Source organism: Actinomadura sp. NPDC023710, from assembly GCF_040639875.1.
In the GTDB taxonomy this organism is placed as follows: Bacteria; Actinomycetota; Actinomycetes; order Streptosporangiales; family Streptosporangiaceae; genus Spirillospora; species Spirillospora citrea.
The window spans coordinates 166,110-275,953 of record NZ_JBFAGB010000005.1 but is presented as its reverse complement, the minus strand read 5'-3'; the positions used below and the strand labels follow the sequence as shown (position 1 = coordinate 275,953).

The following is a 109,844-nucleotide window of genomic DNA, read 5'->3' as shown; positions in this document are numbered from 1 at the left end:
TCATGCTCCCGCTCGTCGCTCCCGGCCTGGTGGCGACCAGCATCTTCTCCTTCATCACCGCCTGGAACGAGTTCATCTTCGCGTTCACGTTCCTGGACGACCAGACCAAGTACACCCTGCCGATCATGCTGCAGTTCTTCTTCGGCCGCAGCGGCAACGCCTGGGGGCCCATCATGGCAGCGTCGACGCTGCTCACCATTCCCGTCATCGCCTTCTTCCTGATCGTCCAGCGCCGCATGGTGTCCGGGCTCACCGCCGGGGCGGTGAAGGGGTGACGACCGACGACATCGCGACCACGGCGGAGATCGCCCGGCTCGCGCGCGGCACGCTGCTCCCGTCCTTCCCCGGCGCGACCGCGCCCCGCTGGGTCCTGGACGAGATGGAGGTCGGCCTCGGCGGCGTCACGCTGTTCGCGCTCACCGGGAACGTCCCGAGCCCCGAGTCGCTGGCCGCGCTCACCGCGCAGATGCGCAAGGCCGGCGACCCCTTCATCACGATCGACGAGGAGGGCGGCGACGTCACCCGCCTCGGCGGCCACGCGACCGGCAGCCCCTACCCGGGCAACGCCGCGCTCGGCGCCGTCGACGACCCCGAACTCACCCGCCGCATCTACCGCTCGCTCGGCGCCGAACTGGCCGAGGTCGGCGTCAACTTCAACTTCGCGCCGTCGGTCGACGTCAACACCGCCGACGACAACCCGGTCATCGGCACCCGCTCGTTCGGCTCGGACCCCGCGCTGGTCGCGCGGCACGCCGCCGCCGCCGTGACCGGCACGCAGGAGGCGGGCGTCGCCGCCTGCGCCAAGCACTTCCCCGGCCACGGCGCGACCGTGGACGACTCCCACCTCGGGATCCCGCTCGTCGACGCCGACCTGGACCTGCTGGACCGCCGCGAGCTGGTCCCGTTCCGGGCGGCGATCGCGGCCGGCACCCGCGCGGTGATGACCGGGCACCTCAACCTGCCCGCCATCACCCGCGGGGCGCCGGCCACCCTCTCCCAGGAGGCGATCACCGGGCTGCTCCGCGAGCGACTCGGCTACCAGGGCGTGATCGTCACCGATGCGCTCGACATGGAGGGCGCGAGCGGCGCGATCGGCATCCCGGAGGCGTCCGTGCGGGCCCTCATCGCGGGCGCCGACCTGCTGTGCCTCGGTCCCCGCGAGCACGCCGAGACCGTCGAGGCCACCCTCGCCGCGATCGACGAGGCCGTCCGGACCGGGCGCCTCCCGCTGGCCAGGCTGGCGGACGCGGCCGAGCGCACCCGCCTGCTCAGGGAATGGCTCGCCGGGCACAGCCCCGCCGCCGTCGACCGGCCCGCCGGGCTGGAGGCCGCCCGCCGCGCCGTCCGCGTGACCGGCGCGCTGCCCGGCTGGAACGGGGCGCCCCTGATCGTCGAGACCGAGACGACCGGCAACATCGCGGTCGGCCCGACACCCTGGGGCCTGCACCCGTGGGCGCCCGACGCCGTCCAGGCCGACGGCGCGGACGGGACGGCGGAACGTGTCTTGGACCGTGCCAAGGGCCGCGGGCTCGTCATCGTCCTCCGCGACGCCCACCGGCACGCCGGCCAGCGCGCCCTCACCACGGCCCTGCTCACCGCCCGTCCCGACACCGTCGTCGTGGAAATGGGCCTCCCCGTCTGGCGCCCCCGCTCAGCCGTCTACCTGGCCACCTACGGCGCCGCCGCCGCCAACGCCCAAGCCGCCGCCGAACTCCTGGGGTTGTGTTGATTGCTTTTTCTCCTCCTTCGGGCCTGGCGGCCCTCCATCGTCGATAAAAGCGGGCGATCGCTGGCATCGCTCCGGCTCGCCTTGCGGCTCGCTGCGCGATCAGGTTCTTGCTTCGCTCGAACCTGCCTTTGGACGCGATCGCCACCATTGAGGTCGTCGCGGGGTTGCGGTCGCGGCTGAGGTGGCTGCGGTAGCGGGTGCCGGTTGGCGGGCATCGCTCGCCGCGTTGGGTCTTGCTTCGCTCGAAGCTGCCTTTGGACGTGATCGCGACCGTCTCGGTTGTCGCGCGGGGCCCGGGGCGCGGCGGCTGAGGGGGCGGGTTGGCGATTGAGACCCACGGCGCACCGCTGGACAAGAGCCCGGTTCCGGCGGTGCGTCGTGCTTTGGGCCTGGCGGGTCGCCGGCTACGGGAGGTACTGGGCCTGGCCGTGGCCGAAGGACCAGTCTGCCGGGGTGTTCTCGTGGATGACTATGAAGATGTTGTGGGGGGCCACGTCGGCGCGCTCGTGGGCTAGGGCGCATACGCGTTCGTAGAGGTCCTTCTTCTGGTCCGCGGTGCGGCCGGCGCGCATGGTGATGTCGATGTAGACGATGCCGTCGTCGCGGGGGATGTCCAGGTACGTGCCGTGGCGAAGCGTGCCGGTCGTGCCGTCGTGGCTTGTCAGGATCTGGAAGCGGTCGTCGGCGGGGAAACCGATCGAGTCCATGAGGGCCTGGTGTACCGCGTCCCCGAGTGCTTCCAACTGGGGAGGGGGCATCCGGAGGGCGTCAATGCGGACCAGCGGCATCGGATCACGTGTCCCTTCGGGTCGGCTTCGTACATACTAGTAGGTACATCTTCTTGGCCGGGAGGGAACCGAAGTAGTCCTATCGGCAAGGGATAATGCGAATATGCGATTGTCCGCCCGGGTCGACTACGCGCTGCGCGCCTCCGCCGAGCTGGCGGTCGCCGGGAGTCATCCGGTGACCGCGGTCCAACTCGCCGAGGCCCAGCAGATACCGCCCAAATTCCTGGAGAACATCCTCGGCCAGCTGCGCCGGTCCGGGCTCGTCCGGAGCCAGCGGGGACCCGAAGGCGGCTACTGGCTGGCACGTCCGGCCGAGCGGATCTCGCTGGCCGACATCATTCGCGCCATCGACGGGCCGCTGCTCGGCGTGCGGGGCGAGCGGCCCGAGCACGTCGGGTACGAGGGGCCCGCGCGGTCCCTGCAGGAGGTGTGGATCGCGCTGCGCGCCAGCGAGCGGTCGATCCTGGAGCAGGTCACGCTCGCGCACATAGCCGCCGGGGAACTGCCGGCGGCCGTCCAGAAGCTGACCGAGGACCCCTCCGCCTGGGAAAGCCCCTCCCTGATCTGACATGCCCGAGGGCGACGTCGTCTGGCTGACCGCCCGGCGCCTGCGCGAGGCGCTGAAGGGGCGGGTGCTGACGCGCTCGGACTTCCGCGTGCCGAGGTACGCGACGGCCGATCTGCGCGGACGGACCGTCCTGGACGTGGTCTCGCGCGGCAAGCATCTCCTCGTGCGGATCGAGGGCGGGCTGACCGTCCACACCCATCTGAAGATGGAGGGACGCTGGCAGGTCCGCAGGGCCGGGCCTCCTCCGCGCGACCACCGGGTGCGGCTCGTGCTGGCGAACGCGGAGTGGCAGGCGGTCGGGTACTCGCTCGGGGTGGTCGAGTTGCTGCGCACCGACGAGGAGGGCTCGGCGGTCGGGCACCTCGGGCCCGACCTTCTCGATCCGGCGTGGGGGCCGGAGATGGCGGCCGCATCCGTCGCGCGGCTGGCGGAGGAGCCGGAGCGGGCGATCGGCGAGGCGCTGCTCGACCAGACGAGGGTCGCCGGGATCGGCAACGTCTACAAGGCCGAGGTTCTGTTCCTGCGGGGCGTGAACCCGTGGACCGCCGTAGGGAACGTTCCCGACACTTCGGGTCTTGTGCGGCTCGCTCACCGCCTTCTGGAGGCCAACAAGGAGCGGCACGGCCACATCACGACCGGTGAGCCGGGGCGCGGCCGGGAGCACTGGGTGTACGGGCGCGCCGGACGGCCCTGCCGGAGGTGCGGAACCCGCATCGAGCGGGCGGAGCAGGGAGAGCGGGCGACCTTCTGGTGCCCGCGCTGCCAGCCGGTCGGCGCCCGCCCTGACGCCTGAGACCTCAGGACGGGTCGCCGCCTGTCGGGGTCGCCGGATCCTGCGCCCTTGGGAAGATCGTGCGTCGGGGCGCCACTCCAAGTCAATTCTCGGGTTTTGTTGGAAAGCTCCTCGGTCTAGCTTGGATCTGTGACCTTGGACGATCTTCGCGTGTTCGTGGCGGTCTGTGCGGCGGGGAACCTGAGCGCGGTGGCGCGGGATCTGTCGTGCAGCCAGTCGGCCGTCAGCCAGCACGTCAAGCGACTCGAACGCGAGACCGGGCTCGTGCTGCTGGAGCGGCGGCCGCGCGGCGTGGTGCCGACCCGCGCGGGGCGCATCCTTCAGCGGGCGGCGGCGGAGGGGATCGCCGGGCTGGACGCCGCGCTGCGTCAACTCGATGACGTGCGCCGCGGGGTGGGCGGCACCGTCCGGGTCGCGACCGGGGCCACGACCGTGCGGCATTTCATGGCGGCGGGGGTGGCGGAGTTCCGGGACCGGCATCCCGAGGCGGCGCTCCAGTTCGAGACCGCCGGGTCGAGCCGCCGCTGTCTGGAGGCGGTGCGCTCGCACACGGCCGATCTCGCGTGGGTGACGATCGGGCCGCCGCTGGAGGGCGTCGAGCAGCGGGCGTCGTGCGAGCTGCCGTGGGTGCTCGCCGTGCACGTGGACGATCCGCTGGCCGCGCGGGCGTCCGTGGCGCTGGGCGAGCTGGCCGCGATCCGCTACATCGAACTGCCGGCGCACTCGACGTCCCGCGTCCATCTGGAGATGCAGCTGGAACGCCACGGGGTGCGCCTCACGTCGACCACGAGCGTCGCCGACTGGGACACCGCGCTCCTGCTGGCCGAACTGGACCTCGGCCAGGCGATCCTGCCCGCTCTGCCGGGGTGGGGAGGAGGGCCGGGGGACGTCCGGCTGGTTCCGATCCCGGAACTGCCGCCGCTCACCGCCGGATGGGCCGCACGCCGCTGGGACGCTCTGACCCCGCTCGCCGTCGAGTTCGCCGAGACCGTCCTGGCGCATCTCTGATCAGCGCACGGTCACCTGGCCGTTCGCGACGGTCAGCGCCGCCTGCGGGGGGCCTTCGCCGCAGTGAGGGCCGTTCGGGAACGTGGCCTTCGGCGTGACGTCAAGGCGGCGGGTGAGGTAGGTCCGACCTTCCGAGTCGCGCAGCTTGAGCGTGACCTGGACGGGCGCCTTGGGCAGCCCCTCGACCCGCGCGAAGCCCGCCGCGCCTCCGTCGGGGGACGCCGAGGCGCCGCAGGCGGCGTCGGAGCCGTCGCCGTCGCAGCCGGTCGAGACGGTCTTGGAGGTCGGGCTCAGCTCGATCCGGGGATCATGGCACGTCCCGTTCCAGCACACCCGCATGGTCGCGGACGCGACGCGGGACCCGTCGGGCACGGTCAGGCTCAGCCCGGGCGCCGCGCCGATCAGCGTGCAGGGACGGCCCGCGCCATCGCTTTCGGAACCGCAGGCGGCCAGCGCCAGCAGGGCGGCGGCGAGCGGCAGGGCTCTCAGGAGAGGGCGCATCCTCCATGATCGGCAGATTGCGGGTCGGATCGTGGCGGAACGAGAAAAACCCCGGTCCTCGCCGAGCGGCGGGGCCGGGGTTCGGTGTCGCGGTCGCGTTGGTCAGGTCTGCGCCTGGAACATCCAGTGCTGCTTCTCGAGCTCGGCGGTGATGCCGATGAGCAGGTCCTGGGTCACCTGGTCCGGCTCGTCGGTCGCCTCGATGCGCTCCCGGAACCGCGCGATGATCTGCGCGAGGATGTCGGTGATCGCGGCGACGACCTTGTCGTCGGCGAGGTAACCGGCCTCCAGCTGCGGGATCGTCGTGCGGTCGGCGACCGTGCGGACACGACCGTCCGGGTTCGCCCCGATCGCCACGGCGCGCTCGGCGACGTCGTCCTGGCCGCTGCGGGCCAGCGCGACGATCTCGTCGAGGTGCTCGTGGACGACCTTGAAGTTGCGTCCGGTGAGGTTCCAGTGCGCCTGCTTGGCGACCAGTGCGAGATCGATCAAATCGATGAGAGCGCCCTGCAAAGCGTCCCCGGCGGCCTTCAGTGCCGCCTCGGTGAGAGGGCTCTTGACCGACGCCATGAACAGGCTCCTTCCGCATCGTTACGGTTATCCGTTACAACACGGGAGGATCCCCGGAAATGCCGAGTTCATGCCGTGAGGCCGCGCACACCCGCGGCCCCGGGTCGGGGCATGAACGCGCCGGAAAGGTCAGGCGGCGACCATGTCGGCGCGAAGCTCGCCGGTGATCTCCTCCGGGGTCTCCGGAATGCTCTCGGCGGAGATGCGCTCGTGCTCGGGCGCGCCCGCCATGACGGGCTCGTGCTGCAGCTCGGCGAGGGCAAGTTGATCCGCGACTTCCCTTAGCACGTGCGACAGCGGGACGCCCAGGGCCTTGCAGATAGAGGAGAGCAACTCCGAAGAGGCCTCTTTCTGCCCTCGCTCGACCTCAGACAGGTAGCCGAGTGACACCCGCGCGGCCGCGGACACTTCACGGAGGGTGCGTCCCTGGCGCAGCCGCAGCTGCCGCAGTACGTCACCGAGCAGCTGGCGAAGCAGGACCATCGTCTCGCTCCCTCCCTCAGTTCGGACCATCTGCCGGTTCCACCGTACCCGCCTTGGCGGTGGCCGTGGCAGACCGTTGATTTCGTGTTCGCTCGGAACGTAACGCTGTAATCAGCCCCGATCTTCCCGATCTGCCCGAGCCTCCCCGCTCTCGTCGGCGACGTCAAGTCCCAGCAGGCGACGTCTCAGCAGCTCAAGCGCGTGCACGACGGTCATCCGCCGGATCACCGCGCGGATCTCCGGCCCCGTGCCGGGCACCGGAAGTTTCGGACCGGCCACCGTGAGCGAGTCTCCAGGTCCGGCCAAGCCGATATAGACCGTTCCCACGGGACGGCCGTCCTGCGGGTCCGGGCCGGCGACGCCCGTCACCGCGAGCCCGTAGGTCGCCCCGAGCGCGTCCCGGGCCCCCGCGGCCATCCCGGCGGCCACGTCCGGGTGGACGGCCCCGTGCTCGGCGAGAAGGTCGCCCGGCACGCCGAGCAGCCTCCGCTTCAGATCGGTGGCGTAGGTCACCATGCCGCCCGCGTAGGTCCCGGACGACCCGGGCGTCGCGGTCAGCTCGGCGCCGATGAGCCCGCCGGTCAGCGACTCGGCCGTGGCGACGGTCTCGCCCCGCTCCAGGAGCAGCCGGTGCACGACCAGGCCGAGCGATTCGTCCTCGACCCCGTAGACCGACGGGCCGAGCAACTCCCGGACGCGCGACTCCACGCCCGCCAGCCGTTCCGCGGCGTCCCGGCCGGCCACGGTGATGCGGATCTTCACCTCGGCGGGGTCGGGCAGGTAGGCGAGCTTCACCCCGTCCATCGCCTCCACCTCGGCGAGACGGGTCGCGATGACCGACTCCCACAGCCGGGCGGTGCGCAGCGTGCGGCGCGCGACGGAGGGCAGCCCGGCGATCTCCGCGAGCTCCGGCAGCACGACCTCGTCCATGATCGTGCGCATCTCGAACGGGACGCCCGGCAGCGCGTAGGCGACCCCGCCGGGCAGCTCGACGCGCAGGCCGGGCGCCGAACCGGCGGAGTTGGCCAGCAGCCGCGCGCCCTCGGGGACGTCCGCCATGCGCAGCGCCATCGGCTGCAGTTCCCGGCCGGCCCGGGCGACCCGCTCGCGCAGCCGCCGCTCCAGCGCCGGGTCGCGGACGAGGTCGACGCCCGCCGCCTTGGCGAGGGCGTCGCGCGTCACGTCGTCGTAGGTGGGGCCGAGCCCGCCGGTGGTGATGACCGCGTCGGCCCGGTCGAGCGCGGTCTCCACCGCCGCGACGATCACGTCCAGCTCGTCGCCGACGACCACGCTGCGGGTGACCTCGACGCCGTGGTCGGCGAGGCGCCGGCCCAGCCACGCGGCGTTCCCGTTGATCGTGTCGCCGAGGAGCAGCTCGTCCCCGACGGTGAGCAGTTCGACCCGCATCGCGTCCCCATCCCGTCCCCGCCGCGCGGGATCCGTCCCCCTCGCGCGAGCGTCCCCGAATCTACCGGCGCGGGCCCGCGACGGGCCCGGCGGACCGCCGGTTCACCGGAAAGACCGACCGAATGAGGACGCCGCCGGCTCAACCGCTTCACACCGGCCCCTCCGGCATAACGCTTTTCCGTCGTCGCGAAAAGAGACGGCCGCGTTTATGTCCGCCGGGCCCGGAGCGCGCCGGACGCTGCGCGCGGCCCGGGCACCACCCGGAACGCGCATCGTCGCCGCACGTCACCGGCCCCGGTTGACGACAATGGCGGGAAGCGCAGGTCACATTGTGAGTCAAAACTCATTCCGCCGATTCGTGCATGGGGACGCCGGCAGGGATAATCGAAAAGCGCGGGGCGCCCTAAAGCGGGGCCGCGGGGCCACGACCGGGGTGGGCGTGGTCCCGCGGCCCACCTAGACCCGCGACAGGCGGCGCAGCACGGCGCCGCAGCGGCGGGCATAGGACCGCTGGAACATCCTCCCGAGCGGGCCCGCCAGCCTGGCGGCCGCCGTCGCCGGACGGCTGAACGCCGTGACCGTCAGCCATACGTCGCCCTCGTCGTCCAGGTGCACGACGAACGACTCCTCTCCCGACTCCGGGTGGCCCGGGAGCGTCCCGTACGCCCATCCGGCGTAGCGCTCCTCCTCGCGCGTCCAGACGATGCGGCACGGCGCCCTCAGGCGCAGCGCCCCGACGCCCAGACCGATCACGACGCTCACTCCGGGCGCGGCGCGCGGCGCCGACGCCTCCACCCGGACCGGCAGTGCCCGGTGCATCCAGAACTCCATGACCGCGTCCGCGGCGTTCCGGAAGGCCGCGGGCCCCCGTCCGACGAGCGTCCGCTGCCGCATGTGCCGGTACCCGGCCGGGCGTTCGGCGTCGCGCGTCGCGCCCACCTCGGCGTAGGTGAAGTCCTGCGCGGTCATGCCCTCCGCCCTCCAAACTGACGAATCCGCGTCAAGTATCGCCCGTACGCCTGGTCACCCGGCGAGCCGGTCCGTAACGTCCGACGCATGATCGCCGTTGTCGCCGGCCTGAACATCTTCCCGATCAAGAGCGCGGGAGCGGTCCCGGTCGTCCGGGCCGAGCTGACCCGGGACGGGCTGCGCCACGACCGGGAGTTCATGCTCGTGCGGCCCGACGGGAGGCATCTGTCGCAGCGGGAGGTCCCCGAGCTGGCGCTGCTCCGCCCCGACTACGACGGTGGGAAGCTCATCGTCCACACGCCGCTCGCGGCCGCGCCCCTGGTGTGCGAGGCGCTGGACGGCCCCGCTCTCGACGTCACCGTGCACCGCCGCCCGTGCCAGGGGATGGACCAGGGCGACGAGGCGGCCGGATGGTTCTCCGAGACCCTGGGGCTCGCCTGCCGTCTCGTCCGCTTCACCGGGACGCGCCCCACCGCACTCGGCGGCGGCACCCTGACGTACGCCGACGGCTATCCCGTCTCGGTGCTGTCGGACGAGTCGCTGGACGACCTGAACCGGCGGATGGACGCCCGGCTCCCGATGGCGCGCTTCCGCCCCAACATCGTCCTGCACGGCCTCGGCCCCTACGGCGAGGACCCCGTCACGCGGCTGCGCGGCGGCGGGGTGGAGATCGAGCTCATCAGGCCGTGCGGCCGCTGCGTCATCATCAACACCGACCAGGACACCGCCCGCCGGTCCCCCGAACCGCTGCGCGCCCTCGGCCGGTACCGCGCCGAGCGCTTCGGCGGCACCCGCGAGATCATGTTCGGCAGGCTCGGCGTCCCCCGCGCCCTCGGCACCCTCCGCGTGGGCGACGAGCTCGCCGCCTCCTGACGGTCCGCAAAGGCGCCGGGTTCAGGCGGCCCCTTCGGACGCGCGGCGCATGCGCCACGCCTGGACGACATAGTCGACGCCGGTGACGACCGTGACGATGAGGGCCGCGGCCATCGTGACCCAGCGCAGGTAGTCCAGGGGGCCCGGCAGGATGTAGAAGCCGATGGCGAAGACCTGGAGCGTCGTCTTCAGCTTCCCGCCCTTGCTCGCCGGGATCACGCCGCGGCGGATCACGACGAACCGCATCACCGTGATGCCGATCTCGCGGACCAGGATGGCGGCGGTCACCCACCACCACAGCTCGCCCATCACCGACAGGCTGATCAGCGCCGCCCCGGTGAGGGCCTTGTCCGCGATCGGATCGGCGATCTTGCCGAAGTCGGTGACGAGGCCGCGCGCCCGGGCGATGTCGCCGTCGATCTTGTCGGTGATCGAGGCGACCGCGAACACGGCGAAGGCGGCGAGCCGCCAGCCGGTGCCGTCCAGGAAGAACAGCCAGACGAAGAAGGGCACCAGCGCGATCCGGAGCAGCGTCAGCGCGTTGGCGATGTTCCAGAGGCCGGCCTGCGGCGGATCCGGGGTGCCCGCGACCGGCTCCGGGGTGCCGGCGATCATGAGACGTCGGCGACGAGGTCCACCCCGTCGCTGCCCGCCACCCGGGCCTCCACGATGTCGCCGAGCGCGAGCCCCTCGCCGCGGACCAGGACCGTCCCGTCCACCTCGGGCGCCTGGTGCTCGGCGCGGCCCTCGAAGCCGCCGTCCCCCGCCTGGTCCGCCTTGTCCTCCAGCAGGACGCGGACCACGGAGCCGACGCGGTCCTCGGCGCGCTGCGCGGTCAGCTCCTCGGCGAGGCCGGACAGCTCCTCGACGCGGGCGGCGACGTCGGCGGGGTCGAGCTTGCCGTCCAGGTTCGCGGCCTCCGTGCCGTCCTCGTCGGAGTAGCCGAACACGCCGACGGCGTCGAGCCGGGCGGCCGACAGGAACTCCGCCAGCTCCTCGAAGTCGTCCTCCCCCTCGCCCGGGAACCCGACGATGAAGTTGGAGCGCACGCCCGCCTCCGGCGCCAGCGCGCGGATCTGGTCCAGCAGCCCGAGAAACCGCTCCCGGTCGCCGAACCGGCGCATCGAGCGCAGCACCGGGCCGCTCGCGTGCTGGAAGGACATGTCGAAGTACGGCGCGACGCCGGGCGTGCCGCAGATCGCCTCGATGAGGCCGGGGCGCGTCTCGGCGGGCTGCAGGTAGCTGACCCGCACCCGCTCGATGCCGTCGACCGCGGCGAGCTCCGGCAGCAGCTTCTCCAGCGCCCGCAGGTCGCCGAGGTCCTTGCCGTAGGACGTGGAGTTCTCGCTGACGAGGACCAGCTCGCGGACGCCGTGGTCGGCGAGCCAGCGCGCCTCCTCCAGCACCTCCGCCGGCGGGCGCGACACGTACGCTCCGCGGAACGCGGGGATCGCGCAGAACGTGCAGCGCCGGTCGCAGCCGGACGCCAGTTTCAGCGGCGCGACCGGGCCGCCGCCGAGGCGCCGCCGCAGCACCCGCGGACCCGACGCCGGGGCCACGCCGGCCGGCAGGTCGTCCTGCCCGCCGTGCCCCGGAACGGCGACCTGGGAGGCGTGCGCCCGCCGCTCGACCGGGCTGATCGGCAGGAGGGTGCGGCGGTCGCGCGGGGTGTGCGCGTCGCGCCTGCGTCCCGCGACGACGTCGTCGAGACGCTCGCCGATCGCGGTGTAGTCGTCGAAGCCGATCACCGCGTCGGCCTCGGGGAGCGCCTCGGCCAGCTCGCTGCCGTACCGCTCGGCCATGCACCCGGCGGCGACGACCTTCGCGCCGGAGTCGTGCGCGGCCAGCAGCGTGTCGATGGAGTCCTTCTTGGCGGCCTCGATGAACCCGCAGGTGTTGACGACCACCACGTCGGCGCCGTCCGCACCGTCCGCCAGGTCCCAGCCCGCGTCCTCGATGCGCGCGGCGAGCTCCTCGGAATCGACCTCGTTGCGGGCGCAGCCGAGCGTGATGAGTGAGACCTTGCGGCGAGTGGACATGCCCCTAAGGTAATGGGCCCCCGCTCGGATACCGACCATCGGCCCGCGGCATCCTCGCGGGAAACGTCCCGTGGGGCGACGGATCGCGCCGGCCCCTGGCGAGGCCCCCGGATCAGGCCGGCTCGGGGTCGCTGCGGTCGAAGGTCAGCCGCTGGACGCCCTTGCCCTTGCCGGGCGAGCCCAGGTCCTTGCCGTTGACGGTCAGGTTGACGCTGCCGCCGACTCCGATCACCAGCCGGACCTTCTTCGTGGCGCTGAAGCTCTTCTGGTCGCCCTCGCGGATCATCCCGCTGAACAGCGACCTGCCCTTGTCGCCCTGGACGTTCAGCCACGTCGTCCGCTTCGCCTCGACCCGCACCTCGACCTTGGTGCGCGGCGCCTCCGCGACCGGGGCGCTGCTCTTGGGCGCGGACGGCGCGGCGGACGGGCTGGACGGCGCGGGCGTCCCGGCGACCTGCCGCGCGGTGCGCCGCTCGCCACCGCCGTGCCCGACCACCTGGACGACGCCGTAGATGACCACGAGCGCGAGGGCGAGCGCCATCGCGGCGCTCCAGTTCGGCGACCGGCGCTCGCGGAACGCGACCGGCTGCTCCGGCTCGAACGCCGACACCGCCGAGACCGGCTGGGGGGCACCGCCGTGCGCGGCGTCGAACTCGGCGACGAGCGGTTCCGGATCGATGCCGATCACGCGCGAGATGCTGCGGATGTGGCCACGGGCGTAGAAGTTGCCTCCGCACGCGGAGAAGTCGTCGGCCTCCATGCCGCGGATGACGGTCTCGCGTATCCGCGTCTGGAGGCTCACCTGTGTCATCGAGAGACCGGCCCGCTGACGCTCCTCCGCCAAGGTCTCACCGATGCTCACGCCGGGCCTCCTCTGAGGAGCTCGTGGCCGATCTCGCACGACTGTGAGATCAGTCTAGGAACGGGCTTGCCCGTTCGGCGACTGCCAACACGTTCGAAACAGGGCAAGATTTCGCATCATTCCGCAATGCCCCGGCACCGCGCTCAGCCGCCGCCGCGCAGTTCCGCGAGCACCCCGGGGAGATCGTCCGGCTTGGCCAGCACGTCCCGCGCCTTGGAGCCCTCGCTGGGCCCGACGATGTCGCGGCTCTCCATCAGGTCCATCAGCCGGCCGGCCTTGGCGAACCCGACGCGCAGCTTGCGCTGCAGCATCGACGTCGACCCGAACTGGGTGGACACGACCAGCTCGATCGCCTGGACGAGCAGGTCCATGTCGTCGCCGATCTCCTCGTCGATCTCCTTCTTCGGCGCGCCGGCCGCGGCGACGTCCTCCCGGTAGCTCGCCTCCATCTGCCCCTTGCAGTGGTCGACGACGCTGTGGATCTCCTTCTCGGAGACGTAGGCGTTCTGGAGGCGCATGGGCTTGCTCGCGCCCATCGGCAGGAACAGCGCGTCGCCCTGCCCGACGAGCTTCTCCGCACCCGGCTGGTCGAGGATGACGCGGCTGTCGGACAGCGACGAGGTCGCGAACGCCAGCCGGGACGGCACGTTGGCCTTGATGAGCCCGGTGACGACGTCCACCGACGGGCGCTGCGTCGCCAGGACGAGGTGGATGCCGGCGGCGCGGGCGAGCTGGGTGATGCGGACGACCGAGTCCTCCACGTCGCGCGGCGCGACCATCATCAGGTCGGCCAGCTCGTCCACGATGACGAGCATGTACGGGTACGGGGTGTAGACGCGCTCGCTGCCGGGCGGCGGGGTCATCTTGCCCGCCTTCACCGCCTTGTTGAAGTCGTCGATGTGCCGGTACCCGGACGCGGCCAGGTCGTCGTAGCGGCGGTCCATCTCGCCGACGACCCATTCGAGGGCCTCGGCGGCCTTCTTCGGGTTGGTGATGATCGGTGTGATGAGGTGCGGGATGCCCTGGTACATCGTCAGCTCGACCCGCTTGGGATCGACGAGGATCATCCGCACCTCGTCGGGCGTGGCGCGCATCAGGATCGAGGTGATGAGCCCGTTGATGCAGGTCGACTTGCCGGCCCCGGTGGCGCCCGCGATGAGGATGTGCGGCATCTTCGCCAGGTTCGCCACGACCGTGCGCCCCTCGACGTCCTTGCCGAGCCCGACGATCATCGGGTGGTGCTCGTTGGTCGCGGCGGGCGAGCGCAGCACGTCGCCGAGGCTGACGATGTCCTTGTCGGTGTTGGGGATCTCGACGCCGATCGCGGACTTGCCGGGGATCGGGGAGATGATGCGCACGTCGGCGCTCTTCACCGCGTAGGCGATGTTCTTGGTCAGCGCGGTGACCTTCTCGACCTTGACCGCCGGGCCGAGCTCGATCTCGTACCGGGTGATCGTCGGGCCCCGGGTGAACCCGGTGACCTGCGCGTCGATGTCGAACTGCTCCAGCACGCCGGTGAGCGCGTTCACCACCGTGTCGTTGGCCTTCGTCCGCGGCTTGGAGACGCTGCCGGGCCGCAGCGCCGTCGGGTCGGGCAGCACGTAGATCTCGCCCGACGACGACAGCGGCAGCTGCTCGGTCCGGCGCGGCGCCGGCGTCGGGTCGCGCACCTCGGGGTGCTCGGCCTCGGTCGCGGGCCCGGCCGTCGCATCGGCGGCCATCGGATCGGCGGCCATGGACTCGCCGGCGACGTGCTCGTCCATCGGCTCGCCGTCGGCGGGCGGGGCAGGGGGTGGGACCTGCGCACCGAACGGGTCGGGCTCGAACAGCTCGTCGGCGAGGTCGCGGCGGGGCCGGCCGGCCTTCTTCGGCTCGTCCTCCAGCAGCGGCGTGTCGTAGGGCTTGGAGTGCTCGCCGACCTCCAGTTCGCCGCCGTCCTCGGTCTTGTTCTTGCGGCGGCGCTTCTTCGGGGCGGCCTCGCCCTCGGTCTCGCCCGCGGACGGGCGTTCGGGGCGGCTCTGCAGCGTGGCCATCGCCCACAGGTCGGTGACCCGCTCGGGCACCTTCGCGATCGGCGTCGCGGTGACGACCAGCAGCCCGAACCCGGACAGGAGCAGCAGCAGCGGGACGGCCACCCACCCGCTCAGCGCCGCGTCCAGCGGGGCCGACACGAGCCAGCCGACCACGCCCCCGGACTCGCGGACGCCGTCCATGTCCTTGGCGGGGGACGGGACGCCGGCGGCGATGTGCAGGATGCCGAGGACGCCCACGGCGAGCGCGGTGATGCCGATCACGACGCGGCCGGTGTCCTCGTGGTGCTCGGGGTGGCGCAGCGTCCGCCACGCCAGCAGAGCCAGCAGGACCGGCAGGACCATCGCCATGATGCCGAGGCCGCCGCGCACCACCTTCTCCAGCGCGATGGTGACGACGCCGTCGGGCCGGAACCAGGTGACGGAGGCCAGCACGATGGACGAGCCGAGCAGCGCCAGCCCCAGCCCGTCGCGGCGGTGCTCGGGGTCGAGGTTGCGGGCCCCGTTCCCGTAGGCGCGGAACACCGACCCGACCGCGACCGCCGCCAGCAGGTACAGCTTGAACAGGAGCTTGAAGAACCCGAGGACCGCCTGGGGGATCGGGTCGGGCTTCTGCGGGGGGCGCCCGCGGCCCGAGCCGCGGCCGCCCTTGGAGTTGCCGCTGGGTCGCTTCCGGGGGGCCGGACCTGCGGGCTTGCGAGTCGCCGTGCCCCCCGCACGCGAGGAGGCTTTCGCGCCTCCAGACGCACGTGTGGCCATGCTTATGAGAGTAACCAAGGACCCTCGCGGTTCCCGGGATGGCGCGGGCTGGCGTGTCGAGCGGACGGCCGCGGCCCCGGGCCCCTGCGAAGGGGCCCGGACCGCGGCCGTCCGGACGGCGGAGCCGCTAGACCTCGACGACCACCGGGATGATCATCGGGCGGCGGCGGTAGTTCTCGCTGACCCACTTGCCGACGGTGCGCCGGATCAGCTGGCTGATCTGGTGCACGTCGTTCACGCCGTCGCCGGCGGCGTCCCGCAGCACGTCCTCGATCCGCGAGATGACCTCGTTGAAGTCCTCGTTGACGATGCCGGCGCCGCGGGCGTGCACCTCGGGACCGGCGACGAGCTTGCCGGAGGTGGAGTCGAGGCCGATGACGATGGAGACGAACCCCTCCTCGCCGAGGATGCGCCGGTCCTTCAGGGAGGTCTCGGTGACCTCGCCGACCGACAGGCCGTCCACGTACACGTACCCGGCGGGCACCGCACCGACGATCTTGGCCTGGCCGTCCAGGAGGTCGACGACGACGCCGTCCTCGGCGATGACGATGCCGTCCTCCGGCACGCCGGTGAGCGCGGCGAGCTTGGCGTGCGCGCGCAGGTGCCGCCACTCGCCGTGGATGGGCATGAAGTTCGCCGGCTTGGTCATGTTGAGCACGTACAGCAGCTCGCCCGCCGAGGCGTGCCCGGACACGTGCACGAGCGCGTTGCCCTTGTGGACGATGCGGGCGCCCCACCGGGTGAGGCCGTTGATGACGCGGTTGACCGCGTTCTCGTTGCCCGGGATCAGCGAGGACGCCAGCATCACGGTGTCGCGGTCGGTGATGCGGATCGAGTGGTCGCGGTTGGCCATCCGCGACAGCGCCGACATCGGCTCGCCCTGCGAACCGGTGCACACCAGCACGAGCCGGTCGCCGGGGATGTCGTCGATCACCTTCTGCTCGACCATGATGTCCTCGGGGACGTTCAGGTACCCGAGTTCGCGCGCGACGCCCATGTTGCGGACCATGGACCGCCCGACGAAGCAGACCTTGCGGCCGTTGGCGACGGCGGCGTCAAGGACCTGCTGGACGCGGTGGATGTGCGAGGCGAAGCAGGCGACGATGAGCCGCCCCTGCGCCGTGCGGAACACCTCGTCCACGACCGGCCCGATGTTGCGCTCGCTGGTGACGAAGCCCGGCACCTCGGCGTTCGTCGAGTCCGACATCAGCAGGTCGATGCCCTCGGCGCCGAGCCGGGCGAACCCCGGGAGGTCGGTGAGCCGGCCGTCCAGCGGGAGCTGGTCCATCTTGAAGTCGCCGGTGTGCAGGACGAGCCCGGCGGGCGTGCGGACGGCGACGGCGAGCGCGTCCGGGATCGAGTGGTTGACGGCGAGGAACTCGCAGTCGAACGGCCCGAACGCGCGGCGCTCCCCCTCCGCGACCACGTTGGTCACCGGTTTGATGCGGTGCTCGGTGAGCTTGGCCTCCAGCAGCGCCAGCGACAGCCGCGAGCCGACCAGCGGGATGTCGCGGCGCTCGCGCAGCAGGTACGGGACGGCGCCGATGTGGTCCTCGTGGCCGTGCGTGAGGATGACGGCCTCGATGTCGTCCAGCCGGTCCCTGATGTACTCGAAGTCGGGCAGTATCAGATCGATGCCGGGCTGCTCGGTCTCGGGGAAGAGCACGCCGCAGTCGACGATGAGCAGGCGACCGCCGTACTCGAACACCGTCATGTTGCGGCCGATCTCCCCCAGCCCGCCGAGTGCGACGATCCGCAGCCCCCCCTTGGGCGGCGCGGGCGGTTCCGAGAGCTCCGGGTGAGGATGGCTCACCGGGCGACCTCCGGGATGACGACCTCGGGCACTTTGACTCCCCCTATCGTGAGGTCTTCGCGCAGGTGCGCCGCGAACTCCGGCGGGGCCTCCACCAGCGGCGCGCGAAGCGGGCCGCCTCCGGGGAGGCCGAGCAGGTTCAGCGCTGCCTTGACGGCGATGGCGCCCTGCGTACGGGTCATGATGGCGGCGACCACGGGCAGCAGCCGCCGGTGGATCTCCAGCGCCCGCCCGTGCTCGCCGGCGCGGTATGCGTCGATCATCTCATGGAGCTCGACGCCGACCACATGGCCGACCACGCTGACGAACCCCGCCGCCCCGACCGACAGCCACGGCAGGTTGAGGTTGTCGTCGCCGGAGTACCAGACGAGGTCGGTCTCGGCCATCACCCTGGACGCGCCGAACAGGTCGCCCTTGGCGTCCTTGACGGCGACGATCCGCGGGTGCTCGGCGAGCTGCACGAGCGTGTCGTTCTGGATCGGCACCCCGGCGCGGCCCGGGATGTCGTACAGCATGGTGGGCAGCGCCGTCGCGTCGGCCACCGCCGTGAAGTGGCGGACGAGGCCCTCCTGCGGGGGCTTGTTGTAGTACGGCGTGACCACGAGCAGGCCGTGCGCGCCCGCGGCCTCGGCCTGCCGCGCGAGTTTCAGGCTGTGCTCGGTGTGGTTGGTCCCGGCACCGGCGACGATCACGGCGCGGTCGCCGACCGCCTCGATGACCGCGCGCAGGAGTGTGCTCTTCTCTTCGTCGCTCGTCGTGGGCGACTCGCCCGTCGTCCCGTTGACGACGAGGCCGTCATGGCGCCGGTCGTCGACCAGGTGGGTCGCGAGGCGCGCGGCGCCGTCGTAGTCGACGCCGCCGTCCGGCAGGAACGGGGTGACCATGGCGGTCAGCATCCGTCCGAACGGAGCGTCAGTGGATGTGCTGGGTGCCATGCAACGAACGGTACCGTTCCGGCCCTTCCACTTGGACCCGCAGGTCGAAGCGGAACGGGAGAAATCGGGGAGGAAGCCGCCGCCACACGCTCGGGGGTACGCGTGGCGGCGGCTCCCACAACCGACATCGTGGCACGCAAATGCCGCGTTACGGGGTCAGTCCGGCCACGTCCCGGACTCGGTTGGATAACGTGACCCCGCGGTCATCTCATGCAGGCGGACGCGGAGCTCCTCGACGTCGTGCGTGCGCACGAGGTCGTTCCCCCGGACGGCCCACCATTGCCCGGACCCGCCCCGGCCGATCCGCCACCCGGCGAACTCGGCCGCCAGTTCGCCGATACGGTCGGCGTCGTGCCGCGCGGACTGCTGAGTGCCCATCGGCCGTCCCCACTTCCCTTTGCCATCCGCCTGTCGAGGCTTGACCTTCCGCACCCTCCACTACCCCCGGGATTGTGCGGGTATCCACCCCTTTTTACCTGGGCAAACGCGAGTTTCGGAACGTCGCGGCGTGGGTTTCTCAGCCGCCAAAACTTCCTGTCGCTTGGGGTAGCCAGGTGGCGCGGTAACGTGACCATTCGGCCGGACTGGTCGTCCAGTCCGCGTACACGCCGACGCCGTAGGGCCGCCTGGGCGGCCGTTCGAGATCATCGACCCCGCGCCGGACGCCGCGCAGGGCGACGGGCAGGTCCTCCGCCCACTCCATGAGGGGCCGGTACGTGGGGACGCCCATGAAGACCGTCGTGCGGTCGCCGATGAGCTCCAGCGTCGTGCGGGTGTGCCGGGCGAAGTGCCACCCGGCGAGGGAGCGCGTGGGCAGCGACACGTCGTAGGTCATGATCGCGACCTGGTCGGCACGGTCGGCGACGGCGCGCAGGAAATCCCGGGTGGGGCGCGGCGGATAGTGGAACTTCCCCGTGCGCGGCAGGAGCGCCTTGTAGATCGGCTGGGCCCCGTCCAGGAGGGTCTGCTGCTCCAGCGCCACCGACAGCAGCCTCCCCTTCGACCGCGTCAGCTCGCGGGTGGCGTCCATGAGCGCGAGGAAGGCGCGGTCATCGGGGTAGATCGGCTCGAAGTCGTAGTGGATGCCGTCGAACCCCAGGTCGAGGAAGGCCGCGTCCGTCCCGAGCACCCGCGCCCGCACGGCCGGGTCGTCAAGGTCGATGACGCCCTGGCCGTCCACCACCCGGATCTGCCCCAGGTAGGCCTGCGCGCGAACGCCCGGCGCGTACCGGTGCACGGCGGCGAGAAGCTGCCGCGCGTAGCGGTACTTGGCCTCGGGCACGGTGCCGTCCGCCTCGAACGGCCCCGCGTGGAAGAAGACGTCGGTGATGCGGTTCTCTTTCAGCAGCTCTCCGAGCGCCCTGTACTCGGCGTCGCTGTGGGGCTCCCCCACCCACTGGTGCCGCGCCCAGAGTGCGTTGGCCTCGGTGCCGCGCGCCCGGGGTTCGGGCTGCCACCACACCCAGACCCCGGCGAACACCAGCGCGGCGAGGCCGAGCACGTAGGCCGTCGCCCACCCCAGAATTCGACCGGCCCGCCCCATAACGCGCATCACGCAATCATGTCGGAAGATCCAGGCGCCAGGCGCGGGCCGCACCAGCGGCGCCCCAGCCGCGTCCCACGATCCGGCCATAAAACGATCATGGTTGGGACGTGTTCGCGCGCCGCGCGCGGCAGCGGTTGACAAGAGGGGAACCTTGTATCCACGAGGCGGCTCGTGGTGTCGACCCGTTGGTCTCGATGGGGGAGCCGCCCGGTCCTTACCGTCCACACGGATGGAGGTCAACCGGCATGCGAGTCCCACCTAGACAGGGTGAGCCCCGCCCCCTGATCAGCACGCGGGCCCTAGTGATCGTCCTGGTGGCGATCGGCGCAGCCGCCCTCGCCGCCGCCGCCCCGGATCTGGCGATCCCGATCGGGGTGGGCGTGGCGGTCATCACGCTCCTGGCCCAGATCGTCAAGGACTGACCTCACCGCGCCGCGCACGCCCGGCGGGCACTTCGGGCGCACGGGCCTGCGCGACGTCGGGCAGGGCGCGCCGGATGCGGGCGCGCTGGGTGAGGGCCACGCAGACCAGCACGGCCACGGCCGCCAGCGCGGTCGTGGCGTCGATCCGTTCGCCGAGGAGGACGCCCGACCAGAACAGGGTGAGCATGGGCTGGGTGAGTTGGATCTGGCTGGCGCGGGCGATCCCGGCCCGCGCCAGTCCCTCGTACCAGGCGAAGAAGCCGAGGTAGGCGGAGAAGACGGACACATAGCCGAAGCCGAGGACGGTGTGGGCCGTCCAGGCGGGGTGGGTCGTGGCGAGCAGCCACCCGGTGACCGGGACGGTGACGGGGGCCGCCAGGACGAGCGCCCAGGAGATGACCCGCCAGCCCGGCATGTCGCGGGCCAGGCGCGCGCCCTCGGCGTAGCCGGCCGCGCAGGTCAGAAGGGCGGTGAACAGCAGCAGGTCGGCGGGCGTGACGCGGCCCGCCCCGCGGACCAGGGCGAAGGCGGTGACGCAGGCCGCGCCGGCCGCGCTCGCGAGCCAGAAGGCGCGGGAGGGCCGCTCCCCCGCGCGCAGGACCCCGAGCACGGCGGTGGCTGCGGGCAGCAGCCCGACGACCACCGCCGAGTGGCCGGAGGTGGCGCCGTGGTCGAGCGCGAGCGTGGAGAACAGCGGGAAGCCGAAGACCACTCCGGCGACGACGACCGCGAGGCTCGCCCACTGCCCGCGGCGCGGCGGGCGCGCCCGGACCGATAGCAGTGCGACGGCGGCGAGGACGCTCGCGGCGGCGGAGCGGCCGATGCCGATCATGTACGGGTCGAGCCCTTCGAGCCCGAAGACCGTCGTCGGAATGGTGAGGGAGAAGGTCAGGACGCCGAGCGCCGCGAGCCCCAGGCCCGCCCCGCGGGTGCCGGCCGCTATCCGCGGGGGGACAGTAGCGCTATCTTTGTTCCTCATGAAAGACGATAGCAGTGTGGCGGCGCTGGCCGGCCGGCTGCGCGCGGAGGTCCGCCGGATGAGCCCCGGCGAGCGCCTGCCGTCGAGCCGTGCGCTGGTCGAGCGGGACCGGGTCAGCCCGGTCACGGTGTCGCGGGCGCTCGGGCTGCTGGCCGCCGAGGGCCTGGTGGTGACGCGGCCGGGCAGCGGGGCGTTCGCCGCGCCGCGGGCCGAGGCCGCCGCGGAACCGGCCGACTTCGGCTGGCAGGCGGTGACGCTCGGCGACCGGTCCGTGGACCCGTCCGGGGTGTCGTGGCTGCTCACCCCGGCGCCGGACGGCGTGGTCGCGCTCAGCGGCGGCTATCTGCACCCGACGCTCCAGCCGGTGCGGGCGCTCGCGACGGCGGCGGCGCGGGCGGCCCGGCGCCCGGACGCGTGGGAGATGCCGCGGCTCGGCGGCGCGCCGGAGCTGCGCGCCTGGTTCGCCCGCACGGTCGGCGGCGCCGTCGCCCCCGCCGACGTGCTGATCACGAGCGGCGGCCAGCAGTCGCTGACGACCGTGCTGCGGGCACTGCTCCCGCCGGGCGCCCCGATACTGGTCGAGTCGCCGACGTACCTGGGCGTCCTGGCGGTGGCGCGGGCGAGCGGGCTGCATCCGGTGCCCGTCCCGGTGGACGCGGGCGGCGTCCGTCCCGACCTGCTCGCCGAGGCGTTCGCGATCAGCGGGGCGCGCGTGTTCTACACCCAGCCCGCCTTCCACAACCCGACCGGCACGGTGCTGGGGGCCGAGCGGCGCGAGCGGGTGCTGGACGTGGCGCGCGCGGCGGGCGCGTTCGTGGTGGAGGACGACTTCGCGCGGCACCTCGGCATCGACGCGCCCCCGCCGCCGCTGATCGCGCAGGACGCCGACGGCCGGGTCGTGCACGTCGCGTCCCTCACCAAGGCGACCGCGCCCAGCCTCCGGGTGGCGGCGGTGGTCGCCCGGGGGCCGGTCGCCGAGCGGATCCGCGCGACGCAGCTCGTCGAGGAGTTCTTCCCCGCGAGGCCGCTGCAGGAGACGCTGCTGGAGCTGGTCAGCTCGCCGGTGTGGCCGCGCCACCTGCGGGCCGTCCGGACCGCCCTGCGCTCACGCCGGGACGCGCTGCTCACCGCGTTCGCCCGCGACCTGCCGGAGCTGCGGGTGAACCGCCCGGCGGGCGGTCTGCACCTGTGGGCCCGGCTGCCGGACGGCGTGGACGACACCGCGCTGGCCGAGGCCGCGCTGCGCGCCGGCGTCCTGGTCAGCGCGGGGCGCCCGTTCTTCCCCGCCGAGGCCCCCGCCCCCCACCTGCGGATCAGCTACGGGACGGCGGCGTCGGAGGCGGAGCTGGCCGAGGGCGTGCGCCGCCTCGCCGCCGTCCTGCGGTCATGAGGCGGTCATGAGGCGGTGCAGAGGCAGAACTCGTTGCCCTCGGGGTCGCGCCAGACCTGGAACGGGTGCGCCGGCTTCCCCGCGGGCCCGCCGGCAGGGGTGGCGCCGAGGCTCGCCGCCCGCTCGCCGGCGGCGCGGATGTCCGGGACGTCCAGGTCCAGGTGCAGCCGGTTCTTGACCTTCCTGCCCTCGGGGACGCGCTGGAACGACAGGATCGGCCCGCCCGCCCCGAGCGGCTCCAGGTCGAGCCAGTCGTCGCTCTGCGCCGTCGTCTTCATGCCGAGGAGGCCGCCCCAGAAGGCCGCCATGGTGTCCAGGTCGGCGCAGTCGATGACGAGGTTGCCCACCTTCGGGTTCATCGCACGGCTCCCGCCGCCCGGACCGGGTGCGCCGCGGCGCGGGCGCAGTAGGGAGCGGGAGGCGTGCGCCGCACCAGGTGCAGCCCGCCGACCCGGCCGAGGATCCAGGCGCGCTTCTGGGCGGCGCGCTCCTGCGCCCGTGCGCGGGCGACGAGCCTCGCCTCGACGATGTCGGCGTGCAGGCGGGCGTACTCGCGTTCGGCCCAGGCGTGGCGCGTCGCGAGCGCCCCGAAGTACGGCAGCTCGTTCATGGTCGTCCTCCCGTTCGTTGACACCTCCCAAACCGTAATGCCGGTGTTGCGCCTCGCGCAACCAGTGAACGCTTTATGCCGGTGTCGATCCTTGGTAGAGTTCCCCATGGACGAGCAGGAGGGCGCGATGGCCGGCACCGAGACGGGCGAGGGCCCCGCGCTGCCTCCGGCCGACCCGGCGCTGCTGCTGGCGGACTTCGTCAACACGCTCGACGTCGAGTCCGCCTCCGACGAGATCGCCACGCCCGCCGGACTCGCCGGATGGCTGGCCGGACGCGGGCTCGTCCCCGAGGGCGCCGGTTCCGACGACGCCGACGTCCGCACCGCCGTCGCGCTGCGCGAAGGGCTCCGCGAGGCCATGGAGGCCCACCACGGGCCGCACGAGGCCGACCTTCCAGACGATCTGGAGGACGTGCTGGCGGCCCTGCCGCTGCGCGTCACACTGGCCGGTCCGCGTCCCGCGCTCGTCCCGCTCGACCCGCCCGGCGCCGCCGCCGGCGGCCTGGCCCGGCTCGCCGCCGCGGTCATGGACTCGGTCGCCGCCGGGACCTGGCCGCGCCTGAAGACCTGCCAGATCGACAACTGCCGCTGGGCGTTCCTCGACACCTCCAAGAACCGCTCGCGCACCTGGTGCTCGATGCAGAGTTGCGGCAACCGCGCCAAGACCCGCGCCTACCGGGCGCGGCGGCGCGCTTCGGCGTAGCCGGCGCTCGCTAGGGTGGGCCGGGATCCCGGCGAGAGGACGTGAGCACGGCATGGCGGATGTGGCGGTGCGGCCCGCGCGGCGCGCGGACGCGGCCGCCGTCGCCGACATCCAGGTGCGGGCGTGGCGGCACGGTTACGGCGACCTGCTGCCGGCGGACGTCCTGAGCCAGGTGACCGGCGACACCGCGGTGGAGCGATGGCGCGACAGGTGGGCGGAGGCGGCCACGGCGCCTCCGAGCCCGCGGCACCGGCTTCTGGTCGCGGTGGCCTCCGACATCGTGGTGGGCTTCGCCGCGCACGCCCCGGCCGAGGACGCCGACCTCGACCCGGCCGGCGCCGCCGAGCTGATCACCTTGCTGGTCGACCCGCTGCACACGCGCGCCGGGCACGGCAGCCGGCTGCTCGCCGCCACCGTGGACCTGCTCCGCGAGGACGGCTTCACGACCCTGGTCTCCTGGGCGTTCGAGGGCGACGAGGTGACGCGGACGTTCCTCGGTTCGGCCGGGTGGGCGCCCGACGGGACGTCCCGGACGCTCGACATGGGCGAGCCCGTCCGGCAGATCCGGCTGCACACCGACATCAGCGCCCCGCCGGACGGGACGGGCTCCTAGCCAGGGGTCGGTGAGGCGCACGGGCGATCCGGCCATATCTTGGAGGTCGTGCCCGAGTCCACTTTCCTGACGCCGCCCCGTGCAGCCGCACCGGCGCCCTCCGTCCGGCACCGCCGGCTCGGCCTGGTCGTGATGAGCCTCGGCGTCTCGCTGGTCGTCGTGGACGCCACGATCATGGGCGTGCTGCTGCCCCGGATCGTCTCCGACCTGGGCCTTTCCACCTCGGGTGCGGAGTGGGCGACCTCGGTGTACTCGCTGGTGTTCGCCGCGCTGCTCATCCCGTTCGGGCGGCTGGGCGACCTGGTCGGGCGCCGCCGGATGTTCGTGCTCGGGGCGGCGGTGTTCGCGGCGGCGAGCCTCGCCGTCGCGCTGGCCCCCGGCGGCGCCGCCCTGATCGGCGCGCGGGCGCTGCAGGGCATCGGCGCCTCGATGCTCATGCCGGCGACGCTGTCCACGGTGAACGCGGTGTTCACCGGGCGGGACCGGGCCGTCGCCTTCGGCGTCTGGGGCTCGATGATCAGCGGCATGGCGGCGCTCGGGCCGCTCGCGGGCGGCGCGCTGGCCACCGGCGGCGGCTGGCGGTGGGCGTTCGGGGTGAACCTGCCGCTCGGCGCCGTCCTGATCGCCGGGGCGCTGCGGTTCATGCCCGAGACGCGCTCGCCCCTGCCGGGCGGCGCGCGGCGCGAGATCGACTGGGTGGGCGGCGCGCTGGCCGCCCTCGGCCTCGGCGCGCTGGTCTGGGGGATCATCGAGGGGCAGACGTACGGCTGGTGGACCGCGACGCGCCCGTTCACCGTCGGCGGGTTCCACTGGCCGGAGGCCGCCACGTCCCCCGTCCCCGTGGTCCTGGCGCTCGGCGCCGTGCTGATCGCGGCTCTGGTCGTGGTCGAGCGGTCCCGGGCGACGGCGGGCCGGCCGGTGATGCTCGACCTGGCGCTGTTCCGCATCCCCAACTTCCGGCGCGGCAACCTGACCTCGGCGCTGATCAACGTCGGCGAGCTCGGGCTGCTGTTCGTCCTGCCGCTGTTCCTGCTGGGCGTGCACGGCACGAACCCGCTGCAGATCAGCCTGGCGATCCTGCCGCTGGCCGTCGGCGCGTTCGTGTCCGGCGGGTCCGCGGGCAGGCTCGCCGACAGGCGCGGCCCCCACCGCGTCGTGCAGATCGGCCTGGTCCTGGAGGTCGCCGCGGTCCTCGGGCTGGCCCTCACCGTCTCCGCGACGACGGGCGGGCTCGGTCTCGCGCCGTGGATGCTGCTGTACGGGCTGGGCCTCGGCCTGACGTCGGCGCAGCTGGCGAACGTCTCGCTCGCGGACGTCCCGCCCGCGCAGTCGGGCCAGGCGTCCGGCACCCAGTCGACGGCCCGGCAGGTCGGCGCGGCCCTCGGCATCGCCGCGATCGGGACGGTGTTCGCGACCAGCCTCGGGCACGCGATGACCGACCGGCTGGCGGGATCGTCGCTGAGCCCGGAGCGGCGGGCGGCCCTCGCCCACGACCTGCGCCACAGCGCCGGGACCTCCGGGCGTGATCTGCACGACACGCCGGGGCTGGCCGCCGAGGCGCACGCCGCGGACGCCAGCCTCGCCGCCGCCACCAGGAACGCGGCCCTGACCACCGCGGCGATCCTCGCCCTCGGGCTCGGGCCCGCGCTGCGGCTGCGCCCGAGCACTGATCTTCATCGGGAAGAATCGAAGCGCTAGTCCCCCTGTCGTCCCACGAGAACAAGCGGTGACTGTGGCCACGCTCTCCCAATGGGTCGCCGGATCCCGGCCCCGCACCCTGCCCGCGTCCCTCGTTCCCGTCGTCGTCGGCACCGGCGTCGCGGCGGGCGAGGGCGACCCCGTCTGGTGGCGCGGCGTCCTCGCCGCCGTCGTCGCCCTCGTGCTGCAGATCGGGGTGAACTACTCCAACGACTACAGCGACGGCATCCGCGGCACCGACGAGGACCGTGTCGGGCCGCTGCGGCTCGTCGGGTCGAAGGCCGCCCCGCCCAGGCAGGTGCTGGCCGCCGCGCTCGGCTGCTTCCTCGTCGCCGCCGTGGCCGGGCTCGTCCTGGCCGCCGTGACGACGTGGTGGCTGCTGCTCGTCGGCGCGTTCGCGATCCTCGCCGCCTGGTTCTACACGGGCGGCAAGACGCCGTACGGGTACCGCGCGCTGGGCGAGGTCTCGGTGTTCGTCTTCTTCGGCCTGGTCGCCGTCGTGGGGACGACCTACGTCCAGATCGAGGAGCTGCCGTGGGAGGCGTGGGCGGCAGCGGTCCCGATCGGGCTGCTGGCGTGCGGGATGCTCGTCGCCAACAACCTGCGGGACATCCCCACCGACCGGGAGTCGGGCAAGCGGACCCTCGCCGTCCTGCTGGGCGACCGCTGGACCCGGATCCTGTACGCGGCGTGCACCGCGCTGCCGTTCATGTTCGTCCTGGCCCTGGCGGCGCCGCACCCGTGGGCGCTGCTCGCTCTGCTGGCGGCGCCGCTGTCGCTGCCGCCGACGCAGAAGGTGCTGAACGGCGCGGTCGGCCCCGCCCTGATCCCGGTGCTCGGCGAGACCGGCCGGCTGCAGATCGCCTACGGCGTGCTGCTGGCGGTCGGCCTGGCGCTCTGACTCCCGGCCAGAGCGCTCTGACTCCCGGCCAGAGTGCTCTGGCTCTCGGCCAGAGTGCTCTGGCTCTCGGCCAGCAGGAAGGCGCCGGTGAGGCCGGTGACGAGCCCGGCGAGCACCCCGGCGAGGGCGACCAGGCCCGTGGCGGAGGCGGCGTCCGGCGCCAGGAAGCCCGGCCGGCCGAGCACCACGAGCAGCCCGTAGAGGGACGCCGCGAACATGGTGCCGGAACCGGCCCAGGCGACGGCCAGCGGCACCACGAACCGGCCCGGGCGGCCCGCGCGCCGGACGATCAGCACGAGCGCGGCCGCGGCGGCGACGGCCAGCAGGCCCTCGACGCCGTCGGCCGACTGCTGGGCCAGGTTGCGGTCGGCGGCCTCGTGGCCGTGGAGGCCCGCCGTCCCTCCGAACGCCCAGAACAGCTGCACGGCCGCGAAGACCGCGGCCGGGACCGCCGCCCCGCGGGCCAGGAGCACCTGCAGCGAGTGGGACGGGCCCTCGGGGAGGCTCCTGGTGCGGATCTCGAACGTGCGCGGCCACCGATCGCGCGCGTACAGGACGAACGCCGTCAGCAAGCCGAGGCCCTGCACGGTGAAGCCCGAGTAGACGACGCCGTACACCCAGCCCTGGAGCGCGTTGTCATCGCCCATGAGCGGCTCGGACGAGAAGAACGTCTGCAATAGGGTGCCGAGCGGGACGGCGAGGACGATCGGCGCGAGCAGGCCGACCGCGACCCAGATCGGCGCCAGCACCAGCCATGCCGGGAGTCGGCGGCCCCAGCGGAAGGTGAACGCCGCCGCCACCAGCACGGCCGCCGCGTCCATGCCGAGGGTGATCGCGTTGCCCACGTACAGCGCGGAACCCTCGGCCGCGGCGGCGTCGCTCCAGCCGACGGTGCTGCCCGAGAGCCACGCGATCTTGATGGTGAGGTAGGGGACGCACGCGGCGATCGTCGCCGCGCAGACGGCCAGGCGCACGCGCCCCGGGCCGCCGTGCGCGGCGAGCGTCCGCCCGGCGGGCCGGTGAACGGAAAGGGTCATGGACCCGACGATCCACCGGGCCGCCCGCCCCGCGCCTCCCGCCGCGGAGGGAGAGCGGGCCCACCGCTCCCCCGCGGGGGTGAGACGACCGGCTAGGCCCAGTCGATCTCGGCGCGGCCGGCGTCGACGAGGGCCTTGTTGACGGCGCTGAACGGGCGGGTCCCGAAGAACTTCTTGGCGCTGAGCGGGCTCGGGTGCGCCGACTCGATCACGGTGTGCTGGGGACCGGTGATCAGCCGGGCCTTCTTGCGGGCGTAGGCGCCCCAGAGGACGAACACGACGCGCTCGCTCTTGTCGTTCAGCGCGCGGATCGCGGCGTCGGTGAAGTCCTCCCAGCCCTTGCCCGCGTGCGAGCCCGCCTCGCCGCCCCGGACGGTCAGCACCGCGTTCAGCAGCAGCACGCCCTGGTCGGCCCAGCGGGTCAGGTCGCCGGACACCGGCGCGGGGACGCCGAGATCGGACGCCAGCTCCTTGTAGATGTTGCGCAGCGACGGGGGGAGCCGCACGCCCTCGCGCACGCTGAAGCTCAGCCCGTGCGCCTGGCCGGGGCCGTGGTAGGGGTCCTGCCCGAGGATCAGGACCCGGGCGCTGTCGAACGGGCAGTGCCGGAACGCGTTGAACAGGTCCTCGCGCGGCGGGTAGACGGTCTGCCCGGCGTACTCCCCCGCGACGAACGCGCCCAGTGCGGCGGTGCCGATCGGATCGAGCAGCGGGTCGAGCCGCTCGCGCCAGTCGCCGGGCAGCAGTTCCATCAGGTCGAGGGACATCGTCGGGCCTCCGAGAAACGTGATCTCCAGTTGCCCGGAACACTAGTGCGGGCCTCTGACACGCCAGGGCCGAATCCAGGGACTCCGAACCCCCCGGCCCTAGGATGAGATCAAATGCCCGTTTCCCCCCACCGGCTGCGCCTTCGCGCGTCCGCGCTGCTCGCGGCGTTCGTCCTGCCCGCCCTCGGCGCGGGCTGCGGCGGCCCCTCCGGGCCGGCGACGCTCACCGTCCTCGCGACCTCCTCGATGACCGAGGTGCTCGGCGAGATCGGGGAGGCCTACCACCAGCAGAACCCGGCCGTCAGGCTGCGGTTCGCGTTCGGCGGGACGCCGGAGATCGCCGACCGCCTCGCCGAGCACGAGCCCGCCGACGTCCTGGTGACGGCCGACGGGCCGAGCATGGACGAGGCCGACGAGTACCTGGGCGGGCGCCGCCGCGTCATCGCCCGCGACGCGCTCACGATCGCGGTCGGGCCGGGCAACCCCCGCCGGATCCGGGACCTGCGGGACCTGGCGCGGCCGGGCCTGCGGGTGGTCGTCGGCGCCGGGACGGTCCCCGTCGGCCGCTACACCCGCCAGGTCCTCGCCAAGGCGGGCGTGACCGTCCGGTGGAGCAGCGAGGAGATCGGCGCGCGGGCGGTCCTGGACCGGGTCCGCGCCGGCGAGGCCGACGCGGGCATCGTCTTCGTCACCGACCTGAACTCGGCCGGGATCGCGGCGAGCAGCGTGCCCATCCCGGCGAACCAGAACGTCACGGCGTCCTTCCCCGCCGCGGTCGTCCGCGACAGCGGCCACGAGGACGCCGCGAACGCGTTCGTGGCCTGGCTGGTCACGCCCGACGCGCAGCGGCTGTTCAACAAGTACGGATTCGTCACACCCGCCGCTCCCCAGTGACCCGGGGGAACGGATGGGGGCCGACTTCCGTTTACCTCCCCGGAGCCCCCCAGGGCTCGGGAACACCTGATCGCCCCGGTCTCCGGGGCGCGTTGTACGGGGAGATGCGACACGTGCCGGACCAGCGACCCGCGCCACAGCCCAACGGGACACCGCGACCGAACGGGACGCCGCCGAACGCCGGCGCGCATCACTCCGGCACGGCCGAGCCCAGCAGACGCCAGTCGGTGCCGCCCCGCAGCGACCCCGACCAGCCCTGGCGCGCCGAGGGCGTGCCCGACCGGAGGGACAAGCGGGCGCGCGGTCTGCGCGGGGGCGGGTGGAAGCCGAACCGGAACAACGCGGTCTTCTGGGCGCTGCTGCTCGCCGTCTTCGGGCTGAGCTACGTCTCCATGCACCTCACCGGCCAGAAGGAGCGGGTGACGGTCCCCTACACGGCGTTCACCCAGCAGGTCGCCGCCGGGAACGTGAAGGACGTCTACACCAAGGGCTACCAGATCCAGGGCCAGCTGAAGAGCAAGCGGGCGGTCCCGGGGCACGCGGAGAAGACCTACTCCTCGTTCGAGACGCTGCGTCCCGCGTTCGCCGACGACAAGATCTACACGGAGATGGTGCAGAAGGGCGTCGAGGTCGAGGCCAAGCCGGTCAACGAGGACCGCGGCCTGCTCGCCAACCTGCTGCTGTCGCTGCTGCCGACCCTGCTGTTCGTCGGCCTGTGGATCGGCGTGATGGTGTGGCTGCAGCGCCGCATGGCCGGCGGCGGGGGCGGCCTCATGGGCGGCTTCAACCGCTCCCCCAAACCCGTGGCCGCGGACGACAAGCGCGCCACGTTCGCCGACGTCGCCGGCATCGACGAGGTCGAGGCGGAGCTCAGCGAGATCGTCGACTTCCTCAAGGACCCCGGCAAGTACCGCCGGATGGGCGCCCGCGTCCCCCGCGGCGTGCTGCTGACCGGCGCGCCCGGCACCGGCAAGACGCTGCTCGCCCGCGCCGTCGCCGGCGAGGCCGACGTCCCGTTCTACTCCGCGGCCGCGTCGGAGTTCATCGAGATGGTCGTCGGCGTCGGCGCCGCCCGCGTCCGCGAGCTGTTCACCGAGGCCCGCAAGACCGCCCCCTCGATCATCTTCATCGACGAGATCGACACCATCGGGCGGGCGCGCGGCGGCGGCGCCAGCATGGGCGGGCACGACGAGCGCGAGCAGACCCTCAACCAGATCCTCACCGAGATGGACGGCTTCTCCGGCTCCGAGGGCGTCGTCGTGATCGCCGCGACGAACCGTCCCGACATCCTGGACCCGGCCCTGATGCGCCCCGGCCGGTTCGACCGGCAGGTCGCGGTGTCCCCGCCCGACCTGGACGGCCGCGTCGCGATCCTCGGCGTGCACACCCGCGACGTCCCGCTCGCCGCCGACGCCGACATCCTCTCGATCGCGAGGATGACGCCCGGGATGACCGGCGCCGAGCTGGCCAACCTGGTCAACGAGGCCGCGCTGCTCGCCGTCAAGCGCGAGAAGGGCGCCGTGGACATGGACGACCTCCAGAGCGCCCTGGAGAAGGTGCAGCTCGGTACCCGGCGCTCCCTGGTCATGCCGTTCGAGGAGCGCCGCCGCACGTCCTACCACGAGTCCGGGCACGGCCTGCTCGGCATGCTGCAGCCGGGCGCCGACCCCGTCCGCAAGATCACGATCGTGCCGCACGGGCGCGCTCTCGGCGTCACCGTCTCCACCCCCGACGACGACCGCTACGCCTACGACGAGCGCTACCTGCGCGGCCGCATCATCGGCGCGCTCGGCGGCATGGCCGCCGAGGAGCTGGTCTTCGGCGTGATCACCACCGGCTCGGAGAGCGATCTGGAGCAGGTCACCAAGATCGCCCGTGGGATGGTGGGCCGCTGGGGCATGTCCCAGAAGATCGGCCCTCTGTCGATCCTCCCCGCGGACGGCTCGGACCCGATGGGCCAGTACGCCGCCCAGGGCACCCTGGACGCCGTCGACCTGGAGGCCCGCCGGATCGTCGACGAGTGCTACGCCGAGGCCCTGGAGACCCTCCGCACCCACCGCGACAAGCTGGACTCCCTGGCCGCCGCACTCCTGGAGAACGAGACCCTCGACGAGACCGCCGCCTACGCCGCCGCCGGCGTCGACCGCACCATCCGCGAGGTGGACCTCTCCAAAACCCGCCTCTGAGAACGTCCTAGGCGAGTCGGGGAAGGCCTATGGGGTTGGGGAACGGCATCTCGGTCGCCAGGGCCTTGGAGGCCGGTACGAGCGACTCGTACAGGGGCCTGGGGTCGGCCAGGACGGTGTAGGGGGCTGCCGCCAGTTCGTCGGTGCGCTGCTCGATGTGCGCTTTCAGGGCGCGTCCGGCTTCGGTGGCCTCCGCCTCGGCCACGAGGCCGCGTCGGGCGAGCGCCTCGGACGCCTCGTCCCATTCCTCGGGCGACCAGCCGCGGCTTTCCCGTAGCCGCTCCGGAGGGACGGTCCCCATGGCGCACGCCAGGACGTTGGCCTCCAAGCCGCTCAGGCCCTCCGCGGTGAGAAGGGCGACGTGCCCGTCCCCGCGGTGCTCGCGCAAGGACGTGGTCGCCTGCCAGAGCGCCTCCACCGGGTTCTCGGGGAGGGGCAGATCACGGTTGGCCGCGAACAGCGGGCGGCCGGAGGCGTCCGCCGCCATCACGACCTCCTGCAGGAGCGGCGCTGCGTCGACCGCCACGTCCTCGATGCCGGGGAAGGTCCTGCGAAGGGCGCGCGCTGCCGCCTCGCTCCGGGCGACGAGGATGCTCTCGGGGGACGCGAACTCCCATGCGTCCGGGACGGCCCGCCGTACGCGGGCGGGGTGGAAGCCGAAGAAGGTCGCCTGGACCGTCCCTGCGGAGGCCCGGCCGAGCGGCGCTCCACGGCTCCCGAAGTAACCCATCCAGAAGCCCTTGAGGCCGACGTCCTTGTTGGCCGCCCGGCACTCCTCGGCGAAGTACGTCACCGCGTGCAGCGGCTCCAGGGCCTTCCACATGTCCCGCGCGAACGTCGCATCCACCTGCCGAACGTTAGGCTCGCCCCGGTCCTCGCACAACCCCGGTCACATTCTGCGCGCGGCGTCCGTCAGTGTGGTGACCTAGAGGTACAGAGGGGGACGTGATGGACGAGCGCGAGTTCCTGGCCGAGCGGTTCGAGGGGCACCGCACGCATCTGAAGGCGGTCGCCTACCGGATGCTGGGCTCGCTCGCGGAGGCGGACGACGCCGTCCAGGAGGCCTGGCTCAAGCTCAGCCGCTCCAACGCGGGCGACATCGACAACCTGGGCGGCTGGCTGACGACCGTCGTGGGACGGGTGTGCCTGGACATGCTGCGCTCGCGCACGTCCCGCCGCGAGGACCCGCTGGAGGAGCGCCTGCCCGACCCGGTCGTCAGCGCCGCCCCCGACCCCGAGTACACGGCTCTGGTGGCCGACTCGGTCGGGCTCGCGCTCCTGGTCGTCCTGCAGTCCCTCACCCCCGCCGAGCGGCTGGCCTTCGTCCTGCACGACACGTTCGGGGTGCCGTTCGAGGAGATCGCGCCCATCGTGGGACGGTCGCCTGCCGCCGCCCGCCAGCTGGCCAGCCGCGCCCGCCGGCGGGTGCGCGGGACGGCCCCGGATCCCGAGCGCGACCCGGCCCGCCAGCGCGCGGTCGTCGACGCCTTCAACGCCGCGGCCAACGGCGGCGACTTCGAGGCGCTCGTCGCCGTCCTCGACCCGGACGTGGTGCTGCGCGCCGACGTCGGCGCCATCCCCGGCGGCTGGACGCAGGTCGTCGGCGCCGAGAACGTCGCCGGGCAGGCCATCAGGTTCCGCAGGTCGGCGCAGGGCCAGGTCATGCACGCCCTGGTCAACGGGACCGCCGGGATCGTCTGGTTCGAGGACGGGCGCCCGCAGTCCGTCCTGTCCTTCACGGTCGCGGACGGCAGGGTCACCGCGATCGACATCCTCGCCGACCCCGACCGCCTGGCCGCCCTCGACCTCGTCTACTCCGGCTGACCCAGCGTGGCGGGGAGGGCCGACGCGGTCAGCGTCGTCATGCCCTTCAGGGCGTCCAGGACCGTGGGGTGCGGGGCCGCATGGACGGTCGGGAGGATCGGGTCGTCCGGATAGGCCAGGGCATCGGCGGACGCCGAGAAGCGCACGGCCGGGTCCCGGGGGTCGAGTCGGACCCACCGGTCGTCGATGAGGGCGGCGGCGAGGCCGTGGACGAAACCGGGGCGCTGCTGGTAGCACAGGCCCGCCTGGACGCCGCCCGCGCGCAGGAGGGCGACGTAGGCGTGGGACTGGGCGAAGCACAGGCCGGTGCGCTGTTCGAGGACGTCGGAGGCCCGCCAGGGGACGCGGGTGTCGCCGGTGTCCATGGAGTGCGGGATCAGGTCGCGGACATGGTCGAACGCCGCCCGGGCGTAGGCGATGTCGTCGCCGGTGCGCAGCTCCGAGGCGATCGACTGGACGAGCGGGTGCTCGATGTCGATCGCCTCGGACGCGGCGAGGTAGTCCCAGGGCTCGGCGTCGAAGTCCATCACAGGCCGAGGAGGGCCTCGATGCCGACCGTGAGGCGGTCGAGCTCGGGGACCTTGCGGACGGCCAGCAGGACCCCGGGCATGAACGACTCGCGGTTCATCGAGTCGTGCCGGATGGTGAACAGCTCGCCGTGGCCGCCGAGGACCACCTCCTGGTGGGCGACGGCGCCGGACATGCGGACGGCGTGCACGCGGACGCCGTCCACGTCGGCACCGCGGGCGCCCTCGACCCCGGAGGTGGTGGCGTCCGGGGACGGGGCCACGCCCGCCTCGGCGCGGGCGGCGGCGACCAGCTCGGCGGTGCGGTAGGCGGTGCCGGACGGGGCGTCCGCCTTGTTCGGGTGGTGCGTCTCGACGATCTCGACGGACTCGAAGTAGGGGGCCGCCTTCTGCGCGAAGTGCATCATCAGCACCGCGCCGATCCCGAAGTTCGGGGCGATGACCACGTTCCCGGACGACTCGTCGGTCAGCCAGGAGCGGACCGTGTCGAGCCGGGACGGGTCGAAGCCGGTGGTGCCGACGACGGCGTGCAGGCCGCGCTCGACGCACCACCGGAGGTTGTCCATGACGACGCCGGGGTGGGTGAAGTCGACGACGACCTCGGCGGCGGTCAGCGCGTCGAGCGCGTCGCCCTGGTCGACGGCGGCGACGAGCTCCATGTCGTCGGCTCCCTGCACGGCGCGGCACACCTCGGCGCCCATCCGGCCCTGCGCGCCCAGCACCCCGACCTTAATCACGTGTTCCTCCCGGTTGACGTCGTCCCGAGCCTATCGTCAGAAGCGCTTGCCCAGCTCGCGCGCCTCGGCGTGCGCGGAGCGGCGCCCGGTCTCGGCGTCGGCGGTGGCGAGGTTCGGGCGGAACTCGGCGGTGCCGATGTCGGTGACCCCCGTCCAGCGCAGCCAGCCTTCGAGGAACGGGGCCTGGTGGTCGCGGCCGAACGCGGGCCCGCGGCCCTCCCCGTAGACGGCGCTGGTGTAGACCACGGCCGCCTTCTTGCCCTCCAGGAGGCCGCTGTAGCCCTTCTCGGGGTCGAAGCGGAACACCCAGCCGGGCTGCGAGACGACGTCGATGAACTGCTTGAGGATGTAGGGGACGCCGGAGTTCCACATCGGGACGCTGAACAGGTAGCGGTCGTAGGAGTCGTAGCGCTCGAAGACGTCCCGGGCGGCCCTCCACATGGCGGCCTCCTCGCCGGACGGCTCGTTCCCCGCGAGCACGTTCATCTTGGCGCCGGCCCCGGCCGAGCCGAACGCGGGAAGGCCGGCCTCCCAGAGGTCGAGGTGGTCGACGGCGACGCCGTGGGTCTCGCGATAGGCGTCCAGGAACGCCTCGGCCATCGCCAGCGACTCGGACGCGGCGCCCCGCGGGGATGCGGAGATGTGCAGCAGACGGGACATGAGGGTCCTCTCACCCGAAAATACGGACCAAGGTCCGCTTACTCCTCCGGAGATTAGCGGACCCTGGTCCGTTTAACAAGTCAGCGGATCGTCAGGCTCCGAACTCGCGGTCCCCCACCGGGCCGATCACGGTGAGGGCCTGCGGGCCCGCCAGCACGTCGCGGGCGATGGCGCGGACGTCGTCGGGCGTGACGGCCTCGATGCGCGCCAGGACCTCGTCCACGCGCAGCAGCGACTCGTAGACCAGCTCGCTCTTGCCGATGCGGCTCATCCGGGAGCCGGTGTCCTCCAGGCCGAGGACCATGGCGCCGCGCAGCTGGCCCTTGCCGCGTTCCAGTTCCTCGTCGTCGAGGCCGTCGGCGGCCTTGGCGAGCTCGTCCCGGCAGATCGACAGGACCTCCTCGGCCTTGGCGGGCTGGCAGCCCGCGTAGACGCCGAAGACGCCGGAGTCGGCGTACTGGGCCGTGTAGCTGTAGACGGAGTACGCCAGGCCGCGCTTCTCGCGGATCTCCTGGAAGAGGCGGGACGACATGCCGCCGCCGAGGGCGGCGTTCAGCACGCCGAGCGCGAACCGGCGATCGTCGGTGCGGGACGTGCCCGCGCCGCCGAGGATGATGTGCGCCTGCTCGGTGTCCTTGTCGATCACCACGCTGCGCGGGTCCAGGGGGACGGGCGCGCCGTCCAACCGGGGCGCGGCGGGCGCGGCGTCGCCGTGCAGGTGCTCGGCGAACGCCTCCGACACCAGCCGGACGACCTCGTCGTGGTCGATGTTGCCCGCCACCGACACCACCAGGTTGGACGGGACGTAGTGCTGCCGGTAGTAGTCGTGGATCCGGTCCCGGGACAGCGCGTTGATCGACTCCTCGGTGCCGAGGATGGGGCGCCCGAGCGGGGTGTCACCGTACAGCGCCGTGGCGAACTCGTCGTGGATCAGGTCGCCCGGGTCGTCGTCGCGCATGTGGATCTCTTCGAGGATGACGCCGCGCTCGGCCTCGACGTCCTCGGGCCGGTTCACCGACGCCGCCACCATGTCCGAGACCACGTCCACCGCGAGGGGCAGGTCGGAGTCCAGGACCCGCGCGTAGTAGCAGGTGTACTCCTTGGCGGTGAACGCGTTGAGGTCGCCGCCGACCGCGTCGACCGCCGCGGAGATCTCCAGGGCCGACCGCCGCCGGGTGCCCTTGAACAGCACGTGCTCCAGGTAGTGGCTGGCGCCGGCGTCGGCGGGGACCTCGTCGCGGGAGCCGACCGCCGCCCAGATGCCGAACGCCGCGGAGCGCACGGTCGGCATCGTCTCGGTGATGACCCGCAGCCCGCCGGGCAGGACGGTGCGGCGGACCGCGCCGGCGCCGTCGGTGTGGATCGTGGTGGTGGTGCCGGGCTCCTGCGCCCTCGCCGGCAGGGTCACGTGTCGCTCACATTCCGTCGGGGGAAAGCGGCCGGCCGGCCGTCCCGCAGCTTTCACAGCGCTGCGGGCCCGGCCGGCCGGTCATGGCCTGGATCAGGAGTTGTGCTGGCCGGCGTCGTCGTCGGACCCGCGGCGGGTGCGGCGGCGCCGCGGACCGCGCCGGTCGCCGTCGTCGCGCCGCTCCCGGCGCTCGCCGGAGTCGCCGTCACCGTCGGCGGACGCGGAGGCGGGCTCGTCGCCGCCGTCCGCCTCGGCCTTCCCGGCGGACTCGCGCTCGACCACCTCGACCGGCACCAGCGACAGCTTGCCGCGCTGGTCGATCTCGGTGACCTCGACCTGGATCTTCTCGCCGACGCCCATGACGTCCTCGACGTTCTCGATCCGGGCGCCGCCGTGCAGCTTGCGGATCTGCGAGACGTGCAGCAGGCCGTCCTTGCCGGGCAGCAGCGACACGAACGCGCCGAACGTGGTGGTCTTGACGACGGTGCCGAGGAACCGCTCGCCGACCTCCGGCATGTGCGGGTTGGCGATCGAGTTGATCGCCTGCCGCGCGGCCTCGGCGGACGGCCCGTCGGTGGCGCCGACGTAGATGGTGCCGTCGTCCTCGATCGTGATGTCCGCGCCGGTGTCGTCCTGGATCGAGTTGATCATCTTGCCCTTGGGGCCGATGACCTCGCCGATCTTGTCGACCGGGACCTTGATCGTGATGATCCGCGGCGCGTTCGGGCTCATCTCGGCGGGCGCCTCGATGGCCTCCTGCATGACGTCCAGGATCGCCAGGCGGGCGCCCTTGGCCTGCTTCAGCGCGGCGGCCAGCACCGAGGCCGGGATGCCGTCGAGCTTGGTGTCGAGCTGCAGCGCGGTGATCAGGTCACGGGTGCCGGCGACCTTGAAGTCCATGTCGCCGAACGCGTCCTCGGCGCCGAGGATGTCGGTCAGCGTGACGTACTCGTCACCGTCGTTGATCAGGCCCATCGCGATGCCCGCCACCATCTGCCGGAGCGGGACGCCCGCGTCCAGCAGCGACATGGTGGACGCGCACACCGAGCCCATCGAGGTGGAGCCGTTGGAGCTGAGCGCCTCCGACACCTGCCGGATCGCGTACGGGAACTCCTCGCGCGAGGGCAGCACCGGGATCAGGGCGCGCTCGGCGAGCGCGCCGTGCCCGATCTCGCGGCGCTTCGGGGAGCCGACCCGGCCGGTCTCGCCGGTGGAGTACGGCGGGAAGTTGTAGTTGTGCATGTAGCGCTTGGTGCGCTCGGGGTTCAGCGTGTCGATCGTCTGCTCCATGCGGAGCATGTTCAGCGTCGTCACGCCGAGGATCTGCGTCTCGCCGCGCTCGAACAGCGCCGAGCCGTGCACGCGCGGGACGACGTGCGCCTCGGCGGTCAGCTGGCGGATGTCCTTCAGCCCGCGGCCGTCGATGCGCAGCCCGTCGCGGATCACGCGCTCGCGGACCAGCTTCTTGGTGACGGCGCGGTAGGCGGCGGAGATCTCCTTCTCGCGGCCCTCGAACCGCTCGGCGAGCTTCTCGGCGGCGGACGCCTTGATCTCGTCGAGCCGGGACTCGCGCTCCTGCTTGCCGGCGATGGTCAGCGCCTGCGCCAGGTCTCCGCTGACGGCGTCGGTGACGGCGGCGAGCACGTCGTCCTGGTAGTCCAGGAAGATCGGGTACTCGGCGGTCTCCTTCGCGGCGACGGCCGCGAGGTCGCTCTGCGCCTTGCACAGCACCTTGATGAACGGCTTGGCCGCCTCCAGGCCCTCGGCGACGGTCTCCTCGGTCGGCGCGGTCGCGCCCTCGCCGACGAGCTTGATGGTGTCGCGGGTGGACTCCGCCTCCACCATCATGATCGCGACATCGCCGTCGGCCAGCACCCGGCCGGCCACGACCATGTCGAAGGTCGCGCGCTCCAGCTCGGGGTGGGTCGGGAAGCCGACCCACTGGCCGTCGATCAGCGCGACGCGGACGCCGCCGATCGGGCCGGAGAACGGCAGGCCCGCCAGCTGCGTGGACATCGAGGCGGCGTTGATCGCCACGACGTCGTACAGGTGGTCGGGGTGCAGCGCCATGATCGTCTCGACGACCTGGATCTCGTTGCGCAGGCCCTTGGTGAACGACGGGCGCAGCGGCCGGTCGATCAGCCGGCAGGTCAGGATGGCGTCCTCGGACGGACGCCCCTCGCGGCGGAAGAACGAGCCGGGGATGCGCCCGGCGGCGTACATCCGCTCCTCGACGTCCACGGTCAGCGGGAAGAAGTCAAGGTTGTCCTTGGGCTTCTTGGACGCGGTGGTCGCCGACAGCACCATCGTCTCGTCGTCGAGGTAGGCGACGGCGGAGCCGGCCGCCTGCCGGGCCAGCCGGCCGGTCTCGAAGCGGATGGTGCGGGTGCCGAACGTGCCGTTGTCGATCACGGCTTCGGTGGTCTGCGCACCTTCGATGCGCACGGCTTCTGTCACGGGAAACCTCCTCATGGGTTCCATGTCGGTCCTCGCGGCCGTTTCCCGTTGGCTGTCACGCTGCCGGTCTTCGATCGAAGCACCCGGATCGAGAGCGCCGCCGATGCGGCGGAACGGATCCGGAAGCCACTACCGAGGACCGGCCCGCACCAGCGGTGTCCGCGAGGCTTGTCTGAAATTGGGGCCGGGGCCGGGCGGGCCCGCCGGCCGTAAAAGGAAGGGAGTGGCCCGTCGGACCACTCCCTCACCCTGCTAGCGCCGCAGCCCGAGTCGCTCGATCAGCTGCCGGTAGCGGTTGATGTCCTTGTTCGCGAGGTACTTCAGGAGCCGGCGACGACGGCCGACCAGCAGCAGCAGACCGCGGCGGCTGTGGTGGTCGTGCTTGTGCTCCTTCAGGTGCTCGGTCAGATCGTTGATACGGCGCGTCAGCAGCGCGACCTGGACCTCCGGCGATCCGGTGTCACCCTCAGTGGTCGCGTACTCGGCGATGATCTGGTTCTTCGTGGCGGTGTCGAGCGACACGTGGCTCCTTCGATGGATTCGTCACCCGCAGATCCAGGCCCGGTGGGCGCACGGGTCCGCATGGTGCGTGTTAAGAGGGTGGCGGGCCGCATGAGGGTGCAGCCAGCCGCGCCGGGGCCCTTCCCGGCGACTATTCACCGTACCATGCCGCAAAGCCACCCCGTCACGTTGCGAGAACCGCTGTTGTCGCAGGGTACGCGGCGGAAAGAGGGGGTCAGCCGGAGGTGATCTCACGGGCGCGGGCCACGTCCCGGTGCATCTCCTCGACCAGCGCGTCGATGGAGTCGAACTTCAGCGTGTCGCGGATGCGGGCGGCGAAGTCCACGGCCATGTGCTCGCCGTAGAGGTCGAGGTCGTCGCGGTCCAGCGCGTAGGCCTCGACGGTGCGCTCCCCCGCGCCCTCGAAGGTCGGGTTGGTCCCGATGGAGATCGCCGCCGGCCAGCGGAACGCGGGGTAGCGGTCGGAGTCGCAGACCAGCCAGCCGCCGTAGACGCCGTCCGCCGGGATCTCCGTGTGCGGCAGCGTCTCCAGGTTGGCGGTGGGGAACCCGAGCGCGCGGCCCCGCTGGTGGCCGCGCACGACGACGCCCTCGACGCGGTGCGGGCGGCCGAGCGCGTGCGCGGCGGCCTCGACGTCGCCCGCGTCGAGGCGCCCCCTGATGTAGGTGGACGAGATCGTGTCGCCGTCGGCCACCAGCGGCATGCCCTCGGCCGTGAAGTCGTACTTCTCGCCGAGCTCCCGCAGCAGCGCCACGTCCCCCTTGGCCTTGTGCCCGAACCGGAAGTCCTCACCGACGATGACGTGGGCGGCGTGCAGCCGGTCGACCAGCACCGACTGGACGAACTCGTCCGGCGGCACCTTCGACAGCTCCAGGGTGAAGGGCACCACCACGACCGCGTCGGTGCCGAGGCCCTCCAGCAGCTCGATGCGCCGCCTGGTGGTGGCGAGCAGCGGCGGGTGCGTGCCGGGCCGGACGACCTCGTCCGGATGCGGGTCGAACGTGATGACCACCGAGCGCAGCCCGCGGCGGCGAGCCTCCTCGGCGGCGGCCCCCACGATCCGCTGGTGGCCGCGGTGCACGCCGTCGAACACCCCGATGGTGATCACCGAACGGCCCCAGTCTGCGGGAACCTCGTCGAGGCCATTCCAGCGCCGCACCATGCTCTCCCTGCGTAGGACGTTCCTGTCAGGTACTTCTTGCCGTCCTCAAGAGTGCCATGCGGGGGGCGGGTTGGTCGCACCCAGGGGGCCCGGTGTGCGGCACCCGCCCCCCGGTGCGGGCCGACGGACGATCTCAGCCGGACTGGTAGACGACCAGGGAGACCGCGATGTACTGCAGGACGTAGGCCGCCAGCGTGCAGGCGTGGAACACCTCGTGGAACCCGAACCAGCTCGGGGACGGGTTGGGGCGGCGCAGCCCGTACACCACTCCCCCGATGCTGTAGCAGATCCCGCCGCCCGCGACCAGGAGGCAGGCGGCCAGACCCGCTCCGGACAGGAACTGCGGCAGGAACAGCACCGCCACCCAGCCCAGCACGATGTAGAGGGTGACGTAGAGGGCGCGGGGAGCGCCGATCCAGGTCGTCCGGAAGACGACCCCGGCGATGCCCCCGGTCCACACGATGGCGAGGACGGCCACGCGCACGCCGCCGTCCAGCGCCAGCACCGCGAACGGCGTGTACGTCCCGGCGATGATCAGATAGATGTTGGCGTGGTCGAAGCGCCGCAGCACCTCGATCAGCCGGTGCGACCGCTGCCGGTGGTACGTCCCCGAGATCCCGAACAGCATCCCCGATGTCGCCACGTACAGCGCCGACGCCAGCCGTGCCTCCAGGCTCGGGCCGAACGCCACCAGCACCAGCCCCGCGACGAGCACCGCGGGGAACGCACCGAGGTGCAGCCAGCCGCGCAGTCGCGGCCGGGTGGGGGACGCCACCGGAAGATCGTCTTTCACCGTGGTCACGGACACCTCCTCACGAACCTACGCTTAAGTAGGTTACGCGACCGTAGGTTGATGGCGCATCCGTTTCGTCCCGTGATACTCGCCACGGACCCCACCGCGCTCGCTCCCCCGGTCAGGAGACGAACACCGCGAGGGACTTGGCGACCGGGCCCCGCTCCTCGACGAGCGCGAGCAGCGTCCCGTCCGGCGCGAAGACGCCCACCGGCCCGGGCCCGAGACCGACGGCCGGCAGCCGCCCGCCGTGCGCGACCTTGCGGGCGTCGTCCTCGGACACGTCCCGGCGCGGGAACACCGACGCGACGGCCTCGGCCATCGGCAGGATGTCCAGTCTCTCGCCGAGCTGGTCGAGCGTGCGCGCCATCGACAGGTCGTAGGGCCCGACGCGGGTGCGGCGCAGCGCGGTCAGGTGGCCGCCGCAGCCGAGCGAGGCGCCGAGGTCACGGGCCAGCGCCCGGATGTAGGTCCCCGACGAGCAGGACACCGAGGCGTCCACGTCGATCAGGCCGCCGTCCCGCCGGACGTCCAGGACCGCGAACTCCTCCACGGTCACCGGGCGGGCGGCGAGCTCCACGTCCTCGCCCTTGCGGGCCATCTTGTAGGCCCGCTCCCCGTTCACCTTGATCGCACTGACCTGCGGCGGTACCTGCTGGATCGTCCCGGTCAGCTCCGCGACGCCGATCCGCAGCGCCTCCTCGGTGACGGCCTCGGCGGACGCGGCCGCGATGGTCTCGCCCTCCGCGTCGTCGGTGTTGGTCGACTCGCCCAGTCGGATCGTGGCGTCGTAGCCCTTGTGGGTCAGCGCGAGATGCCCCAGCAGGCGGGTGGCCTTGCCGATCCCGAGGACGAGCACGCCCGTCGCCATCGGGTCCAGCGTGCCCGCGTGCCCGACCCGCCGGGTCTTCGCCAGCCGCCGCATCTTCCCCACGACGTCGTGCGACGTCCAGCCGGCGGGCTTGTCCACGATGACGAGTCCCGAATCCATGCTCTTGCTTCACCTCGAAGGCTGCGGGCGGACGGAGGACGGCGATTCTAGCCGTCCCCTCGCCCTCACAGGCTCCCGGACAGCAGGGCTCCCACTCCGGTCAGTTACCGGAGGGCAGCAGGGCGCGCAGGCGGTCGAGCGCCTCGTCGACCGGCCCTCCCCAGACGAAGCCCGCCATCTCGCGGTGACCGCCGCCGTCGAGCGCCGCGCACACCCTGCTCAGGTCGATGTGGCCCTTGGACCGGGCGGAGAAGTACCAGCGGCCGTCGTCGGTCTCCTTGCACACGACGGCGACCTCCGCCTCGTCGGTCCTGCGCAGCTGGTCGATGATGCCTTCGAGCTGCTCATAGGGCAGGCCGCGCCGGTCCTCACGGGCGATCGCCGTCCAGACCAGGCCGCGGCCGCCGGCGGCGTCGCGTTCCAGCCGGGCCCGCGCCAGCGCGCCCGCGAGGACTTGCAGGTAGTCGAACGGGGCCCGGTCCCACAGCTCCCGGCTGACCGTCTCCGGCCGGACGCCCGCCGTCAGCAGCCGTCCCGCCAGGTCGTGGACCTCGGGAGTGGTGGAGGGGTACTTGAACGAGCCGGTGTCGCTGGCGAGCCCCGCGTACAGGCCCTGGGCGATGTCGCGGTCGAGCGGCACGCCGAGCCTGCGGATCAGCTCCTCGACCAGCACCGCCGTGGCGGCGGCGTCCGGGTCGACCAGCCGCACCCCGCCGAACCCGGTGTTGGACGCGTGGTGGTCGATGACGATCAGGGCGCCGGCCCGGTCGGCGGCGCCGGCGAGCGAGCCGAGCCGCGCACGGCCCGCCGCGTCCAGCGAGATCATCAGCTTCGGGGCGCGCGGCATCCGGGCCGGCTCGACCAGCAGTTCCTGGCCCGGGAGGAACCGCAGGATCGCCGGGACGCCGAACGGCTCCCCGAACGAGGCCAGGCAGCGCTTGCCGCACGTGCGCAGCGCCTGCGCGAGCGCCAGCATCGAGCCGAGCGCGTCGCCGTCGGGGACCACGTGGCAGGCGAGGCAGATCTCGCCGGCCTCGCGGATCAACTCGACCGCGCGGTCCCAGTCCAGTTCGGCGGGCGCCCCGCCGGCCTCGGCCGGCAGCCCGGCCCGGGACGGTGTGCCGAGCCCGGACGCAACGCCCGCCTCGAACGGACCGCCGGGCTTGGACTCAGGCGGCACGCCGGACCCGGACGCCGCGCCGGCCTCGGCATGCCCGTCGGACCTGGGTGGCCTGCCCGGCCCGGAGAGCGCGCCCTGTCCGGACAGCACGCACGGCGCGGAGAGCGCGCCCGGCTCGGCGCGGGCCGTGGTCTCGGCCGGGCCGTTCACGATGACGGGCGTCCGGGACGGCCGTCCTCACCGTCCCCCGCGGCGCCGTGCCCGTCGAAGCCGGGCTCGTCCTCGGCGTCCTCGTCGAGGTCGTCGAGGTCGTCGTCCTCGTCCTCGGCGGAGTCGGGCTCGCGGTAGGGGTTGGCGTCCCCCGCGGGGGAGGCGCCCTGAGCGGCCCGCGCCACCTCGGCGTCCTTGGCGCGGGCCTGGGCCAGCAGGTCGTCGATGTGCGCCGCGTTCTCCATCAGGGAGTCCATCACGAAGGTGATGCTGGGCGTGTGGCGGACGCCCGTCTTCCTGCCCACCTCCGACCGGATGACGCCCTTGGCGCTCTCCAGCGCGGCGGCGGTCTCGGCGCGCTCGCCGTCCGATCCGTACACCGTGTAGTACACGGTGGCGTCGCGCAGGTCGTTGGTGATGCGGGTGTCCGTCACGGTCACGAAGCCGAGCCGCGGATCCTTGATCCGCCTCTCCAGCATCTCGGCGACGATCTGCTGGATGCGGTCGGCGAGCTTGCGCGCCCGAGCTGCGTCCACCATGATCGCACTCCCTTTCTATGGTCTGAGCGGGAAGGTCGGTTCCCGCTCCTTCATTGTGGGGCGGCGCCCGCCCGCGCGCCCGTCAGTCCTCGCTGCCGTACAGGCGCTGCCGGGCGGACAGCAGTTCGATCTCCGGCCGTCCGGCCACGAGCCGCTCGCACTGGTCGAGGACCTCGGTGCAGTTGGCCGCCGTGCCCGACACCACCGCCACTCCGATCTCCGCCCTGCGGTGGAGGTCGTTGTCGCCGGTCTCGGCGACGGCCACCGCCGGGAAGCGCTTCTGCACCTCGGCGATGACGGGACGCAGGACGGACCGCTTCTGCTTCAGCGAGCGGACGTCCCCCAGCAGCAGGTCGAGCGTCAGCGCACCCACGTACACCTGGTCGATCACCTCGGAGTCATCAGAAGATGGAACGACGGAGGTCATCCGCCGTGTTCCCAGCCTTTCCGGCGAACCAGAATGAGCTGGACATGACAGACGCCAGGCTAGAAGATCCGCCTGGCGCTTGTTCACCCAATTAACGATCACATCGTCGGCGTGCCCGGACGGGCCGCCGGGCCGGCCGCCCGCGCGGCCCCTCGCGGGGCCGCGCGGACCTGCCGTCCGCCTCAGTCGCGGGGCTTCTCCCGCATCTCGAAGCACTCGATGACGTCACCGAGCTTGATGTCGTTGTAACCGACGCCGATGCCGCACTCGAAGCCCTCGCGGACCTCGGTCGCGTCGTCCTTGAAGCGGCGCAGCGACGACACCGTGAGGTTGTCGGAGACCACGACGCCGTCGCGGACGAGGCGTGCCTTGGCGTTGCGCTGGATGATCCCCGAGGTGACCATCGAACCGGCGACGTTCCCGATCCGCGGCACCTTGAAGATCTCGCGGACCTCGGCGGTACCGAGCTGGGCCTCTTCGAACTCCGGCTTGAGCATGCCCTTGAGGGCCGCCTCGATCTCCTCGATCGCCTGGTAGATGATCGAGTAGTACCGGATGTCGACGCCCTCGCGGTCGGCCAGCTCCTGCGCGTTGCGCTCAGGCCGCACGTTGAAGCCGATGATGACCGCGCCCTCGGACGCCAGCGACAGGTTGACGTCGTCCTGCGTGATCGCGCCGACGCCGCGGCGGATGATCCGCAGGTTGACCTCGTCGCCCACGTCGATCTTGAGGAGGGAGTCCTCCAGCGCCTCGACGGAACCGGACACGTCGCCCTTGAGGATGAGCAGCAGCTCCTGCCGCTCGCCCCGCTCCAGGTCCTTGAACAGCTCTTCCAGGGAGCTGCTCTTGCGGCTCTTGAGCAGTTCGGCGTTGCGCTTGCGCGCGACCCGCTTGTCGGCGATCTGCCGGGCGATCCGGTCGTCCTCGACGACCAGGAAGTTGTCGCCCGCGCCGGGCACGGCCGCGAGGCCGAGCACCATCACCGGACGGGACGGGCCCGCCTCCTCGACGCTGTTGCCGTTCTCGTCGAGCATCGCCCGGACGCGGCCGTTGGCCACGCCGCAGACGATCGAGTCGCCGACCCGCAGCGTGCCGCGCTGGACCAGCACGGTCGCCACGGCACCCCGGCCCTTGTCCAGGTGGGCCTCGATGGCCGAGCCCTGGGCGGGCATGTCGGGGTTGGCCTTCAGGTCGAGCGAGGCGTCGGCGGTCAGGACGATCGCCTCCAGCAGCCCGTCGATGTTGGTCCCCTGCTTGGCGGACACGTCGATGAACTGCGTGTCGCCGCCGAACTCCTCGGCGACCAGGCCGTACTCGGTGAGCTGCGCCCGGACCCGGTTCGGGTCCGCGCCCTCGACGTCGATCTTGTTGACCGCGACGACGATCGGGACCCCGGCCGCGGTGGCGTGGTCGATCGCCTCGGTGGTCTGCGGCTTGACGCCGTCGTCGGCGGCGACCACCAGCACCACCAGGTCGGTGGTGTCGGCACCGCGGGCACGCATGGCGGTGAACGCCTCGTGACCCGGGGTGTCGATGAAGGTGATCTTGCGCTCCTCGCCGTCGACCTCGGTCTCGACCTGGTAGGCGCCGATGTGCTGGGTGATGCCGCCGGCCTCGCCCGCCTGCACGTTGGCGTGCCGGACGGCGTCCAGCAGCTTGGTCTTACCGTGGTCGACGTGGCCCATGACGGTGACCACCGGCGGACGCGTCTGGAGGTTCTCCTCGCCGCCCTCGTCCTCGCCGTACTCGATGTCGAAGGACTCGAGCAGTGCGCGGTCCTCGTCCTCGGGGCTGACGACCTGGACGTCGAAGTCCAGCTCGAGCCCGAGCGACATCAGGTCGTCGGGGTCGACCGACTGGGTCGCGGTGACCATCTTGCCGAGGTGCATCATGATCGCGACGAGCGACGCCGGGTTGGCGCCGATCTTCTCGGCGAAGTCGGTCAGGGTCGCGCCCTGCGCCAGCCGGATGGTCTTGCCGTTGCCGCGCGGAGCCGAGATGCCGCCTGCGGCGGGCGCCTGCATGTTCTCGAACTCCTGGCGGCGCGCCCGCTTCGACTTGCGTCCGCGCGCCGGGCGCCCGCCGGGACGCCCGAAGGCGCCCTGCGTGCCGCCGCGACCGCGACCGCCGCCACCGGGACGGGGACCGAAGCCACCGCCGCCGCCGGGACGACCGCCGGCACCCGCGCGGGGGGCGCCGAAGCCGCCACCGCCGCCGCCGGGACGACCGCCGCCGCCGGGACCGCGACCGCCGCCGCCCGGACCACGGCCACCGCCGCCCGGACCACGGCCGCCACCGCCGCCGCCACCGCCGGGACCGCCGCGCCCGGGGGCGCCTGCGGGCCGCGAGGACGGCATGTTCATCGGGCTCGGACGCGGGCCGCCCGGACGGGGCGGCATGCCGCCCGGGTTCGGGCGCGGGCCGCCGGCGCCGGGAGCGCCGCCCGGCCGCGGGCCGGGACGCGGACCGCCCGCGGCCCCGCCGCCGCCACCCGGGCGGTCACCGCCCGGACGGGGGCCGGGACGCGGCCCCGGCTTGGGCGCCTGGCCCATGCCGGTGTTGGTCGAGCTGAACGGGTTGTTGCCCGGACGCGGCCCACCGGGACCGCGGCCTCCGCCACCACCGCCGCCGCCCTGACGCGGAGCGGGGCGCGGGCCGGGCTTCGGCGTGCGGGGACCCGGCTTCGGGCCACCGGGCGCGCGGTTGCCGGTCCCGGTACCGGGACCGGCCGCGGGCGGGGCGCTCGGCCCCTGCGCCGCGGGCGCGCTCACCGGCGCGCTCGGCGCCGGCGGGACGGGCGGGCGGGGCGCCGACTGCGGGGCGGGCCTAGGCGCGCCGCCCTGACCACCCTGACCGCCGGGAGCGCCCTGAACACCGGGACCGCCCTGAACACCGGGACCGCCCTCGATACCGGGACCGCCCTGGCCACCGGAAGCACCTTGGCCACCGGAAGCGCCGGAACCGGCGGGACTCGGCCGGGGCGCTGGCCGCGGACCCGGACGGGGCCCGGGACGGGCACCCTGAGAATCGGAACCGCCGCCGGACTGACCCGGACGCGGCGGTGCGGACGGGCGCGGACCCGGCTTGTTGGCCGCGACCCGTCGGTCCCCCTGCTTGGGGGAAGAAGAACTTGAGAAGGCTTCTGTCAGCCTGCGAACGACCGGCGCCTCAATCGTGGAGGACGCCGATCGTACGAACTCGCCCATTTCCTGGAGCTTGGCCATGACGACCTTGCTCTCTACTCCGAACTCCTTGGCGAGTTCGTAAACCCGGACCTTCGCCACTGCACTCCCTACTCGGTCCGGGGGTGCGGCCTCCGGACCGTCGCTAACTTGCCGTACTCATCGCGGCGTGCTCATCGAGCGCTCATAGCAATCTCGACCTGCTTCCGACTAGACGTCGCTTACCATTCGGCCATCCTGCTGCTGTGCGGCAAGGGCCGCAAGTCGCTCCCGCAGCGGACCAGCGTCGAGCGGGCCCGGCAGGCGGAACGCCCGCGGGAACGCCCGACGCCGCTCTGCGAGTGCGAGACACTCCGGATCGGGGTGCAGATGCGCACCTCGGCCCGGCAGCCGCCCGCGAGGATCGGGGACGATGACGCCCTCGACCACCACCAGGCGCAGCAAGTCGGACTTGACCGTGCGAACCCGGCAACCCACGCACGTGCGAACAGCGGCCGCCGGGCCACGTCCCATGAGTCTACCGCGCCGAGGCGTCGGCGGGGCCTGTCGCATGTTCTCCTGACGCAGAAGATCCGGATTCGCCGGTTCCAGCGCTGTTCGGGGGCGTCTGAGCGGGCTCGGTGTCGGACCGGATGTCGATCCGCCAGCCGGTGAGCCGGGCGGCGAGCCGGGCGTTCTGCCCTTCCTTGCCGATCGCGAGGGACAGCTGGTAGTCGGGCACCACCACCCGGGCGACCCGGGCGTCGGCGTCGACCACCTCGACACTCGAAACACGCGCCGGGGAGAGGGCATTCCCGACGAACTCCGCCGGGTCCTCCGACCAGTCCACGATGTCGATCTTCTCGCCGTGCAGCTCGCCCATCACGTTGCGGACGCGGCCGCCGAGCGGGCCGATGCAGGCCCCCTTGGCGTTCACCCCGGACTTGCGCGAGCGAACCGCGATCTTGGTGCGGTGGCCGGCCTCCCGGGCGATCGCCGCGATCTCCACGGTGCCGTCGGCGATCTCCGGGACCTCCAGCGCGAACAGCTTGCGGACGAGGTTCGGGTGGGTGCGCGACAGCTGCACCGACGGGCCGCGGTGGCCCTTGCGGACCTGCACCACGTAGGCGCGCAGCCGCTCGCCGTGCTCGTAGCGCTCGCCGGGCACCTGCTCCTGCGGCGGCAGGATCGCCTCGATCTTGCCGAGGTCGACCAGCACGCTGCGCGGGTCCTTGCCCTGCTGGATGATGCCGCTGACGATGTCGCCCTCGCGGCCCGCGTACTCGCCGAAGGTCAGCTCGTCCTCGGCGTCGCGCAGGCGCTGCAGGATCACCTGCTTGGCGGTGGTCGCGGCGATGCGGCCGAACCCCGTCGGGGTGTCGTCGTACTCGCCGACGGCGTTGCCCTCGTCGTCGGTCTCGGTCGCCCACACGGTCACGTGGCCGCTCTGCCGGTCCAGCTCGACGCGCGCCTTGACAGCCGCGCCCTCCGTCCGGTGATAGGCGATCAAAAGGGCGTCTTCGATGGCCTTGACGGCCACGTCGAGCGAGATGTCCTTCTCGCTCTCCAGGCCCCGTAGGGCGGTCATGTCGATGTCCACGAGGTTCCCCCCTCTAGTCCGGCTCCGCCGGAGAACGCGTTTCCTCGGCCGGCGGCGAAGGCGTGAACTCGACCTGCACACGGCCGCGCCCCAGCTCGCCGAGGCCGAACCGGCGCCGCACGGTCTCCGGCCCGGCGGGCCTCCCCTTGTGGGAGGACGGCTTCCCGGATCCTCCTGCGGAGGACCTCGGCCCGGCGGCCTTGCCGCCGCCCGCCCCGGCTCCCTTGCCCCGGCGCTTCTGGACGACGTCGATCTCGACGGCCTCGTCGTCGGCCGCCACCACGCGGCCCTCGATCTGGCCGCCCTCGGTCAGGGGAGCGACGATCATCCGGCCGACGGCGCGGCGCCAGTGCCGCGGCTCGGTGAGGGGGCGGTCGACGCCCGGCGAGGTCACCTCCAGCACGTAGGGCGAGGACCCCATGACATCGGACCCGTCGAGCAGCTCGGAGGTCATCTCGCTCAGCCGGGCGATGTCGTCAAGGGCGATCCCGCCGTCGGCGTCGACGACGACCCGGACGAGCCGGCGGCGGCCCGCGGGCCGCACGTCGACCTCCTCCAGGTCGTAACCCGCCTCCGCCACCGCGGGCGCGAGCAGTCTGCTGAGGGCGGCCGCGGCCGCGTCGCGGCTCGGCCGGGCGGTGTCGCGCGGCGGGGGCGCGGTGCCGCGCGGCGAGGCCGCCTCCTCCTGCCGGCCGCGCCTCCCCTGAGCGCGGCCGCCACGGGACTCGACGCTCATGGGTCCTCCTCCTGTTGTACGCGTGCGATTTGTTCGTGCCGCCTGCGATGGCGGGGTCACCGCTCGTCCGCCGACACCTCAAGACTATCGACAGCCGGAGACCGCAGCGGTCTTTCCGGCGGCTCTCCGGCGCGGCGGATATGGAATGCTTGAGCTGGCCTGATGGGCGCGTCCGGAGACCGCGGCCGCAGCGGGCCGCCGCCACCTCCACCACCGGGTGAGGAGACTTCCTTTGCCAGAGGCCGCACCACCGCCGGGGCAAGCGATGTCACGCTCGACGCAGGCGCTGTCACGCCGCGCGCTGCTGGGCCGGGCCGCGGTGCTGGGCGGCGGCGCGGTGCCGGTGCTGCCGTGGCTCGCGTCCTGCGCGGCGGAGGCCGCCCCGCGAAAGGACGTCCCGACGCTGGTGGGCGCGATCGCCGCCGAGCAGGACCTGGTCGCCGCGTACGAGGCGGCGCGGTCCGCGAACCCCTCGCAGGCCGGGCGCCTGGACCCCGTCCTCGCCCATCACCGCAGGCATCTGGCCGTCCTGAGACGGCACTACGTCCCCGGCTCGGGGAACCGGGCCGACGAGGGCGGCTCCATCCCCTCGCCCGACGCGGCGCCGGTCCTCGCCGGCGCCGCGGGCCTCGCCGCCCTGCGCGACATGGAGGACCGCGCGGCGCGGGGGCGCATGGCCGACGCCGCCAAGGCCGGTCCGGCGCTCGCGCAGCTGCTGGCCAGCATCGGCGCCTGCGAGGCCGGCCATGCCATGACCGTCAAGGGCGGGGCGCCGCCCGTCCGGTCGAGGTCGGACGCCGAGGCCGTGCAGGCAGCGCTGGCCGCCGAACACGCCGCCGTCTACGGGTACGGGGTGCTCGGGGCCCGCCTGCGGGGAACGCTCCGGCAGACCGCGAAGGACCTGTGGAACGTCCACCGCGCCCGGCGGGACCAGCTGGTCTCGATCCTGTCGGTCGCGCCGGTCGCCGCGGCGTCCGCCTACCGGCTGCCCGTGGCGGTGACCTCCGCCCGCAGCGCCGCGCAGCTGGCGGCGGCCCTGGAGGGCGGCCTCGTCCCGGCCTACGTCGGTCTCGCGGGCGTCTCCTCCCCCGACCTGCGCGCGTTCGCCGCCGACAGCGCGCAGCGGGCCTCGGCGTGGGCGGCGCGCTGGCGGTCCAGGTCGGGGGCCGCGGCGCCGGCGGAGGCGTTCCCCGGGTTGCCGTCCGCGGCGCTGTCGCCGCGTCCCGAACCCGGTGAGTGATCTTCGGCACGACGGGAACGTAGCGTCCGATTAGCGACGTTAGTCCCATTGCGGGATGACTTCGGGGGAGGGAGCCCACGTGACCACGACTCCGCAGACGGGCCGGACGAGCGCCCTCGACGAGCTGCGGGCCGCTTACCACGAGCAGCTGACGCGGCTGGCGGCCGAGCGCGACGCCGCGCGACGCCAGGCGCGCAGAGCGCAGGCGCAGGCGGACGTCGCGCGGGCCGATCTCGCCAGTCTCCAGAGCCGCGTCGGGGAACTCCTGAACGCCGCCGCGCGGCACCTTCCGGATCTTCCTCCGGTGGACGGCCCGGACACGCCGGAGCTGCCCTCCGCCCAGGAGGCGCGGGCACTGCCCGCCGCCCCGGTCGATCCCGACCCGGAGCCTCCGGCCGAGACGGGCGGCAAGTCCGCGGACCGCGCGGCGCGAGCGGCCTGACCGGGAAGGGAACGGCCCGCCCCAGGGCCGTGCGGAGACCGCCTGACCCATCCGTCACGGCGGTGTCCGCCGTCGAGGTCCAGTAGGGTCCACCAGATGACCGCGTACGGCCTTCTCGTCTCCCCCTCGCACAACCGGGTCTATGCCCAGGCCGCCGCCGACCTGGTGAAGGCGGAACTGGCGGTGTTCAGCGAACGGGCTCTCGGCGGACGCGTCCGCGACATCGAGGAGACCGCGATCGGCGGCGTCCCCTACGTGACGTTCTCCGCCGACGAACTGACGGAGCAGGACGTGCGCCTCCTGTCGAACCTGTCGTCGCTCTACGCGCTGTTCCAGATCGAGGGCGAGCTGCTCCGCCCGGTCGCGCTCCAGCCTCTGGACCTGTTCGGCAGCGACCTGCTCACCATCCAGAAGTACTCGGGCAAGACGAACGAGTACTTCACCAAGCTGCTGCTGAACGTCACGGCGATGGCGACCGACTCCCCCATGGACCTGATAACCGGGCGCCCCCGCGTCTTCGACCCGATGTGCGGGCGGGGCACGACGCTCAACCAGGCCATGATGTACGGGCTGGACGCCGCCGGGATGGACATCGACGGCAAGGACTTCGACGCCTACGCGGCCTTCCTCAAGACCTGGCTGAAGAACAACCGGCTCAAGCACCAGGCCGAGGTCACCAACGTGCGCCGCGAGAAGGCCGTCCTCGGGCGCCGCCTGCACGTGACGCTCGGCGCGTCCAAGGAGCGCTACAAGAGCGGCGAGACGATGGAGATCACCGTCGTGAACGCCGACTCGCTGGGCGCCGGCAGGTTCTTCCGCCCGGCGTCGTTCGACCTGATCGTGACGGACGCCCCCTACGGCGTCCAGCACGGCAGCCGCCCGAAGGGGGCGCAGCCGGGCCGCAGGGGCGGGCCGCAGCTGTCGCGCAGCCCCGTGGAACTGCTGACGGCCGCCGTCCCCGAGTGGGCGCGGCTGCTGCGTCCGGGCGGCGCCGTCGGCATCTCCTGGAACACCTTCGTCGGCCGCCGCGAGCAGCTCGCAGAGATCCTCGCGTCCAGCGGCCTGGACGTCCGGGACTCCGACGCCTACCGCGGCTTCCGCCATCGCGTCGACCAGGCCATCTCCCGCGACCTCATCGTGGCCGCCAAGCCCTCAGGCTGAGTGCCACCGCTCCACGTGCGGGAGCAGTTCGTCCAGGTCGTGGATGAGGGCGTCGGGCGGTGCGAGGCCCGGACGGTCGAAGGCGTGGGTGGTCTGGTGCCAGATCTGGACGGCCCGCAGGCCGGCGGCCTTGGCTCCGTGGATGTCGTCGAACGGGCGGTCGCCGACGAAGACGCAGGAGCCGGGGTCGGTGGCGCCGACGGCGTCCATGGCGGCGCGGAAAGCCTCGGCGTGCGGCTTCGTCCAGGGGATCTCGCTGGAGTAGACGGCGCCGTCGAGCATGTCGAGGACGTCGTCGCGGGCGAAGACCCGCTCGTGCCACTCGCGGGTCCAGATGGTGTTGGACAGGACGCCGATCTTGATGCCGCGCTCGCGTAGGGCGGTGAACAGGCCGGGGACGGCGGGGTCGGTGTGGGTGTGCGGGGTCCACGTCTCGAAGTGGGTGTCCAGGAGTGCCTCGCTCGGCTCCACCCCGGCGATCGCGAACGCCTCGGCGAGCGTGGCGCTCCGGTGCTCCTCGGTGCCGCGGCGCCACAGCTCGCCCTCGGCGGCGACGAGGGCGGCGACGGCCTTCTCGACGGCGTCCGGGGGGAGGTGGGCGGCGCAGACGGTGCGCCAGATGTCGGCGAGTTCGAGGTCGTGCCAGGGGGTCAGCGTGCCGCCCCAGTCGAAGATCACAGCTTGTACGCCCATGCCCCGGATCGTAACCATCGGGGCGCGCCGGACGATCACCTTTTTACGCGGTGGTCGTCCCGGAGGGCGCGACCGGGACCACCCATGTCCGGTCAAGGGAGCCCTCCATGCGCAGACCCCTGCTCGCCGCCCTCCTGTCCGCCGTCCTGGTGGGCGCGGCGGTCCCGGCGGCGGCCGACCCGATCCCCGACGGCCCCGGCAGGGGGCTCGTCCCGGCCTACGTCGGCGCGCCCGCCACCCCTGCGCCTCTCGCGGGGCGGCCCGTCCCGGCCAACCCGCATCAGGGGCCGGTGGGGACGTCGTCCATGCACGCCGACAGTTACGCCTCCGACACATATCCGTTCATGGGGCCGCTCGGCCGCGATCCGCAGGTGCGCGGCGAAGCCAAGGGCGGCGGGCTGCCGGGGCTGTGCTCGACGGTGACCTTCGCCCGCCGGACGGGCCTGATCGTCGCGCAGTGCACGCGCGGGCAGAACCTCACGCTGCGGCTGATCGACCCGAGGACGCTGAAGGACCTCGCGACCTACGAGCTGCCGCCCAGGCCGTCCACCGTCCAGGCGGTGTTCTCGCTGAGCCTCGACACGGTGTTCACCGACACCTCGGGCGGGGCCTACTACTACCTGGACCCGCAGGATCGCGCCGTGCTGGCGGACTCGGCCTTCCACCTGCGCCGTTTCGCGCACGAGAAGGGCCGGGACGGCGACTGGCGCTTCACGGTCACCGACGACTGGGACCTCGGCGCGTACCTGCCCCACGACTGCGCCACCTGGACGAACCCGTGGCCGAAGGGGGAATGCGATCCCGTCACCGCGGTCGGGCCCGACTGGAACGGCCTGATCTGGTGGATCACGAGGGGCGGCCGCGTCGGCACGGTGGATCCCGGGTCCGGGGCCGTCCGGATGACGCGGCTGGCGGGCGAGGGCATCCAGAATTCGTTCGCGGCCGCCGAGAACGGCGTCTCGGTCGTGTCCGACCACGCGCTCTACCGGATGCGGGCCGGCGCGGACGGGACCCCGGAGATCGTCTGGCGGCAGCCCTACGACCGGGGCAGCGGGCGCAAGCCCGGACAGATCGACCAGGGGTCCGGGACGACCCCCACGTTCTTCGGCGACGGCTACGTGGCCGTCACCGACAACGCCGACGACCGCATGCACGTGATCGTCCGCCGCAGGGACGACGGCGGGCTCGTCTGCCAGGTCCCGGTGTTCGGAAGCGGGGCGAGCGCGACGGACAACTCGCTCATCGGCTACGGCCGCAGCCTGTTCGTCGAGAACAACTACGGCTACCGCAACTTCTTCGACCTGCCGCCTGGAGGGTCGTCCGTGGGCGGGGTGAGCCGCGTGGACGTGAAACCGGACGGTACGGGCTGCGAGACGGTCTGGACGAGCACGGAGCGGTCTCCGTCCACCGTCTCCAAGGTCTCCGTTCCCGCGGGGCTGCTGTACCTGTACACGAAGGAGCCGCGCAAGGACCTCATCGACGCCTGGTACCTGACCGCGGTGGACGTCCACACGGGCCGGACGGCCTACAAGGTGCTCACCGGCACGGGCAAGTGGTTCGACAACAGCTGGGCGCCCGTCACCCTCGGCCCGGACGGAACCGCGTACGTGGGCGTCGTCGGCGGGCTCGTCGCCGTCCGCGACCGGGAGTAGGGCGCCGGTCATCGGGGATACCGGTCCGATCAGCGAACCCGATCCGGACCGGGAGGAGTCATGAGGGCACGCGAGCCCGGTGAGTCCCGCGACTTCCGCGAGGACACCGATGACATGGGAGACAACACCCAGGACGAGCAGATCGCCCTGACCGAGGAGTATGTGAACGACCCGCCCGAGGACCTGAGGATCGAAGAGCCCGAGGAGAGCCGCGACGGCGTCGGCGTCACCGAGTACGAGCGCCAGACCGCGAGGGAGGGCGACGAGGAGCGCCCCACGCCGATCACGCCGGCCGAGGAGGACGCGGTCAACCCCACCCGCAGGCCCTGACCACGACGGCGGCGCCCGCACCGGCACGCGGTGCGGGCGCCGCCGTCGCCGCGGGTACGTCCGGAGGCGTGTCCGGCTTTTGCCGGTCAGGGTGGCGTCCTTTCCGGAAGAGCGGGCAGTAACCAGGACAGAAGCATCTGGCAGAGCACGGCGACAGGTCTTCGATCAGCCCGCTGAGCACGACCTCGCGACGGGCGTGGCGCAGATCACTTTGCGATTCGTTTCCGATCCCGGGGGAATGTCCTACCCGGACCGTAGGTTGCGCATGGCGGGCGAGCTTGCGAGGTGACCGGGACATGTACGAGACAGTCACGGCACCGGTCCATCCCCCGGCCGAAGCCGACCCGCCGTTCCCCCTCCAGGACGGGCCGGATGAGCAGGCCCCGGCGCGCCCGTGGTGGCGGCGCAGGGCCGGCCTGATCGTCCAGTGGGCGCTGATCCTCGGCGCCCTCGCCGCACTCCCCCTCTACCGTGACGAACTCCCCGACCTCGGCGCCATCTGGAGGGCGGCCGCGCATGCCGACCCGGGCTGGTTGACCATGGTGGTGCTGGCCGTGGCGGGTTCGATGGGCGCGTTCGCCCGGCTCCAGCGCCGGTTGCTGCGCGTCGGCGGCCTGCGGATGCCGCTGCGCCGCGCTTTCGCGATCACCTACGCGGGCAACGCCCTGTCCACGACCCTGCCGGCGGGCCCGGCGGTGAGCGTGGTCTACACGTTCCGGCAGTTCCGCCGCGCGGGCGCCTCGACGCAGCTCGCCACCGCGGTGATCCTGGCCGGCGGAGTGATCACCACCACGGCCTACTCCCTGATCGCCCTCCTGGCGCTGGTCGCCGACCCGTACGCCCGCGGCTTCGCGCTGTTCGCCCTCACCGTCCCGCTGGTCCTGGCCGTGCTGCTCGTCCCCGCGCTGCGGTGGCGCCCGCTGCGGGCCCTGCTGACGGCGCCGCTGCGCCGCGCCCACCGGGCCGCGCTCGCCCACCCGAGGATCGCTCCGTACGCGGAGCGGCTGGCCGGCGCCCGCGACATCCTGCGGCCGACCCTGCGCGACTGGGCCGCGCTCACCGCGCTGGCCCTGCTGAACTGGGTGTTCGACATCCTGGCGCTGCTGTCGGCGGCGCACGCGGTCGGCATCGAGGTCGCCCTGAACGGCGTCGCCCTCACCTACTTCGCCGCCCAGGCGGCGGGCAGCCTGCTCCCGCTGCTGCCCGGCGGCCTCGGCGCCATCGAGGGCAGCATGGCCGCGTCCCTGGTCGCGTTCGGCGCGACGCTGTCCCCCGCCGCCGCGGCCGTCGGCCTGTACCGGCTCGTGTCCTACTGGGCCGTCGTGGCGGTCGGCTGGATCGCCTGGATCGGGCTGCACGAAGGCCCGCGCGTCCCGGCCCGCGTCAGGGCGCGTCTGGCCGGTACCGGCCGCCTGATCATGGACGGCCTGTCCTCGGCGGCGCCCCTCACCCCCTACGCCGCCGTCCCGGCCCAGACTCCGGCCGACGCACCGCGGCCGTAGCGCGGGTCTCCGTCCGTGGACCGACGCCCGGACCGGGACCTTCGACCGAGATCGCCCTCCAGGGGAATCAGCACACCGCGCCAGGGGCTTTAGTGGACGACGACGCGCCCCCGCCCACGGAACGGACCCCCATGCACGGATCGCCCGACTGCTCGTCCGGATCCTCGGCGACCGGCGTCGACCCGGCCGCGTTCCGCTCGGTGCTGGGCAGGTTCCCGACCGGCGTGGTTGCCGTCACCGGCCTCGATCCGGCATCGGGGCTCCCCGCGGGACTGGCCGTGAACTCGTTCACCTCCGTCTCCCTCGACCCGCCCCTCGTGGCGTTCTGCGTGGCGCACACCAGCACGACATGGCCGATCATGCGCACCGCCGCCCGCCTGTGCGTCAACATCCTGGCCGAGCCGCAGCGGGACGTCTCCGAGCGGCTCGCCTTCGGGAACGGCCCGGACAAGTTCGCCGGCGTCCGCTGGACGCACGGCCCCGGCGGCGCTCCCCTGATCGACGGCGCGCTGGCGTGGATCGAGTGCTCGGTCGAGCAGGAGCACGTCGCCGGCGACCATCTGATCGTCGTCGCCCGCGTCCACGACCTCGCGGAACACCAGGGCGCCGGCCCCCTGGTCTTCTACGGGAGCGGCTACGGCGCCTTCACGCCCTTCACACCGTCTCCGGGGCTCTGAGCCGGGTCAGGACCTGGACGGGGTCGGACAGGACCTCGGCGAAGGCGAACTCGGCGGCGCCGACCAGGGTGGTGTCGTCACCCAGGGTGGCGGTGCGGAGCTTGACCTTCTCGCGGGGGGCGGCGAGGGCGCTGGTCGCCAGGACGCTGCGGATCTGCGCGGCGGCGCCCAGGAAGATGTCGCGGAGCGTGCCGCCGAAGATGACCATGCCGGGGTTGAAGAGGTTGACGAGGTTGGCGACGCCGAGGCCGAGCCAGGTGCCGACGCGGTGCAGCGCCTCCCGGGCCTTGATGTCGCCGGCGTCGGCGGCGGCGACGATGGCGCGGACCGCGTCGCGTCCGGGCTGGCCGGGGATCTCCTCGCGGCCGGCGTGGTCCAGCAGCGTCCGCTCCCCCACCTCGGCCTCCAGGCAGCCCTTCGAGCCGCAGGCGCAGGGCCGGCCCCCGGGGTTGATCACCATGTGCCCGATCTCGCCGCCGAACCCCTCGTCGCCGCCGAGCAGCCGGCCGTGCGCGATGATGCCGCCGCCGACGCCGACGTCGCCGTGCAGGTAGATGAGGTTGTCGCAGCTCACCCCCGCGCCGCGCTCGTGCTCGGCGAGCGCGCCGAGGTTGGCGTCGTTGCACACCGAGACGGGGATGCCGAGGCCGAGGCGGCGGGACAGGGCGTCGCCGAGGCGCAGCCCGCCCACGTCCAGGTTCGGCCCGAACATGATCGTGTCGTCGGAGCGGCGGACGGTGCCGGGGAATCCGAGGGCGGCGCCGACGCAGACCGCGTCGCGCTCGGCCTTGCGGACCAGGGATCGGGCGCCCGCCACGAGCACGCCGAGCAGGTCGGCGGGGTCGGAGTCGCGGGCCCGTACGCCCTCGCGCCGGTCCAGCACGACGCCGCCGAGGCCGACGCGCGCGACGACGAGCCGGTCGACGCCGACCTCGAACGCCAGCACGTACACGCGGGTGGACTCGGGCCGCACCACGAGCGACGGGCGCCCGGCGCGGCGCCCCGGGCCGCGCGGCAGCTCCTCGCGGACCAGCCCCGCGGAGGTGAGGTCGGACGTCAGCGCCATGATCGTGCTGCGGTTGAGGCCGAGGGTCTCGGCGAGGACGGCCCGGGACGCGGGGCCGCGCAGATGCACGAAGCGCAGCAGGGTCCCGAGATTGTGGCGCCGGATGTCCTCTTGTGACGGGCCCGCCTTCATCATCGGCGCAGCCCCAGCTCTCCGCTGGCGCCGGAGGTGATCAGCTCCACGACCTGCCGGTGGGTGACGTCGGCGGTGCGGACCTGGGCGACCATCCGGCCGAGGTAGAGCGCGGCGATGCGGTCGGAGACCGCGAACACGTCGTTCATGTTGTGCGAGATCAGCACGACGGCGAGGCCCTTGTCGGCGAGCCGCCGGATCATCTCCAGGACCTGCTGGGTCTGCGCGACGCCGAGCGCGGCGGCGGGCTCGTCCAGCACCACGAGCTTGCTGTCCCACAGCACGGAGCGGGCGATCGCGACGGTCTGCCGCTGCCCGCCCGACAGGTTCGAGACCCGCTGCCGGACCGAGCCCATCGTGCGGACGGCGAGGCCCGACAGCGTGGTGCGCGCCAGCTCCTCCATGAAGGTCTCGTCCAGGGCGAGGCCGCGGCGCTCCTCGCGGCCGAGGAACAGGTTCTGGACGATGTCGAGGTTCTCGCAGAGCGCGAGGTCCTGGTGGACGATCTCGATGCCGAGGCGGCCGGCGTCGCGGGGGGATCCGACCCGCACCTGCTCGCCTTCGAAGCGGTACTCGCCCTTGTCGAAGGAGTGGATGCCGCCGATGCACCTGACCAGGGTGGTCTTGCCCGCGCCGTTGTCGCCGACGAGCGCGGTGACCTCGCCTGGATAGGCGGAGAATGCGACGTCCTGCAGCACCTTCACCGAGCCGAAGCTCTTCTCGATACCGCGCAGGTCCAGAACGGGCGTCACTGACATGCCGAGGGGCTCCCACCGTGCCACGCCGCCGCCGCGCGCCAGGCGGTCGTCGTGAGTGAGCGTAGCAGTCGGTCTTCCCGGCCGGGCACCGTCGGAAGTCCGGTCCGGCCGGTTCCGCGGCCAGGCCCGAGAGCCGGTGGGGCGGGCCACCGGCTCCCGGGCGTTTCCGGCCGCGTTCACGGGGTCACCGTGTTCACGGGGTTACCGCGTCCACGAGGTCACCGGCCGGTACTGGACCGGCGGCGCCTCGCCAGGGCGTCGATGCTCGCGGCGAACAGCAGCACGACCCCGGTGATGAGGTAGCTGAGGTACGCCTTGGTGCCGAGCAGCCCGAGCCCGTTGGCGATGAGCGCGATGACGAGGCCGCCGAGCACGGCGTCGCGTGCCTTGCCGCGCCCGCCGAACAGGCTCGTCCCGCCGATGACCGCGGCGCCCACCGCGTACAGCAGGGTGTTGCCGCCGCCCGCGTCGGTGGCGACCGAGTTGAGGCGGGACGCCGCGACGATGCCGCTGATCGCCGCCAGCGCGGAGGCGATCATGAAGACGGAGATCCGGATGCGGGTCACGTTGATGCCGGCCCGGCGGGCGGCCTCGGCGTTGCCGCCCACCGCGTAGATGTGCCGGCCGTAGCCGGTACGGCCGAGCACGAACGTGCAGATGACGAGCAGGGCGCCGACGAGCAGCACGCCCCACGGGATCCCGCCGAGGGTGATCAGCGGGCTGGGAGCGCGGTCCAGGCTCAGCACGTAGGTGCTGAGCAGCAGCGCGAGCCCGACGACGGCGCACTGGGCGATCACGAAGCCCAGCGGCTTGGAGTGCAGGTTGCGGACGTGCTGGCGGCGCCAGCGCAGCAGCAGGATCGCGGTGTAGGCGATGACGCAGGCGATGGCGAGCGCCCAGCCGAGCCAGATCGGCATGTTCTTGTTCGAGAGCGCCACGACGAAGTCGTCGCGGACGGGCACCGTCCCGCCCTCGCCGATGAGCCACAGCGTGATGCCCTGGAGGCCGAGGAAGAACGCCAGTGTCACCACGAACGACGGGATGCGCAGGAACGCGACCAGCCAGCCGATCACGGTGCCGATGACGACGCCGATCGCGATGGCGCTGAGCACCGCGACGTACCAGGGCTGGCCCGAGTCGGCCATCAGCTTGGCCATCACGGTGGCGCAGACACCGCTGGACACCCCCGCCGCCAGGTCGATCTCGCCCAGCAGCAGGACGAAGACGAGCCCCATGGCGAGGATCGTGATGGGCAGCGCCTGGGTGGCCAGGTTCGCGATGTTGCCCTTGCTGAGGAAGGTCTCCGGCTTCAGCGCCGTGAACAGCGCCACCAGCGCGATCAGTCCGAGGATCGCGGGGAGCGCGCCCAGCTCACCGGCCTTGATCTTGTGCCAGTAGTCCAGCAGCGCGGAGTTCATGTCATGCTTGCGCCGGTCGTTCGAGAAGTCCGAGTCCGCCAGCTTCACGGCGGCCTCCTTGCTTTGGGGGAGGTCAGTGGACATCTGGTCCCCTTTCAGATGCTCTCGGCGGCGGTCTGCGGCGCGAGGCCGAGATCACCGGAACGGCCGGCGGTAATGAGCTCCACGACCTGGCCGTGGGTCACCTCGGAGGTGGCGACGTCCGCGGCGACCCGGCCGAGGTAGAGGGCCGAGATACGGTCGGCCACCTCGAACACGTCGTTCATGTTGTGCGAGATGAGCACGACTGCGTGCCCGGTGTCGGCGAGGCGCCGGACGAGGTCGAGGACCTGCCGGGTCTGGGCGACGCCGAGTGCGGCCGTGGGCTCGTCCAGGATCACGACCTTGGACTCCCACAGCGCCGCCTTGGCGATGGCGACGGTCTGCCGCTGCCCGCCGGACAGGCTCGCCACCTGCTGGCGGACGGACTTGACGGTGCGGACCGAGAGCCGGGCGAGGGTCTCCCTGGCCGCTTCTTCCATGGACGGCTCGTCCAGCACGATGCCCTTGCGCCGCTCGCGGCCGAGGAACATGTTCTGCACGATGTCGAGGTTGTCGGCGAGCGCGAGGTCCTGGTAGACGACCTCGATGCCGAGCGCGGAGGCGGTGCGCGGTCCGTCGACCGAGACGGGCTTGCCCTCGAACTCGATCTGTCCCGAGTCGATGGGGTGGATCCCGGCGATGCACTTGATCAGGGTCGACTTGCCGGCGCCGTTGTCGCCGACGAGGGCCATGACCTCGCCCAGGCGCACGGAGAAGTCCACGTCGTGCAGCACATGGACGGGGCCGAAGCTCTTGTTGAGCCCGGTCAGGCGGAGGACGGGGTCTCCTTTTTCAGCCACGAGTTTCCTTCCAGAGGTTCGGGCGTCTTAGCCCGTGGCGGGCCCCTGGCGTCCCGTATTTCCGGGAGGCCGGGACGCCCTCAGCGGGGGAGGGGCCCGCCACGGAGTCAGCGTCGGGCTCCTACTGGATGCCCGCGTCCTTGCACTTGGCCGCGTACGCGCCCTTGCACAGGTCTTCCTTCTTGACGAACCCGTCGTCCGTGACCTGCTTGATGTTGTCCTTGAAGACGCCGATCGGGGTCAGCAGCACCGACGGCACGTCGCGCTTGCCCTCCGGGTCGTTCGTCGTCCCGTTGGTCTCGCCCTTCTCACCCTTGATGAGGGACACGGCGAGCTTGGCGGCCGCCTCGGCCTCCTGCTTGACCGGCTTGTAGACCGTCATGCACTGGTTGCCGTCGAGGATGTTCTGCAGCCCCTCGAGCGTGGCGTCCTGACCGGTGACGGAGACCTTGCCGGCCTGCTTGTTCTTCTTGAGGATCGAGATGACCGCGTTGCCGATGCCGTCGTTGGCGGCGACCACACCGTCGATCTTGCCGCCCTTCTCGGTCCACATCTGCTCGAAGATCGTGGCGGCCTGCTCGGCCTTCCAGTCCGGCACGGCCTGCTCGGCGATCTTCTTGTAGGAGGTCGCCTTGTCGAGGATGTTGTGGGCGCCCTTGGCGAACAGCGTCGCGTTGTTGTCGGTCGGGGCGCCGTTGAGGTAGGCGATGTTGGCCGACTTGTCACCGAGGCACTTCTGCAGGCCCTTGCCGAGCTCCTCGCCGACCTTCACGTTGTCGAAGGAGACGTAGTAGTCGGAGACGCCGCCGAGGGCGAGCCGGTCGTAGTCGATGGTCTTGACGCCCTGCGCCTGCGCCTTGCGCTGCACGGCGGCCGCCGAGTTGGAGTCGATGCCGTCCAGGACCAGGACCGTGACCCCGCTGGTGAGCATCTGGTCGGCGATCGTCTGGAAGCGCTGGGTCGAACCCTCGGCGTTCTGGATGTCGTAGGCCACGCCGGCGGCCTTGAAGGCCTGCTCCAGGTACGGCCGGTCAAAGCTCTCGTACCGGACGGAGGAGGTCGTGTCGGGCAGGATCACGCCGACCTTGCCCTTCGAGCCAGAGCCGCCCGAGTCGTTGGAGTCGCCGTCCCCGCACGCGGTGAGGCTGAGCGCCGCCGCCGTCGTGACGGCCAAGAAGCTGAGGATCCCCTTGCGCATTGCCCGGGTCCTTTCTGGGGGGTGGCCGCCGTGCGGCCGGGGGGGTGGTAGCCAATGTCGTGAGCGAGATCACCCGCTCCGACGGGAATGTTGTGTCCCGCAACTTACGTCGCGCATGTCCGTCGCGCCAGACTTCGGGCTGATTTCATTTGTTGTCGGCGGTAACAATCATGTAACACGAGATCAACACGGGTGGAACACGAGGGGTACCGCGAGGACGGCGGGAGGGCGCCGGTCACCGCGCGGGCATGCTCGGGCGGACCCGCGCCGGCGTAAATGTTTCGTGCGTCAACATTCACCGCGACCCGGCGTCAAGACACGCCTCACCCCAGCGGTCGCGGCTTGCCCGAGGTGCGCTACGGGCAGGCCCGTGCCAAGCCACGACCCGAGGTGTCACAAGCCGGGGCGCACGCCAAGCCGGGCCGCGCCGCAAGGCTTGACACAGGCCGGGCCGCGCTCCGGGGCAGCGATCTGCGGCGGTGGGCGGTCCGGGCGGTGCCGGAGGTCAGGCGCGTGCCGTGGTCCGGGTGGGCCCCGGTTTGGGCGGGGCCCCGATCAGCCGATCAGGCGGACAGGACGCGGGCGACGCGGTCGGCCGCGGCTGCGGCGTCGGCGGCGGGCGCGATGCGCTCGGCCCACGACCACCAGTACCACCAGCCGTCCGCGCCCTGCTCCGCCAGGATGTTCTCCGTCAGTGCGGCGGCGTCGGGATTCATCACGTGCAGGCTGGGCGACTGGCCGCGGGGCAGGGTGAGACGCACCCGGAGGCCGCGCTTGACCAGCTCCTCGCCGAGCTCTTCCAGATATTCGATCCGCGTCTTCGACGGCGCGGCTGTTCCCGTATCGTCAGGCGTCATCCTTGTTTCCTCACGGACTCCGTGCGGCCCGACGTGCGACTCAGCCTCCCTCTTCGCCCGCCCGGGCGCAAGCACCCCGGCCTGCCGGCCGCGAGGTGAGCGGGGCGGGGCCGCGAGGGCGGACCGCGTTTCGGAGGTCGACCGGACCCTATCCGGGATATCTTGCGCTTGGCAGATGAACCGGCACATGGGGGCTGACGATGACGGTGGACGCGGGTGCCCAGCCAGGTTCCGGGCCGTCCGCCGCGCCGGTCCGCGGCGCCGCGCGGACGTGGCACCGGTTCCACTACGCGGTCGGCGTGTTCGTCATCGCCTACGGCGTGGCGGCCCTCGCGAGCGCGGCGGCGCTGTGGGGCGACCGGCTGGACGAGATGGAGGGCTACTTCGGGTCCGGACCGGCCACGGGGATCCTGGTCCTCGCCAAGGCGGCCGAGGTCCTGCTCGTGCTCGCCGCGGTGGCGGGCGTGGTCCTGCGCCGCGACCTGCTGCTGGTCCCGCCGGTGGCGGGCTGGATGGCCGGGTTCGCGATGTTCGCCGTCCTGGACGTCTTCACGGGCAGGTGGGGCGGCCTCGTCGAGCACCTCGCCTATCTGGCGGCGTTCGTCGTGCTGCTCTTCCTCTCCTACGGCCTGAGCGCGAAGGCGCAGCTGGCGAGGGCGCCGAAGGGCCCCGCGCCGGACGGGTCCCCGCGCGGTCCGAGCGGCCTGACCTGGACGCAGGAGTTCGCCCTCCAGGCCATCAACCGGGCCGCCGCCCTCACCGGCCCGCGAACGCGCCCGGACAAGCGCGACTGATCTTGGCAGAAGTTGCCGTTGGTGGCGCACCCGGCGGGTGCCACGTTGTGGCTCATGAGAGCCCGAAAACTGGCGCTGCCTGTGGTGATGGCCGCGTCCCTGGCGGTCCCGGCGTCGCTCGCCGCGCCCGCCGCCGCGCTGCCCGCCGCGCCCGCGGCCGGCTGCGACCCGACCCGGACCGCACCGGTCTACCGGGGCAAGGTCCCCTCCCCCGAGCAGGTCCTCGGCTTCGACCTCGGTGAGCGGCCGGTCAGCGCCGCCGAGTCCGACACCTACCTGGAGACGGTCGCCGCCCGGAGCGAGCGCGTCGTGTCCGGGACGTTGGCCACCACCGCGCAGGGACGTCCGCTGAAGTACGCGATCGCCGGACGTCCCGAGCTGATCTCCAAGGCCGGGCTGGCCAAGGTGCGGTGGGAGGCGGGCATGCTGCGCGACCCGCGCACGCCGGCCGCGCTCGCCAAGCGGATCACCGATCGCGGCGTCCCGATCCTGTGGGTCAGCGGCAACGTCCACGGCGACGAGCCGAGCGGCACGGACGCGGCCTTGCGGGTGCTGCGCGACCTCGGCGACCGTGCCGACTGCGCCGCGACGGGGATCCTCGCCAACACGCTCGTGATCGTCCTGCCGACGCAGAACCCGGACGGGCGCACGCTGCAGACGCGGCAGAACGCCTACGGCTTCGACATGAACCGGGACTGGTTCGCGCGCACGCAGCCGGAGACCGACGGCAAGCTCGCGATGCTGAACCAGTACCCGCCCGCGCTCTACATCGACGCCCACGAGATGGGCGGGGACTCGTTCTTCTTCCCGCCGAACGCCGACCCGATCTACCACGAGACGCCCGAGCAGGCGATCGGCTGGATCAACGACCTGTACGGCGCGTCGATGGCGGCCGAGTTCACCCGGCAGGGCATCGACTTCTTCAACAGGGACGTCTACGACCTCTTCTACCAGGGCTACGGCGACACCGTGCCGACCAGCGCCTTCCACGCCGCCGGGATGACCTACGAGAAGGGCGACGAGAGCCCCTACCCGGACCGGGTGAAGGAGCAGTACCTCACGCAGTGGGTGTCGCTGTCGGCGGCGGCGCGCAACCGGCACCGGATCCTCACCGAGTGGCGCCAGATGACGGTCGACGCCTACGCGCAGGGCAAGGCCGGGAAGCTGGAGCCCAACCAGATCTACAACCCGCCGAACAAGGTCGACCGCCAGGTGCCGGACCGGAAGGTGCGGAGCTACTTCCTGCGCGACGACGACCCGGCCAAGCGCGCCGAGGTCGCGCTCGTCGTGCGGCGCCTGCAGCGCATGGGTGTGCGCGTCGAGAGGCTCGCCCGGCCGCTGGCCGTCCCGGACTTCAAGGCGTACGGGCGTCCGGAGGCCGCGACGACGCTGCCCGCGGGCACGTACTGGATCTCGATGGCGCAGGGCCAGAAGCACTGGATCCAGTCCATGCTGAACGAGGACTCCTACACGCCGTTCCCGTACTTCTACGACGTGACGGCGTGGAGCCTGCCGCTGCTGGGCAACGTGTCCGGCGGGTCGTCCGGCGCCGTCCTGCACCCGCGGGCCGTCCCGCTGCGGACGGTCCCGGCGCCGCGTCCGGGGCACGAGGGCAAGGCGCCCAGGCTGGGCATCCTGCAGCTGTCGGAGACGTCCTCGTCCGCGCGGCAGTCGGCCGGGTGGCTGAGGCACCGCCTCGACCGCGACTGGAAGCTGCCGTTCACGCTGCTCACTCCGGCGGACGTCGCGGCCGGCAGGCTCAAGGACGTCGAGGTCCTCCTCACGCCGAACGGCCCGGCCGCGTCGGCCCACACGGCGCTCGGCGACGCCGGACGCTCCGCGCTCCAGCAGTGGACGCGGGACGGCGGCCGCTACATCGGCTGGCAGGGCGGCACGGAACTCGCGGCCCGCCTCGGGCTGACGAGCGCGACGCTCGCGGAGCCGACGTCCGACATCCCCGGCACGCTGCTCCGCGTGAAGGTGGACGGGGCGAGCCCGCTGTCGAAGGGCGTCGGTGCGACGGCGTGGAACTTCACGTCCTACGACCCGGTCATGAAGGCGTCGAGCGGCGTCGTCGTGTCCTACCCGCAGGCGGATTCGCCGGACTGGTCCGTGTCCGGGTTCGAGCGCGGCGCGTCCGAGCTGGGCGGCACCGCTGCGGTCGTCGACCAGCCCCTCGGAAAGGGACGGTCCGTGCTGTTCGCGGCCGAGCCCAACTTCCGCGCGTTCAGCGACGGGACGGCCAAGCTGCTCTACAACGCGATCCTCGGCCCCGACCCGGCCAGGGCGGCGGCACCGCAGGCGACCGCGACGACGAAGGCGGCGCAGGAGGCGGCGCAGCTGCCGTCCTACGAGTCGCCGATCCGCGTCTCGGTCAGGGCCGCGGACGCCGCGAAGGCCGAGTCCCTGCTGCGGTCCGCCGGCGCGACGTGGACGCGGAGCGGCGCCGGCGGCGTCGTCCACTACGTGATCGACAACCCGAAGGGCCTGCCGGCGGACCACCACCCGTTCGCCGGACGCCTGCCGTCCCTGATCCGCAAGGCCGGGATCACCCCGGTCGCGGTCGTCCTCCCCTGACCCGTCCCGCGCGGCGCGCCGGCTCGTTCCGGCGCGCCGCGCCCGGTCTCACCCCTATTTCCGAACAAGCCAGGCGATCGCGGTCATCGTGCCGGGCGGGACCTCGGTGAAACCGCCGTCCCGGACCGCGACGGCCGCCTCCTTCACACACCGGTCCCACGGCACGTCCCGCGCCAGGTGGACGGGGGCGCCCGCCTCGACCCACTCCGCCACATGCCGGCGGCGGCCCTGGCGGAGCAGCAGCTGGGCGGCGTGCCCGCACTGGGCGGCGGCCTTCCCCGTCGTGATCGTCACCGCCGGGTTGAGCGCGATCACCGCGTACGGGGGCTCCGGCGGCGCCGGCGGCTCCTGCGCCTCCGCCAGATCGAGGCCCGCGACCTGGAGCTTGGCCAGCTGGGGCGGGACGTCCGACACCGGCCCCGGCGGGAACGCCCGCACCTGGGCACCCGCGTGCCGGACGGTCACGCCGGGCAGCGCCTCCGCCTCCGGCCAGCGGACGCCGCGGGCCCGCCGCGTCACCTTGCGGATCCGGCGCGACTCCCACTCCCGGACGGCCTCCCGCCACTCCCCCTCGGGCTCGGCGGCGCGCGGATCGGTCAGCAGCCGGACGACCGCCGTCGCCGCCGCCTCGCACACCGCGTCGTGACTGGGCGGATCGGCCTTCTCGGCGCGTACCACCAGTTGCATCGCCCACGGCGGGTCGTCCAGGGGGTCATAGTCGGGTCGCACCCCGTGGAGTATTCCAAACCCCGTTCCGCTTCCCGTGAGCGGTAGTGGGTACTGCACCTCTTGCCGTCCCCCGGACGTCGTTCAGGTACGGGAGGTCGCCGGTGACCAGTGGCGCATGGAGTGATTCCCTACCGGGAATCGGGACGTTCTTCGTCGGTATCGACGTCGCCCCCGGCCGCTACCGCTGCGAGGACGGCAAGGGCGGCTGGTGGGTGCGCTTCACCGGCCCCGGCGGGGGCGACCCCGTGGGCTCCTGGCCGCTGCCCGCCGGCCCGACCGAGATCGAGATCGCGCAGACCGACTTCGCGTTCGAGACCCACGTCTCCACGTCATGGCGGCGCATCGCGCCGCCCCGCTCCCCCGAGGACGGCGCCCCGCCCGAGCCGCGGCCGGTCGCCGACCCGGCGCTGCGCGCCGAACTGGACACGATCGTCGCGCGCCGCAAGCCGCTGGTGTGGCTGGCGCCGCTGTCGGTCCTCGCCCTCGGCCTGGTCGGCTCCCCGCTCCTCGGCTCGCTGTGGCTGATCGGGCTCGGCATGCTCGCGGTGCTCGTCGCGCTCGGGACCCCGTCGGTCTCGCTGGACCTGCGGCGCGCCCGGGAGCTGGAGCGCCGCCGCGACCGCTACTTCGTCCCCGAGGACTTCGACGACGACGGCCGCGCCCTGCTCGCCCGCGTCCAGGCGGCCGTCGACGGCGTCCGCGACTCGCAGGTCAACCGCGAGGGCCTGCTGGACGCGGTGGACAACGCCGTCACGCTGCCCCGCCAGGAATGGGAGATCGCGCAGGTCCTGGCGAAGCAGTCGAAGCTGCGCGCGGACCAGGCCGACATGGCCGGCACCGACACGATCCCCGAGGTGGAGGCGGCGCTGCGGCCGCTGCGCGACAAGCTCGACACCTCGGTCGAGGCCGTGACGCGCCGCATCGAGGCCCTGGAGCGCTACGCCGAGCGCGCCAGATCGGCCGACGAGGTGCTCCGCGCCCAACGCCACCTGGAGTCGATCGCGGAGAAGGCCCACGAGTACGACGAACTGCTGGCCGACACCGTCCGGGACGACCTGGCGCTGCCCGCCATCGAACGCCTGACCGAACAGGGCGACGAACTCCTCCGCACCCTCCGCGAACGCCTCGCCCAGGCCGCCGAAGCGGGCGGGGAGCTCCCGCCCCCCTCCTAGTCAGGCGGTGAGGGTGCGGACCTGGGCCGGGGAGGTGAAGAGCTCGGCGCGCATGCCGGTCTCGCGGGCGGCGAGGACGTTGTGTTCGTTGTCGTCGAAGAACAGGACGTCGGCGGGCTTGACGCCGAGACGGCCGGCGCAGATCTCGTAGGCGCGGGGGTCGGGCTTGGCGACGCCGATGCGGCAGGAGTAGACGCGCTCGTCGAAGCGGGAGAGCCAGGCGCCGTGCCGGGCCTCGAAGCGGGGCACCAGGTCACCGATGATGTTGGAGAGCAGCCCTAGCGTGCGCCCCCGGTCGGCCAGCTCGCCGACCAGGGCGACCATCTCCTCGTCGACGTCGGTCCAGCTTTCGAGGTCGGCCTCGGTCAGCGCGGGGACGTCGGGGAACGTGGCGCCGAGCAGGCCCGCGACGTCCGCCCAGTAGGACGCGCCCTCCTGGCCGGCGTCGTAGGCGGGGCGGCAGGCCCAGTAGGCGTCCCAGAACGCCGGGCCGGGCGTCCCGGCGATCTCCTCGATCCGCTTCACCGCCTCGGGCGTCTGGGTGCGGGCGATCACTCCGTACAGGTCGAACACGATCACATCGGGCATGCCCCGAGCCTAATCGGCGCGGCCGGCGGCCCGGGAAACCGCTGTAGCAAGCGCTTGTTGCACGTCGTACGCTGGTCCGGCCGCCGAATCGAGCAAGCGGTTGGGCGACACGGCATAATGAGAGGGTGACGACCACGAGCGCCAAGTCCGGACGATCGAGAACCCGCGGCGCCGGCGAGGACGCGCCCCGCCGCCGCGGCCGCGGAGCCCCCGCGCTGGCGTCCGAACGGCGCGCCCACCTGGTCAGGCTCGCGGCCGAACTCTTCGCCGAGAAGGGTTTCCAGGCCACCACCGTCCGCAACATCGCCGACGAGGCGGGCATCCTTTCCGGCAGCCTCTACCACCACTTCGACTCCAAGGAGTCGATCGTCGACGAGATCCTGTCCGGGTTCTTCACCGAGATCATGGCCGCCTACCAGGCGGTGATCGACGAGAACAAGAACCCGCAGGACACGATCGCCGGGCTCGTCCGGGTCGCGTTCGGCACCCTGGAGCCGCACCGCGCCGCGATCACGGTCATGCAGAACGACTGGAACTACCTGCGGGGCATGGACCGGTTCGCCTACCTGACCAAGTCCGAGGACGAGGTCGAGAAGATGTGGGTGACCACGCTCCAGGCGGGCCAGGCGGAAGGGCTGTTCCGTCCCGACCTCGACCCGAAGCTGACCTACCGGATGATCCGCGACACCGTCTGGGTGGCCGTCCGCTGGTTCCGGCCCGGGGGCCGGCTGAACGCCCAGGGGCTCGCCGAGCACTACCTCAAGGTGATGTTCGACGGCATCAACCTGCACTAGCCCGCAGGCTCGCCCGGTCCGGCCTCGCGCACGGGGCGGGAGGGCAGGATCCGCCGCAACGGCCCGGGGAGCCACCAGTTCGCCTCGCCGAACAGCTCCATCAGCGCCGGGACGAGCACCAGCCGCACGACGGTCGCGTCGATCAGGATCGCGACGCCGAGGCCGAGTCCCATCTGCTTGACGGCGACGTCCGCGCCGAGCAGCACCGACAGGAACACCATCACCATGATGGCGGCCGCCGCGCTGATCACGCGGGCGGTGCGCGACAGGCCGAGCGCGACGGCCTCGCGGGTGGCCACGCCCTCCTCGTAGGTCTCCCGGATGCGGGACACGAGGAACACCTCGTAGTCCATGGACAGCCCGAACAGGATCGGGAACATCATCAGCGGCACCCACGTGGTGACGGGCATGTCCGCCGGGAAGCCGAGCGCGCGTCCCGCCCACCCCCACTGGACGACGGCCGTCAGCACTCCGTACGCCGCCGCGATGGACAGCAGGTTCATCAGGGCGGCCTGCACCGCCACCGTGACCGACCGGACGAGCCCGACGAGCAGCAGCAGCGACAGGCCGACGACCACGGCGATCAGCAGCGGCAGCCGGGTGGAGACGCTCTCGGCGAAGTCGATCGAGGCGGCGTTCGGGCCGCCGACGTGGGCGCGGGCGCCCGTCCCCGCGACGGCGCCGGGGATGACGTCGTCGCGCAGCGTGTGGACGAGGTCGGGCGTCCGCTCGTCCTGGGGGCCTGTCTTCGGGAACGCCATGACTATGGCGGCCTCCCCGTCCCGGCTGGCTCGCGGGGGCTGGACGGCGGCGACGCCCGGCGTCGCGCGGACCGCGTCGGCGATCCGTCCCGCCTCCGCGAGGCCGCCGCCCTCGGTGACGATGATCAACGGCGCGGCGGTCCCGGGCCCGAAGCCCTCCGCCATGATCCGGCTGGCCTGGTAGCCGCTGTGGTCGTGCGGCTGGGTGCTGGAATCCGGCAGGCTCAGCCGCATCGACAGCGCGGGGACGGCGAGGACCAGCAGGACGGCGGCCGCGCACAGCCCGGCGACGACCGGGTGCGCCTGCACGACCCGCGCCCAGCGCTCGGCGAGCGGGCGGCGGGCCCGGCCGAGGCCGGGGACGCGGAGCCGGTCGATGGCGTGCCCGGCGAAGCCGAGCAGCGCGGGCAGCAGCGTCACGGCGGCCAGCATCGTCATCAGCACGGCGACGCCGGCCGCCACCGCCACGCCGTTCAGCAGCCTCTGCTGCATGATGAACAGGCCCATGAGCGCGATCACGACGGTGGTACCGGCGAACAGCACGGCCCGTCCGGCGGTGGTGACGGCGGTGACCGCCGCCTCCTCCGGGCCGGCGCCCGCGTGCATCTCCTCCCGGTGGCGGGTGACGATGAACAGCGCGTAGTCGATGCCGACGCCGAGCCCGATGAGCGCCGCGATGATCGGGCTGAAGGAGGGCGCGGGCAGCAGGTGCCCGAGCAGCATGATCAGCGCGAGCCCGGTGCCGATGCCGAACAGCGCGGTCACGATGGGCAGCCCCATCGCCAGCACCGACCCGAACGCGACCAGCAGGATGACGATGGCGGCGAGCAGGCCGATGCCCTCGGACGGGCCGCCGCCCGGTGTCTCGGCGGCGTCCACCGCCGAGCCCCCGAGGTGTATCCGGACGGGCCCGGAGTCGGCGCGCACGTCGTCCAGGAGCGCGGTCACCTCCGTCTTCGGCATGTCGTCGGACGAGACGTCGAGGCCGCCTGTCGCGAACGCGGTCCTGCCGTCCCCTGAGATCTGGCCGGGCGTCTCGTACGGCGACGACACCGAGGTGACGTGCGGCGTCTCGGCGAGCCTGTCGATCGCCCGCTCGACGCGCGCCTTCACGCGCGGGTCCCGGACGTCGCCGTCGGCGCGCACCGCCAGCGTGATGGAGTCGCCGCTGCGCTGCGGGAAGTGCTCCTCCAGCAGGTCCGACGCCTTCGCCGAGCCGGAGCCGCCGCCGGAGAAGTCGTTCAGGGGCTCGGCGGCGAAGCCGAAGCCGAGCGTCATGACGGCGATCGCGCCGGCGATCCAGCCCGCCAGTGTCAGGCGCCGCCTCCGGTAGCAGAACCGGGCCAGCCTTGCGAGTCTCATGGGTACCGCCTCCGCGGGCGCGCGCTTCCCGCGGACGCGCCGCACCTAGGGGATGTGATTGCGCGCTCAGCGTCCTCTCCGGTTGAGCCCGCGGGCATCCGGCGGACGGTGTCACCTAGGGAGGCCGGCTACATCCACCGGAGTACATCCGGCGCGGTATCCCACGGTCCGAGGGCAGGAAGGCCCATAGTGTGCTTAGTCACGATTTGCGGAGTAGGAGTGACGCCTTGGTCCGTGGGGACGCTGTTACGGGAGAGATCTACCGGGGGAGGGCGGCATGACGGCTCGACAGGGGGCCGCCGGCCGCGACGAGCCGATGCCCGCGGCCCTGCGCGCCGCGACCGCGCGCGCCCTCCAGGAGCAGTTCCCGGGCGTGCGGGTCTGGTACGGCGAGGCGACGGGGTCCTGGTGGGCCATGGTGCCGCTGCGCGATGGCCCGCGGCTGCTGGAGGCGCCGTCCGCGCAGCAGCTCCGCGAGGAGATCATGAGCATCCGGTCGCGGGGGTGAGTCCGTCCCGCCCGTCGCACGGCATCGCCTGGATTTCGCGACGCCCGCAGGGATGAACGCCTGCGGGCGGGGAACGACCGACATCTCGCGAACGACGCGTCTTGCTTCGCCGCCCGCCGGGAACGGGGCGCGATCCGTTCCCAGCGGGCGTCTCTGAGGAAACTAACCCGAAAAGTCTTCGAGCACAAGCGCTTGCTCGGTTTCAACCTCGGGGCGGCGCCTCGGCGCCGCCCCTCTCAGGCCGGTTCCGCTACAACTCGTACTGGATGGACGCGCGCTCCGCCGTGATCGGCGTGATGTACCCGTCGACCGCCGCGCGGTGGACCGGATGGTCGCGGTAGACGAGGTAGGCGTCCAGGTCGGCGAAGTCCGCGACCACCGCGAAGTCGTACGCGCCGGGGTTCACGCCGGCGTTCACCCCCACGCCGTACTCCCGGATCTCCGGGATCGCGCCGGGCAGCTCGCCGAGCTTCGCCGCGACCTCGTCCTGCTGGCTCGTCGTCGTGCCTTCGGTCCATCTGAACAGCGCTATGTGCCGGAAACCACTCATGGCGGCACGCTACAGGCGGCCCACCCGTCTCAGACGTCTCCGAGCTCCGCCGCCGTGATCGCGCCGAGTTCCCAGCACGCCTCCAGGTCGGCCTTGCCGGGTTCGCCCGTCACCACCACGGGCGGCTGGACGGCCTTCCACTTCAGCCCGGTGGTGATGGCGTCCAGGGCCCGCACGGCGCCGGTGGCGTCGTTGTTGCCGTGCAGGAAGGCGCCGAACGGGCGGCGGACCGTCTCCTCCAGGCAGGGGTAGTAGATCTGGTCGAAGAAGTGCTTCAGCGCACCGGACAGGTAGCCGAGGTTGACCGGCGAGCCCAGGAGGTAGCCGTCCGCCTCCAGGACGTCCACGGCCGTGGCGGCCAGCGCGGCGCGGGCCACGACCTCAACGCCCTGGATCTCGTCGGTCGACGCGCCGGCGCGCACCGCCTCGACCATCGCCTGGACGGACGGCGACGGCGTGTGGTGGACGAGCAGGAGCCTCTTCATCACTACGAGGCTAGCGGTGTCCCGCCCGCCCGGCCGGGTATGCCCGGAGAGGAGCGCACGGGCTGCGGGTCCGGCCGTACGCTGGGTCAAGGCCCCATAACAACGACCGATTCCGGGAATGAGTTCCGGAAGATCTTGGTTGGGGGCTCAGCGGAGGTGTGCTTCGTGCTATCGGACGAGTCTTTGCGGAGGGGCGGCCTTTCCCGTCCTCCGGCCGGAGGCGGGCCGGGTGCGGCGCCCCATGCGCGGCCCGTCTGGCCGCTGGCGGTGACCGCCGCCCTGGTCGCCACGCTGATCGCGGTGCCCGCGTTCGCGGGTTCCCCGCACTGGCTCGGCCGGCTGTCCCGGCTCGTCACCGGCAGCCCCCTGAGGCCGGAGCACGCCGTGGTGCTCGCCCTCGCGCTCGCGCTCGTCGCCCGGGGCGTGCTGCTGCGCCGCCGCACCGCCTGGTACGGGCTCGTCGCGCTCGCGCTCCTCGGGCTGCTCGCCGTCGTGTCCGGCGACGACCCGCTGTGGAGGCTCCCGCTGCTCGCCGCCGCCCTCGGCGGGCTGTGGCTGGAGCGGGGCCGGTTCTCCGTGCGCCCGCATCCCGAGCGCGTCCGCGCGGCCGTGAAGACCGGGGCGCTGCTGCTCGCCGCCGCGACCCTCTTCTCGCTGATCTTCGGCGGGGTGTCGGTCCGGTCGGTCGGCGACGTCGCCAGCGGCCTCGGCGCCACCGGCGCGCCCATGGACGGGGCGTCCTGGCTGCCGGGCGTGCTCGGCCTCGCCGGGGCCGCGGGGCTGCTCGTCCTGGTGGTCACCCTCCTCGCGCCCGACCCGGCGCCCCCGCCCGGCGACGAGGCGGAGCGCGGCCGCGTCGCGGGCCTCGTCCTGCACCCCGGCTCCGACACCCTCGCCCCGTTCGCGCTGCGCCGCGACAAGGCGTACGTGTTCAGCGCGGACGGCCGCGCCGCGATCGGCTACCGGGTCCTGTTCGGCATGGCGGTGGCGGGCGGCGACCCGGTCGGCGACCCCGCCTCGCACGCCGACGCCGTGCGGGCGTTCCTCGCGATGTGCAGGACGACGGGCTGGCGCCCGGCCGTCCTCGGCGCGAGCGACACCCTGCTCCCCGCCTGGGGGCGGTGCCGCTCGATCGGCTTCGGTGACGAGGTCGTCATCCGTCCCGCCGAGTTCACGCTGTCCGGGCGGAAGATGCGCAACGTCCGGCAGGCCGTCAAGCGCACCGAGAACTTCGGCGTCTCGTCCGAGATCCTCCCGGAACGGGAGCTCACGCCCGCCCTGCGCGAGAAGCTGCTGGGCGTCGCGTCCGGCGCCCTCGGCGGCGCGGCCGAGCGCGGCTTCTCCATGAACCTGGACGAGCTGCTCACCGGCTACCACCCGGGGGCGATCGTCGCCGTCGCCTACGGCGAGGACAAGGAGCCCATCGCGTTCCAGCGCTACGTCACCGCGGGCGAGGGCGTCAGCCTGGACGCGATGCGCCGCACCCCCGGCGGCCCCAACGGCGTCAACGAGCGCCTCATCGTCGAGATGGTCGAGTACGCCGCCGATCACGGGCACGGGCTCGTCTCGCTGAACTTCGCCGCCTTCCGCGAGCTGCTCGACGCCGACGAGCGCGGCCTGCTGGAGAAGGCCGGCTACCGGGCGCTGCACCTGCTCGACCCGTGGATCGCGGTGGAGTCGCTGTACCTGTTCGACAAGAAGTTCAGGCCGTCCTACAAGCCCCGCAGCGTGGTCTTCCGATCCTGGTTCGACATCGCGTGGCTGGCGGCGGCGCTGCTCACGCTGGAGTTCGGGCGGACGCGCCCCGCCCAGCGCGCCGCCGGCCCGATCACCGAACCCGTCCACCACCTGGGCCGCTCCTGAGGCGGGCCCCGGCTCGGCGGCACATCCTAGAACGTGATTCTATGGAGCCCCCGCCTGAGAGGACCGCGCATGAGCAGCACGGTGCAGGGCCACTGCGATCCGGCGTTCGCCCGCGTCCGCGAGGTGTTCGAGGAGCACTTCGCCGAGGGGCGCGAACTGGGCGCCGCCGTCGCCGTCTACGCGGGCGACCGCAAGGTCGTCGACCTGTGGGGCGGCGTCGCCGACCGCCGCACCGGGCGCGCGTGGCAGCCCGACACGCCCTGCTTCGGGTTCTCCTGCACCAAGGCGGTGACGGCCGCGGCGGCGCTGCTGCTCGCCGAGCGCGGCGCCTACGACGTCGACGGCCCGGTCACGGACTGGTGGCCCGAGTTCGGCGCCGCGGGCAAGGACGCCGCGACGGCCGCCCACCTGCTGTCGCACCAGGTGGGCCTGCCCGCGTTCGCGCGTCCGGTGTCGGCGGAGGAGGCCGCGGACGCCCCGGCCCGCGCGGCGGAACTGGCCGCCCAGGAGCCCGAGTGGACGCCCGGCGAGGGCCACGGCTACCACGCGCTGACCTACGGCTGGCTGGCCGGTGAGATCGTCCGCCGCCATTCCGGCGGACGGACCGTCGGCGCGTTCGTGAAGGACGCCTTCGCCCGCGACCTGGACCTGTGGGTCGGGGCCCCGGACGAGGTGATCGAGCGGGCCGCGAAGCTGTCGGCGGGCCGGCGTTCCGGCGGCGGGACCGACGCGCCGGGGACCACCGAGCGCGACGTCCTGACCCGGCTCGCGGAGGCCTACCTCGACCCGCAGAGCATGATGAACCGGTCGCTGAACAACCCGCATCCCGGCAAGGGCGGCTACAACAACCCGGTCGTGCTGCGCGCCGGATGGCCGGCCGCCGGAATGACGACCACCGCGCCCGCGCTCGCCGGCTTCTACCGCGACCTCACGGCCGGCCGGATCCTGCGGCCGGACACGCTGCGCGAGGCCGTCCGCCCGCGCGTCAGCGGCCCCGACCGCACGCTGCTCGTCCGGAGTTCCTTCGGCCTCGGATTCATGCGCCCCTCGCAGACCTTCTTCACGCCGAGGGCGGGACGGGAGTCGGCGTTCGGCCACACCGGCGCGGGCGGCTCGGTCGGGCTCGGCGACCCCGAGGCCGGGCTCGCGCTCGCCTACCTGCCGAACCTGATGGGCGACCAGGCGTCCGGCGACCTGCGCGCCTACCGGCTGACGCAGGCGGCGTACGCGTCGCTGGCGTAGGGGCGCCGCACCGTCGTGAGGGAGCGATAGCGTCCTGCCCATGGACGTGAACGATCTGCATCCCTGGCCGTCCACACCGCAGGAGGCCGAGGCGATCCAGGACCGGCTGCGTCCGATGCTCGAACTCGGCGTCCCGGGCCCTGCCGCGCCGCGCACCGTCGCGGGCCTGGACGTCTCCTATGCGGGCGACGGCGGCGGCGCGGGTGACCGGCTGGCCGCCGCCGTGGTCGTGCTGGACGCGGCGACGCTGGAGGTCGTGGAGGAGTCGGTCGCCGTGGGGACGGCCGCGTTCCCCTACGTCCCGGGCCTGTTCGCCTTCCGGGAGCTGCCCACGCTGCTCGACGCGCTCCGCGCCCTGGAGACCACGCCCGACCTGCTCGTCTGCGACGGCTTCGGGATCGCGCACCCGCGCCGCTTCGGGCTCGCGTGCCACCTCGGCGTGCTGACCGGCCTGCCGTCCGTCGGCGTCGGGAAGACCGCGTTCATCGGGACGTACGAGCAGCCGGGCCCGCGGCGCGGCGACGCGAGCCCGCTGCTGGACGGCGACGAGACCGTCGGACGGGTGCTGCGGACCCGCGACGGCGTGAAGCCGGTGTTCGTGTCCGTCGGCCACCGAACCGACCTCGACGCCGCGTGCCGCACCGTGCTCGCCCTGACGCCCGAGTACCGGCTGCCGGAGACGACGCGCAGGGCCGACCGGCTGTCGCGCGACGCACTCGCCGCGCGCTCCGGGTAGCGCATTCGCCCTGGAAGATGGCAGGCTCGTCCAAAGAAGCAGGCCGGGGGCCACATCAGGCCACCCGCGACCGCTGGACGGTGCCCATGGAGACCCGGCCGATGCGGGCCGACGCCCGCCGCAACTACGAGCGACTCGTCACGACGGCTCGCACCGCCTTCACCGAGCACGGCACGGGCGCGTCCCTCGACGAGATCGCCAAACGGGCGGGCGTCGGATCGGGAACGCTCTACCGGCACTTCCCCACCCGGGACGCGCTGCTGCACGCCGTCCTGCGCGAGCGGATCGACGGCCTGCTCGGGCACGCCGACGCGCTGCTGGCCGAACCGGACCCCGAGGCCGCGCTCGCCCGCTGGCTGCGCACCTACCTCGCGGGCGCGTCGAGCCCGCGCGGCACCTGCACCGTGATCATCGAGGTGATGGGGCCGGAGTGGGCGGCCACCGGGCTCGGCGCCGCGGCCGACGCCATCCGCGCCGCGCTCGGCCGACTGCTGGAGCGGGCGCAGCGGGCCGGGGCGGTCCGCGCCGAGATCGATCCCGGCGACCTGCTGCGGCTCGCGAACGCGATCGGCGCGGCGTCCGAGCGCACCCCCGACCCCGGCGCGTACGCCGACCGGATGCTCACGCTGCTGTTCGGCGGGCTGCGCGCCGGATAGGGGCCGCCTTGTTCTGTTGACCAAGCGTTCGCTAGGTTGGCCGGGAGGCAACGGGCGACGAGGAGCGTTGATGGGGCAGCTTGACGGCAAGGTGGCGCTGATCACCGGTGGCGCACGCGGCATGGGCAAGGCGCACGTCCGCCGGTTCCTGGACGAGGGCGCCAGAGTGGTGTTCGGCGACGTCCTGGAGGAGGAGGGCGCCAAGCTGGCGGCCGACCTCGGGGACGGCGCCCGCTTCGTCCGGATGGACGTGTCCCGCGAGGAGGACTGGCAGCGCGCCGTCCAGACCGCGACGGAGACGTTCGGGGCGCTGAACGTCCTGGTCAACAATGCCGGGATCCTCCGGCACAAGACCATCGAGAACATGGCCGTCGAGGAGTTCCGCCAGATCCTGGAGGTGAACCTGGTCGGCCAGTGGCTCGGCGTGAAGACGGTGACCGCTCCGATGCGCGCGGCCGGCGGCGGCTCGATCGTCAACGTGTCCTCGACCGAGGGCTTCATCGGCGCGGCCGGCCTCGCCGCCTACAGCGCCAGCAAGTTCGGCGTCCGCGGGCTGACCAAGTCCGCCGCCCGCGAGCTCGGCCAGTACGGCATCCGCGTGAACTCCATCCACCCTGGCGGGGTGCTGACGCCCCTGACCATGCAGGACGACATCGTCTCGGCCACGGCCGCCTCCGCCGACGCGTTCATGAAGGCGCTCCCCCTCGGCCGCATGGGCAAGGCGCAGGAGATCACCGGACTCGTCGTCTTCCTCGCCTCGGACGACTCGACCTACTGCACCGGCAGCGAGGTCCTCGTCGACGGCGGCATGCTCACGGGCGCCGGCTACTGAACGCGACGGGCCGCCGGTACCGGCTTGGACCCCCGCACCGGCGGCCCGTCACGCGTCTAAGGGCGCCGCCCCACCCATCCTTCGACCGACTCCAGCTGCGCCGCGAGCGAGATGAGCGTCGCCTCGTCGGAGTCATGACCGAGCAGCTGGGCGCCGATGGGCAGCCCGTCCCCGGTGAACCCGGCCGGGACGTTCACTCCGGGCCATCCCAGCACGTTCCACGTCCACGCGTAAGGGCACACGGCCGCGACCCCGGACTGCGTCCGCTGGTAGCCGGCCCCGTCGAAGGCCCCGACCCGCAACGGGGGCTGCGCGGTCGTGGGCGTCATCACCACGTCCGCGATCTGGAAGACGCGCCCGACCCTCCTCCTCAGATACGGGTCCAGCCGCTTGGCCAGGGGCAGCAGCCGCCTGCCGAGGACCCGCCCCAGCCGCGCTTCGGCCTCCGTCCGGGGATCGGGCCGCGGGTTCGGCAGGGAGTCCAGCCAGTCGGCGACCCCGGCCGTCCCGCGCGGGACGAGCCCGAGCGCCGCCGGCCCGTAGTCGGGATCCGCGGGGAACACCTTGTGCCCGAGGTCGGTCAGCCTCCGCGCGAGCCGCTCGACCGCCGCCCGGATCTGCGGGTCGAGCCTCCCACTGACCCCGAGGGCCGTCCGGTAGGAGACGGCGATCCGCAGGCGCCCCGGCTCCCGCCTCGCGGCCTCCGCGAACGGGGTGATCGGCGGGTCCAGCCGGTAGACGTCCTCGGCGTGGCTGCCGGTCAGCACGTCGAGCAGCAGGGCCGCGTCCCCCACGCTGCGCGCGAGCGGCCCCCACACGGTGATCCCGTTGAACGGATCTGTGTGCGGATACCCGGAGACCCGTCCGCGCTGCGGCTTGATGCCCACCAGGCCCGTCCACGCCGCAGGGATCCGGATCGACCCGGCCCCGTCCGAACCGACCGCCCCCGCGACCATGCCCGCCGCCACGGCCGCCGCCGACCCGCCCGACGACCCGCCCGGCGAGTAGTCGGGATTCCACGGGTTCCTCGCGATCCCGTACTCGCGCGACTCGCTGAACGGCCACAACCCGAGCTCGCACGTCGTCGTCTTCCCCACGATGACGGCCCCGGCCGCCCGCAGCTTGCGCACGACCTCCCCGTCCCGCGCCACCGGCCGATGGTCCCCCGCCACCGCGAAGGGCGTGGTCTCCCCCGCGATGTCCGTGTCGTCCTTGATGGCGACCGGCACCCCGAGCAGCGGCAGCCGCTCCCCCTCCGCCAGCCTCTTGTCGGCCTCCAGCGCCTCCTGCGCGGCCGCCTCGGCCCGCACCACCCGGAACGCGCCGAGCGACTCCCGCCGGCCGATGGCCTCCAGGCTCTCCTCCACCAGGTCACTCGAGGAGATCTCTCCCCTCGCCAGCGCCTCCGCCTGCCCGGCCAGCCCCAGTTCCACGCCGCCTCCAGCTATCGTTCGTTCGAACGAACGATACTGAACACACCCGTTGTGGGGAAGACTGTGCACCGATGAGCGCCCGTGACCGGATCCTCCACGCCACCCTCCGCCTGATCGGCGAGCAGGGCATCGGCGCCGTGACCAACCGCGCCGTCGCCCGTGCGGCCGGCGTCTCCCTCGGCTCCCTGACCTACCACTTCCCCAGCCAGGAGGACCTGCTGCGCGAGGCGCTGCACGCCTTCGTCGAGCAGGAGATCGCCCGCATCACGACCTACGTCACGTCCCTCGCCGAGTCCGGCATGGCGCCCGTCCAGGCCGCCGACCAGGTCGAGAAGGCCGTCGTCGAGTTCGCCTACGGCCCCGAGCAGATCGCGAACCTCGAACTGCACCTGCACGCCGCCCGCGACCCCGCCCTCCGCGAGACCTCCACGCGCTCCATCGAGGCCTACGACCGCCTGGCCACCGCCATCCTCAAGGCCCTCGACATCCCGGACGCCGAACACCACGCCCCCGCGATCGTCGCGATGCTCTACGGCCTGGCCCTCCGCCGCCTCGCAACGGGAGACACCACCGCCACGGGCACCGCCGACGCCTTCCGCCTGCTCCTCCTCGGCGCCCTCCCCCGCCCCTGAAAAGGCTTCTGGCCCGCACGGCCCCAGAGCGGGGTTACGGGGCCATGCGGGCCAGGAGTCTGTCTCAATCAGGAACCTCAGTCGGAACCTCAGCCGACGATCGCTCTGCTCTCCGCCTGTGCACCTCCGCCGTGTCTCCGATCTGACACCCGCAACGCTAAGCCGCCCCACCCCCCAACAGAACGCCTTTAAGCCTCACTTAGGGAAGGGCTGAGTCAGCCTTATTCGCGCCCCGTCCGGCACCGTCCGGGGAAGTCGGCCAGAGAGCCGCTCACCTGCAAAAACAAGGGAAGGAGCCCACGGGACCAGTCCGGGCCCGTCCAGCACCGTCGAACCAAACCGACTGACGCTGGCTCCCCGGATTGGCTCCCGTGGCTCCCCCTCTCAGCAGGGAGGAGGCCACCCCCATGGCCCTAGAAATCACCGCAACCACGATGACCGCCACAGCAGACGGCAAGGTCATCGCCACCGCCACACGCACCGACTGCGGATGGCACGTCACCACGTGCCCACGCCCTCTCGACCGCAACGCAGCAATCACGGCCCTCATGCTCGCCGAACGCCTCATCACCCACGGCGAGGACGACCCGTGCGCCCAGGAGTGGCGAAGGGAGCTGGGCCGTGACTGACCGCCTCATCCGCATCACAACCGCGCTCGCCGTGGTGGCGGTAGCCACCGTGGCAGCCGTCATCTCCTACCGTCACGCGTACGAACTGGTCCACTCGCACGGCGAGTCCGGCCGAACCGCACGCCTCGTCCCGTTCACAGTGGACGGCCTCATCTGGGCAGCCTCCATGGTGATCCTGGACGCCAGCCGCCGGAAACACCCCGCACCACCGCTGGCCAAGTGGAGCCTCGCCGTGGGCATCGTGGCCACGGTAGGCGCCAACGTGGCGCACGGCGCGACCAACGGCCCCATAGGCGCGATAGTCAGCGCCTGGCCGGCCCTCGCCCTCGTAGGCAGCTTCGAACTCCTCATGACCCTCACGCGCAACGCGGTGAGCCACGCCGTACCGGTGCCGGGCGAGCGAGGTGCCACTGTGGAACAGCCCGAGCCACCCGACACCAAACCGGAGCAAGCCGCCGAAGAGGCGGTACTTGCCGAGTACCTGGCAAGCCTGGACGGCCCCGGCCGTCCCGTCTCGCAGCGCCACCTAGCCGAGAAGTACGGCATCGACCGCCGTAAGGTCAAACAGATCATCACCAACGCGGAGCACCTCGTACCAGCGTGAGCCACAAAGCCCCTGTCTCGTCCCACCCGGACGGGGTGGGGGCTCTCGCATGTCAGCAGCTGCCACGGGTGGAAGACCCGTCAGGACCCCAATCGGAGATCCACAAAGAAACGCAATCTAGTTAGCTTGCAGTCGTGACGATCACCCGTGTACCGATTGCATCACGAGTGGTAAAATTCTGGACATGCCGGCCGCGCTTTTGATGAGAGAACAGGTCCGAGACAACAACGTAGCTCTCGCAGCGTTGTTCTTTGATCGGGTGCATATCGTAGTTCCAGGTAGAATGGACTGGCCACTTCTGAGCGCGCAACCCCCTACTCCCTTTATGCGCGATCTCGAAAGTTTCGATATAGTCAAGATTCATACGCTTGATCGTGACCATACAGAGATCACGGGGGCTAGGCTAATCGAATCCATTGAGGATCTTCGCGATCAACTTCGCGAACGCTATGCTTTTGACGGTGAAGCCTGGCCCAAGAGTGGAGAAAGAGCCTACACCGTAACTGCCCCTTGGTATTCCACGACGCTCAAAGCCGCGCTTCTCGAGCACGGGCTAGCTTTCCAAAAGACTAACACCTATCAACAATATGATTACTTGCGAATACCATCGCCGGTGGGTCGGATCTATTTTAGCGCGCTGGTTGAGCATCTGGCCTCAAACTTCGCGTCATCACCGACCGGAAACAAGGATCACTGGATCCTTGGGGCGGGCTCGTGGGACAAGCAGGAAGTACGCGAGATCTTGCGCTCTATGCTCCAACCTCCCACCGTTCCCGTTATCCCACGCAACGAACAATCAGGTGTGACTGCGACTGGAATGTACGGAATGCTGGCAGTCCAGATGGCAATTCCAAAGCACCCCGCCCTTCTATCGCCGAAGTTTATTGCAGATTTTCGCAACCAACAACGTGGCGCGCTTACCACACTGCAAGAGTATCTAACGAAAGCATGCGGGCCCGATGGGGAAATAGTCAAGACTTCAAGCCTTCTCGCAAGCAGGAGCGATATTCGAGAGCTGTTGCTAATCGATTATCAGCGGCATTTGATGCCTGCGCTATCAGAGTTGAAACGGGAACTACGTTCCTCTCGAGTGGACTTGATCTTGGATTCAATCTCCCTGAAAGCCGCCCTGCCACCCTCCATCGCAGCGACGCTATCCCTTATACTCAGCCAAGGTCCGGTTATGACCGGGCTAGGGCTTGGAGGTGGCCTCGCCCTGAGTGTCGCCGAAAGCTGGCGAAAGCACTTCCAGGCAAAGACCCGCATCAAGAAGGACTCGCCGGTTCATTATCTACTGTCACTGCATAGAGACAGCCGCCGGGAAATCGGTAGATCACATCGGCAAGACATTGATTAAGCTAGCTGCGATGATACCAAAAAGATAGACGGGACACTAGCATTAGCCGTCTTCAAGGCTCATCACCCGCAAGCAGCAGCCATTCCGTCTAGGCAACCGGCTTACCTCCGCCCCAAACACGTTCGAAACTCTCGAGATATGTGCTTGCCATGTCCCCGTCTTCCGCGCGCCGCAGGTGGAGCACCGGCGCATGGGACGCGGCGATGCCGTAGGCGTGCGGGTTGATCAGAAGATCGTCATCCGCGCGGTAGATCGAGTTGTAAAGCACGGTGTCGTGGAGTCGGATCTCAACGCCGTCTACCTCACCGAGTGCACGGTAGTGGAAGAGGGCGTTCCGGATCTTTGCCGCCATAGACTCGCCTACCCCCTCATCGCTCCCGCGTTCCGCCACGCACGTTCCGTCCGGCTCTCCGAGCAGGATCCGCACGCGGACACCGCCACGCGCTCTCTCGGCGAGCGCGCGCAAGATGCCCGCGTCCTCGGCGAGGAAAAGTCCCGCGTAGGCCAGGACGCCGATCTCGTCGCGCGCGGCCCGGAAGAGCTGATGCCACACCGGACGAGGCACGGCCCAACGGTGCGGGTAGGTCGCCAAGACGTCGATCGCCGGCGGATCTGCCCTGACGTTCGCCATGGCGAGGTGTGGCCACAGGTCGGCCTCGTCCCGCCCGACCAGTGACGCGACCCGCGTCCGGTGGCGCGGGTAGGGCACGCGCCCCGCGACCCACCGCTGGACGGTCTTGGGGTCCACACGCAACCGCGCCGCAACGTCGGCTTCGGTCAGGTGCGCGTCGGCAAGGGCACGCCGCAACAAGTCGTTCACCGGGCCTCCCGCGATGCAACTGAGAACGACGCTAACAGAAGACGTCCCTAGACGTCCCTAGATGCCGATAGAGAGGTCCCGCCCCGGACGGAAGGCTCAGGACACAGGCGAACACGCCACCTCGTACCAACGAACCCGCAAGACGAGGAGCCCACCCCATGTCCACCGAACAGCCCCCTCAGACCAATCCCGACCCCTTTAAAGCCGGAACAGAGGCGGCAGAGAGGGCGCTCGCCGACTTGCGCCGGGACTTCACCGGTTACCGCATATGGCGCGCCACCCGGTGGGACGGACGTCTCGGAGACTGGGTGGCGAGCTTGCACGACCCACGCGCCGGTGTGGATCCAACGGTGATCGCATCGAACCCCGCCGCGTTGCGTGAGGCCCTCGTGCACGAGGGCGAGCGCGCCAGGAACGCGCGCCCAAGGACCCGGTGATGGCACGGGAGCGAGCCCCGCAGCTGTCACTGGAGGAGGCCGTGATGGGGAGCACGGCCTCTTGGGGTGGGGAGGAGGTGGCGCGGTTGGTGCTGCTTCCCCCGAACGCACCGACCGCGCTCCCTCCGCCCACCTACAGCGGTCCATGGCGCGCACGCTGGCACCTCACGCGGCTCGCCCTCGTCCTGCGCTGTGACGGCTGGACGACCCAACTCCGCACCGAGACTCCCCGCACCCTCCTACGCGTCTACTCCAAAGACGCGCCCACCATCGGCGAGAGCATCTCCGTGGCCTGGGGCAACGGCACCTGGTGGTACCTCTCCAGCACCGGCCTATGGCTCACGCCGTGCAAACGCCTCTGCCTCGCCGCAGACAAGCTGAACATCCTGCTCCAACCCTGGGTTGCGGCGGCATTCGAACCCCTGAGAGACGAGCAACTCTGACATGACCCGCCGCACGGCATGGGGCACCTACGTGTACATCACCCGCGTGCTACGGCACCGCCTCACCGACGGCACCTACACCCCCGGCACCCGTCTACCGAGCGAGGCCGCCCTCTGCGCCGAGTTCAGCGTCGCCCGCAACACCGTGCGGCGGGCCCTGTCAGCCCTCCAAGCCGAAGGACTCCTCACCGTCCGCCCTGGCGTGGGCCGATTCGCCCATGACCCCGACGCCCGACCGCGCACGCGTACAGAGCACATCGCTGCAAAGCTGCGCCACCAGATCGAGAGCGGACGTTTCCAAGCGGGCGATGCGCTCCCCAGCGAGAAGGAACTCGCCCGACGCCACGGCGTATCCCGCTCCACCGCCCGCACGGCCCTGATCACTCTGGAAGCCGCCGGCCTGGTCGCCTGCGTCCACGGCAAAGGACGCTACGTCAGCCAAGACGTCCCCACATGAGCCGCACACGCCCGTGGATGTCCATCCGCCTCCCCGTAGCGTCAAACCCATGAAGAAGAACACCGCAGCATGGGCCCGCGACCTCGCATGCAAGCACCTAGAGACTTCACTCCCCCGCCGCTGGGCACACACACAGGGCGTAGCTCGGCAAGCCCGCACGCTGGCGCCCATTCTCGGAGACATGGCCGATCTTCTAGAGGCTTCCGCGTGGCTCCATGACATCGGCTACGCCCCTGACCTCACAGACACAGGCTTCCACCCCATAGATGGAGCCCGATATCTACGAGACACCCATCAGGTGGATAGGCACCTTTGCCGCCTTGTCGCCCACCACTCCTGCGCCCCTGTGGAAGCCCGCGAACGCGGCCTAGCCGACACTCTTGCACTTGAATTTGGTTTCACTTCTCCACCATTGGGTGAGTTTCTTACCTATTGCGACATGACCACCAGCCCGAACGGTGAAAAACTATCAGTTCAAGAACGCCTCAAAGAAATCCTTAGCCGTTACGGAGAAGGGCATGTCGTTACTCGCACGATACAAGAGTCTGCGCCCTATATAATTGCTGTCGTCAACAAGCTAGATTCAGAAATGAAGGAACTTAATCCTCCCGATACGGAGGAGAACTTGTCACCACAGAAAGCTCCTTCAAGTCTTCCCACAGCCACCGGTACGCAAGGGCCGTTGCCGGCATGTCCTTGAACATGGAAATGGCCATGCTCCCCGTTCTCGGTCTCGCCCACCGCACAGAGTTGGGATGCAGAGCACGGATAAGACTAAAGATCCTATCGTGTTCTTCAAATACCCGCTCCTTAGTTTTTATAGTTTGATGCATATCGTCTTTGATCGATATCTGCACAACATTGGCCTCATCAGCAGTGGGTTCTATACTGTAAGCAAGAGACCATTTAATATAGTTATTTCTTATATCTCGGACCGTGCCGGCTACTTTCAGTGGCATTATGCACGCCAAGCCAAGAGTGGACTTGAAACTCGAAAAGTAGGTGTCTACTAGTGAACTATAGATTTCGAGTGCGCTTTTCATAACTTCTGCCACAAGAAGGTTTATAGCTTGCATGGAGTAGAGTCCGGCGATCGTACCGGTACGATCCTGTAGGTTATCGGGTGCAATGTAGGGTCTCTCAATGAACTCGACATCCAATGTATCGAGCTTCTCAATGAACGCACCTAGCTCTTCTTTGCTTCCAACAAACGGGCGATAACCTTGCAAGGTGTAAACATCTATCTCATTATCGGCCAGAAAACCTATGAGATTCCTAGCCGAAGCGACCAAGCTCCGTCGTGGAATCGGCCGGTGGAGGACGTCCTGCCTACCCATTATCGCTCTAGCGAGCATCCACTCCCGCTCTCGCACATAGGCCGGACAATGTGGCAAAGGAAGTACCCTTGCCTTAAGTAGGATCTCCAAGTCAGCTGAGATAAAATCAAGGGCGAAGCGCCAAGGCCAAGCCACAAGATCTGGTTGTATCTCGCTCATCTGAACCGGAGACCAGCGCAAACCGTCGACTTGCGGAGCAGTGAAGTTCGGAGGCAGGTTTGCGACTTCTTCTTGTCGACCTCCGGGTCTTAATCCCACCAGAACGCGATTCTCAGAAATAGAAGTACCGACTGTGTTCACTATACCCTGCTCGTCAACAAATCCGAGCATATCAGGGAATTTGAAGATCGCAGTCCAAGAAGTGAGCGAGTCACGTATGCGACGAGCATATTTCAAATCATTAGGAAGTGAGACGGAGGAACTTTCTCCAGTGGATGGAATGGCATTCCTAATGAGCCATGAGGCAAGTCCGGGGACATGGGCGACCAACTGTTCAAGGAGAGAGTTGACCTGCCGCCAGGATCCTCCGGAAATAGCCAAGAGAAGGGCGTATCTCCAACGATCCATAAGCGTGAGGTCGCGAAGGTCAGTGGCCTCGAATCCGCTCTCCAACACTGACCGGGCAGCAAAGTACTGTTGAAGAATGGGCAATGCAAATGCTATCGTGCCGCCTTGTTGGACCACAAACCTCGTCGCCAGCACATCAGGAAGATATAGATCATTCTCCAATTCCCCCAAAGGCACTGACCCGCGATAATCCATGCTCAATCTCGCGATGTCCTTTAGAGCATTTTCGGTCTCAACGGTTCGGAAAGATGGGGGACCTAGAACTTCTCTAGCCAGTGCATTAAGAAATGCGCCTCTAGAGTGAGGTATAGGCCCTCCCCCTTGTTGTCGAGTCGCTGCGATGATAAGAAAAAGCGGCAGACGAAGCATCTCTCTGATTGTTGAAGATTCATTCCACAGGATGCCCCTATGGCCCCCGAGGCGCTCGACAAGACCAGCCGCGCGATCTTCCGTCAATTTAGGATGCTGGAATACGTCATCATTGGCCAGATTGGGGCCAGGCCGGGTGGTGACTATAACTTGGTTAATCGAGTCACTAAGGGCAAATGCTCGAATTTGATCCAACAGAGCGGCAGCAGCGCCAAGTCCGAGTTCTTCTAGCCCGTCAATAATGAGCTTTATCCCAGTAGTTCGACTTCCGGGACACCTGTCGATAATTTCCCTTATCTTGTCGCCGAGAGATGGACCCATCTCTCGCACAGGCAGAAATATGGGAAGTCTCGCGTTTTGGTCTATTAGTGCCGCCTGGATACCGCGGTAATGAATTCTCAATGCGGTGATTGACTTTCCCGATCCGAACTCACCTACTATAAAAGCTAGCCTCGGATTAGGGAACTCGGCTTCAAACTCTCTCCATGCGCCGATCTCTTCATCCTCGGCAAGCTCTGTAGCAGCTTTCTCACTCAGCCCGGTCGCAAGCCATCGGCTCAGCAGGCGACCTTTGCATAGGCTTGCCTCACCTAGCAGAAAATCTCTCCTGCTTTCCCCAATGCCTGAGTGCAGTGAAAGTTGCAGAACGTGGTCGATTTTATCAGGGGCGAGCTTCAGGATTTCGTTCGCCAGGCGCTTAGGACCCCAGATCTCAATTGTCACATCAGGATGAGCAGCGCGAAGCTCATTGTCGATGTACTGATCGACAGAACCCGTCAGAGTGTCATTCGTAAGGTAACGCCAGATAAGAACATCTCGATGGCTCTTGAGACACCCCGTTAGATCGTCCGTGATCTTATTTTTGGTCCTTTTCTCTGTTTCGCCTCGGGTAGCATGTGCCGCGAAGAAGATTCGCGCCTTTGGCGCAGTATCCGTCGTTCTTAGTGTCCCCTCGCGGCCCACCGGGCCGAACAGGGTGGTAGTCATCAGGAAAGATTTCAAGACAAAGTCGATCGCAGAAATCTTGAAACGCATTACCCTCAAGCTGAGCAATCCGATTCTCGACAATTATTCTCAGCGAGTTTGCGTCCATGCTGATCCCAACGATATACTATTTAGTCGAAAACTACAGTCTCACTGCCGTCGAGAGCATGCTTAATTCTCTTGCGCATCGAGTCATCTAGACGTTTGTGCTCGACCTCTCGGTATGTCATCCAACGAACTTCCGCCGATTCATTGCTCGTGCGGAGATCTCCACCGACAACTCGACCCTTGAGTAGAATAGTGAATTCCTGACGAACCTCGCCGTTACTTGTGTAGTGGATCACATGTTTAGGGTCGCTATAAATACCCACCAGTTTGGCAATTTCTACATCTATGCCGGTTTCTTCTTTCGTCTCGCGTATTGCGGCCTGCGTTACGGACTCGCCTAGATCGATGGCTCCACCAGGCAGAGCCCAGTTGTCGTTGTCGGTGCGGCGGATCATAAGGATGTCGCCTCGGTCGTTCTCTACGGCGACGTTGACGGATGGGACGAGGCTGTTGGCCTTGGGGGCGTGGGGGTCGTCGTAGTAGTCGATCCTGCGGCCCATGTCAGTCCCCCGGTATGGGTGTGGCGCGTTCCCAGACGCGTTCGAAGCTCTCTAGGTAGGTGTTGACCAAGTCTCCGCCGGCTATGCGGCGGAGGTGCCAGACGGGGGCGTGGGGGCCGGTGACGCCGTAGACGTGGGTGTTGACGAGGAGCTGGTCATCGGCGCGGTAGATGGAGTTGTAGAGGACCGTGCGGTGAAAGCGGAACTCGACGCCCTCTTGCCTGCGAAGGTTCTTGTAGAGGACCAGGGCGTTGCGGATCTTTGCGGCCTGGGCGTCGCCTACGCCCTCGTCGTCGCCTCGTTCGGCTACCTGTGGGCTCTCCGGGTCGCCGAGGAGGATGCGGACCCGGACACCGGCCTCAGCTTTCTCGGCGAACGTGCGTTGAATACCGGAATCTTCGGAGAGGAAGAGGCCGGAGTAGACCAGGACGCCGATCTCTTCCTTCGCTGTGGCGAAGAGACGTCCCCATGCGTCCCTCGGGACAGATGTCCTGTGCGGGTAGATCGTCACTAGTTCGCTGCTGGACGCTGCGGTGACCTGCTCGTTAGAGAGGGCGTCCGGCCACAGGAAAGTCTCGTCCACGCCCAATCGCGAAGCTACTGCGTAGCGATGCCGGCGATAGGGGGTGCGGTCCTTAGTGATCCACCGTTCTACCGTTTTCGGGTCCACGTCGAGCGACTCGGCGAGCGTGGCGATAGTGAGGCCCTGCTCTAGTAGAGCGGCGCGTAGGCGTTCGTTTGGCATGCACCCGTCCGGATTCCGGGACGTCCTAGGACGCGGTCAAGCCTATGAGGACGTCATGAACACGTCCAGTCATGTAGTGATCTCGTCCCGCAGGTCAGGCGCACTCTCTTTCTCGTAGACACCGACCGCCCGGACCGTCCCCGCCGGATACGGGCCTTACGAGAGGAGTGGTCACAGATGATCTTTGTTCTGGCAGCGATCCTCGCCGTCTTCCTCGCTGGCTCCACCTGCGGGATCTTCGCGATGCTCGTCATCGGCATCCACGCCGAGGAGCGCCGGACCGCACGAGGGCTCGCCGAGACGTCCCGCGTCGGGACCGCGTCCAGGCGTGTGCTCAGCACCCGCACATGCGACGACATGCCGGCCCGCGTACCGGCGGGGCGGTGAACATGCGGATGCCTCGCGTCATCACCGGTCACACGTGCCCCTGCGGCGCACGCGTCGAGCCCGGTAGCCGGAGGTGCCGCAAGTGCCGCGCTCGCGCCCGGTGGCTCCGGCGCGGGCGCGGCCCGCAGTACCCGGCTCCCTGGCTGTGAGGAGGGTGCGTCAGTGAACGTCTCTCTTCCCCTGGTGGCGATCCTCGGCGCCGTGGTGTGGGTCGCGTGGCGGTACATGGGACTTCGCGGCTGGCACATCGCGGTGTGCCTGCTGTTCGGGTTCTTCCTCGCTGCAACCAGCGCCGCGCCGGAAATCCGCCGGGTGGTGGCCGTTCTCGTCCGGTCGCTTTCTCAGCACTGACGTCCCCTACCGAAGGGAGGGATGCCTTGGTGCCTGATACACCGCCGCATGTCCAAGTCAACGTTCAAGAGGTGCGAACGCGCAGCCTTGCCGCGCGTGAGATCCTCTCCAGCCTTTCCGACGCGATGCCGTCCATCGAGGATCTGTGGGCGCGGCTCTACGCCGCGCTCGCCGATGTTCCCCAACTCCTCTCCGAGATCTCTCGGCTCTCGTCCCTGCTAGCGAAAGTCCGGCGGGACCGCGCGAATCTGGCGGCTGCGGGGCGAGCCACTCTCCGAGCCGACCGCGACGGTGAGCCGGATCCGCTGTACTACCTGCGCGATGAACTACGCGCGCAAGGCCACCTTCCCCCGGAGTCCTGGGGGCGCCCATGAGCCGGACGCGTCAGATGCGACGGCATGCGCAGAAGATGCGGCGCAGTGGGTTGCAGCCCATGGTGATCATCGACCGTGACGACCAGTTCCCGGACGTGGCCGCCGTGCTCCTCGCGCGGGCCCTGTGGCGGTACCGGTCCGAGCTAGGGCCGGTCTACCTGGTGGCCGCGCTTGCCGTAGGGAGTGCGGTTCTGCATCTCGCGCATCCGGAGTGGTGGCCGTGGCTGTTGGCCCTTGCCGGCTTGGCTGCGTGGGCTCTCGCCATGTTCGGCGAGAGGTTGGGGCTCTCGCCGCGTATCGAGCGGCTGTATGCCGCTGCGGTCGCGCTTGGGGCCGGTGGGTGGCTGTCTGCGGGCACGGCACTCGGGCCCACGGTCCCGCCGCTTCCTGTGATGCTCGTCGGGGGCGCAATCGCGCTTGCTGCGCCGTGGTGGGCCCATCGGAGGCGGCGCGCCAGAGTGCGAGTCGATCGGCAGATAGCCGCATGGCCGGAGATCGCGAAGGACGTCGGGCTCGCTGGCTCGCGCGCGCAGTCCGCGGTAGTGGACGTGTGGGGATGGCGCGCACGGTTCGCCCTGGCACGTGGTCAGACGATCCAGGACGTCATCGCCAAGGTTCCGGCTATCGAGTCGGCGCTTGGGACGTTTAGGGGCGCTGTGCGCGTCGCACCGACACGCGATGGCAAGGCCAACCGGTTCGAGTTGCGGGTGCTCGACAGGGACCCGCACGCCGATGCGATCCCGTGGCCGGGACCGTCCGTCTCCTCCATTACCGAACCGATCGCCCTCGGGCCGTTCGAGGACGCGACCGGCGCGCGTGTTCTGCTGCTGCGACGTCACGGGCTCTTCGGGGGCGTCGCCGGCTCCGGAAAGAGCGGCGGAATCAACGTCCTGATGGGCAACCTCAGCGCGTGCCGGGACGTCGTCATCTGGGCTATCGATCTCAAGCGCGGGATGGAGCTCCAGCCGTGGGCGTCCTGCATCGATCGACTCGCCACCACACCGGAGCAAGCCCGCGCCATGCTGCGCGACGCCGTCACCATCCTGGAAGCGCGTGCCGAATGGCTCGCGACCAACGGGCGGCGCGTATGGGATCCGACGCCGGAACATCCCGCGCTTGTCATCGTGGTGGACGAGTACGCCGAACTCGCCGATGACGCTCCCGACGCAGCGAGCGACACGGACTCGATCGCACGGCGAGGGCGCGCCGTCGCCGTAACGCTCATCGCGGCCACGCAGCGGCCTACGCAGAAAGCCATGGGTAAGGGCGCCGTCCGATCACAAATGGACGTACGGGTGAGCTTCCGCGTCCGGGAGCGAAAGGACGTCGATCTCATCCTCGGGCAGGGGATGCTCAGCGCCGGATGGCACGCCCACACTCTCGATGCGCCCGGCAAGTTCCTGCTGTCCGCGCCCGAACACGACACACCTCGGCGAGGCCGCGCCTACCTGCTCACCGATGCCACCGTGGCCGACACGGCAGAGCGCCACGCGTCCACTCGTCCCGCGCTGGACGAGGTCTCCTTGCGCGCGTTGGACGAGGCCCACATGACGCCCGTCTTGGAGCCGTCCGCCCTCGTCACACCGACCCACGAAGACCGCGCCGAGACGGCGCTGAGGGAGGCCCTGGACGGCGCGCCGGAGGAGGGCCTCCCGATCGCTCACCTTCTGATGCTCACAGAGCTGAGCCGTCCCACCCTCTACCGGCGCCTCGCCGAACTGGTGAAGGCCGGCCACGCCGTCCAAGTCGGACGAGGCCGCTACAAGGCGCCCGATCACACCCGGTAATCGTCTCAACGTCTCGTCTCGCGCACGCGTCTGCACGTATGGGCGGCTGAGACGTCCATGAGACGAGACGAGAGACGATCACACACCGCAACCAAGGAGCTGATCCCCACCCACATCCGCGCACGGCCCCGGGACGAAGCCCGGGTGAGAGGAGGTGGTGTCCCCTGCAGGCGTACACCGTCGAGCAAGTGGCCGAGATCCTCAGCATCGGACGGGACAAGGTCTATTTCCTGATCCGCACCGGCCAACTCCGCAGCATCAAAATCGGCAAGCTGCGCCGCATCACTGACCGGCACCTCGCCGAGTTCGTCACCTCCCTGGAAGAGCCCTCCCTCGAAGAGGCCAAGCGCTGACACCCACACGGGAGGCCCGTCCGGACACCTCGCTCCGCAGAACGGGCCTCCCAACCTAGGGACGTCTTGGGACGTCTTGAGTTATGGTCGGTGGTGACCTCGACCGATACGAGGAGGGATCCGTTGGCAAAGATCCTGGTCGGCAAGTACGAGGGATCGATCTACGAGGAGGGCGACGGGTACACCGGCGCGCTCTCGCTCGGGTTCGGCCCGGACGGCAAGCGCAAGCGGCTCAAGAGGAAGGGGCGCACCAAGACAGAGGTCAAGGACAAGCTCAAAGAGGCCGTCGAAGAGCTGAGCAAGGGCGTCAAGACGGACCGCAACTACTACGTCCGGGACGCGGTGGAGGAGTTCCTCGCCGCGTTCGCCAAGTCCGGCAAGTCGCCGAAGACCAATGAGGTCTACCGGTCACTCGCCGATCACCAGCTCATCCCGTTCATCGGACGGACGCGCCTTAAGGAACTCACGGCCGACGACGTCGAGACGTGGCTCAACGGCAGAGCCGAGCACCTCACCTCGTCCTCGCTCGGCATCGTTCACAGCATCCTCAAGCGCTCGATCCGCAGAGCGGCGCGCCATGACCGCATCGGGCGGAACGTCACCGAACTGGTGGACACTCCGGACGGCAAGCCCGCCCGCAAGTCGCGCTCGCTCAGCCTCAAGCAAGCGAGCACGCTGCTCGAAGAGGCGAGCAAGCCAGTGCACCGGTTTGGCGCATACGTCGTCCTGGCGATCGTCTCAGGGCTTCGAACGGAGGAACTCCGCACCCTCAAGTGGAGCGACGTCGACCTGGACAAGGCAACCGTCTACGTCCTCCGAGCCGACCGCCACAAGGGCGAGACCAAGACGGCGCTCAGCCGTCGCGGACTCGGCATCGCAGACATGGGCGTGGACGTGCTCCGCAGCCACAAGACCAGGCAAGCGGCCGAGAAGCTCAAAGCCGGCGAGGAGTACCAGGACAACGATCTCGTGTTCTGCCACGAGGACGGGCGCCCCTACACGGCGCAACACGTCCGCCACCGGTTCCGCAAGGTGCTCACCGCGGCGGAGCTCAACCCCGCCGAGTGGTGCCCCCGCGAGCTACGGCACACCTTCGTGTCCCTCATGAGCGACCACGACGTCCCCATAGAGAAGATCAGCATCCTCGTGGGGCACTCCAGCACGAAGATCACCGAAACCGTCTACCGCCACCAACTCAAGCCCGAGATCCGCGACGGGGCTGAGCACATGAACGACATCTTCACCCGCAACACCAAGTCCGCGTAGGGACGAGCGTGCTCCCGACCTGGCTCCCCAAGGCACCGGACGAAAAGGCGCCCCTCCCCTACCTGGATCAACGCAGAATCCAGGCTTGGGCCTCACTTAGGGAACCCCTGAGCCAGCCTTATTCGCGGCCCGTCCGGGGCTGGCTGAGGTGGTCTCGCTGAGGGGGGTTTACCTGCGGGAACGGGCGGTGGGCGTCGGAGGAGCCGTTCGGTGTGGGGGGTGTCGTCGGCTCGGCTTGGCTCTTTCTTGCTGTGGCGAGCCAAAAGAGACATGTGTTCGCTTTTGGGGCGGGTCGGCGCGGGATGTTGCTGGGGCGTGCCGGGAGCGGGGGCGCGGATCGTCGTCCTGGGCTCGTCGGTGTTGTGGTCCGGTGCCATTCGGGACGGCGGTGAGGGGTGACCTTCTCGGTGTCACATAGAAGAGACTTCGCAACTCTCTGCTCATCTTGCATGACTCTGGGTAACATGATGCTGTAAGTCCGCCGCCTCACTCGGGAGGTACAGATGCATGTAGGCAGGAAGCTCGGCGTGGTTCTGGTCGCCACGACGCTGGCCGGTGGCGCGCTGAGCGCCGGGGCGGTCGCCGGGGCCGCGCCGCCGCCGCGCCCGGAAGGGTCGGCCGCGGTTCAGGCCAGCCCTCCGCAGGAGGAGGAAGGGCACGGGCCGGGCGCCATCGAGGTCGGGCCGGAGGGCGCCGCCTTGGCGATGAACCGGCTCCTCGTCCGCGACGAGCAGCGCGTTCGGCTGTGCGACGGGGTCGTTCTCCCTGCGGACGGGCTCAACGTCCGCACGGGGCCGGGCCTCGGCTACACGAAGGTCGGGGTCCTGGCGAAGGACTCCAGGGTCCGGACGGACTGGGACAGCGTCCAGCGCAGGGACGGGTACCTATGGGTCCGGCTGAACGCCACCCACTGGATCGCCGACTACAAGCTCGGCGCTGACACCGGTGCGGTCGTCGGGAAGTGGTACGTCAAATACTCCAACTGCTGATCGCGCTCCCACCGGGCCGGCGTCCACCGGGCGCCGGCCCGGTCCGATCACGCTGGTAGCGTCCCCCGCATGGAGGAAGTGCCGTACACCGGTGGTGAGAAGGAAAGTCTGAAGGCCGCCCTCGATCGACATCGGGACGTGGTCCTGTGGAAGCTGAACGGCCTGGACGAGGAGCAGGCGCGTCGCCCCATGACGCCCTCCGGGACGAGCCTGCTCGGCCTCACCAAGCACCTGGCCGCCGTCGAGTACAACTGGTTCTGCGAGACGTTCGGGCGGGAGACCGAGCCGCTCCCGTTCAGGGACGACGACCCGGAGGCCGACCTCAGGATCGAGCCCGGCGAGACCATCGAGGGCATCGTCGCGTTCTACGGGCGGGCGCGCGCCGAAGCCGACAAGGTCATCGGAGAACTGGCCCTCGAGGACCGGGGCACCGCCTGGCACGGCGCGGCGGTGACCCTGCGGTGGGTCCTGATCCACATGGTCGAGGAGACGGCGCGGCATGCCGGGCACATGGACATCGTCCGTGAGCTCCTCGACGGCGCGACCGGGGACCACGTCCGCGAAGCCGGCTAGCTCGCGGACGCGACGGGGAGCGGCCGGAGAATCGCCTCGGCGTTCATGCCCGTCCCGGAGGGACGGCGTCGTCCGCGGCCGGAGCGAGGCCCGTCACCCGAAGCTTGTACGAGGTGGGCGCCGTGGGGACGTTGTCCCCCGCGACGAGGCCCGCGACGGCGATGAGGACGGCGACCACGAGGCCGACGACGCCGATGAGGGCGGCGGCGACGTAGTGGGGGCGGAGGCGTCTCATGGGGGTCACGTTAGGGGCGCCCCGCGCCGCCGCCGCCCTGGTTAAGGCGGGCTTAAGGCGGCGCTACGGCGGGCGCTAGGTGCGGGAGTGGCGGCGGCGGACGAGGCGGCGGGAGCGGCGGGCCGGGGGCAGCCACCTCGTGCGGAACCACATCTGCACCTGGGCTCCGCCGAGGACGCTGCGGTGGATGCGCAGGTAGCCGCCGGTCGACTCGGCGGCGCGGCGGGCGATGTCCAGGCCGAGGCCGGTGGAGCCGCCGCCGCTGCTGCCGCGTTTCAGCGCCGCGTCCGGGTCGGCGATGCCGGGGCCGCCGTCGGCGACGAGGATGCCGGTGACGCCCTGCCCCTGGTGGAGGGTGACGACGAAGCCGGTGCCCTCGGCCGTGTGCCGGAAGATGTTGCCGAGCAGCGCGTCCACGGCGGCGGCGAGCTCGGTGCCGGGGATCGGCAGCGGCGCCGGGCCCTCGGCGCCGATCAGCTCGCAGGAGCGTCCCTCGTCCTCGGCGAGGACGGACCAGAACGCGACCCGGTCGCGCAGCACCTTCGAGGCGTCGCAGCTGCCCCGGCCGGTGGGCCGCCGGACGGTCCGGATGATCTGGTCGACCTCGCGCTCGATCCGGTCGACCGCCTCACGGGTCTGCTCGGCGACGTGCCCGTCCCCGAGCGCCTCGACGTTGAGGCGGAGCGCGGCCAGGGGGGTGCGGAGCCGGTGCGACAGGTCGGCCGCCATCTCCCGCTCGGCCGACAGCAGCTGGACGACGTGGTCGGCCATCGCGTTGAACGCCAGGCCCGCCTCGACCAGCTCGGGCGGCCCGTCCGGCTCGATCCGCACCGACAGCTCCCCGTCGCCGAACGCGCCGGCGGCCTCGGCGAGGCGGCGGGTGGAGCGGATCATGCGCGCGCCCAGCCGGTCGGCGACGGCGACGGATCCGGCGACGAGCGCGGCGGCGACCGTGGTCATGACGAGCCACGCCTTCCACACCCCGCGCGACAGGTCATCGTCGGGCAGGAACACCTCCACGACGGCGGTGCGGCCCGCGTCCAGCGACACGGGCTGGAGCAGCGCGAACCCGCCGTCCACGCGGGCGGTGTAGGAGCGGCCGCGCCGCCCGGCCTCGGTGAGCTGCTCGGGACGGGCGCCCTCGTCCTCGCGGGGGTTCTTCGGGACGAGGCCGCCGTCCGGCATGTGCACGGTCATCCGCCCGGCGGCGCCCGCCTGGGTGCTGGCGACGGCGCGTTCGAGGGCGGCGGGGTCCTCGGTGACGACGAGGACGGGGCCGAGCGCGCTGGCCTGCCGCTCGGCGGTGGTCAGGGCGCGGTCGCGGGCGATCTCCCGGACGGTGAGGGCGAGCGGGATCAGGAACGCCAGCGCGACCATCGAGGTGACCGCCAGCGATACCAGGACGAGCGTCCGCCTCATGCGCGCGGGTCGGCCAGGCGTACTCCGACGCCGCGGACCGTGTGCAGGTAGCGGGGAGCGGCGGCGGTCTCGCCGAGCTTGCGGCGCAGCCAGGACAGGTGGACGTCGATGGTCTGGTCGTCGCCGTAGGCCTGCCGCCACACCTCGGCGAGCAGCTCGCGCCGCGCGACGACCCGTCCGGGACGGGCCGCGAGGTAGGCGAGCAGGTCGAACTCGCGGCGGGTCAGCTCCAGCGGCTCGCCGTCCAGCCGCGCCTCCCGGCGGTCGAGGTCGATGTGCAGGCCGCCCACGCTGAGCTCGGCGGTGGGCCCGGACCGCGCCGACCTGCGCAGCACCGCGGCGAGCCGGGCGCTGAGGTGCTCGATGGAGAACGGCTTGATGAGGTAGTCGTCGGCGCCGGCGTTCAGTAACCGGACGATCTCGGGCTCGTCGTCGCGTGCGGTAGCGATGATGACGGGCACGTCGGAGATGCCGCGCAGCATCTTCAGGACCTCGGCACCGTCCAGGTCGGGCAGGCCGAGGTCGAGCACGACGACGTCGGGCGGGGACTGCGTGACCTCGCGCAACGCGTCCATCGCGGTCCCGACGCTGCGCACGACGTGCGACCGGACGCTCAGCTCCCTGATCAAGGCGGTCCGGACGTTCGCGTCGTCCTCGACCACCAACACACTCGCCATGGCGGAACCGTATGCCACCATGTGCCCATGCGTCGCGCAATGTCGTATGTTGCCCCCTGGGCCGGGGTGACCGCGCTCGCGGTGGCGCTCTCCTGGCTCGGCGTGCGCGGCGTCGTGCGCAGCGCGGTGTCGGACCGGTCGGCGCCGCCGCCGATCGCCGGACCGGTGATCCACTCCAGCCCGTCCCAGCCCCCGGGGCCGACCACCATCGGGTCGCCCCCCGCGCGGTCGAGCCCGCCGACCGGTCAGGACAAGGGCCCCGAGCCGTCCAGGCCGCCGAAGGCGCCGCCCGCCAAGCCCGGCGGCGGCTCCTCCGCCGGGCCGACCGACCACGTGCGCAGCTACGCGACGCGCGGCGGGAGCGCCGCGATGTCGATCGAGAAGGACCGGGTGCGGCTGGTGTCGGCCACGCCGAACCCCGGCTACGAGACGCGCGTGACGCAGGCCGAGGGCTGGCTGCGGGTCGACTTCCTCTCCGACGAGCACACCTCGTCGGTCATCGCGTCCTGGTACGAGCATGCCCCGACGGTCAAGGTCTACGAGTACTGAGCGACAAACCACCGGATTGTCGACCGTTTCGCGGTGCGACGGTTTCGGCGGCGAATCCAGCGGGAAACAGTGGGTCAAATCGCTGGGACCGGCGGGGGCGGTCGGAAAGGTCAACGGCTCCCATGGTTCTGGATCCCGGAGAGGCCGGACGCGCCGGCGCCGCGGACGCCGAGGAGCGCCGCGCGCAGGTCCGCAAGGCCGCCGCCGCGAGCGTGATCGGCACCTCGATCGAGTGGTACGACTTCTTCCTCTACAACACCGCCGCGGCGATCGTCTTCAAGGACGTCTTCTTCCCCGAGTCGAGCGACTACGCGGGCACGCTGTCGGCGTTCGCGACGTACGCGGTGGGCTTCGCGGCCCGGCCGGTGGGCGCGGCGATCTTCGGGCACTGGGGCGACCGGCTCGGCCGGAAGGCGACGCTGATCGTCACGCTGGTGCTGATGGGCGTGTCGAGCGCGCTGATCGGCGTGCTGCCGGGCACCGAGACGATCGGCTGGGCCGCGCCCGTGCTGCTGGTGTTGCTGCGGATCCTGCAGGGCGTCGCGGTCGGCGGCGAGTGGAGCGGCTCGGTGCTGCTGTCGATGGAGTGGGGCGACCAGAAGCGGCGGGGCCTGATGGCGAGCCTGCCGCAGCTCGGCGTCCCGATCGGGCTCATCCTCGGCACCGGCATGATGACCGCCATCGCGCTGTCGGCGGACGAGGCGTTCAAGAGCTGGGCGTGGCGCGTCCCGTTCCTGTTCAGCCTGGTCCTCGTCGGGATCGGGCTGTGGGTGCGGATCCGGGTGATGGAGACGCCGCTGTTCGCCGAGGTCGTCAAGCGCGACGAGGTCGCCCGGGTGCCGGTCGTCGAGGTCGTCAAGCGGCACCCCAGGGAGATCATCCTGAGCGCGCTGCTGCGCTGCTCGGAGCAGATGCCGTTCTACCTGTTCACCTCGTTCGCGCTCACCTACGTGCACAAGCACCTCGGCATGGCGCAGGGGCTCGCGCTGAGCGCGGTGACGGCGGCGGCCGCGCTGGAGCTGGTCACGATCCCGGCCGCCGGGCACCTCGGCGACCGCATCGGCCCGCGACGGGTGTACGCGGTCGGCTCGATCTGCGTGGCCCTGTTCGCGTTCCCGTACTTCGCGCTCCTCAACACCGAGGTCGCGGCGCTCGTCGTCGTCGCGGTGGTGGTGGCGCAGATCCCGCACGCCGTGCAGTACGGGCCGCAGGCGTCGCTGATCGCCTCGACGTTCCCGACGCGGCTGCGCTACGGCGGGGCGGGCATCGGCTACCAGCTCGCCTCGGTGTTCGCGGGCGGCCCCGCGCCGCTGCTCGCGACGTGGCTGCTGCACGACTACGGCTGGCAGGCGATCTCGATCAGCATGATCGTGGCCTCGGTGCTGACCCTCGCCGCGCTCGCGCTGCTGCCCGCCCCGGCGGAGGAGCGCGCGCAGGTCAGTACTCCGACGTGACGAACCGCTGCGGCATGATGAACATCGCGGTGGCCTCCACGGTGACCCGCCCGTCCGGCGCGCTGATCGTCCCGGAGGCGTAGACCTTGCGCCCCTCCACGCGGCTCGCCTTCGCCTCCACCTGGAGCGGGACGCCGAGCGGGGTGGGACGCCGGTAGCGCGTCTCCAGGGTCGCGGTCATGCCGGGCGTGCCGGTGGCGGCCGCCGCCATGCCGAGCGCCTGGTCGAGCACCATCGCGGAGACGCCGCCGTGCACGTACGACGGCGGGCCCTCGTAGACGGCGCCGAGCGTGAACTCGCCCCTGACCACGCCGTCCGAGGTCACCTCCAGGCCGATCGGCGGCGCGAAGGGGTTGAGCGGCCCGGTGACGGGGTTGGCGATCTGGCGGTCCATGCGGCGCTCGCCGGGCGTGACGAACGGCGGGGCGCCGCGCCGCTCGGCGGTGAGCCGGGCGGTCAGCGCCGCGACCTCGTCCGCCACCGCGGCGGCCTCGGCGGCGTCGGCGCCGGTGAGGACGGTGGCCTCGGCCAGTTCGCGCACGCGGGCGGCCAGACCCGTCAGCGCCGCCGCCTCGTCGTCCTCCAGCACGGGCCGCTCCATCGGGATCGCGCTCAACTCCAGCCTCCTCGCGGGGCATGCCCCCATCGCCCCATGGGCCGAACGAAATTCTAGAATACGTCGGAGGGCGGTCCGGACGCCGGTCCCGCTCAGCGGTCGCCCGGTGGCCGCCGGGAGACGATCAGGAGCGCGACAGCGGCCCGGTGACCGTCCACTGCCGGCCGCTCGGCGACGTCCCGCTGTAGTGGAAGATCAGGCGGTCCCCGCCGGACCCGGGGGTCAGCGTGACGGTCCCGGTGTCCACGCACCGCTCCGCGCCGAACGTGATCCGCTCCTGGAACCGCAGCGTCTCGCCCGTCCGCCCGGCGAGGGTCTCGGTGCCCGCGCAGTTCTGCTCCGGGTAGGTGATCCGGCCCGCGCCGCCGCCCGCGGGCAGCACCAGTCTCGCCGGGAAGACCTTGCCGTCGTTCTGCGTCACCTGTCCCGTCCACGTCCCGGCGTACCGCGCCGGGACGCCGGTCTGCCGGGACTCCGCCGCGTCCGGGCCGGACGGCGCGGGCGGCGAGGTCGCCGGGGTGCTGGACGCGGTGGCGGGCAAGGGGCCGACCGCGCCCGGACCCGCCGGGTCCGCGCCGCCGCCCTCCCGTCCGGACATCGCGTACGCCGTCACCGCGACGGCCGCGGCGACCGCGACCACCGCCGCCGACACGGCGACCACGCCCGGGACGCCCCGCCGCGGCGGGTCGGTCCGCGCGGGCGGGGGCGGCATCAGCACCGTCGGCCCCCCGGCGGGCGCGTACGGCGCCGCCGGAGCGTGCGGAGCGGGCGGGACCGGGGCCTGGTGCTCGTCGCCGATCAGGGTCCGCAGAACCTGCGACGCCTCCGGACGCGTCGCCGGGTCCTTCGCCAGGCACCGGACGGCCAGGTCGCGCAGCGGGCCGGTCAGCTCGCCGAGGTCCGGCTCGCCGTGCAGGATCCGCCCGACGGTCGCGGTCATCGTCTCGCCCGCGAACGGCAGCCGCCCCGACGAGGCGAACACCATCGTCGCGGCCCACGCGAACACGTCGGCGGCGGGTCCGGCGCGCAGCCCCTCCAACTGCTCGGGGGCCATGAACGCCGGGGTGCCGATCGCTCCGCTGGAGGTGATGGTGGCGCCGTCCATTGCGCGGGCGATGCCGAAGTCGATGACGCGCGGCCCGTCCGGGCCGAGCAGCACGTTCCGCGGCTTGAAGTCGCGGTGCACGACGCCCGCCCGGTGGATCGCCACCAGCGCCGTGGCCGTCCCGACCGCGAGGCGCTCCAGCGCGCCGCGCGTGCGCGGCCCCTCGCTCATCACCACGTGGTGCAGGGACGGGCCGTCGACGAACTCGCTCACGATGTAGGGGCGGTCGCCCGCCACATCGGCGTCCAGGATCGCGGCCGTGCAGAACTCCGCGACCCGCTTGGCGGTCTCCAGCTCGCGCATGAACCGCGCACGCGCCTCGGACTCCTGACCGAAACCCGCGTTCAGCAGCTTCACCGCGACCCGCCCGTGGGGGCCGCCCTCGTCCTCGCCGAGGTAGACGACGCCCTGACCGCCCTCGCCGAGCCGGCCGGCCAGGTGGTAGCGGCCGAGCCGATCGGGGTCGCCCGGACGCAGGGTGCCCGCCGCCGACATGTGTGCCTCCCGACCCGGTGAGACCCGCGCCGGCGAGCCCGGTTCCTATAGATTCCTGCAGTATCCCGCAACGGGACGCCCGAAGAGGACATGAGGACGACACGTGACGGACCAGCCCCCGCCACCTTCCGATCAACCGCCGCCCGACCAGCCCCCGCCAGACCAGCCACCGCCTCCCCATCAGCCGCCGCCGTATCACGGCGCCTACGGCCAGCCACCGGGTCAGCCACCAGGCCCGCCCCCGGGTCAACCCCCGGGCCCGCCGCCGGGTCAGCCGCCGGGCCCGCCGTTCGGCCCGCCGTCCGCCGGTCCGTACGACCCGCGTTACGGGTACGGCCCTCCCGGCGTCCCCTACGGCCCGGGCATGCAGAACCCTGGCGAGGAGACGACATGGGCGATCTTCGCCTACGTCGGTAACATCCTGATCGGCTTCCTGCCGCCGCTGGTCATCTACCTGGTGAAGAAGAACACCTCGCCGTTCACCCGCTTTCACGCGGCGCAGTCGATGAACTACCAGCTCACCATGCTGATCCACCTCGTGGCCGTGGCGGCGGTCTGCGTCCCGCCGGCCATCCTGCTGGACGCGCCCGGGTTCCTCGCGCTGTTCATCCTCCCGTACCTGGAGCTGCTGATCGGCGGGTGGGTGTTCCTCATCCTCGGCGCGGTGAAGGCCGGCAAGGGCCAGTACTACCGGTTCCCGACCTTCTTCTGCTACCGCATGATCCGTTAGCGCCGAGGATCCGCCGGCTCACAGGTGGGAGCGGGCGTAGCCGTCCAGCACCGGCAGGACCGAGTCGCGGTCGCCCGCGGGCACCCGCAGCACGACCTCCTCGATCCCGAGCGAGGCGAAGTGGTCGAGCTTGCCGGGGGTGGGCAGCGTCCCGAAGGGGACCACGGGCACCATGGCGCGTCCCGCGTCCTCGCAGGCACGGCGCAGGGCGGGCAGGGCCTCCCGGACGCCCGCACCGCCGATCGGCATCCACCCGTCCCCGTACTCGGCGATGTGCGCGAACAGCGTCGGGCCGGGGGCGCCGCCGAGCAGCACGGGGACGCGGCGGGACGGCTTGGGCCACGCCCGGCTCGGCGCGAAGCCCGCGAACTCCCCCGCGAAGGAGGCCTCCTCGTCCGTCCAGAGGGCCCGCATGGCGAGGACGTGCTCGCGCGCCACGGCCCGCCGCCGCTTCCACGGGACGCCGTGGTCGGCGCCCTCCTCGGCGTTCCACCCGAAGCCGATGCCGAGCGCGACCCGTCCGGGCGCCAGCCGGTCGAGGGTGGCGACGGCCTTGGCGGTGACGATCGGCTCGCGCTGGGCGGGCAGCAGGACGCCGGTGCCGAGGACGATCCGCTCGGTCGTCACGGCCGCTGCCGCGAGCGACACGAGCGGGTCGAGCGTGCGGGCGTACTCCTCGGGCAGGGCCGCGTCGCCCGTCGGCGGCGGGGTGGCGCGGGACACGGGGATGTGGGTGTGCTCGGGCAGGTAGAGCGAGGCGAAGCCGCGCGCCTCCGCCTCCGCGGCCAGTTCGTGCGGCGCCATGGTCAGGTCGGTCGCGAACATCGTGATGCCGAGGCGCATGCCGTGTCCCTTCTCCGCGGGCTCCGCACCCTACCGACACGACCAAGCGATTGCTCGACCGGGCGGGTCAGCCGCCGAGGTCGCAGACGGCCGCGGTCGCGTCGTCGTGCACCTTGTTCCGGGGCCACCGGACGGCCCCTGGGTCGGTGCGCTCGACCTTCCGCGTCCGCTCGATCAACCCGGCGGGCCCCGGGTCCACGGCCAGCGCCGCCAGCCCGGCCCAGCCGGTGACGCCGAACAGGTCGGCGAGGCGCGTCGCCCCGTCGGTCAGCAGGAATGCGCGCCGCAGGTCGGCGGCCGGCACCGTGCCGGTGATCGCGGCGTCGGCCACGGCCGGGTCCGCGGCGGCGTAGTTCCGCCCGCCGGTGATCTCCCGCAGGCCGTCGCGGCCCTCCAGCAGGACGGTGGAGTCGGCCAGCACCAGGTAGTCGACCAGCCCGCCCCGCAGCCGCAGGGCGAGCACGGTCGCCGCCGGGGTCGTCGGAACCCGCAGGTCGCAGGTCGCCCGGTGCGCGGACGCCACGTCCGCGATCGCGCCGGCGAGCCGCGCGACCAGCGGCCGGGCCCCCGGCCGGTGCGCGCCCTCGGGCGGCCCCACCGGCGGGCCCGCCTGCGGACCGAGCCCCTCCAGCGTCCGCGCCAGAAGCCGGGTGCCGAGCGAGCGGGAGTACCAGGCGGTCCCGTGCGCGCAGCCGAGGTCGGTGCCGAGTGGCAGCCCGCACCCGTCGAGCACCACGACCGCCCCGGCGGCCGCCGCCACGAAGTCCTCATTGGGCCGCTCGGGGCTGCCCTGATCCGTCGCCCACTCCACCCGCATCCGTCCACGCCCTCCCGTCGACCGGCCCCCAGTATGGGCCGGACGGCGCGGGCTCCGCCCTCAGACGAGGACGGCGCGGTCGTCCACGCGCGCGACGGCGCGGACGGGGGCGCCGTCCGCGCCCACCAGGGCCAGTGGGAAGAGGGAGACCTCGATCGCGCAGCCCGCGGCCTGGGCCTCGGCGAGGCGTCCGAGACCGGTCAGGTTCTCGGCGATCACCGCCCCGGCGCCGCAGAGGACGCGGTGGGCGGCGAGCGAGAAGTCGTCCGAGCCGGGCGGCGGGGTCCGGTCCACGCTGAGCGCGTCGATGCCCACCGTCCTGACGCCCGCCGCCACGATGGCCTCCGCGGTCTCGGGCGCCGGATAGGGATGGGCGAGGTAGCCCTCGGTCCCCCAGTGCCCCGACCAGCCCGTCGCGATGAGCAGGACGTCGCCCGGCGCGAGACCCGGCGGGACGGCCTCCGGTGGTATCGGCGCGCGGGGCGGCAGGCCCCGGACGTCCATCACCACGGCCGGACCGGTGAAGCGCGTCAGCGGCAGCTCGTCCAGCCTCGGAAGCGTGTCGTCGATGTGGAAAGGGGCGTCCACGTGCGTTCCGGTCTGCGACCCCAGGTGCAGCCGCAGCACGTTCACCCCGGCCTCCGCGACCGTGAGGGCCGGGACGGCCTCCACCTCGGGGTCGCCCGGATAGACCGGCATGCCCGTGACGATCGGCACCGACAGGTCGAGCAGCTCAACGCCCATGAAACCGATTATCCCGGCCGCCGCCCCAGCCGATAGCGTTGCGACGTGTTGCCACATGTGACCGCCATCCGCTACGTGACGCCGCTCCGCGAGGGCGGATCGCTCCCGGGCGTCGTCGAGGCCGACGACCTCGGCACCTACGTGATGAAGTTCCACGGGGCCGGGCAGGGCCGCAAGGCGCTGATCGCCGAGGTGATCGCCGGTGAGCTGGCGCGCCGGCTCGGCCTGCGGGTGCCCGAGCAGGTGCTCATCGACCTGGACCCGGCGATCGGTCGACACGAGCCCGACCCCGACGTGCAGGACCTGCTGAAGGCCAGCCCCGGCTGGAACCTCGGCGTCGACTTCCTGCCCGGGTCGCTCGGCTTCGACCCGCTCGGCTGGAGCACCGACCCGGGCTTCGCCTCCCGGGTGCTGTGGTTCGACGCGTTCATCGGCAACGTCGACCGAAGCTGGCGCAACCCCAACATGCTCGTGTGGCACGGCGACGTGTGGCTCATCGACCACGGCGCGAGCCTCATCTTCCACCACGCGTGGTCCAACGCCGCCCGGCTGTTCTCCGGCCCCTACGACGTGGACGACCACGTGCTGACCCCGTACGCGACCCGGCTGGAGGAGGCCGAGGCCGAGCTCGCCCCGAAGATCACCGAGGGGCTGCTGCGCGAGGTCGCCGGCCTCGTCCCGGACCGCTGGCTGGAGGGCGAGCCCGGCTTCGCCGACCCGCAGGCGCTCCGCGACGCCTACCTCGACATCCTGCTGCCGCGCGCCGGCAAGCCGCGCGAGTGGCTGCCCGACCTCGACGTCAGCGCCCACCGCCCGGACACCTCCGCGCGGCGCGGCCAGAACCGTCCCGGCTGGCTCGGGGGGACCTCGTGACCGCCGCCAGGACGACCAACATCAGGACGGCCGCCGAACCGGCGGTGTTCGAGTACGCCGCGCTGCGCGTCGTCCCGCGCGTCGAGCGCGGCGAGTCCATGAACGTCGGCGTGGTCGTGTACTGCCGCGCCCTCGACTACCTCGGATGCCGCACCCACCTGGACGAGCGGCGCCTGCTCGCCCTGGACGCCTCGCTCGACCTGGCGGGCGTCCGGTCCGCCCTCACCGCGGTGGACGCGGTGTGCTGCGGCGGCGAGCGCGCCGGCCAGGCGGCGCGGGAGGCCCCGGGCGCGCGGTTCCGGTGGCTGACCGCGCCGCGCAGCACGATCGTCCAGCCGGGCCCGGTGCACGCCGGGCTCACCGGGGACCCGGCCGCCGAACTCGACCGTCTCCTCGACCTGCTCGTGCGGTAGCGGCCGGGCGAGCGGACCGGGGGCCCGCCGCTCGGTTCCGCTCCCGGCTCAGGTCCACTCCCAGCGGATGCCGTGGTAGCCGGCGGCCATCCCGAACTCGATGAAGTGGACGCTCTGGTAGCTGGACAACCGCAGGTCGGCGGAGTCCTTCAGCGCGGTGTGCCCGTCGGGCCGCCACGTCCGGTAGCAGCGGGCGGGCAGCGCCGCCGGATGGAACCGGACCTCGATGAGGTACTCGTGCTGCGGGGTGCGGAAGCCCCGTCCCTCCTCGGTCACGGGCGGGCCGGTCTCCTCGAACCCGAAGCCGTACTCCAGCAGGTAGGTCTCGCCGCGCCCGAGCGCCCGGTCGAACAGCAGCTCGGCGGCGATGAGGCCGCTCGTCTCGTCCATCCGGACGCGGCCGAACCGGCAGCCGCGCACGGTGCGGGACGAGGGCAGCACGCCCTGCGGGTGGTGGTAGACGGCGATCCAGCGGTCCACGCCGCGCTGCTGGGCCTGGAACACCGCGCGGACGCGGACCTCGCGCAGTTCCCGGCGCCGCCCGATGAGGTACTGGTCGTGCAGGCTGAGCCCGGTCAGCTGCCGCTCGCCGCGGTCGCCGATCTCGTCCAGCAGGTCGCGGACGCCCGGCTCGGGGCACAGCTCCTCGACCGGCAGCCAGGGCCCCGCGGGACGGTCGGTGGTCGGCCTGAGCAGCGTCAGCAGGGAGTGCCGCGGCAGTTCGAGGATGGTCTCCAGGCCGCGGACGGCGCGCAGCGAGTCGGCGCGCTCGGGCCGGGTCCGGCCGCGCTGCCAGTAGCTCAGCGTGGACAGGCTGACCGCGATGCCCTGCTCCTCCAGCCGGCGCCGCAGGGAGTCCAGGCTCAGGCCGCGCGCCTGGATGGCGGCGTGCAGGGCGACGTTGAACGGCCCGTACTGGAGGACCTGGAGAAGATCGTCCTCTGCGACACTCTGCATGCTCGGCCTCCG

The 109,844-nt window shown here is 71.5% G+C and carries 116 protein-coding genes (2 of these 116 cut by a window edge); 53 read left to right on the top strand and 63 right to left on the bottom strand.

Annotated elements, in window-relative coordinates:
• Positions 1-275 carry the final stretch of a carbohydrate ABC transporter permease gene (locus AB0H37_RS08635; RefSeq protein ID WP_329093736.1) on the top strand. The gene continues 565 nt to the left of window position 1, outside the view, so only the last 275 of its 840 coding nucleotides appear in the window; the start codon falls outside the window, past its left edge; the stop codon is at positions 273-275.
• The gene (locus AB0H37_RS08630; RefSeq protein WP_229809873.1) at positions 272-1,729 is read left to right on the top strand and encodes a glycoside hydrolase family 3 N-terminal domain-containing protein; all 1,458 of its coding nucleotides are present in this window, start codon (positions 272-274) and stop codon (positions 1,727-1,729) included. Before AB0H37_RS08635 ends, AB0H37_RS08630 begins: the two co-directional genes overlap by 4 nt.
• Positions 1,730-2,133: 404 nt before the next feature.
• On the opposite strand, the gene AB0H37_RS08625 is transcribed toward AB0H37_RS08630, so the two are convergent.
• Positions 2,134-2,517: a tautomerase family protein gene (locus tag AB0H37_RS08625; RefSeq protein WP_329093737.1), complete on the bottom strand. Its 384-nt coding sequence runs from the start codon at positions 2,515-2,517 to the stop codon at positions 2,134-2,136.
• Between the two features lie 103 nt (positions 2,518-2,620).
• On the opposite strand from AB0H37_RS08625, the gene AB0H37_RS08620 reads away from it, so the two are divergent.
• The 3 genes from AB0H37_RS08620 to AB0H37_RS08610 all read left to right on the top strand — a co-directional run bounded on the left by AB0H37_RS08620 (position 2,621) and on the right by AB0H37_RS08610 (position 4,886).
• Positions 2,621-3,085 (top strand): Rrf2 family transcriptional regulator, encoded by a 465-nt coding sequence (locus tag AB0H37_RS08620; protein WP_179833510.1) that lies wholly within the window; start codon positions 2,621-2,623, stop codon positions 3,083-3,085.
• A gap of 1 nt (position 3,086) precedes the next feature.
• Positions 3,087-3,878 carry a DNA-formamidopyrimidine glycosylase family protein gene (locus AB0H37_RS08615; protein ID WP_329093739.1) on the top strand — a complete coding sequence of 264 codons (792 nt, stop codon included), beginning with the start codon at positions 3,087-3,089 and terminating at the stop codon, positions 3,876-3,878.
• Between the two features lie 129 nt (positions 3,879-4,007).
• Complete coding sequence (locus AB0H37_RS08610; RefSeq protein ID WP_360611980.1) at positions 4,008-4,886, top strand: LysR family transcriptional regulator; 879 nt, start codon at positions 4,008-4,010, stop codon at positions 4,884-4,886.
• On the opposite strand, the gene AB0H37_RS08605 is transcribed toward AB0H37_RS08610, so the two are convergent.
• The 5 genes from AB0H37_RS08605 to AB0H37_RS08585 form a co-directional block, all read right to left on the bottom strand.
• Positions 4,887-5,387: a hypothetical protein gene (locus AB0H37_RS08605; protein WP_360611979.1), complete on the bottom strand. Its 501-nt coding sequence runs from the start codon at positions 5,385-5,387 to the stop codon at positions 4,887-4,889. It abuts the gene before it with no gap.
• Between the two features lie 102 nt (positions 5,388-5,489).
• Positions 5,490-5,957 (bottom strand): DNA starvation/stationary phase protection protein, encoded by a 468-nt coding sequence (locus AB0H37_RS08600; protein ID WP_179833506.1) that lies wholly within the window; start codon positions 5,955-5,957, stop codon positions 5,490-5,492.
• 129 nt (positions 5,958-6,086) lie between these two features.
• On the bottom strand, positions 6,087-6,440 hold the full coding sequence (locus AB0H37_RS08595; protein WP_089313015.1) for a helix-turn-helix transcriptional regulator: 354 nt from the start codon (positions 6,438-6,440) through the stop codon (positions 6,087-6,089).
• Between the two features lie 111 nt (positions 6,441-6,551).
• Complete coding sequence (locus AB0H37_RS08590) at positions 6,552-7,847, bottom strand: CinA family nicotinamide mononucleotide deamidase-related protein (RefSeq protein WP_360611978.1); 1,296 nt, start codon at positions 7,845-7,847, stop codon at positions 6,552-6,554.
• A 456-nt stretch (positions 7,848-8,303) separates the two neighbouring features.
• Positions 8,304-8,816, bottom strand: coding sequence for a DUF1990 domain-containing protein (locus tag AB0H37_RS08585; protein ID WP_179833504.1), 513 nt, complete (start codon positions 8,814-8,816; stop codon positions 8,304-8,306).
• A gap of 87 nt (positions 8,817-8,903) precedes the next feature.
• Between AB0H37_RS08585 and AB0H37_RS08580 the strand changes: the two genes are divergently transcribed.
• Complete coding sequence (locus AB0H37_RS08580) at positions 8,904-9,689, top strand: MOSC N-terminal beta barrel domain-containing protein (RefSeq protein ID WP_360611977.1); 786 nt, start codon at positions 8,904-8,906, stop codon at positions 9,687-9,689.
• Between the two features lie 21 nt (positions 9,690-9,710).
• Here AB0H37_RS08580 and pgsA read toward each other — a convergent pair whose 3' ends face one another.
• From pgsA to AB0H37_RS08540, 8 genes are all read right to left on the bottom strand, one after another.
• Positions 9,711-10,304: a CDP-diacylglycerol--glycerol-3-phosphate 3-phosphatidyltransferase gene (gene pgsA / locus AB0H37_RS08575; protein WP_360611976.1), complete on the bottom strand. Its 594-nt coding sequence runs from the start codon at positions 10,302-10,304 to the stop codon at positions 9,711-9,713.
• Positions 10,301-11,728 (bottom strand): 30S ribosomal protein S12 methylthiotransferase RimO, encoded by a 1,428-nt coding sequence (rimO, locus tag AB0H37_RS08570; RefSeq protein WP_360611975.1) that lies wholly within the window; start codon positions 11,726-11,728, stop codon positions 10,301-10,303. Before rimO ends, pgsA begins: the two co-directional genes overlap by 4 nt.
• A 112-nt stretch (positions 11,729-11,840) precedes the next feature.
• Entirely contained in the window at positions 11,841-12,590 is a 750-nt protein-coding gene (locus tag AB0H37_RS08565) for a helix-turn-helix domain-containing protein (RefSeq protein WP_179833500.1), read from the bottom strand.
• A gap of 143 nt (positions 12,591-12,733) precedes the next feature.
• Positions 12,734-15,379, bottom strand: a complete 2,646-nt coding sequence (locus tag AB0H37_RS08560; protein WP_360611974.1) for a DNA translocase FtsK — start codon at positions 15,377-15,379, stop codon at positions 12,734-12,736.
• Positions 15,380-15,506: 127 nt separating this feature from the next.
• On the bottom strand, positions 15,507-17,192 hold the full coding sequence (locus tag AB0H37_RS08555) for a ribonuclease J (RefSeq protein WP_360611973.1): 1,686 nt from the start codon (positions 17,190-17,192) through the stop codon (positions 15,507-15,509).
• Positions 17,189-18,127 carry a 4-hydroxy-tetrahydrodipicolinate synthase gene (dapA, locus tag AB0H37_RS08550; RefSeq protein WP_179833497.1) on the bottom strand — a complete coding sequence of 313 codons (939 nt, stop codon included), beginning with the start codon at positions 18,125-18,127 and terminating at the stop codon, positions 17,189-17,191. The genes AB0H37_RS08555 and dapA overlap by 4 nt, the downstream gene beginning before the upstream one ends.
• A 156-nt stretch (positions 18,128-18,283) precedes the next feature.
• Positions 18,284-18,505, bottom strand: coding sequence for a hypothetical protein (locus AB0H37_RS08545; RefSeq protein ID WP_185023197.1), 222 nt, complete (start codon positions 18,503-18,505; stop codon positions 18,284-18,286).
• A gap of 139 nt (positions 18,506-18,644) precedes the next feature.
• Complete coding sequence (locus tag AB0H37_RS08540) at positions 18,645-19,679, bottom strand: hypothetical protein (protein WP_360611972.1); 1,035 nt, start codon at positions 19,677-19,679, stop codon at positions 18,645-18,647.
• A gap of 239 nt (positions 19,680-19,918) precedes the next feature.
• Between AB0H37_RS08540 and AB0H37_RS08535 the strand changes: the two genes are divergently transcribed.
• A complete protein-coding gene (locus tag AB0H37_RS08535) occupies positions 19,919-20,095 on the top strand; it encodes a hypothetical protein (RefSeq protein ID WP_179278875.1) in 177 nt (58 codons plus the stop codon).
• Here the strand turns inward: AB0H37_RS08535 and AB0H37_RS08530 are convergent.
• Complete coding sequence (locus AB0H37_RS08530; protein ID WP_360611971.1) at positions 20,085-21,074, bottom strand: DMT family transporter; 990 nt, start codon at positions 21,072-21,074, stop codon at positions 20,085-20,087. The genes AB0H37_RS08535 and AB0H37_RS08530 overlap by 11 nt on opposite strands.
• On the opposite strand from AB0H37_RS08530, the gene AB0H37_RS08525 reads away from it, so the two are divergent.
• Positions 21,073-22,464, top strand: a complete 1,392-nt coding sequence (locus AB0H37_RS08525; RefSeq protein WP_329093769.1) for a PLP-dependent aminotransferase family protein — start codon at positions 21,073-21,075, stop codon at positions 22,462-22,464. The genes AB0H37_RS08530 and AB0H37_RS08525 overlap by 2 nt on opposite strands.
• A 5-nt stretch (positions 22,465-22,469) precedes the next feature.
• On the opposite strand, the gene AB0H37_RS08520 is transcribed toward AB0H37_RS08525, so the two are convergent.
• Positions 22,470-22,823 (bottom strand): VOC family protein, encoded by a 354-nt coding sequence (locus AB0H37_RS08520; protein ID WP_360611970.1) that lies wholly within the window; start codon positions 22,821-22,823, stop codon positions 22,470-22,472.
• The gene (locus tag AB0H37_RS08515) at positions 22,820-23,074 is read right to left on the bottom strand and encodes a hypothetical protein (RefSeq protein WP_179833491.1); all 255 of its coding nucleotides are present in this window, start codon (positions 23,072-23,074) and stop codon (positions 22,820-22,822) included. Before AB0H37_RS08515 ends, AB0H37_RS08520 begins: the two co-directional genes overlap by 4 nt.
• Positions 23,075-23,180: 106 nt before the next feature.
• On the opposite strand from AB0H37_RS08515, the gene AB0H37_RS08510 reads away from it, so the two are divergent.
• The 4 genes from AB0H37_RS08510 to AB0H37_RS08495 are packed head-to-tail and all read left to right on the top strand — an operon-like array spanning position 23,181 to position 26,989.
• The gene (locus AB0H37_RS08510) at positions 23,181-23,777 is read left to right on the top strand and encodes a CGNR zinc finger domain-containing protein (RefSeq protein ID WP_360611969.1); all 597 of its coding nucleotides are present in this window, start codon (positions 23,181-23,183) and stop codon (positions 23,775-23,777) included.
• Positions 23,778-23,829: 52 nt separating this feature from the next.
• Positions 23,830-24,390, top strand: coding sequence for a GNAT family N-acetyltransferase (locus AB0H37_RS08505; RefSeq protein WP_360611968.1), 561 nt, complete (start codon positions 23,830-23,832; stop codon positions 24,388-24,390).
• A gap of 48 nt (positions 24,391-24,438) precedes the next feature.
• Complete coding sequence (locus AB0H37_RS08500) at positions 24,439-26,088, top strand: MFS transporter (protein WP_360611967.1); 1,650 nt, start codon at positions 24,439-24,441, stop codon at positions 26,086-26,088.
• Between the two features lie 34 nt (positions 26,089-26,122).
• Positions 26,123-26,989 carry a 1,4-dihydroxy-2-naphthoate polyprenyltransferase gene (locus AB0H37_RS08495; RefSeq protein ID WP_179838507.1) on the top strand — a complete coding sequence of 289 codons (867 nt, stop codon included), beginning with the start codon at positions 26,123-26,125 and terminating at the stop codon, positions 26,987-26,989.
• Here AB0H37_RS08495 and AB0H37_RS08490 read toward each other — a convergent pair.
• Together AB0H37_RS08490 and AB0H37_RS08485 are read right to left on the bottom strand one after the other, a co-directional pair.
• The gene (locus AB0H37_RS08490) at positions 26,953-28,026 is read right to left on the bottom strand and encodes a hypothetical protein (RefSeq protein WP_360611966.1); all 1,074 of its coding nucleotides are present in this window, start codon (positions 28,024-28,026) and stop codon (positions 26,953-26,955) included. The genes AB0H37_RS08495 and AB0H37_RS08490 overlap by 37 nt on opposite strands.
• 92 nt (positions 28,027-28,118) lie before the next feature.
• Positions 28,119-28,793: a uracil-DNA glycosylase gene (locus tag AB0H37_RS08485; protein WP_179833488.1), complete on the bottom strand. Its 675-nt coding sequence runs from the start codon at positions 28,791-28,793 to the stop codon at positions 28,119-28,121.
• A gap of 114 nt (positions 28,794-28,907) precedes the next feature.
• Between AB0H37_RS08485 and modA the strand changes: the two genes are divergently transcribed.
• Positions 28,908-29,687 carry a molybdate ABC transporter substrate-binding protein gene (gene modA / locus AB0H37_RS08480; protein ID WP_360611965.1) on the top strand — a complete coding sequence of 260 codons (780 nt, stop codon included), beginning with the start codon at positions 28,908-28,910 and terminating at the stop codon, positions 29,685-29,687.
• A 227-nt stretch (positions 29,688-29,914) separates the two neighbouring features.
• A complete protein-coding gene (gene ftsH / locus AB0H37_RS08475) occupies positions 29,915-31,873 on the top strand; it encodes an ATP-dependent zinc metalloprotease FtsH (protein ID WP_229809868.1) in 1,959 nt (652 codons plus the stop codon).
• A gap of 7 nt (positions 31,874-31,880) precedes the next feature.
• On the opposite strand, the gene AB0H37_RS08470 is transcribed toward ftsH, so the two are convergent.
• Positions 31,881-32,720 (bottom strand): hypothetical protein, encoded by an 840-nt coding sequence (locus AB0H37_RS08470; RefSeq protein WP_360611964.1) that lies wholly within the window; start codon positions 32,718-32,720, stop codon positions 31,881-31,883.
• Between the two features lie 101 nt (positions 32,721-32,821).
• On the opposite strand from AB0H37_RS08470, the gene sigJ reads away from it, so the two are divergent.
• Positions 32,822-33,697: an RNA polymerase sigma factor SigJ gene (gene sigJ, locus AB0H37_RS08465; protein WP_329093786.1), complete on the top strand. Its 876-nt coding sequence runs from the start codon at positions 32,822-32,824 to the stop codon at positions 33,695-33,697.
• Here sigJ and AB0H37_RS08460 read toward each other — a convergent pair.
• The 16 genes from AB0H37_RS08460 to rimP all read right to left on the bottom strand — a co-directional run bounded on the left by AB0H37_RS08460 (position 33,685) and on the right by rimP (position 50,747).
• Entirely contained in the window at positions 33,685-34,224 is a 540-nt protein-coding gene (locus AB0H37_RS08460) for a transglutaminase family protein (RefSeq protein ID WP_179838506.1), read from the bottom strand. The two genes, sigJ and AB0H37_RS08460, sit on opposite strands and share 13 nt — an antisense overlap.
• Positions 34,224-34,961, bottom strand: a complete 738-nt coding sequence (gene dapB, locus AB0H37_RS08455; RefSeq protein ID WP_179833483.1) for a 4-hydroxy-tetrahydrodipicolinate reductase — start codon at positions 34,959-34,961, stop codon at positions 34,224-34,226. Before dapB ends, AB0H37_RS08460 begins: the two co-directional genes overlap by 1 nt.
• 36 nt (positions 34,962-34,997) lie before the next feature.
• Positions 34,998-35,621, bottom strand: a complete 624-nt coding sequence (locus AB0H37_RS08450) for an NAD(P)H-dependent oxidoreductase (protein WP_360611963.1) — start codon at positions 35,619-35,621, stop codon at positions 34,998-35,000.
• Between the two features lie 91 nt (positions 35,622-35,712).
• Positions 35,713-37,029, bottom strand: a complete 1,317-nt coding sequence (locus tag AB0H37_RS08445) for a pitrilysin family protein (protein WP_179833481.1) — start codon at positions 37,027-37,029, stop codon at positions 35,713-35,715.
• Between the two features lie 93 nt (positions 37,030-37,122).
• Complete coding sequence (locus AB0H37_RS08440) at positions 37,123-39,468, bottom strand: polyribonucleotide nucleotidyltransferase (protein ID WP_329098344.1); 2,346 nt, start codon at positions 39,466-39,468, stop codon at positions 37,123-37,125.
• Positions 39,469-39,738: 270 nt separating this feature from the next.
• On the bottom strand, positions 39,739-40,008 hold the full coding sequence (rpsO, locus tag AB0H37_RS08435; protein WP_067792110.1) for a 30S ribosomal protein S15: 270 nt from the start codon (positions 40,006-40,008) through the stop codon (positions 39,739-39,741).
• Positions 40,009-40,222: 214 nt separating this feature from the next.
• Positions 40,223-41,167: a bifunctional riboflavin kinase/FAD synthetase gene (locus AB0H37_RS08430; protein ID WP_179833480.1), complete on the bottom strand. Its 945-nt coding sequence runs from the start codon at positions 41,165-41,167 to the stop codon at positions 40,223-40,225.
• A gap of 136 nt (positions 41,168-41,303) precedes the next feature.
• The gene (locus AB0H37_RS08425; RefSeq protein WP_329093795.1) at positions 41,304-41,972 is read right to left on the bottom strand and encodes a hemolysin III family protein; all 669 of its coding nucleotides are present in this window, start codon (positions 41,970-41,972) and stop codon (positions 41,304-41,306) included.
• Between the two features lie 112 nt (positions 41,973-42,084).
• On the bottom strand, positions 42,085-42,954 hold the full coding sequence (truB, locus tag AB0H37_RS08420) for a tRNA pseudouridine(55) synthase TruB (protein ID WP_360611962.1): 870 nt from the start codon (positions 42,952-42,954) through the stop codon (positions 42,085-42,087).
• Positions 42,955-43,054: 100 nt separating this feature from the next.
• Positions 43,055-44,284: a bifunctional oligoribonuclease/PAP phosphatase NrnA gene (locus AB0H37_RS08415; protein ID WP_329093799.1), complete on the bottom strand. Its 1,230-nt coding sequence runs from the start codon at positions 44,282-44,284 to the stop codon at positions 43,055-43,057.
• Positions 44,281-44,823, bottom strand: coding sequence for a 30S ribosome-binding factor RbfA (gene rbfA / locus AB0H37_RS08410; protein WP_360611961.1), 543 nt, complete (start codon positions 44,821-44,823; stop codon positions 44,281-44,283). Before rbfA ends, AB0H37_RS08415 begins: the two co-directional genes overlap by 4 nt.
• 82 nt (positions 44,824-44,905) lie before the next feature.
• Positions 44,906-45,250 (bottom strand): DUF503 domain-containing protein, encoded by a 345-nt coding sequence (locus tag AB0H37_RS08405; RefSeq protein WP_329093803.1) that lies wholly within the window; start codon positions 45,248-45,250, stop codon positions 44,906-44,908.
• 182 nt (positions 45,251-45,432) lie between these two features.
• Positions 45,433-48,534, bottom strand: coding sequence for a translation initiation factor IF-2 (infB, locus tag AB0H37_RS08400; protein ID WP_360611960.1), 3,102 nt, complete (start codon positions 48,532-48,534; stop codon positions 45,433-45,435).
• A gap of 108 nt (positions 48,535-48,642) precedes the next feature.
• Positions 48,643-48,945, bottom strand: a complete 303-nt coding sequence (locus AB0H37_RS08395; protein WP_179833475.1) for a YlxR family protein — start codon at positions 48,943-48,945, stop codon at positions 48,643-48,645.
• Positions 48,946-48,949: 4 nt separating this feature from the next.
• On the bottom strand, positions 48,950-49,999 hold the full coding sequence (gene nusA, locus AB0H37_RS08390; RefSeq protein WP_179838502.1) for a transcription termination factor NusA: 1,050 nt from the start codon (positions 49,997-49,999) through the stop codon (positions 48,950-48,952).
• A gap of 25 nt (positions 50,000-50,024) precedes the next feature.
• Complete coding sequence (gene rimP, locus AB0H37_RS08385; protein WP_360611959.1) at positions 50,025-50,747, bottom strand: ribosome maturation factor RimP; 723 nt, start codon at positions 50,745-50,747, stop codon at positions 50,025-50,027.
• A gap of 265 nt (positions 50,748-51,012) precedes the next feature.
• Here rimP and AB0H37_RS08380 point away from each other — a divergent pair, with 265 nt between their 5' ends.
• The 3 genes from AB0H37_RS08380 (at position 51,013) to AB0H37_RS08370 (ending at position 53,590) form a co-directional block, all read left to right on the top strand.
• Positions 51,013-51,987: a DUF4439 domain-containing protein gene (locus AB0H37_RS08380; RefSeq protein WP_360611958.1), complete on the top strand. Its 975-nt coding sequence runs from the start codon at positions 51,013-51,015 to the stop codon at positions 51,985-51,987.
• 79 nt (positions 51,988-52,066) lie between these two features.
• On the top strand, positions 52,067-52,429 hold the full coding sequence (locus AB0H37_RS08375) for a hypothetical protein (protein ID WP_360611957.1): 363 nt from the start codon (positions 52,067-52,069) through the stop codon (positions 52,427-52,429).
• A 96-nt stretch (positions 52,430-52,525) separates the two neighbouring features.
• Positions 52,526-53,590, top strand: coding sequence for an SAM-dependent methyltransferase (locus AB0H37_RS08370; RefSeq protein ID WP_360611956.1), 1,065 nt, complete (start codon positions 52,526-52,528; stop codon positions 53,588-53,590).
• On the opposite strand, the gene AB0H37_RS08365 is transcribed toward AB0H37_RS08370, so the two are convergent.
• Entirely contained in the window at positions 53,582-54,283 is a 702-nt protein-coding gene (locus AB0H37_RS08365) for an HAD family hydrolase (RefSeq protein ID WP_360611955.1), read from the bottom strand. The genes AB0H37_RS08370 and AB0H37_RS08365 overlap by 9 nt on opposite strands.
• A gap of 107 nt (positions 54,284-54,390) precedes the next feature.
• On the opposite strand from AB0H37_RS08365, the gene AB0H37_RS08360 reads away from it, so the two are divergent.
• The 4 genes from AB0H37_RS08360 to AB0H37_RS08345 all read left to right on the top strand — a co-directional run bounded on the left by AB0H37_RS08360 (position 54,391) and on the right by AB0H37_RS08345 (position 58,444).
• Positions 54,391-55,935 (top strand): hypothetical protein, encoded by a 1,545-nt coding sequence (locus tag AB0H37_RS08360; RefSeq protein ID WP_360611954.1) that lies wholly within the window; start codon positions 54,391-54,393, stop codon positions 55,933-55,935.
• Between the two features lie 60 nt (positions 55,936-55,995).
• A complete protein-coding gene (locus AB0H37_RS08355; RefSeq protein WP_179833469.1) occupies positions 55,996-56,265 on the top strand; it encodes a hypothetical protein in 270 nt (89 codons plus the stop codon).
• A 296-nt stretch (positions 56,266-56,561) separates the two neighbouring features.
• Positions 56,562-57,767, top strand: coding sequence for a lysylphosphatidylglycerol synthase transmembrane domain-containing protein (locus AB0H37_RS08350; protein WP_360611953.1), 1,206 nt, complete (start codon positions 56,562-56,564; stop codon positions 57,765-57,767).
• Positions 57,768-57,898: 131 nt separating this feature from the next.
• Complete coding sequence (locus tag AB0H37_RS08345) at positions 57,899-58,444, top strand: flavin reductase family protein (RefSeq protein WP_329093825.1); 546 nt, start codon at positions 57,899-57,901, stop codon at positions 58,442-58,444.
• Here AB0H37_RS08345 and AB0H37_RS08340 read toward each other — a convergent pair.
• From AB0H37_RS08340 to AB0H37_RS08315, 6 genes are all read right to left on the bottom strand, one after another.
• Positions 58,422-59,642 (bottom strand): ROK family transcriptional regulator, encoded by a 1,221-nt coding sequence (locus AB0H37_RS08340; RefSeq protein ID WP_179838500.1) that lies wholly within the window; start codon positions 59,640-59,642, stop codon positions 58,422-58,424. The genes AB0H37_RS08345 and AB0H37_RS08340 overlap by 23 nt on opposite strands.
• Positions 59,642-60,400 carry an ATP-binding cassette domain-containing protein gene (locus AB0H37_RS08335; protein WP_360611952.1) on the bottom strand — a complete coding sequence of 253 codons (759 nt, stop codon included), beginning with the start codon at positions 60,398-60,400 and terminating at the stop codon, positions 59,642-59,644. Before AB0H37_RS08335 ends, AB0H37_RS08340 begins: the two co-directional genes overlap by 1 nt.
• A gap of 218 nt (positions 60,401-60,618) precedes the next feature.
• On the bottom strand, positions 60,619-61,902 hold the full coding sequence (locus AB0H37_RS08330) for an ABC transporter permease (RefSeq protein ID WP_360611951.1): 1,284 nt from the start codon (positions 61,900-61,902) through the stop codon (positions 60,619-60,621).
• A gap of 11 nt (positions 61,903-61,913) precedes the next feature.
• Positions 61,914-62,699 carry an ATP-binding cassette domain-containing protein gene (locus AB0H37_RS08325; protein WP_179833464.1) on the bottom strand — a complete coding sequence of 262 codons (786 nt, stop codon included), beginning with the start codon at positions 62,697-62,699 and terminating at the stop codon, positions 61,914-61,916.
• 121 nt (positions 62,700-62,820) lie between these two features.
• Positions 62,821-63,897 carry a substrate-binding domain-containing protein gene (locus tag AB0H37_RS08320; protein ID WP_179833463.1) on the bottom strand — a complete coding sequence of 359 codons (1,077 nt, stop codon included), beginning with the start codon at positions 63,895-63,897 and terminating at the stop codon, positions 62,821-62,823.
• 563 nt (positions 63,898-64,460) lie between these two features.
• Positions 64,461-64,754, bottom strand: coding sequence for a hypothetical protein (locus AB0H37_RS08315; protein WP_179278877.1), 294 nt, complete (start codon positions 64,752-64,754; stop codon positions 64,461-64,463).
• Positions 64,755-64,954: 200 nt separating this feature from the next.
• Here AB0H37_RS08315 and AB0H37_RS08310 point away from each other — a divergent pair, with 200 nt between their 5' ends.
• Positions 64,955-65,548, top strand: coding sequence for a hypothetical protein (locus AB0H37_RS08310; RefSeq protein WP_179833462.1), 594 nt, complete (start codon positions 64,955-64,957; stop codon positions 65,546-65,548).
• 54 nt (positions 65,549-65,602) lie between these two features.
• Positions 65,603-68,125, top strand: a complete 2,523-nt coding sequence (locus tag AB0H37_RS08305; protein ID WP_360611950.1) for a M14 family zinc carboxypeptidase — start codon at positions 65,603-65,605, stop codon at positions 68,123-68,125.
• 54 nt (positions 68,126-68,179) lie between these two features.
• On the opposite strand, the gene AB0H37_RS08300 is transcribed toward AB0H37_RS08305, so the two are convergent.
• Entirely contained in the window at positions 68,180-68,854 is a 675-nt protein-coding gene (locus AB0H37_RS08300) for a hypothetical protein (protein WP_360611949.1), read from the bottom strand.
• 101 nt (positions 68,855-68,955) lie between these two features.
• On the opposite strand from AB0H37_RS08300, the gene AB0H37_RS08295 reads away from it, so the two are divergent.
• Entirely contained in the window at positions 68,956-70,026 is a 1,071-nt protein-coding gene (locus tag AB0H37_RS08295) for a hypothetical protein (protein WP_329093841.1), read from the top strand.
• Here AB0H37_RS08295 and AB0H37_RS08290 read toward each other — a convergent pair whose 3' ends face one another.
• Positions 70,027-70,614, bottom strand: a complete 588-nt coding sequence (locus AB0H37_RS08290; protein ID WP_360611948.1) for an HAD family phosphatase — start codon at positions 70,612-70,614, stop codon at positions 70,027-70,029. It abuts the gene before it with no gap.
• 125 nt (positions 70,615-70,739) lie between these two features.
• Between AB0H37_RS08290 and AB0H37_RS08285 the strand changes: the two genes are divergently transcribed.
• Positions 70,740-71,408, top strand: coding sequence for a TetR/AcrR family transcriptional regulator (locus tag AB0H37_RS08285; RefSeq protein ID WP_179833457.1), 669 nt, complete (start codon positions 70,740-70,742; stop codon positions 71,406-71,408).
• On the opposite strand, the gene AB0H37_RS08280 is transcribed toward AB0H37_RS08285, so the two are convergent.
• Positions 71,405-73,531, bottom strand: a complete 2,127-nt coding sequence (locus AB0H37_RS08280; protein ID WP_360611947.1) for an MMPL family transporter — start codon at positions 73,529-73,531, stop codon at positions 71,405-71,407. The genes AB0H37_RS08285 and AB0H37_RS08280 overlap by 4 nt on opposite strands.
• Positions 73,532-73,808: 277 nt before the next feature.
• Here AB0H37_RS08280 and AB0H37_RS08275 point away from each other — a divergent pair, with 277 nt between their 5' ends.
• Positions 73,809-74,039, top strand: coding sequence for a hypothetical protein (locus tag AB0H37_RS08275; protein ID WP_329093848.1), 231 nt, complete (start codon positions 73,809-73,811; stop codon positions 74,037-74,039).
• Between the two features lie 250 nt (positions 74,040-74,289).
• Here AB0H37_RS08275 and AB0H37_RS08270 read toward each other — a convergent pair whose 3' ends face one another.
• On the bottom strand, positions 74,290-74,589 hold the full coding sequence (locus tag AB0H37_RS08270; RefSeq protein ID WP_329093850.1) for a Dabb family protein: 300 nt from the start codon (positions 74,587-74,589) through the stop codon (positions 74,290-74,292).
• 29 nt (positions 74,590-74,618) lie between these two features.
• A complete protein-coding gene (locus AB0H37_RS08265) occupies positions 74,619-75,074 on the bottom strand; it encodes an NAD(P)H-dependent oxidoreductase (RefSeq protein WP_329093851.1) in 456 nt (151 codons plus the stop codon).
• A 267-nt stretch (positions 75,075-75,341) separates the two neighbouring features.
• Between AB0H37_RS08265 and AB0H37_RS08260 the strand changes: the two genes are divergently transcribed.
• From AB0H37_RS08260 to AB0H37_RS08240, 5 genes are all read left to right on the top strand, one after another.
• A complete protein-coding gene (locus AB0H37_RS08260) occupies positions 75,342-76,937 on the top strand; it encodes a phosphatidylglycerol lysyltransferase domain-containing protein (protein ID WP_360611946.1) in 1,596 nt (531 codons plus the stop codon).
• A 69-nt stretch (positions 76,938-77,006) separates the two neighbouring features.
• Complete coding sequence (locus AB0H37_RS08255) at positions 77,007-78,179, top strand: serine hydrolase domain-containing protein (protein ID WP_360611945.1); 1,173 nt, start codon at positions 77,007-77,009, stop codon at positions 78,177-78,179.
• A gap of 40 nt (positions 78,180-78,219) precedes the next feature.
• A complete protein-coding gene (locus tag AB0H37_RS08250) occupies positions 78,220-78,915 on the top strand; it encodes an endonuclease V (protein WP_329093858.1) in 696 nt (231 codons plus the stop codon).
• An 86-nt stretch (positions 78,916-79,001) separates the two neighbouring features.
• Complete coding sequence (locus AB0H37_RS08245) at positions 79,002-79,571, top strand: TetR/AcrR family transcriptional regulator (protein ID WP_360611944.1); 570 nt, start codon at positions 79,002-79,004, stop codon at positions 79,569-79,571.
• 70 nt (positions 79,572-79,641) lie between these two features.
• On the top strand, positions 79,642-80,403 hold the full coding sequence (locus AB0H37_RS08240) for a glucose 1-dehydrogenase (protein ID WP_360611943.1): 762 nt from the start codon (positions 79,642-79,644) through the stop codon (positions 80,401-80,403).
• Positions 80,404-80,459: 56 nt separating this feature from the next.
• On the opposite strand, the gene AB0H37_RS08235 is transcribed toward AB0H37_RS08240, so the two are convergent.
• Positions 80,460-81,836, bottom strand: a complete 1,377-nt coding sequence (locus tag AB0H37_RS08235) for an amidase (RefSeq protein ID WP_360611942.1) — start codon at positions 81,834-81,836, stop codon at positions 80,460-80,462.
• Positions 81,837-81,907: 71 nt separating this feature from the next.
• On the opposite strand from AB0H37_RS08235, the gene AB0H37_RS08230 reads away from it, so the two are divergent.
• From AB0H37_RS08230 to AB0H37_RS08215, 4 genes are all read left to right on the top strand, one after another.
• A complete protein-coding gene (locus AB0H37_RS08230) occupies positions 81,908-82,468 on the top strand; it encodes a TetR family transcriptional regulator (RefSeq protein ID WP_329093867.1) in 561 nt (186 codons plus the stop codon).
• Between the two features lie 434 nt (positions 82,469-82,902).
• Positions 82,903-83,097 (top strand): hypothetical protein, encoded by a 195-nt coding sequence (locus tag AB0H37_RS08225; RefSeq protein ID WP_360611941.1) that lies wholly within the window; start codon positions 82,903-82,905, stop codon positions 83,095-83,097.
• On the top strand, positions 83,090-83,701 hold the full coding sequence (locus AB0H37_RS08220; protein WP_360611940.1) for a DUF2637 domain-containing protein: 612 nt from the start codon (positions 83,090-83,092) through the stop codon (positions 83,699-83,701). Before AB0H37_RS08225 ends, AB0H37_RS08220 begins: the two co-directional genes overlap by 8 nt.
• A 184-nt stretch (positions 83,702-83,885) precedes the next feature.
• Complete coding sequence (locus AB0H37_RS08215; RefSeq protein ID WP_360611939.1) at positions 83,886-85,058, top strand: hypothetical protein; 1,173 nt, start codon at positions 83,886-83,888, stop codon at positions 85,056-85,058.
• A gap of 88 nt (positions 85,059-85,146) precedes the next feature.
• Here the strand turns inward: AB0H37_RS08215 and AB0H37_RS08210 are convergent, their stop codons facing one another.
• Positions 85,147-85,878 carry a DUF5919 domain-containing protein gene (locus AB0H37_RS08210; RefSeq protein ID WP_360611938.1) on the bottom strand — a complete coding sequence of 244 codons (732 nt, stop codon included), beginning with the start codon at positions 85,876-85,878 and terminating at the stop codon, positions 85,147-85,149.
• A 158-nt stretch (positions 85,879-86,036) separates the two neighbouring features.
• Between AB0H37_RS08210 and AB0H37_RS08205 the strand changes: the two genes are divergently transcribed.
• From AB0H37_RS08205 to AB0H37_RS08190, 4 genes are read left to right on the top strand one after another with little or no spacing between them, the layout of a single operon-like run.
• Positions 86,037-86,315: a hypothetical protein gene (locus tag AB0H37_RS08205; protein WP_360611937.1), complete on the top strand. Its 279-nt coding sequence runs from the start codon at positions 86,037-86,039 to the stop codon at positions 86,313-86,315.
• Entirely contained in the window at positions 86,315-86,758 is a 444-nt protein-coding gene (locus AB0H37_RS08200; protein WP_360611936.1) for a hypothetical protein, read from the top strand. Before AB0H37_RS08205 ends, AB0H37_RS08200 begins: the two co-directional genes overlap by 1 nt.
• Before the next feature lies 1 nt (position 86,759).
• Complete coding sequence (locus tag AB0H37_RS08195) at positions 86,760-87,215, top strand: winged helix-turn-helix domain-containing protein (RefSeq protein WP_360611935.1); 456 nt, start codon at positions 86,760-86,762, stop codon at positions 87,213-87,215.
• Positions 87,216-87,264: 49 nt separating this feature from the next.
• Positions 87,265-87,915: an HD domain-containing protein gene (locus tag AB0H37_RS08190; RefSeq protein WP_360611934.1), complete on the top strand. Its 651-nt coding sequence runs from the start codon at positions 87,265-87,267 to the stop codon at positions 87,913-87,915.
• Here the strand turns inward: AB0H37_RS08190 and AB0H37_RS08185 are convergent.
• The 3 genes from AB0H37_RS08185 to AB0H37_RS08175 form a co-directional block, all read right to left on the bottom strand.
• Positions 87,815-90,475: a hypothetical protein gene (locus tag AB0H37_RS08185; RefSeq protein WP_360611933.1), complete on the bottom strand. Its 2,661-nt coding sequence runs from the start codon at positions 90,473-90,475 to the stop codon at positions 87,815-87,817. The genes AB0H37_RS08190 and AB0H37_RS08185 overlap by 101 nt on opposite strands.
• A 128-nt stretch (positions 90,476-90,603) precedes the next feature.
• Positions 90,604-91,080 carry an NUDIX domain-containing protein gene (locus AB0H37_RS08180; RefSeq protein WP_360611932.1) on the bottom strand — a complete coding sequence of 159 codons (477 nt, stop codon included), beginning with the start codon at positions 91,078-91,080 and terminating at the stop codon, positions 90,604-90,606.
• A gap of 1 nt (position 91,081) precedes the next feature.
• Positions 91,082-91,663: an XRE family transcriptional regulator gene (locus AB0H37_RS08175; RefSeq protein WP_360611931.1), complete on the bottom strand. Its 582-nt coding sequence runs from the start codon at positions 91,661-91,663 to the stop codon at positions 91,082-91,084.
• Between the two features lie 339 nt (positions 91,664-92,002).
• Between AB0H37_RS08175 and AB0H37_RS08170 the strand changes: the two genes are divergently transcribed.
• From AB0H37_RS08170 to AB0H37_RS08135, 8 genes are all read left to right on the top strand, one after another.
• Positions 92,003-92,212 carry a hypothetical protein gene (locus tag AB0H37_RS08170; RefSeq protein ID WP_360611930.1) on the top strand — a complete coding sequence of 70 codons (210 nt, stop codon included), beginning with the start codon at positions 92,003-92,005 and terminating at the stop codon, positions 92,210-92,212.
• Positions 92,213-92,374: 162 nt separating this feature from the next.
• On the top strand, positions 92,375-92,563 hold the full coding sequence (locus tag AB0H37_RS08165; protein ID WP_179833435.1) for a hypothetical protein: 189 nt from the start codon (positions 92,375-92,377) through the stop codon (positions 92,561-92,563).
• 71 nt (positions 92,564-92,634) lie between these two features.
• A complete protein-coding gene (locus tag AB0H37_RS08160; RefSeq protein WP_185025838.1) occupies positions 92,635-92,937 on the top strand; it encodes a hypothetical protein in 303 nt (100 codons plus the stop codon).
• Between the two features lie 59 nt (positions 92,938-92,996).
• Complete coding sequence (locus AB0H37_RS08155) at positions 92,997-94,724, top strand: FtsK/SpoIIIE domain-containing protein (RefSeq protein ID WP_360611929.1); 1,728 nt, start codon at positions 92,997-92,999, stop codon at positions 94,722-94,724.
• A gap of 77 nt (positions 94,725-94,801) precedes the next feature.
• Entirely contained in the window at positions 94,802-95,077 is a 276-nt protein-coding gene (locus tag AB0H37_RS08150) for a helix-turn-helix domain-containing protein (protein ID WP_360611986.1), read from the top strand.
• A gap of 123 nt (positions 95,078-95,200) precedes the next feature.
• Positions 95,201-96,343: a tyrosine-type recombinase/integrase gene (locus tag AB0H37_RS08145; RefSeq protein WP_360611928.1), complete on the top strand. Its 1,143-nt coding sequence runs from the start codon at positions 95,201-95,203 to the stop codon at positions 96,341-96,343.
• 503 nt (positions 96,344-96,846) lie between these two features.
• Positions 96,847-97,332 carry an SH3 domain-containing protein gene (locus tag AB0H37_RS08140; RefSeq protein ID WP_360611927.1) on the top strand — a complete coding sequence of 162 codons (486 nt, stop codon included), beginning with the start codon at positions 96,847-96,849 and terminating at the stop codon, positions 97,330-97,332.
• Between the two features lie 69 nt (positions 97,333-97,401).
• Positions 97,402-97,905: a DinB family protein gene (locus AB0H37_RS08135; RefSeq protein ID WP_329093871.1), complete on the top strand. Its 504-nt coding sequence runs from the start codon at positions 97,402-97,404 to the stop codon at positions 97,903-97,905.
• 43 nt (positions 97,906-97,948) lie between these two features.
• Here AB0H37_RS08135 and AB0H37_RS08130 read toward each other — a convergent pair whose 3' ends face one another.
• The 3 genes from AB0H37_RS08130 to AB0H37_RS08120 form a co-directional block, all read right to left on the bottom strand.
• Entirely contained in the window at positions 97,949-98,140 is a 192-nt protein-coding gene (locus AB0H37_RS08130; protein ID WP_360611926.1) for a hypothetical protein, read from the bottom strand.
• Between the two features lie 75 nt (positions 98,141-98,215).
• On the bottom strand, positions 98,216-99,559 hold the full coding sequence (locus AB0H37_RS08125) for a HAMP domain-containing sensor histidine kinase (RefSeq protein ID WP_179833428.1): 1,344 nt from the start codon (positions 99,557-99,559) through the stop codon (positions 98,216-98,218).
• Positions 99,556-100,236 (bottom strand): response regulator transcription factor, encoded by a 681-nt coding sequence (locus AB0H37_RS08120; protein WP_179833427.1) that lies wholly within the window; start codon positions 100,234-100,236, stop codon positions 99,556-99,558. Before AB0H37_RS08120 ends, AB0H37_RS08125 begins: the two co-directional genes overlap by 4 nt.
• 39 nt (positions 100,237-100,275) lie before the next feature.
• Here AB0H37_RS08120 and AB0H37_RS08115 point away from each other — a divergent pair, with 39 nt between their 5' ends.
• Together AB0H37_RS08115 and AB0H37_RS08110 are read left to right on the top strand one after the other, a co-directional pair.
• Positions 100,276-100,785 (top strand): hypothetical protein, encoded by a 510-nt coding sequence (locus tag AB0H37_RS08115; protein WP_179833426.1) that lies wholly within the window; start codon positions 100,276-100,278, stop codon positions 100,783-100,785.
• A 122-nt stretch (positions 100,786-100,907) separates the two neighbouring features.
• Positions 100,908-102,239, top strand: coding sequence for an MFS transporter (locus AB0H37_RS08110; RefSeq protein ID WP_360611925.1), 1,332 nt, complete (start codon positions 100,908-100,910; stop codon positions 102,237-102,239).
• Here the strand turns inward: AB0H37_RS08110 and AB0H37_RS08105 are convergent.
• Together AB0H37_RS08105 and AB0H37_RS08100 are read right to left on the bottom strand one after the other, a co-directional pair.
• Positions 102,223-102,855, bottom strand: coding sequence for a PaaI family thioesterase (locus AB0H37_RS08105; protein ID WP_179833424.1), 633 nt, complete (start codon positions 102,853-102,855; stop codon positions 102,223-102,225). The two genes, AB0H37_RS08110 and AB0H37_RS08105, sit on opposite strands and share 17 nt — an antisense overlap.
• A 124-nt stretch (positions 102,856-102,979) precedes the next feature.
• Positions 102,980-104,455 carry a serine/threonine-protein kinase gene (locus AB0H37_RS08100; RefSeq protein WP_360611924.1) on the bottom strand — a complete coding sequence of 492 codons (1,476 nt, stop codon included), beginning with the start codon at positions 104,453-104,455 and terminating at the stop codon, positions 102,980-102,982.
• A 364-nt stretch (positions 104,456-104,819) separates the two neighbouring features.
• Between AB0H37_RS08100 and AB0H37_RS08095 the strand changes: the two genes are divergently transcribed.
• A complete protein-coding gene (locus AB0H37_RS08095) occupies positions 104,820-105,185 on the top strand; it encodes a DUF4870 domain-containing protein (RefSeq protein ID WP_276514203.1) in 366 nt (121 codons plus the stop codon).
• A gap of 18 nt (positions 105,186-105,203) precedes the next feature.
• Here AB0H37_RS08095 and AB0H37_RS08090 read toward each other — a convergent pair whose 3' ends face one another.
• The 3 genes from AB0H37_RS08090 to AB0H37_RS08080 form a co-directional block, all read right to left on the bottom strand.
• On the bottom strand, positions 105,204-106,028 hold the full coding sequence (locus AB0H37_RS08090) for a TIGR03619 family F420-dependent LLM class oxidoreductase (protein ID WP_329093883.1): 825 nt from the start codon (positions 106,026-106,028) through the stop codon (positions 105,204-105,206).
• Positions 106,029-106,095: 67 nt separating this feature from the next.
• Positions 106,096-106,845, bottom strand: a complete 750-nt coding sequence (locus AB0H37_RS08085) for a hypothetical protein (RefSeq protein WP_360611923.1) — start codon at positions 106,843-106,845, stop codon at positions 106,096-106,098.
• 60 nt (positions 106,846-106,905) lie between these two features.
• A complete protein-coding gene (locus tag AB0H37_RS08080) occupies positions 106,906-107,589 on the bottom strand; it encodes a cyclase family protein (RefSeq protein WP_179833419.1) in 684 nt (227 codons plus the stop codon).
• Between the two features lie 45 nt (positions 107,590-107,634).
• Here AB0H37_RS08080 and AB0H37_RS08075 point away from each other — a divergent pair, with 45 nt between their 5' ends.
• The gene (locus tag AB0H37_RS08075) at positions 107,635-108,462 is read left to right on the top strand and encodes a HipA family kinase (RefSeq protein ID WP_329093887.1); all 828 of its coding nucleotides are present in this window, start codon (positions 107,635-107,637) and stop codon (positions 108,460-108,462) included.
• Positions 108,459-108,875, top strand: coding sequence for a DUF3037 domain-containing protein (locus AB0H37_RS08070; protein WP_360611922.1), 417 nt, complete (start codon positions 108,459-108,461; stop codon positions 108,873-108,875). The genes AB0H37_RS08075 and AB0H37_RS08070 overlap by 4 nt, the downstream gene beginning before the upstream one ends.
• A gap of 48 nt (positions 108,876-108,923) precedes the next feature.
• Here AB0H37_RS08070 and AB0H37_RS08065 read toward each other — a convergent pair whose 3' ends face one another.
• Together AB0H37_RS08065 and AB0H37_RS08060 are read right to left on the bottom strand one after the other, a co-directional pair.
• A complete protein-coding gene (locus tag AB0H37_RS08065) occupies positions 108,924-109,832 on the bottom strand; it encodes a hypothetical protein (protein ID WP_089312821.1) in 909 nt (302 codons plus the stop codon).
• On the bottom strand, positions 109,739-109,844 hold the 3' portion of the coding sequence (locus AB0H37_RS08060; protein WP_360611921.1) for a S8 family serine peptidase. Its footprint extends 458 nt past the window's final position; only the last 106 of its 564 coding nucleotides appear in the window; its start codon lies off the right edge, out of view; its stop codon occupies positions 109,739-109,741. The genes AB0H37_RS08065 and AB0H37_RS08060 overlap by 94 nt, the downstream gene beginning before the upstream one ends.

Excerpts from the sequence above, each read along its gene's own strand:
- AB0H37_RS08510 (WP_360611969.1), top strand. The coding sequence starts at position 23,181 with ATGGACGAGCAGGAGGGCGCGATGGCCGGCACCGAGACGGGCGAGGGC.
- AB0H37_RS08155 (WP_360611929.1), top strand. The coding sequence starts at position 92,997 with ATGGTGATCATCGACCGTGACGACCAGTTCCCGGACGTGGCCGCCGTG.
- AB0H37_RS08595 (WP_089313015.1), bottom strand. The coding sequence starts at position 6,440 with ATGGTCCTGCTTCGCCAGCTGCTCGGTGACGTACTGCGGCAGCTGCGG.
- AB0H37_RS08365 (WP_360611955.1), bottom strand. The coding sequence starts at position 54,283 with ATGGGCGTACAAGCTGTGATCTTCGACTGGGGCGGCACGCTGACCCCC.
- AB0H37_RS08580 (WP_360611977.1), top strand. The coding sequence starts at position 8,904 with ATGATCGCCGTTGTCGCCGGCCTGAACATCTTCCCGATCAAGAGCGCG.
- AB0H37_RS08275 (WP_329093848.1), top strand. The coding sequence starts at position 73,809 with ATGACGGCTCGACAGGGGGCCGCCGGCCGCGACGAGCCGATGCCCGCG.
- AB0H37_RS08140 (WP_360611927.1), top strand. The coding sequence starts at position 96,847 with ATGCATGTAGGCAGGAAGCTCGGCGTGGTTCTGGTCGCCACGACGCTG.
- AB0H37_RS08330 (WP_360611951.1), bottom strand. The coding sequence starts at position 61,902 with ATGTCCACTGACCTCCCCCAAAGCAAGGAGGCCGCCGTGAAGCTGGCG.
- AB0H37_RS08195 (WP_360611935.1), top strand. The coding sequence starts at position 86,760 with ATGACCCGCCGCACGGCATGGGGCACCTACGTGTACATCACCCGCGTG.
- AB0H37_RS08590 (WP_360611978.1), bottom strand. The coding sequence starts at position 7,847 with ATGCGGGTCGAACTGCTCACCGTCGGGGACGAGCTGCTCCTCGGCGAC.
- AB0H37_RS08520 (WP_360611970.1), bottom strand. The coding sequence starts at position 22,823 with ATGAACCCGAAGGTGGGCAACCTCGTCATCGACTGCGCCGACCTGGAC.
- AB0H37_RS08225 (WP_360611941.1), top strand. The coding sequence starts at position 82,903 with ATGACCGCCACAGCAGACGGCAAGGTCATCGCCACCGCCACACGCACC.
- AB0H37_RS08350 (WP_360611953.1), top strand. The coding sequence starts at position 56,562 with ATGTACGAGACAGTCACGGCACCGGTCCATCCCCCGGCCGAAGCCGAC.
- AB0H37_RS08270 (WP_329093850.1), bottom strand. The coding sequence starts at position 74,589 with ATGAGTGGTTTCCGGCACATAGCGCTGTTCAGATGGACCGAAGGCACG.
- AB0H37_RS08540 (WP_360611972.1), bottom strand. The coding sequence starts at position 19,679 with ATGCGCGTTATGGGGCGGGCCGGTCGAATTCTGGGGTGGGCGACGGCC.
- AB0H37_RS08490 (WP_360611966.1), bottom strand. The coding sequence starts at position 28,026 with ATGACCCTTTCCGTTCACCGGCCCGCCGGGCGGACGCTCGCCGCGCAC.
- AB0H37_RS08620 (WP_179833510.1), top strand. The coding sequence starts at position 2,621 with ATGCGATTGTCCGCCCGGGTCGACTACGCGCTGCGCGCCTCCGCCGAG.
- AB0H37_RS08110 (WP_360611925.1), top strand. The coding sequence starts at position 100,908 with ATGGTTCTGGATCCCGGAGAGGCCGGACGCGCCGGCGCCGCGGACGCC.
- pgsA (WP_360611976.1), bottom strand. The coding sequence starts at position 10,304 with ATGATCGCCGGCACCCCGGAGCCGGTCGCGGGCACCCCGGATCCGCCG.
- AB0H37_RS08190 (WP_360611934.1), top strand. The coding sequence starts at position 87,265 with ATGAAGAAGAACACCGCAGCATGGGCCCGCGACCTCGCATGCAAGCAC.
- AB0H37_RS08240 (WP_360611943.1), top strand. The coding sequence starts at position 79,642 with ATGGGGCAGCTTGACGGCAAGGTGGCGCTGATCACCGGTGGCGCACGC.
- AB0H37_RS08320 (WP_179833463.1), bottom strand. The coding sequence starts at position 63,897 with ATGCGCAAGGGGATCCTCAGCTTCTTGGCCGTCACGACGGCGGCGGCG.
- AB0H37_RS08230 (WP_329093867.1), top strand. The coding sequence starts at position 81,908 with ATGAGCGCCCGTGACCGGATCCTCCACGCCACCCTCCGCCTGATCGGC.
- AB0H37_RS08450 (WP_360611963.1), bottom strand. The coding sequence starts at position 35,621 with ATGTCCCGTCTGCTGCACATCTCCGCATCCCCGCGGGGCGCCGCGTCC.
- AB0H37_RS08185 (WP_360611933.1), bottom strand. The coding sequence starts at position 90,475 with ATGACTACCACCCTGTTCGGCCCGGTGGGCCGCGAGGGGACACTAAGA.
- AB0H37_RS08215 (WP_360611939.1), top strand. The coding sequence starts at position 83,886 with ATGCCGGCCGCGCTTTTGATGAGAGAACAGGTCCGAGACAACAACGTA.
- AB0H37_RS08485 (WP_179833488.1), bottom strand. The coding sequence starts at position 28,793 with ATGTCCCTCGACCTGATGGAACTGCTGCCCGGCGACTGGCGCGAGCGG.
- AB0H37_RS08065 (WP_089312821.1), bottom strand. The coding sequence starts at position 109,832 with ATGCAGAGTGTCGCAGAGGACGATCTTCTCCAGGTCCTCCAGTACGGG.
- AB0H37_RS08515 (WP_179833491.1), bottom strand. The coding sequence starts at position 23,074 with ATGAACGAGCTGCCGTACTTCGGGGCGCTCGCGACGCGCCACGCCTGG.
- AB0H37_RS08100 (WP_360611924.1), bottom strand. The coding sequence starts at position 104,455 with ATGTCGGCGGCGGGCACCCTGCGTCCGGGCGACCCCGATCGGCTCGGC.
- AB0H37_RS08545 (WP_185023197.1), bottom strand. The coding sequence starts at position 18,505 with ATGGGCACTCAGCAGTCCGCGCGGCACGACGCCGACCGTATCGGCGAA.
- AB0H37_RS08265 (WP_329093851.1), bottom strand. The coding sequence starts at position 75,074 with ATGAAGAGGCTCCTGCTCGTCCACCACACGCCGTCGCCGTCCGTCCAG.
- AB0H37_RS08170 (WP_360611930.1), top strand. The coding sequence starts at position 92,003 with ATGATCTTTGTTCTGGCAGCGATCCTCGCCGTCTTCCTCGCTGGCTCC.
- AB0H37_RS08585 (WP_179833504.1), bottom strand. The coding sequence starts at position 8,816 with ATGACCGCGCAGGACTTCACCTACGCCGAGGTGGGCGCGACGCGCGAC.
- dapA (WP_179833497.1), bottom strand. The coding sequence starts at position 18,127 with ATGGCACCCAGCACATCCACTGACGCTCCGTTCGGACGGATGCTGACC.
- AB0H37_RS08345 (WP_329093825.1), top strand. The coding sequence starts at position 57,899 with ATGCACGGATCGCCCGACTGCTCGTCCGGATCCTCGGCGACCGGCGTC.
- AB0H37_RS08460 (WP_179838506.1), bottom strand. The coding sequence starts at position 34,224 with ATGGACTTCGACGCCGAGCCCTGGGACTACCTCGCCGCGTCCGAGGCG.
- AB0H37_RS08280 (WP_360611947.1), bottom strand. The coding sequence starts at position 73,531 with ATGAGACTCGCAAGGCTGGCCCGGTTCTGCTACCGGAGGCGGCGCCTG.
- AB0H37_RS08085 (WP_360611923.1), bottom strand. The coding sequence starts at position 106,845 with ATGCGGGTGGAGTGGGCGACGGATCAGGGCAGCCCCGAGCGGCCCAAT.
- AB0H37_RS08250 (WP_329093858.1), top strand. The coding sequence starts at position 78,220 with ATGGACGTGAACGATCTGCATCCCTGGCCGTCCACACCGCAGGAGGCC.
- AB0H37_RS08370 (WP_360611956.1), top strand. The coding sequence starts at position 52,526 with ATGACCGCGTACGGCCTTCTCGTCTCCCCCTCGCACAACCGGGTCTAT.
- AB0H37_RS08200 (WP_360611936.1), top strand. The coding sequence starts at position 86,315 with ATGGCACGGGAGCGAGCCCCGCAGCTGTCACTGGAGGAGGCCGTGATG.
- AB0H37_RS08615 (WP_329093739.1), top strand. The coding sequence starts at position 3,087 with ATGCCCGAGGGCGACGTCGTCTGGCTGACCGCCCGGCGCCTGCGCGAG.
- AB0H37_RS08180 (WP_360611932.1), bottom strand. The coding sequence starts at position 91,080 with ATGGGCCGCAGGATCGACTACTACGACGACCCCCACGCCCCCAAGGCC.
- AB0H37_RS08360 (WP_360611954.1), top strand. The coding sequence starts at position 54,391 with ATGCGCAGACCCCTGCTCGCCGCCCTCCTGTCCGCCGTCCTGGTGGGC.
- AB0H37_RS08245 (WP_360611944.1), top strand. The coding sequence starts at position 79,002 with ATGGAGACCCGGCCGATGCGGGCCGACGCCCGCCGCAACTACGAGCGA.
- AB0H37_RS08135 (WP_329093871.1), top strand. The coding sequence starts at position 97,402 with ATGGAGGAAGTGCCGTACACCGGTGGTGAGAAGGAAAGTCTGAAGGCC.
- AB0H37_RS08505 (WP_360611968.1), top strand. The coding sequence starts at position 23,830 with ATGGCGGATGTGGCGGTGCGGCCCGCGCGGCGCGCGGACGCGGCCGCC.
- AB0H37_RS08405 (WP_329093803.1), bottom strand. The coding sequence starts at position 45,250 with ATGACCTCCGTCGTTCCATCTTCTGATGACTCCGAGGTGATCGACCAG.
- AB0H37_RS08080 (WP_179833419.1), bottom strand. The coding sequence starts at position 107,589 with ATGGGCGTTGAGCTGCTCGACCTGTCGGTGCCGATCGTCACGGGCATG.
- AB0H37_RS08310 (WP_179833462.1), top strand. The coding sequence starts at position 64,955 with ATGACGGTGGACGCGGGTGCCCAGCCAGGTTCCGGGCCGTCCGCCGCG.
- AB0H37_RS08130 (WP_360611926.1), bottom strand. The coding sequence starts at position 98,140 with ATGAGACGCCTCCGCCCCCACTACGTCGCCGCCGCCCTCATCGGCGTC.
- rimP (WP_360611959.1), bottom strand. The coding sequence starts at position 50,747 with ATGAGCGTCGAGTCCCGTGGCGGCCGCGCTCAGGGGAGGCGCGGCCGG.
- sigJ (WP_329093786.1), top strand. The coding sequence starts at position 32,822 with ATGGACGAGCGCGAGTTCCTGGCCGAGCGGTTCGAGGGGCACCGCACG.
- AB0H37_RS08115 (WP_179833426.1), top strand. The coding sequence starts at position 100,276 with ATGTCGTATGTTGCCCCCTGGGCCGGGGTGACCGCGCTCGCGGTGGCG.
- nusA (WP_179838502.1), bottom strand. The coding sequence starts at position 49,999 with ATGACCGCCCTACGGGGCCTGGAGAGCGAGAAGGACATCTCGCTCGAC.
- AB0H37_RS08255 (WP_360611945.1), top strand. The coding sequence starts at position 77,007 with ATGAGCAGCACGGTGCAGGGCCACTGCGATCCGGCGTTCGCCCGCGTC.
- AB0H37_RS08335 (WP_360611952.1), bottom strand. The coding sequence starts at position 60,400 with ATGTCAGTGACGCCCGTTCTGGACCTGCGCGGTATCGAGAAGAGCTTC.
- AB0H37_RS08120 (WP_179833427.1), bottom strand. The coding sequence starts at position 100,236 with ATGGCGAGTGTGTTGGTGGTCGAGGACGACGCGAACGTCCGGACCGCC.
- AB0H37_RS08605 (WP_360611979.1), bottom strand. The coding sequence starts at position 5,387 with ATGCGCCCTCTCCTGAGAGCCCTGCCGCTCGCCGCCGCCCTGCTGGCG.
- AB0H37_RS08530 (WP_360611971.1), bottom strand. The coding sequence starts at position 21,074 with ATGAGGAACAAAGATAGCGCTACTGTCCCCCCGCGGATAGCGGCCGGC.
- AB0H37_RS08315 (WP_179278877.1), bottom strand. The coding sequence starts at position 64,754 with ATGACGCCTGACGATACGGGAACAGCCGCGCCGTCGAAGACGCGGATC.
- AB0H37_RS08535 (WP_179278875.1), top strand. The coding sequence starts at position 19,919 with ATGCGAGTCCCACCTAGACAGGGTGAGCCCCGCCCCCTGATCAGCACG.
- AB0H37_RS08305 (WP_360611950.1), top strand. The coding sequence starts at position 65,603 with ATGAGAGCCCGAAAACTGGCGCTGCCTGTGGTGATGGCCGCGTCCCTG.
- AB0H37_RS08205 (WP_360611937.1), top strand. The coding sequence starts at position 86,037 with ATGTCCACCGAACAGCCCCCTCAGACCAATCCCGACCCCTTTAAAGCC.
- AB0H37_RS08525 (WP_329093769.1), top strand. The coding sequence starts at position 21,073 with ATGAAAGACGATAGCAGTGTGGCGGCGCTGGCCGGCCGGCTGCGCGCG.
- AB0H37_RS08560 (WP_360611974.1), bottom strand. The coding sequence starts at position 15,379 with ATGGCCACACGTGCGTCTGGAGGCGCGAAAGCCTCCTCGCGTGCGGGG.
- AB0H37_RS08355 (WP_179833469.1), top strand. The coding sequence starts at position 55,996 with ATGAGGGCACGCGAGCCCGGTGAGTCCCGCGACTTCCGCGAGGACACC.
- AB0H37_RS08380 (WP_360611958.1), top strand. The coding sequence starts at position 51,013 with ATGTCACGCTCGACGCAGGCGCTGTCACGCCGCGCGCTGCTGGGCCGG.
- rbfA (WP_360611961.1), bottom strand. The coding sequence starts at position 44,823 with ATGGTGGACGCAGCTCGGGCGCGCAAGCTCGCCGACCGCATCCAGCAG.
- AB0H37_RS08095 (WP_276514203.1), top strand. The coding sequence starts at position 104,820 with ATGCAGAACCCTGGCGAGGAGACGACATGGGCGATCTTCGCCTACGTC.
- AB0H37_RS08395 (WP_179833475.1), bottom strand. The coding sequence starts at position 48,945 with ATGGGACGTGGCCCGGCGGCCGCTGTTCGCACGTGCGTGGGTTGCCGG.
- AB0H37_RS08290 (WP_360611948.1), bottom strand. The coding sequence starts at position 70,614 with ATGCCCGATGTGATCGTGTTCGACCTGTACGGAGTGATCGCCCGCACC.
- rimO (WP_360611975.1), bottom strand. The coding sequence starts at position 11,728 with ATGTCCACTCGCCGCAAGGTCTCACTCATCACGCTCGGCTGCGCCCGC.
- AB0H37_RS08125 (WP_179833428.1), bottom strand. The coding sequence starts at position 99,559 with ATGAGGCGGACGCTCGTCCTGGTATCGCTGGCGGTCACCTCGATGGTC.
- truB (WP_360611962.1), bottom strand. The coding sequence starts at position 42,954 with ATGGATTCGGGACTCGTCATCGTGGACAAGCCCGCCGGCTGGACGTCG.
- AB0H37_RS08340 (WP_179838500.1), bottom strand. The coding sequence starts at position 59,642 with ATGAAGGCGGGCCCGTCACAAGAGGACATCCGGCGCCACAATCTCGGG.
- AB0H37_RS08600 (WP_179833506.1), bottom strand. The coding sequence starts at position 5,957 with ATGGCGTCGGTCAAGAGCCCTCTCACCGAGGCGGCACTGAAGGCCGCC.
- AB0H37_RS08625 (WP_329093737.1), bottom strand. The coding sequence starts at position 2,517 with ATGCCGCTGGTCCGCATTGACGCCCTCCGGATGCCCCCTCCCCAGTTG.
- AB0H37_RS08090 (WP_329093883.1), bottom strand. The coding sequence starts at position 106,028 with ATGCGCCTCGGCATCACGATGTTCGCGACCGACCTGACCATGGCGCCG.
- modA (WP_360611965.1), top strand. The coding sequence starts at position 28,908 with ATGCCCGTTTCCCCCCACCGGCTGCGCCTTCGCGCGTCCGCGCTGCTC.